The organism is Streptosporangium roseum DSM 43021, assembly GCF_000024865.1.
In the GTDB taxonomy this organism is placed as follows: Bacteria; Actinomycetota; Actinomycetes; order Streptosporangiales; family Streptosporangiaceae; genus Streptosporangium; species Streptosporangium roseum.
The window spans coordinates 9,772,801-9,888,143 of the sequence record NC_013595.1 but is presented as its reverse complement, the minus strand read 5'-3'; the positions used below and the strand labels follow the sequence as shown (position 1 = coordinate 9,888,143).

The window sequence follows — 115,343 nt, the reverse complement described above, 5'->3', positions numbered from 1 at the left end:
TAGGGGAGCGTCGTGCGGCCGGCGAAGCAGCAGAGTGATCTAGTTGTGGAGGCCGTGCGAGTGAGAATGCAGGCATGAGTAGCGAATCAGAAGTGAGAAACTTCTGCGCCGGATGACCAAGGGTTCCTGGGCCAGGCTAATCCGCCCAGGGTAAGTCGGGACCTAAGGCGAGGCCGACAGGCGTAGTCGATGGACAACGGGTTGATATTCCCGTACCCGCTACGATGCGCCAATACTGAATCCAGTGATACTAAGGGTCCTTAACTCGGTTGTCCCTTCGGGGACGGCGTCAGAGTGAACGCCTGGCCTGATCTGGTAGTAGGTAAGCGATGGGGTGACGCAGGAAGGTAGCCCAGCCCAGGCGATGGTAGTCCTGGGGTAAGCATGTAGGGAGAGAGGTAGGCAAATCCGCCTCTCATGTATCCTGAGATGTGATGCCGAGCCGATTGTGGCGAAGTGGGTGATCCTATGCTGCCGAGAAAAGCCTCTAGTGAGTGTCGTGGCGGCCCGTACCCGAAACCGACTCAGGTGGTCAGGTAGAGAATACCAAGGCGATCGGGTGAACTGTGGTTAAGGAACTCGGCAAATTGCCCCCGTAACTTCGGGAGAAGGGGGGCCTTCGCTGGTGATGAGTCTTGCACTCGGAGCTGGTGGGGGTCGCAGAGGCCAGGGGGAAGCGACTGTTTACTAAAAACACAGGTCCGTGCGAAGTCGTAAGACGATGTATACGGACTGACGCCTGCCCGGTGCTGGAACGTTAAGGGGACCGGTTAGCCATCTTCGGGTGGCGAAGCTGAGAACTTAAGCGCCAGTAAACGGCGGTGGTAACTATAACCATCCTAAGGTAGCGAAATTCCTTGTCGGGTAAGTTCCGACCTGCACGAATGGCGTAACGACTTCCCCGCTGTCTCAACCGCAGACCCGGCGAAATTGCACTACGAGTAAAGATGCTCGTTACGCGCAGCAGGACGGAAAGACCCCGGGACCTTCACTACAGCTTGACATTGGCGTTTGGAACGTCTTGTGTAGGATAGGTGGGAGACTGTGAAGCTGTCACGCTAGTGGCGGTGGAGTCATTGGTGAAATACCACTCTGGTCGTTTTGAACGTCTAACTTCGGTCCGTGATCCGGATCAGGGACAGTGTCTGGTGGGTAGTTTAACTGGGGCGGTTGCCTCCTAAAGAGTAACGGAGGCGCCCAAAGGTTCCCTCAGCCTGGTTGGCAATCAGGTGTCGAGTGTAAGTGCACAAGGGAGCTTGACTGTGAGACCGACGGGTCGAGCAGGAGCGAAAGCTGGGACTAGTGATCCGGCGGTGGCTTGTGGAAGCGCCGTCGCTCAACGGCTAAAAGGTACCCCGGGGATAACAGGCTGATCTTCCCCAAGAGTCCATATCGACGGGATGGTTTGGCACCTCGATGTCGGCTCGTCGCATCCTGGGGCTGGAGTAGGTCCCAAGGGTTGGGCTGTTCGCCCATTAAAGCGGTACGCGAGCTGGGTTTAGAACGTCGCGAGACAGTTCGGTCCCTATCCGCTGCGCGCGCAGGAGACTTGAAAGGAGCTGTCCCTAGTACGAGAGGACCGGGACGGACGAACCTCTGGTGTGCCAGTTGTTCCGCCAGGAGCACGGCTGGTTGGCTACGTTCGGAAGGGATAACCGCTGAAAGCATCTAAGCGGGAAGCTCGCCTTGAGATGAGGTCTCCCACCACGTGAGTGGGTAAGGCCCCCAATAGACGATTGGGTTGATAGGCCGGAGGTGGAAGCACAGTAATGTGTGGAGCTGACCGGTACTAATAGGCCGAGGACTTGACCACAAAGCTTTTTGCTCGCGTCCACTATGCGATTCTGAAACAGCAGGCACCGTGTGTGTTTGACAGTTTCATAGTGTTACGGCGGTTATGGCGAAGGGGAAACACCCGGTTACATTCCGAACCCGGAAGTTAAGCTCTTCAGCGCCGATGGTACTGCACCGGGGACGGTGTGGGAGAGTAGGTCGCCGCCGGACAATCTTTGGGAAAGGCCACCCTTCGGGGTGGCCTTTTCTGTTTTTCCGGGCTTTTTCCGGCGGGCCTTTTCGGCCGGCGCTTTCCCGTGGCCTCTTTCCGCGGCCTCTTTTCGGGGCCTCTTTCCCGCAGGCTCTTTTGCCGGCGGCCTGCCTGCTCGCTCTGAGCTGGTCCTTGGTGCCGGATCCTGCTCCTCTGTACGGCCGGCCGGAACTCTGCACCCGGTCGGCTACGTTCTTCAGACGTGGAGTTTTCCGGAGAGCACAGTCACCGCATGTCCGCTCAGCTCGACCCGGTCACCTCGCACCGTCGTGTGGATCACACCGCCCCGCTGGGAGAGCTGGGCGCCGACCAGGGAGGCCAAGCCGAGCTTGCCCGTCCAGTAGGGGGCCAGGGCGCAGTGGGCGGAACCGGTCACCGGGTCCTCGTTGACACCGACCCTCGGAGCGAAGAATCGGGAGACGTAGTCGACACCGGGGATCGACGCGGGAGCCGTCACGATGGTCCCCCGGGCATCCACCTTCTCCAGCGCGAGGAAGTCAGGGGAGGCGGCGCGTACGGCCTCCTCGGAGTCGACCTCCACCAGATAGTCCCAGTCGTTCTTGCCGACCCAGACAGGCTCGACCCCCAGCGCCGCCGCCAGACCGTCCGGCGGGCCCGTCTCCTGCAGGACCTTCGCCGGGAAGTCCATGCTGATTAGACCCGTTCCGTCCCTGGTCACGGACAGAATCCCACTCTTTGTTGAGAACTCAAGGGTTTCCGGGGCTGATCCTGTGGAATACAGCACATGTGCCGCGGCCAGGGTGGCGTGCCCGCACAGGGCCACCTCGACCACCGGTGTGAACCAACGGAGCGAATACGGCTCGCCGTCTTCCCCTTCAAGCACGAAGGCCGTCTCGGAGTGCCTCATCTCCGCTGCGATGGACTGCATCCAGGCATCCGGAACCGGATTGTCGAGCAGGCAGACCCCCGCAGGGTTACCCTTGGAAAATTGGTCGGTAAATGAATCGACCGTATAGATACGCATGAAGTAATTTTAACTGATCGACAATATTCGGCCGAAAGCGGGTATGAGGGCCAGGCAAACCAGTGCGCTAGCCGTACAAAGTGGTAATAAGCGTTGGGCGTGTCGCACGGCGAACTTCTGGCCGTCGGTTACCGTCCAAGGTGTAGGACAAGCCGGCTGCGGCGTGGTCCTGAGGAAAGGACGAGCCGATGGGGGCAGTGCGCAAGGTGGCGACCTACCTTGGCCTGGGTGGAGCAGAGGATTACGACGAGTCCTATGACTACGAGGACGAAGTCGAGGGTGAGGGCGAGGACTGGCAGCCCGCTTCGGAGCGTGCGGCCAAGCGCTGGCGTTCGATGAGCGAGCCCTCACGGATCGTGATGCTGACGCCCAGGAAGTACAACGACGCTCCGATCATCGGACGGCACTTCCGTGACGGCCAGACAGTCATCATGGACGTCAACGTCATGAGCACGGCTGAGGCCACCCGGATGGTCGACTTCGCCGCGGGCCTGGCCTACGGCTGCGAGGGGCGCATCGAGCGCATCGCGGAGAAGGTCTTCCTGCTGGCTCCGGCCGAGGTGGAGATCACCACCGGCTGATCCCGTGATACCCGGAACGACAGGGAAGATTGGAACGTGCCTTCCGGCGTTCTGGTCCTTCCTGGACCCGGCGTTCCCGTGTTCCCCGGCTCTGATGTCCCCATGCTCCCCGAATCCGGTCCCCATGTTTCCCGGACCGGTCCCGGCCTCATGCTTTCCGGACCGGTCCCGGCCCCATGCTTTCCGGACCGGTCCCCGTGTCCCCCGGACCTGGCTGTCGTGCTTCCCGAATCCGGTTCCCGGACCGGTCCCGGCCCCATGCTTTCCGGACCGGTCCCCGTGTCCCCCGGACCTGGCTGTCGTGCTTCCCGAATCCGATCCCCATGCTTCCCGGACCTGGTCGCCGTGCTCCCCGGGCCCGGTCCCCATGCTCCCCGGGACTGGTGTTCCTGTCCTACCCGGACCTGGTGTTCCGTGCTTCCCGGACCCGGCGGCCTCCTGCTATCCCGCGCGGGGGCCCCTGCGGAGCACGCGGCTCAGTTCGGCCAGGTCCGAGGTGGCGGTCTGGGCGCGCTTCTCGCTCTCGCGAGCGTATTCGTGCAGGGCCCACACGGCGCCCTCGGCCAGCTCGCGCAGCTCGGCGACCTGTGCGGTGACATATTCGGCGTCTGCCTGCTCGCGCCTGCGGCGGCGCCAGAGCTGGTGGCCCCCCGCTGCGAGCAGGACCACCGCGAGCGCTGTGAGTGGCAGTGGCACCGGGGTGACAAGCGCGGCCACCAGGGCCACCACGCCGAGGGCGAGCAGTACGTAGGCGGGCCAGGGCCGGCCACGGACGGGCACCCCTTCGACGGTGATGCGCTTTTCGGCGGCGGCCAGCGATTCGGCGTCCGGGCCCTCCGGCCGGAGCACCACACGGTGTCCCAGCAGTGGCATGGTGACCGACTGCGGCGGATCGACCTGGGTGGCCTGGACGAGGCGCTCGGCGGCGGTCCGTACGGTCGGCGCGGCCATGTGCAGCGCGATGGCGGCGAGATGCGGGTCGGAGCCGGGCTGCAGGTCGCCGAGCAGGTGACCGGTGAGCGAGTTCATCGGACCCTCGGGGCCACCCGAGCCGATCAGATGGCGCAGCACCGTCAGCGGCTCGCCCTCGGTCCACACGGCGGCGGGCCTGCTCGCGCGGTTGGCCAGCTTCCCGCCGGTCCCCTCCCGGGTCGAAGTGATCTCGATGCAGCGGCCGAGCAGGCGGGTCAGCTGGTCGGCGGCCTGGACGGGCTCGGCCAGCTCGGGTAGCTCGGCGAGCTCGGGGAAGTCGACCAGGGAGGGCGGCACCACCATCGACGGCTCGTGCGGGGTCAGCGCGCTCAGCCACCGGTCGGGCTCGGCCTCCGAGGTGGCGGCCACCGCGTCGAGCTTGCGGAGCACGAAGATCTTGCCTGCGGGGCCGTACGCTCCTCTGGCGGCGGCGAGCCAGAGCGCACGCTGGCCGTGGGTCACCGGACGGTCCACGGCCATCTCGCCGAAGGCGATGCCCAGCCAGGAGGCGTGGATCTGGTCGCCCTGACCCGAGACGGCCAGGGCCAGGCAGAGGAAGAGCGCGGTCCGCTGCCCGTCGAGCTGGGCGGCGCGGCCGAGGGGTTCGAGTGCGTCTTCGCCGCGCATGAGCAGAACGAGTGCCTCGACCGCCGGGGCCAGCCAGTGGTCGGTCGCGTCCGGGAACTCCGGCGGCGTCATGGAGAGGGCCGCGTCGGCGGCCAGGTTCGCCAGGAGTGCCTCGGCGTAGCGGTGCAACTCCGTCCCGACGTGGGAACTCGCGGTCAGGTCGGTGCTCAAGGCAGAGAACTCTCCGAAGTTGTGACCGATGACCGCGCCAGCGTAGTGCGCCTCGGTCATCCCCGTCGGGAGGCGCGCCGAACCCAACTTTGCCGGATGATCGCCTTGATTTGGTGAATCAAGGCGATCATCCGGTGGATAACTCACATGCGCTCGGGAACCGGGACGCCGAGCAGGTCCAGGCCGGTCTCCAGGACGCGCAGGGTGAGCGCGCACAGGGCGAGCCGCGAGGCGCGCGTGGCCGGGTCGACGTCGTCCTTCAGGACGGGACAGTTCTCGTAGAAGGTGGTGAAGACGCTCGCGGTCTCGAACAGGTAGGCGGCGAGCTTGTGCGGCATGGAGCCTTCGGCCACCTCGTCCACGATGGAGCCGAACCCGAGCACCTGCAGGGCCAGGGCGCGCTCGGCCGGGTGGCCGAGCAGGATCGGGCCGGTCGCCGTGGCCGGAGCCACGTCCGCCTTGCGGAAGATGGAGCGGATCCGGGCCGTGGCGTACTGGAGGTAGGGGCCGGTGTTGCCGGTCAGGGCGAGCATGCGGTCGAAGTCGAAGACGTATTCGCTGTCGTGGCTGACCGACAGGTCGGCGTACTTGACCGCCCCCATGCCGACGGCGTGCCCGATCTCGGCGCGCGCGGCATCGTCGTAGTCGCGGCCGGCGAGCACGGCGGCGGCGCGGGTCTCCGCCTCGTCCAGCAGGTCCAGCAGCTTGATGGACTCGCCGCTGCGGGTCTTGAACATCTTGCCGTCGCTGCCAAGCACGCTGCCGATCTGGACGTGCTCGGCCCTGACGTGGTCGGGCAGCCAGCCGGCCATCCTGGCGGAGGCGAACAACATCGACATGTGCAGGGCCTGGGTCGCCCCGATCACGTAGAGGATCCGGTCGACCTTGAGGTCCTGGACGCGGTAGTGGATGGTGGCCATGTCGGTGGTGGCGTAGCCGTACCCGCCGTCGCTCTTGCGGATCATGAACGGCAGCGGCTGGTCCTCGCGGCCGGTGAAGCCGGGCGGGAAGACGCAGAGCGCGCCGTCGCTGACGACGGCGATGCCGCGCTCCTGGAGCTCGTCGCAGACCCGGGCGAGCATGTGGTTGTACATGCTCTCACCGGCGATGTCGTCGTCGGTGAGCGTCACGCCGAGCTGGCTGTAGACCTTGTTGAAGTAGCGGACGGTGGCGTCCATGAAGATGTGCCACAGGCGCATGGTCTCCGGCTCTTCGGCCTGGAGGGTCACCACCCGCGTGCGGGCGCGCTGGTTGAACTCCGGGTCGGTGTCGAACTTGGCGCGGGCCGCCTGGTAGTAGGCGTTGCCCTCACCGGCCTCGAGCTGGGCGACGGCGGTCGCCTCGCCGATGTCCAGCAGGTGCTCGATGAGCATGCCGAACGGGGTGCCCCAGTCGCCCAGGTGGTTCTGCCGGATGACCTTGTTGCCCAGGTGCTCGTGCACGCGGGCCAGGGCGTCGCCGACGATGGTCGTGCGCAGGTGGCCGACGTGCATCTCCTTGGCCGCGTTGGGCGCGGAGTAGTCGATCACGACGGTCTGCGGCGGGGTGGCCTGGGCGACGCCGCTGCGCGGGTCGGCCATGACCTCGGCGGTCTGCTCGGCGATCCAGTCGTCGGAGAGCGTGATGTTCAGGAAGCCGGGACCGCTGACCTCGACGGTGCCGGGGAAGGCGTCACCCTGGGTGCCTTCGGCGCGGCCGGAGAGGTGATCGGCGATCTCCTGGGCGACTTCCCGCGGGGCTCGTCGCAGTCGCTTGCTCAGGCTCATCGCCACGTTCGCCTGGTAGTCGGCGAACTGCGAGGGACGGATCAGCGGGTCTGCGTCGGCGTAATCCGTACCGAAGGCGGCGGCCAGCGCCTGCTGGACGCGCTCGGTGAGGACGAGCTGCGGGTCGGTCATGACTCAAGGGTATCGTTTGACCGGCCCTGACCCGGCGATATGTCGGGTGATCGCATGATCTTGAAAACTGCCGTCAGCGCGGCCACGCCGGCCACCCCGAGCCCGGCCGCGACGAGGTCGTTGCTCAGGTCGCCGGGGGCGAGCGCGAAGAAGTCCCGGGTGAGCGGCGCGGCGAGGGCGAGCGCGAACAGCGCGGCCATGGAGGTCACCAGCGCGACGCGCCACCATACGTACGGCCTGGCGATCAGCACCAGCACCCACCACGTGGTGACGAACAACGTGATCACCGCTGAGGTGCGGTCCTCCTCCAGGGTGGAGGAGCCGGTCTGGGCGGCCCAGTACGACAGGTAGACGGCGATCGCGCAGATGACTCCGGCGGGGACCGCCAGCCGGAGCACGCGTGGCACGAAGCCGGCCCTGGCCCGTTCGCTGCTCGGCGCGAGTGCCAGGAAGAACGCCGGGATGCCGATCGTCAGCGCGTTGACCAGGGTGGAGTGCCGGGGGGCGAACGGGAAGGCGAGCCCGACGACGCCGGTGAGCAGGGACAGGACGATGGCGTAGAAGGTCTTGGTGAGGAAGAGGGTGGAGACGCGCTCGATGTTGGCCAGGACCCGGCGGCCCTCCGCCACCACCGCGGGCAGGCCGGCGAAGTCGTCGTCCATCAGCACGATCTGGGCGACCGACCGGGCGGCGCCGCTGCCCGAGCCCATCGCCACGCCGAGGTCGGCGTCCTTGAGCGCGAGCACGTCGTTGACGCCGTCGCCGGTCATCGCAACCGTGTGACCGCGTGACTGGAGGGCGCCGACGAACGAGCGTTTCTGGTGCGGGGTGACCCGGCCGAAGACGGTGTTGGCGTCCAGGATCTCCGCCAGCTTCCCGGGGTCGTTCTCCGGCAGGACGCGGGCGTCCACCGCGTGGTCCCCGCCGGGGACGCCGAGGGACAGGGCGATGGCCGAGACCGACTCGGGGTTGTCGCCAGAGATGATCTTTATGGTGACGCCCTGCTGGGCGAAGTATCCGAGGGTGGCGGCCGCCTCGGGGCGGATCCGCTGCTTGAGGGCGATGACGGCCGCCGCCTCGACGGGGCCGAGGTCGTCGGGGTCCCGCAGTGAGGCGACCCGGACCAGGGCGAGCACGCGGAGGCCGGTGGCGGCCGTCTCCTCGGCCTCGTCGTACTCCGGGGTGCCCGGGGTGAGCAGGACGTCGGCGGCGCCGAGCACCCAGGCGCCGTGCCCGGCGAACTCCGCCCCGCTCCATTTGCGGGCCGAGGAGAAGGGCACCTTGAGGCCGGTGCTCCAGCCGGGAGGGTCGGGGTATGCGGACCGGACGGCCTGGGCGGTGGGGTTGGGGTCCGGGTCCAGGTGGGCCAGCGCGCTGAGGGCCTCGTCGACGGGCAGGTCGTCGCGGAGCGGGCGCACCCGGTCGAGGCTCATGCCGCCCGCGGTGAGCGTGCCGGTCTTGTCCAGGCAGAGCACGTCCACCCGGGCCAGGACCTCGATGGCGGGCAGCTCCTGGACCAGGCAGCGGCGCCTGCCCAGCCGGATCACCCCGACGGCGAAGGCGATGCTGGTCATCAGGACCAGGCCTTCGGGGATCATGGTGACGATGCCCGCCACCGCGCCGGTGATGGCCTGGCCGAAGTCGCTCGTCCTGCTGACCTGGCTCCAGAGGAGCAGCGCGCCGATCGGGACGATCAGCCAGGTGATGTATTTGATGAACCTGTTGACGCCGGCGCGCAGCTCCGAGTGGGACAGGTTGAACTTGCTGGCCTCGTCGGCGAGCCTGGCCGCGTAGGCGTCGCCGCCCACCTCGGTCGCGACGTACGAGCCGGCGCCGGCGACGACGAAGCTGCCGGAGAGCACCTGGTCGCCGGGGCGCTTGTGGACGGGGTCGGCCTCACCGGTGAGCAGGGACTCGTCCACCTCCAGCCCGTCGGTGCCCACCACCCGGCCGTCGACCTGGAGCTGGTCGCCGGAGGCGAGCAGGATGAGGTCGCCGAGCACGATCCGCCGGGGTGGGATCCAGGTGTCGGCGCCGTCCCGGCGGACCTTGACGGGGGCCTCGTTGACGACGGCGAGGTGGTCCAGGGTGCGTTTGGCGCGGAGCTCCTGGACGATGCCGATCGCCGAGTTGGCCACCACCACCGCGCCGAAGAGCCCGTCCTGCCACTGCCCGAAGATCATGATCAGAATCCACAGGACGCCGATCACCGCGTTGAACAGGGTGAGGACGTTGGCCCGGATGATCGCCGGAAGCGATCTGCTCGACCGGCGCCGGACCACGTTGACCTGGTCCCGCGCCACCCGCTCGGCGACCTCCGCGGTGGTCAGCCCCTGCTCCGCCGGCTGCTCCACGCGTCCCCCCCCCGAGATTCGTGTGGGTCCTCCCACATTACGCGGGGGGTCGCCGGAGGGCGGGGAGCCCGCGCGGACGGGGCCTCGCGGGCGTCGAAAGCCGCGGGGGCCGTCGGAGACCCCTGGACAGTCAAGGGGCCGCGGGGCCGGGAACCGCCGGAGAGAGCCGGCCGTAGGGGCCGAGGGGGCTACCAGAGGCGGTGCGGCCGGGGGCGAGGGGAGCTACCAGAGGCGGTGCGGCCGGGGGGCGGCGGCCAGGCGTTCGCCGATGCGGGTGACCACGCCCTGCCGGGCCAGCCCGGCGGCGAGCACGCAGGCGGCGCTGACCCCTTTGGCCTGTGAGGAGCCGTGGGCGATGACCACGGTGCCGTTGAGTCCGAGCAGCACGGCGCCGCCGTGGACCTCGGGGTCCAGCCGCTGGTTGAGCCCCCTGATGCGTTTTCTCTGCAGCATTCCGCCCAGCCGGGCCGCGCGGCTCTCGCTGATCGTGTCGCGGAGCTCGGCGAAGGCGTAGCGGACGCTGCCCTCCATGGTCTTGAGCGCCACGTTGCCGGTGAAGCCGTCGGTGACGATGACGTCCACCGTCCGGGTGAGCAGGTCGTGCCCCTCGATGTTGCCGGCGAAGTTCAGGCCGGGAGCGGCCGACAGCAGCTCGTGTGCCCGCTTGACGAGCTTGTTGCCCTTCTCCGGCTCGCTGCCGATGGTCAGCAGGCCGATCCTGGGCTCGGCGATCTCCAGGACGGTCTCCGCGTAGGCGGCGCCCAGGTGCGCGAACTGCACCAGCATCTCCGGCTTCACCTCGGCGTTCGCTCCCGCGTCCAGCAGGACGGTGGGGGTGGGCCGGGTGGGCAGGGCGACGGTGATGGCGGGCCTGAGCACGCCGGGCTGGCTGCGGAGCCGGAGCTTGCCGGTGGCCACGATTCCGGCGGTGGATCCGGCGGAGACCACGGCGGAGGCCTCGCCTCGCCGTACGAGATGGCAGGCGACGGCGATGCTGGAGCGGGGGCGGCGGAGGCTGGCGAGGGCGCCCTCGTCCATGGCCAGGGCCTCCTCGGCCCGGATGATCGGGACCTCGGTGAGCGCGTCGTGGACGGAGAGCGCCTCCATGAGGGGGCGGGGGGCACCGACGAGGACGACACGGACCCCGTGTTCTCGCACCGCGTGTACGGCCCCCGCGACGATCTCGTCAGGGGCGTGGTCGCCGCCCATCGCGTCCAAGGCGACCGGCATGGCGCCGGGAGCGTCGGTATCAGGCAAGCGGTCACCTCGTGCGGGATGGTCTGTCCGCATCGTAGGCGGGGTTGGCGCCGGATGGGTCAACCGGGGGGATCAGGACCTGTCGGGGAGATTCCAGTCGGTTCTCTCCCGCGCGACGATGATCTTCCCGAAGGTGGCCCGGCCGACGACGCGGATGACCGGGCCGCCCTCGTCGCCGTGGCCGCCCGAGATGTGCCTCTTGGCGAACAGCGCGCTGACCTCGTCGATGACATGGGCGTTCTCCGGCACCCTGACGATCAGCTTGCCGAAGGAGGAGTTGACCTCAAGGGTGATCTCACGGCCGGGGAGCACCGCGTCGGACAGGTCGACGATCAGCGCGCCGAACGTGGCGTTCAGCGCCGTGTGGCGTCCGGCGATCCAGCGGCCGCCCCGGACGACCTTGCTGAAGACGGCGCGCACCTCATGCCGGACGATGGCGGGCCCGTGGGCCGTGGCGGTGACGTCGGGCAGGTCGTGGGTGATCGGAGCGAGCTCGCCCAGCGTGACGGAGTCGTAGGTGGCCTGCAGCCGGTCGGCGTGTTCGAGGCTGGTCAGACGGCCGGTGGCGAGGGCTTCGGCGAGCACCGCGGCCACGCGGTCGCGGTCGGCGTCGGACGCGCGCATGGCCGGGGCGTGGTGGCCCGGTAAGGCGGGGTCACGGGAGGTCATGAGAAGGATTGTACGGCGATTCGAGATATATCGCGACAGGAACTTACTGGCGAACTTGCCCGAGAGTGGAACCAGCCGTAGGGGTAATTACGTCCGGGTATATAAGCGCCATGACGCGCGACCGGCTGGAGAGGTTTACACGAAGACCGACAAAAAACGGAGGAAAGAATTAGTGATCTTGAAGGAAGGCTCTGCGCGCGGCTTCCGGGCCTACACCGCCAAGCATCTGGACGACCTCCTGCTACGGGCCGGCCTCGGGGACGAGGAGCGGCTCCGGATCAGGGCGGTGGCGACCGTCCTGCCCTTCCGTACCAACGCCTACGTGGTGGATCAGCTCATCGACTGGTCGGCCATCCCCGATGACCCCATATATCGTCTGGTCTTCCCTCAGGCGGACATGCTGCCCGAGCCGGACGTCACCAGACTCGCAGGTCTCCTGCGCGCCGGCGCCCCGAACGCGGAAATCCAGGCGGCGGCACGCGAGGTCAGGATGCGGCTCAACCCGCACCCGGCCGGTCAGCTCGACCTCAACGTCCCGCGCGTCGGCGAGGACCCGATGCCGGGGATGCAGCACAAATATCCGGAGACGGTGCTCTTCTTCCCCAAGCAGGGCCAGACCTGTCACGCGTACTGCACCTACTGCTTCCGGTGGGCGCAGTTCATCGGGGAGCCCGATCTCAAGTTCGCCTCCGACGATGTCGACAACCTCGTCGGCTACCTGAAGAAACACCCCCGGGTGACCAGCGTGCTGTTCACCGGCGGCGATCCCATGATCATGAGTGAGTCGGTGCTCCGCCGCTACCTGGAGCCGCTGCTCGAACTGGAGCAGCTCGAATCCATCCGCATCGGCACCAAGTCGCTGGCCTACTGGCCGCAGCGGTTCGTCTCCGACCCCGATGCCGCCGACACGCTGCGCCTGTTCGCGTCCGTGGTGGACGCGGGCAAGAACCTGGCCTTCATGGCGCACTTCTCGCACCCGAGAGAGATGGAGTCCCCCGTCGCCGAGGCCGCCGTGGCCGGGATCCTCGCCACCGGCGCGGTGATCCGGACCCAGGCGCCGCTGATCAGGACGATCAACGACGACCCCGCGACCTGGTCGTCCATGTGGCGCAGGCAGCTCACCATGGGCATGGTGCCCTACTACATGTTCGTCGAACGGGACACCGGGCCCCAGGACTACTTCGCGGTCCCCCTCGCCCGCGCCCACGAGATCTTCAGGGACGCCTACGCGAGCGTTTCGGGACTGTGCCGCACGGTGCGGGGTCCCTCCATGTCGGCCACGCCCGGCAAGGTCTGCGTGGACGGCGTCGCGGAGATCGCGGGGCAGAAGGTCTTCGTGCTCCACCTCATCCAGGCGCGCGACCCCGAGCTGGTCGGGCGTCCCTTCTTCGCGCGCTACGACCCCACGGCCGCGTGGCTGACCGATCTGCGACCGGCGTTCGCCGACCGCTTCCCCTTCGAATCCTCCGAACTTCCCGAGCTTCCCGAGCTCCCTGAGCTTCTCGGCCCCTCCGACCCCTTCGAGCCGGCGACGGTCCCCCAGCGGCTGTCCGCCTGATCCACACGGTCAAGAAGGTGTGCGGCGACCGGAAAGTCTGACGCCGTGACCGGTGGACTCTCTTTCCCGCCTCTTTCCCGGGTTCCTGTCTCCGGGGCCGCCGAGATGTGCTCCCGGGTGCCGCGGTTTTGCGGCATACGGATTGGCGGACCGTAATCCTTCGCAGGACTATTTCCAGATTTACCGGCCGCGCCGGGCGGGTCCCAGGACCCGCCCGGCGTGTCCATGCTGGGGCTCCAGACTCTGCCGCTGCCGATAATTCGATCATCGTGAATGGGCCGGGGGTCGCTCGGGACGGTGATACAAATGCCGATGCAGCTTCCGGCCGGCGCGTTTCGTGCAGCCCTCCAAATCGCGCCCGCCGGTAATTCGGGGTTTTAGGCCCGCTTTTCTCGCGGTTCCATGAAAGTCAAGCGGGCCGATCACAGTCTGGGAAGGCAATCATGAAGCGATTCATCAAGGCGGCTGTGGCCGTGGCGGCGTTCGGTCTCGCGGCGGCGATCTGCGCCCCCGCCCAGGCCCGGTCGTACGACATCCCCGCCGGGCAGGACGGGACCGACGGTCTCTCCCACGTGCTCGGAGGGCTCACCTTCGGCCTGCTCGATGAGGGGAACGTGCAGCTCGGCAACATGGGTGACCAGGGTCCGGTGTTCGGGATGCGGGATGACCAGGGCCTGCCGAGCAGCATGACGGGCGGCTGGCGGGTCGGCACCGAGCGCCTGTGGTGGACGCTCACGGGCACCGCCGAGGAGCTCGCCGGCACCTCCGCGGTCGATCCCACCCCCGGCGCCTCCGTGGGCGACCCTGCCCCCGGCGCCTCCGTGGGCGACCCTGCCCCCGGCGCCTCCGTGGTCGACCCTGCCCCCGGCACCTCTGTGGTCGACCCTGCCCCCGGCACCTCTGTGGTCGACCCTGCCCCCGGCACCTCCGTAGGCGATCCCGCCCCCGGCACCTCTGTGGTCGACCCTGCTCCTGGCGCCTCCGTGGTCGACCCTGCCCCCGGCAGCCCGCTGGACGGCACCGCGCAGAACGGCCCGTTGCCCGCCGCCCAGGGGTCCCAGAACCTCAGTGACATCTTCGCCGCCGTGCCCGCTACGACCACGTCGGCCGCCGAGACCGCTCAGACCTCCGCCGAGGCGGTCGCGGGACTCAGTGAGAAGCGTGCCGAGATCGGCGGCCTCGTGGACGCGGCGAACCAGGCCGTTCCCCAGGGGGCCGAGCAGGCGGGCACGCTCGCCCCGCTGGTGGGCACCGTGTCTCCGGCCGAGGCCGAGCCGGTCGCCGGGGCCGTCGCCCCGATCGTCCGGTCCGCCGCCGCCGACGAGCTCGCGCCGCTGGTGGGCAACAGCGGAGAGGCGGGCGCCAAGGCCCTCACCGGGGCCGTCCATTCGCTGGCCGACACCACCATGAGCACCACCAGGGTCGCCGCCGAGTAGTCACGGCGACGCACGACGGCGCGCCGCGCCGCGGGGTACGCACGGCGACGCCGCGAGGCATGCGCGGCGACAGCGAGAGACCGGCCGGTGCGCACCGGCCGGTCTCTCGCTGTTTTTCAGAGGCCTGGTCCCCGCACGGTGGTGCGGCGGGCGATCTGGGCCTGAAGTCTGGCCATCTGCCAGTGCAGCTCGATGAGCTGCTCGACGAGCTGGAGACGGGGAATCTCGGACGGGTCCTCTGTGGCCAGGTGGTCGATCGCGGTCGACAGCTCTCGCATCGCGCGCCCCCACTCCATGACGGCTTCCTAAGATCGAAACAACGTTCGAATCATAGCGGAACGCCGATCACGATGTCAGTCGATTGCCCGCCTGAGCGTTCGCGTGTCCCTCAGGTTTCGTACACAGGTGCGATATATCCGCGGGCCAGGGTATGGGCGGTGATGTTGAAGCCCACCACGGCGGGCGGCGTGTCGGCGTCCACGCCGAGCTTGTCCACGTCGAGGGCGTGCACCGCGAAGATGTAGCGGTGCGGCCAGCCGGGCGGCGGGGCCGCGCCGCCGTAGGCGTGGGTGCTGTAGTCGTTGCGGCCGTGCACGCCGGAGTGGGAGCCGGCGGCGCCCGCCCCGGTGGGCAGCTCGGTCACGTCGGCGGGGATGTCGAACAGCAGCCAGTGCCAGAATCCGCTGCCGGTGGGGGCGTCGGGGTCGAAGCACGTCACCGCGTAGCTGAGGGTACCCTCGGGGGCCCCCGACCAGCGCAGGTGCGGGGAGATGTTCTGCCCGGTCGCCCCCCAGTCGTCGAACACCTGGGCCTCGGACATGGTCTCGCCGTCGCGGACGTCGTCGCTCTCGACGGTCAGCGTGGGGACCTGCGGCAGGAAGTCATATGGAATCGGTGGCCGTGGGGACACGATTCACCTCCGGTGGGAGCGTCTTGTCTGTCGCTCTCATCTTGCCCTGCTGCCCGGGGGCGCCGCGGGCGGTGCGGTGGGCGGCCGGGCGGTACGTCGTGATCCGTTGTCGCAGGCGGTCCGACGTGGCCCCGGCGGCGTTCGTGGGCCGTTGTCGCAGGCGGTCCGACGTGGCCCCGGCGGCGTTCGTGGGCGGCCTGGCGACGCGTTGTGGGCCGTCGCCAGGGCGGCGGGGCTGGGGCGCCGTCAGCCGCTGTTGTAGGCGGCGAGCACCGTCTTGGGGTCGCCGTCCATCTTGATCTTGCCCTTGTGCAGCCAGATGACCCGGTTGCAGGTCTCCTCGATCACGTCGAGGTTGTGCGCCACCAGGAAGACCGTGCCGGCCTCGTCGCGCATCTGCTTGATGCGCTCCTGGCTCTTGCGCTTGAAGTCGCGGTCGCCGGTGGCCAGGGCCTCGTCGATGAGCAGCACGTCGTGGGCCTTGGCCGAGGCGATGGCGAAGCGGAGGCGGGCGCCCATGCCGGAGGAGTAGGTCGACATGGGGAACTGCACGAACTCGCCGATGCCGGAGAAGTCGACGATCTCGTCGTACTTCTCCTTCACCTGTGCGGGGTTCATGCCCATCGCGTAGCAGCCCAGCACGATGTTGCGCTCGCCGGTGAGCTCGCGCATCAGCGCGGCGTTGACGCCGAGCAGGGAGGGCTGGCCGTCGGTGTAGACCGCGCCCGAGTGGGGCGGCAGGAGCCCGGCGATGGCGCGCAGCATGGTGGACTTGCCCGAGCCGTTACGGCCGATGATGCCGATGGCGTCGCCGTGGTGGGCCACGAAGGAGACGCCGCGGACGGCGTGGACCTCCTTCATCTGCGGCCTGCCCTGGCGCTTGAGAAGGCGCATGAGGGCGTTGGCGGCGTTGCCCTTCTCGGCCTCGGTGGCCGCGCCGTACACGCGGTAGATGATGTGCAGGTCGTCCACGATGACCGTCGGGGTGCCCGTGCGGCTGTTGCCGACGGGGTCAGGGTTGGGGTACACCCTGACGTCCTTGGTGGGGACGCCGGGTTCCTCAGCCTTCACGCTGGACAGCTCCTCGGTCAACTCAGCCACGGCCGTACTTCTCCTCGGCTCGCCAGAAGTACCAGAAGCCACCGATCAAGGCGAACACCGCCCAGAATATGCAGACGTACCAGATGTACGGCCGGGGGGCATGCGACTCCATGAGCAGGTCGCGCATGAGCTCGATGTAGGCGGCGGCGGGGTTGAAGTACATGATGTCGGCGATCCACTGCCGGACCACGTCTCCCTCGGCGCCCACCACCTTCCCCTGGATGGAGAAGAACACGCCGGAGGCGTAGAGCCAGGTGCGCATGATGAACGGCAGGAGCTGGTTCAGGTCGCGGGCGGTGGAGCCGACGCGGGCCAGGACCAGGCTGGCGCCGACGTTGAACATGGTCTGCAGGAGCAGGGCGACCGGAATGAGCAGCCAGAACCATGTGGGCGCCTCGCCGGTGACGAGCACCAGCGCGACCAGCACGCCCATGGAGATCAGCAGCTGCTGGAACTCCTGGATCGTGTAGGCGAACGGGAGCGCCGCGCGGGGGAAGTGCAGGGCGCGGATCAGCGACAGGTTGCCGGAGATCGACTTGGCGCCGCTGCTCACCGAGCGCTGGGTGTAGGTGAAGACGAACATCCCGGTGATGAGGAAGGCGGGGTAGTTCTGGATCCCCTTGTCCGCGCCCAGGATCAGGCCGAACATCAGCCAGTAGATCCCGGCGTTCATCAGCGGGGTGAGGACCTGCCAGAGCTGGCCCAGGGCTGAGTTGCTGTACTTCGAGACGTTGCGCGAGGTCGCGTACGTCATGACGAAGTGCCGTCGTTCCCACAACTGACGCAGGTAGACGGGCAGACTGGGGCGTGCGATGGCACGCCGAAGTCCGTAACGCTCGGCGAGCTTGGCCAGCGGCTCTTGCCCCTTGTCTGGGGTGCCGTTACTCGGGCCGCCCGCCTGGGCGTCCGCGATCGCGGATTCCGGCTGGCTCATGGCAAGGACTCTATTGGATGCGAGTGGTTGAAGTGCCTACGGCGGTGCTCCGCCGCACACATTGGACGGGATCTCCACCAAGGAGGTTCCAGGGCAATTGTGCGGTTCGCCTGCGAACCTCCGGTCCCCCTGCGACGAGGTCAACGTTAGCCCAGGTGGGGGTCGTACGTGGGCAATGGATGCAAGCACTCCTGACCCAGAGGTATTTTGACGTGACCGTTCCCTCCCTACATGTGCCCATATGTCTGCTTATGGCCTCCCTGGGGGATTGGATCAGTCATGCTGGTAGACGTATGGAGCCGAATCGGCACATGCGTGACCGAACTGCAACATCACAGAGACATCTAGGTGTGGAGCGGTGCGGGATAGTCGCGTCCGACTGGTGTGGCGTCAGCACCTTGGCCGGGATGGCGGGGGACGGGGACCACAACCTCCCCTTCCGGGCTGTCCGGGCTACGGGACCTCGATGGCGACGTCCGCCTGCAAAGGGAGGAATTACTACAATGCGCGTTACTAAGGGCGCACGGATCACCGCCGGCACCGCGCTGCTCGCTCTGGGGCTGGCCGCGTGCGGCAGCCAGGGCTCCACGGGCGGTGGGACGGCCTCCGCCGACCAGCCCGTGCGCATGGAGCTCGGCGAGCCCCAGAAGCTCTTCTACCCCGGTGACACCACCGAGTCCGAGGGCTCCGAGGTGCTGGCCGCCGTCTTCGCTCCGCTGGTGAGCTACGACGAGAACAAGCAGGTCGTCAACGACGTCGCCGAGTCGATCAAGACGACCGACAACAAGACGTGGACGATTGAGCTCAAGCCGGGCTACACCTGGCACAACGACGAGCCGCTGGTCGCGCAGAACTACGTCGACGCGTGGAACTTCGCCGCCAACCAGGACAACGCCCAGGGTGCCAACGGCTTCTTCAGCCGCGTCGAGGGCTGGGCCGACCTGAACCCGGGCGAGGGCAAGACCGTCTCCACCAAGGAGATGAAGGGCCTCAAGGCCGTCGGCGAGAGCACGCTCAAGGTCACCCTGACCAAGCCGTTCTCGCAGTTCAAGACGATGCTGGGCTACACGTCGTTCTACCCGCTGCCCAAGGCCGCCTTCGGTGAGGACGGCAAGGTCACCGAGGCGTACGCCAAGCAGCCGATCGGGCAGGGCTACTTCAAGTTCGACAAGCCCTACAACAAGGGCACCGACCAGGCGATCGACCTGACCCGGTACGACAAGTTCCCCGGGGACAAGCCGAAGTTCGACAAGCTCCAGTTCAAGCTCTACGCCAGCGCCGAGACCGCGTTCAACGACCTGCGCGCGGGCAACCTGGACGTCCACGACTCGCTGCCCCCCTCGGCGATCGCCAGCGCCAAGGCCGAGCTCGGCGAGCGCTACATGGACGAGGCCGACGCCGGCGTCGGCTACATCGGCTTCCCGATGCAGTACAACAAGACCTACGCGAACGTGAAGGTCCGCGAGGCCATCTCCCTGGCCATCGACCGCAAGACGATCGCCGAGACGGTCTTCTCGGGCACCCGCGCCCCGGCCGACGACTTCATCAACCCGCTGCTCGACGGCTACCGTCCGGGCGCCTGCGCGGTCTGCACCTACGACCCGGCCAAGGCCAAGACGCAGTACGCCGACAACGGTGGCCCGAAGACGCTGGAGCTGGGCTACAACTCCGACGGCCCGCACAAGGAGTGGATCGAGGCGGTCGCCAACAACCTCCGCGCCAACCTCGGCGTCCAGGTCACGGTGAAGCCGTTCGAGAAGTTCGCCTCGATCCTCGACGAGCTCGACAAGAAGACCTACGGCGGCATGTTCCGCATGGGCTGGGCGATCGACTACCCGTCCGCGGAGAACTACCTGACCCCGGTCTTCTCCACCGTCGCGATCAAGACCGGCTCCAACTACGCCGGCTGGTCCAACAAGGCGTTCGACGACCTCCTCGCCAAGGGCGACAGCGCCGCGACGCAGGCGCAGGGCCTGAAGTACTACCAGCAGGCCGACGACATCCTGATCAAGGAACTGCCGTACATCCCGGTGTACTTCTACCGGACGAACGCCGCGTTCTCCCAGCATGTCAAGGGCATCAAGATCAACCTCCTCAACCAGGTCGAGTGGGCCCAGGTGGAGAAGGTCGCCTGACGGATGGCTGCGGGCCGGGCGCGTGAGCCCGGCCCCATGGGCTGCCTCCGGGAGCCCCCGCGGCACCGCACACCCCGGCGGTGCCGCGGGGGCGTCCCCGAGGCATGTACGGGAGGCTTGAATGAGCCGTTACATCATCAGGCGCCTGATCCAGGCGATACCTGTCCTGCTGGGCGCCACCCTGCTCATCTACGCCATCGTCTTCGCGCTGCCCGGTGACCCCATCGCGGCGCTGGCGGGCGAGAAGCGGATGGACCCCAACATCGTCACCATCCTGCGGGAGCAGTACCACCTGAACGACCCGTTCCTGGTGCAGTACTGGTACTACCTGTCGGGCCTGTTCGGCGGGGACTTCGGCACCACCTTCGCCGGGGTCCCGGTCACGGACATCATGGCCGGCAAGTTCCAGGTGACCATCAACCTGGCGATGACGGCCCTGGTCATGGAGGCGGTCATCGGAGTCGGCCTCGGCCTCTACGCGGCGCTGCGCCACGGCAGGGCCCAGGACTCCATGGTCCTCGCGTCCACGCTGGTGCTGATCTCCATTCCCACGCTGGTCACCGGTTTCGTGCTCCAGCTGCTCCTGGGGGTCAAGGTCGGCCTCTTCCCCGTCGCGGGCGTCACGGACGGCTGGCGCAGCTACCTGCTGCCCGGCTTCGTGCTCGCCGGGACGTCGATCGCCTACCTCACCCGGCTCACCCGGACCAGCCTCGTGGAGACCCTGCGGGCCGACTACATCCGCACCGCGGTGGCCAAGGGCCTGCCCCGGCGCCGGGTCGTCGGGCGGCACGCGCTGCGCAACGCGCTGATCCCGCTGATCACCTATCTCGGCGCCGACCTCGGCACGCTGATGGGCGGTGCCGTGATCACCGAGACGATCTTCAATCTGCCCGGTATCGGCCAGCAGCTCTTCAGCTCGGTCTACCTGCGCGAACAGTCGGTGGTCGTCGGCATCGTGACCGTGCTGGTGCTGATCTACATCCTGGCCAACCTGGTCGTCGACCTGCTCTACGCCGTGCTCGACCCGAGGATCCGTTATGAGTGACACCCTTGCCCCGGCCGCCAGGCGGGCCCGGCACGGCAAGCCGGCCAGGGCCCCCAAGCCGCCCAAGGCCGCCAGCCTGTGGAGCGACGCCTGGCATGATCTGCGCCGCCGCCCGCTCTTCATCGGCTCGGCAGTCCTTATCGGCATTTTTCTGATCATGTCGGCGTTTCCCTGGCTGTTCACCTCGGTGGACCCGTTCGACGCGGCGAGCTGCCGGCTCGCCGACGCCCGCCAGGGCATGAGCGGCGCCCACTGGTTCGGCACCGACAACCTGGGCTGTGACGTCTACGCCCGCACGATCTACGGCGCCCGCAACTCGATCGTGGTGGGCGTGACGACCACGATCGTCACCGCGCTGGTGGGCGGTCTGCTCGGCCTCGTCGCGGGGTTCAGGGGCGGGACGGTCGACACCCTGTTCTCCCGGATCACCGAGATCTTCTTCGCCATCCCGTCGATCCTCGGCGCCCTGCTCATCCTGGCGGTCTTCCGCACGGGCAACGTCTGGACCGTCATGCTGGCGCTGGCCGTACTGACCTGGCCGATGACCTTCCGCATCATGCGGGCCGCGGTGATCACCGCCAAGAGCCAGGACTACGTGGTCGCGGCCCGGGCGCTCGGCGCCTCCGCGCCCCGGATCATGTTCCGGCACATCCTGCCGAACGCGGTCGCGCCCGTGATCGTGGTCGCCACGATCAACCTGGGCGGCTTCATCGCCGCGGAGGCAGGTCTGTCCTTTTTGGGGGTCGGTTTACGCTCGCCTGATATCTCCTGGGGACTTATGATCTCCGATGCCCGGGAGCGCTTCCTGGAGGCACCGGGACCGCTGCTCTTCCCGGCGCTGTTCCTGAGCCTGACCGTGCTGGCCTTCATCATGTTGGGCGACGCCGTACGCGACGCCCTCGACCCGAAGCTGCGGTAAGGGGGGACCTGTGAAGAAGACGTCAACGTCGGTGTTGCCGGCCGGGGGAGCCCTGGGCGACGAACCCCTGCTCGCCGTCGACGACCTGCACGTGGAGTTCGTCACCAGGCAGGGCGTCGTCAAGGCGGTCAACGGGGTCAGCTACTCGCTGAACCCCGGCGAGACGCTCGCCGTGCTCGGCGAGTCGGGCTCCGGCAAGTCGGTGACCGCTCAGGCGATCATGGGCATCCTCGACATGCCGCCGGCCCGCATCCCCCGGGGGGAGGTCCGTTTCCGGGGCACCGACCTGCTCAGGCTGCCGGAGGAGGCGCGTTCCCAGGTCCGCGGCCAGCGGGTTGCGATGATCTTCCAGGACGCGCTCTCCGCGCTGAACCCGGTGTTCACCGTGGGCTCGCAGATCGGGGAGATGTTCCGGGTGCACCGGGGTGCCTCCCGGCGCGACGCCGAGAAGAAGGCCGTCGAGCTGATGGACCGGGTCCGTATCCCCGGAGCCAGGCAGCGGGTGCACGACTACCCGCACCAGTTCTCCGGCGGCATGCGCCAGCGCATCATGATCGCGATGTCGATCGCGCTCGACCCGGAGGTGCTGATCGCCGACGAGCCGACCACGGCGCTCGACGTGACGGTGCAGGCCCAGATCATGGAACTCCTCGCCGAGCTGCAGCGCGAGAGCAACATGGGCCTGATCCTGATCACCCACGACCTCGGCGTGGTGGCCGACGTGGCCGACAAGATCGCGGTCATGTACGGCGGGCGGATCGTGGAGAACGCCCTCGTGCACGACATCTACCGGGCCCCCGCCCATCCGTACACCAAGGGGCTGCTGGACTCGATCCCCAGGGTGGACCAGAAGGGCCAGGAGCTGTACGCCATCAAGGGCATGCCGCCGAACCTGCTCGCGATGCCCTCGGGCTGTGCTTTCCACCCCCGGTGCCCCTACCGTCAGGACAACTGCGTCACCGAGGCGCCGCCTCTGTACGAGATCGGCCCCACGCGCAGCAGCGCCTGTCACTACTGGAGGGAGGTCCTCGATGGCAGCCACGGGTGAGCCGATCCTTGAGGTCCGCGACCTGGTCAAGCACTTCCCGCTGAACCAGGGCATCATCATGAAGAAGCAGATCGGTGCGATCAAGGCCGTGGACGGGGTCTCCTTCGACCTGCGCCGCGGTGAGACGCTCGGCATCGTGGGCGAGTCCGGCTGTGGCAAGTCCACGCTGGCCAAGCTCCTGATGGCGCTGGAGCGGCCGACCTCCGGCTCCGTGAAGATCAACGGCCGGGAGATCGCCCAGGCCAGGGGCGGCGAGCTCAAGCGGGTCCGCCGCAACATCCAGATGGTCATGCAGGACCCGTACACCTCGCTGAACCCCCGGATGACCGTGGGCGACATCATCGGCGAGCCGTACGAGATCCACCAGGAGGTCGCCCCCAAGGGGGACCGCCGCCGCAAGGTGCAGGAGCTGCTGGAGGTCGTGGGTCTCAACCCCGACCACATCAACCGCTACCCCCACCAGTTCTCCGGTGGCCAGCGCCAGCGCATCGGCATCGCCCGGGGCCTGGCGCTCCAGCCGGAGATCATCGTCTGCGACGAGCCGGTGTCCGCGCTCGACGTCTCGATCCAGGCGCAGGTCATCAACCTGCTGGAGCGGCTGCAGAGCGAGTTCGACCTCGCCTACATCTTCATCGCGCACGACCTGTCGGTGGTCCGCCACATCTCCGACCGGGTAGGCGTGATGTACCTGGGCAAGATGGTCGAGCTGGGCAAGGACACCGAGATCTACGACCGTCCCGCCCACCCCTACACCCAGGCGCTGCTGTCGGCGGTCCCGGTGCCCGACCCGGACGGGCGGGAACGGCGCGAGCGGATCATCCTCCAGGGCGACCCGCCCTCCCCGGCCAACCCGCCGTCGGGATGCCGTTTCCGGACCAGGTGCTGGAAGGCGCAGGACATCTGCGCCGAGCAGGAGCCGCTGCTGCAGATCCGGCCCGGCACCGCGCACGCGAGCGCCTGCCACTTCGCGGAGACCCACGACGTGGTGCACGTCTAGGAGAGAGCGAGCGCGCGGAGGGCCTGAGAGCGGCGGGCCGGAAGCGGGAGAGGCTCGAAGGCGGGAAGGCGACGTCTCCGCGTACGAGAGACGCGGGAGGGCGACGCCTTCGCCCACGAGAAACGCGGGAGGGCGACGCCTCCACACACGAGATGTGGAGGCGTCGCCCTCCTGGCTCACTACAGGATGTCGACCTGCTTACTACAGGATGTCGACGCCGATGCCGCCGATGCCGACGAGGCCGCCGATCCCGACGCCGTGGCCGACCCCGCTGCCGTTGCTGACCACGTTGCCGCTGCCGCCGTAGACGCCCGGACGGATGCCGCCGCTGTAGACGCCACCGCCGTACACGCCGCCGCCGTACACGCCGCCGCCGTAGACGCCGCCGCCGTACGCGTACGCGCCGGCGCAGGGAGAGGCCGCCACGACGGTGTTCGTGCAGCCGCTGTAGACGGCGCCCGTCGGGACCAGGACCGGGGTCGAGACGACGCCGACGCCGCAGCAGTCAGCGGCCTTGGCCGACGACGTGGATGCGGACGCGGCGGCGGCAGGCGCGAGGATGGCGATGCCGACGCACGCGGAAGTGATGAGAAGACGACGAATCATGTGTTTGTTCCCCCCCGTAAGGAAACCGCGGCAGTGTCCGGACTTGGAACGTTCTGTCTGCTCGCGGCTACTCAACGTAACGGGAGCGAGACTATCCACCGACATGCTTTGTAGCGGTGCCGAGATGGTCAGGTTGTGGCAATGATCGAGGAGCCGTGGCCGAACAAACCTTGGTTGGCGGCCAGTCCCGCCCGCGCCCCCGCTACCTGGCGAGGGCCCGCCATGCCCCGTAACTGCCAGGTCAGCTCGCAGACCTGGGCGATGGCCTGGGCGGGGACGGCCTCGCCGAAGGAGGCGAGCCCGCCGGAGGGGTTCACCGGGATCCGGCCGCCGAGCGCGGTGTCCCCGGCACGCAGCAGTTTGTCGGCCTCGCCCGGCGGGCACAGGCCGACGTCCTCGACCCAGTCCAGCTCCAGCGCGGTGGACAGGTCGTAGACCTCGGCGAACGACAGGTCGCCGGGGCCCAGACCCGCCTCCTCGTAGGCGGCGTGGGCGATGGAGGCGCGGAAGGTCCGCTCGGGGGGCGGCACCGCCGCGGTGGAGTCGGTGGCGAAGTTCGGTAGTTCGAGCACGGTGCCGGGGAAGGCGGGCGTCACCGTGGAGACGGCCGCGAGCCGCACCGGGCTGCTCGCGCCGTGGCGGCGGGCGAAGTCGTCCGAGGCCAGCACCAGGGCGGCGCCGCCGTCGGAGGTGGCGCAGATGTCCATCAGCCGCAGCGGGTCGGCCACCATGGGGGAGGCGAGCACCTGTTCGGCGGTGGTGGTCCGGCGGTAGCGGGCGTTGCCGTTCAGGGAGCCGGCGAGGGCGTTCTTGACCTTGACGGCGGCGAAGTCCTCGGCGGTGCTGCCGTACAGGGCCATCCGCCTGCGCGCGTAGAGCGCGAAGTACGCCGGGTTGGTGGCGCCGAGCAGCCGGAACCGGAGCCAGTCGGGGTCGTCCGGGCGGTCGCCGCCCACCGGCTTGAAGAACCCCTTGGGGGTGGAGTCGGCCCCGACGACCAGCGCCACGTCGCAGAGCCCGGCGAGGATCCGGGTACGGGCGATGTCGATGGCCTGCGCGCCCGAGGCGCACGCCGCGTAGCAGGACGCGATCCGTGCGCCGTTCCATCCCATGGCCTGGGCGAACGTCGCGCCGGCGACGAATCCCGGGTAGCCGTTCCTGAGCGTGTCGGCGCCCACCACGAACTGGACGTCGGTCCAGGCCAGGCCCGCGTCGCGCAGCGCGGCCCGGGCGGCGGCCACACCGTACTCGACGAAGGGCCGTCCCCACTTCCCCCAGGGGTGCATCCCCGCACCCAGGATGACGGCGCTCACGGTCTGCCCCACATCCACACCGGCGGGCCGTCGGCGAGCGGGCCCCAGGTCAGCTCCAGCTCCATGCCCACCCGCAGGTCCTCCACGGTCAGGTCCTTGACCTGGCCGAGCACGACGATCCCCTCCTCGGCGAGCTCCACCGCCGCGAGCGTCACCGGGGTGTACGGCTCGGCCGTCACGAACGGCGCGGGAGGCGGGTAGCAGGCGTTGGTGTAGGACCAGACGGTGCCCCGCCGCGAGAGCCGGGTCCCCGCCAGGTCCTCGCCGTCGCAGTGGGGGTTGCGGCAGAAGCCCGTCTGGGGTGGGAAGTAGACGGTCCGGCAGTCGGAGCAGCGGGTGCCGAGCAGATGCGCGGTGCCGTCGTCCACGGTGAACCAGCCGTCGATCACGGGTGCGGTCATAGGGCAAATATTACACAAGCGCTTGTTAGGGAACACCCTGCGGAAGGCCGGGAAACGACTTCGTCCGGCTGAGGGGGCGGGAGACAACCTCACATGACCGAGGGGGCGGGGGACGGCCTCACCCGGACGAGGGGGCGGGGGACAGCCGCACGTGGGCGCCCGGCGGAAGGCCCAGCCGCTGGGAGGCGTCGCCGGAGTTGACCGCCAGCGCGACCAGCCCTGCCGAGTCGGCGAAGGCGACCAGCTCCCCGGGGGGCACCGCGGCGAACGTCTCCCGGAACGGGACCGAGATCTGCCGCCTGCCCAGCCAGACCACCAGCGTGCTGCCCGGCCGCACCCCCAGCGTGAGCAGGTCGGCCGCGGCGACCGAGAGCTGGGTGTTGCCGTAGCGGTCCACCGACAGCACCTCGCCCTCCACCACGCCCTCGCGCACCAGCGAGGTCGGCGCGGGCAGCGAGACCAGCCGCTCCAGCGGGATCTCCGGCCCCAGCTCGGCCAGGCCGCGCCCGACCGCCAGATGCGCCGCCACGGGCGCGAAGACGTCGCGCCCGTGGAAGGTCGGCGAGACCGGTTTCCTGAAGAAGTCCTCGTTGGCCAGCGCGTAGGCCGCCTTCGCGCCGCCGCTGGCGTGGACCGCCCAGGACAGCACGCCGTTGTCGGGGCCGAGGAACACGTGGCTGCCCGCCTCGACCGCCACGGCCCGGCGCGAGCCGCCCCAGGGGTCGACCACGGCGATGTGCACGCCGGAGGGCAGATAGGGGATCGTCTGTGCCAGGATCGCCGCCGCGCGCCGTACGTCCCCGGACGGGACCAGGTGGCACACGTCGATGATCCGGGACTCCGGTGAGATTCCGACGATCACGCCGTGGCAGGCGGCGACGTAGCCGTCCTCCAGGCCGTAGTCGGTGAGAAGGGTGATGACTGAGGTCACATCTGGTGACTGTACGTCTCCGCATCCGTCATGAACAGCCGGAAATGCATGCGTCGTAACCAGCCCGAAATTCCCGACTATCCTGGCAACGGGCCGCGCGTACGCGGTGTGATCGCCGTGTGCCCGACCGAGGAGGACAGCAATGGACACTGCGCCGATCCCCGGTGACAGCGCTGCCCGGGAACCGGCCCCGCGGGCCCTCACGGACAGGGAGCGGGGGCTTCTGGTCTTCGAGCGCCAGTGGTGGCGCCACGCCGGCGCCAAGGAACAGGCCATCCGCGAGACCTTCGACATCTCGGCCACCCGTTACTACCAGCTTCTCGGCGAGCTCATCGACAGGCCCGAGGCGCTCGCCCACGACCCGATGCTGGTCAAGCGTCTGCGCAGGCTCCGCGAGACGCGCCGGCGCGACCGCGCCGCCCGGCGCATGGGCTTGCGCCCCTGATCTGTGGGTACGGCCAGTCAGAGCAGGCAGCCGGGGCGATCCTCTGGGGAGCGAATCACATGGGCCAGGCAGGGCGGCGGAGCCGACGAGAGATCGGGCGAGCATGACCGTGAACACCCCCGACGGGCTGCGGGCGATCCTGGACGACCCCGCCGGGGCCGTGATCGGGCTCGACTTCGACGGCACGCTCTCCCCGATCGTGCCCGACCCCGACTCGGCCAGGATCCACCCGGACGGCCCCGCGGTGCTGGCCAGGCTCGGCGAGCTGGTCGGCGCCGTGGCGATCGTCACCGGCCGCCCGGCCGCCACCGCCGTCGAGTACGGCTCCCTGGCCCGGGTGCCGGGGCTGGTCGTGCTCGGCCACTACGGCCTCGAACGCTGGGAGGCGGGCAGGCTCACCGCGCCCCCCGTCCACCCCGGCCTGGCCCGGGTCCGCGCCGAGCTGCCCCCGCTGATCTCCAGGTTCGACGGGACCCGGTTCGAGGACAAGGAACGGTCGGTGGCCGTGCACACGCGGCAGACCGCCGACCCGCAGGCCGTGCTGGAGGCGCTGCGCGAGCCCGTCGCCAAGCTGGCGGCCGAGGCCGGGCTGACGGTCGAGCCGGGCAAGTTCGTGCTGGAGCTGCGGCCGCCGGGGGTGGACAAGGGAGTGGCGCTGAGCGCCTTCCTGGAGGAGCGGTCGGCGCGGTCGGTGCTCTTCGCCGGGGACGACCTGGGGGATCTGCCGGCCTTCGCGGCCGTGCGGGCGTCCGGGCTACCTGGCGTGACGGTGTTCAGCGGGTCGGCCGAGATCGCCGTGGAGGCCGACATCGTCGTGGACGGGCCCTCCGGGGTGATGAAGCTGCTCGGCTCCATCGCCGATGCCATTGGGCGTTAAGTCGTTGGCAAGTCGGGGCAAGTAGCTTCGCCGCATGAGAAAGACCGCTTACGCCCTCGCCGCGCTGGCCGGCGCCGCCATGCTCGTCACCCCGATGGTCGCCTCCGCCTCGACCTCGTCCGCCTCCGCCACGTCCGCCTCGGCCACGCAGATCCTGTCCTTTCGCGGGATGAACCTGACGATCCCCTCCAGCTGGGGGGTGTATCGCGACGGCGACCGGGTCAAGGTGATAACCGGGGCGTGCGGCAAGCCCTCCGCCGGCTACTTCACCCCGAAGTGCGACGCCTTCTGGCTGTTCGGCCCGAAGGTGATCAAGTACGGGCACGAGGGTTTCTCGGCCTACACGCCCGAGCGGCCCTTCTACCCCGCCAGCGACGTGCAGCGCTGCCCGTTCAACGGCAAGCACGGCCAGGTCCTCGGCAAGGCCACCGTGGCCGGGCTGCGCCAGGTCGGCCCGGGGCACAAGGCCCACTACCGATCCTGGTTCGGCCGGTGCGTGAAGTACGGCAACGGTGAGCAGACCGCGACCTTCGACCAGCGCGAGTGGTTCCTGCCCAAGTCCAAGATCCTCGTGGTGGACGTCTGGAACACTCCCGGCCTGGCGGGCACGCTGAAGCGCGCTACCTGGAGCTGACCAGGATCCCGGTGACGGCCAGCCCGATCAGGACGGGGATCATCAGGAACGCCCGCTGGGTGCCGAACCCGTCGGCCAGCGCGCCCAGCAGGAGCGGTCCCATGGCTACCGCGACGCCGGCGAAGATCGAGGCCGTGGCCGTGGCCTGGTCCAGCCGCCCGCCGGAGGCGTCCAGCACGCGCGACAGGGCCAGCGGGAAGTGCAGCGAGACCCCGAGCCCCGACAGGGCCAGAGCGGCGTAGGAGAGCGCGGGGTCCCGGCTCAGCCAGAAGAGCGCCCATCCGGTGGCGGTGAGCGCCAGGGCGCCGACGAACAGGACGGGGGGCCGTACCCACAGGGCCAGCCGCGCTCCGGCGAAGCGCCCGGCCGCGAGGCCGAGCGTGAACGCGGTCAGCCCCAGCGCCGCCACCGCGCCCGACAGCCCGGTCTGGTCGGCGAGGAGCTTCGCCGCCCACAGGTTGAAGCAGAACTCCAGCGCCACGCAGCAGAACAGCACGGCCCCCGCGGTGTAGAACCGCCAGCCGAACCGGGCCCCGGTCTCCGGGGCGGTGCCGGCTCCGGCGTCCTCGCGTCCGGGCATCCAGACCCGGCCCATGGTCAGCGCGAGCAGCGCGGTCAGGACCGGGGTCAGCAGCAGTGCCGCCCGCCAGCCGAGCGCGGTCTGCGCGGCGAGGCTGATGACGAACGGCGCGGCGACGCCGACGGTCACCCCGACGGCGTTGGCCTCGCTGATCGCCGCCGCGCCCGCCGGGCCGTGGTGGTCGTTGAGCGCGGCCATGCCCGCGTAGAGGGTGATCGACGCCATCCCGCTGGCGACGCCGTACCCGAGGAGGGTGACCGGCAGCGCGGTGCCGGCCACCACCAGCAGCACGCCGGCGTTCATCCCTGCCAGACCCAGCCAGGTGACCGCCCGACGGCCGATCCTCCGGGTCAGCCAGGGGAGGGCGAGCCCGGTGAGGATGCCGCCGATCGCCATCGCGGTGCCGTGCAACCCGGCGACCGCCTGCGACACCCCCTGGTCGACGCGGAGCATCGGGAGGGCGGCGCTGAGGCCGTACAGGTAGGTGGCGAAGGTGCCGAGCTGTAGGTAGATGAGCCAGGTCGCGCGATCACGGGTCAACCGGACGGGCGTGATCGTGGTCACGGGTTCCCTTGGGTGAGGGGAAATGTCAATGGAAACTATCTCATGGCAGGCCAGGCAATCCCAGAGCTCACTTGAGGGCGGCGAGCTGGTCGGAGAACCAGCGGTGCGGGGGGAGCGCGGTGGCCGCGGCGGCCAGGAGGGCGCCCCTGCGGGCGCGTTCCGCCTCGGGCATGACCAGGCCCGCGTGGAGGGCGGCGGCCGTGGCGGAGACGTCGTAGGGGTTGACCAGCAGGGCGTGCTCACCCAGCTCTGCGGCGGCGCCCGCCTCCCGGGACAGGACGAGCGCGCTGTTCGGCGACAGGACGGGGCCCTCCTTGGCCACCAGGTTCATGCCGTCGCGGATCGGGTTGACCAGCAGCACGTCGGCCAGCCGGTAGGCGGCCAGCGAGCGCGGGTAGTCGTCGTGCACGTTGAGGATCACCGGGGCCCAGTCCTCGGTGGCGTACTCGTCCTCGATCTCCTGGGCGCAGCGCTGCACCGCCGCGGTGTATTCGCGGTATTCGGGCAGGTCGTGCCGGGAGGGATAGGCGAAGGCGAGGTGCACGACCCTGCCGTGCCACTCGGGGTGGGCCGACAGGAACTCCCGGTAGGCGGCCAGTCCCCGGACGATGTTCTTGGACAGCTCGGTCCGGTCGATCCGCACGATCAGCCTGCGGTCGCCGACCTGGTCGCGCAGGGCCGTCATGTGCGACTCGACGTCGGGTTCGCGGGCCCGCGCCCAGAGCGCGTCGCCGTCCACCCCGAGGCCGTGCACGCCGATGCGGGTCGTCCGGCCGCCGTGGGTGACGGTGCGGCCGACGCGGTCCACCCCGGCGCCGAGCACCGCCTCGCAGCAGTCCATGAAGGCCCCCGCCCAGCGGGCGGTCAGGAACCCCGCGTGGTCGGCACCCAGGATGCCTTCGAGCAGCTCGATCCCGACGTCGTCGGGGAGCAGGTTGAAATACTCCGGCGGCGCCCACGGGGTGTGCGAGAAGTGGGCCACCCGCAGGTCGGGCCGCTCGCCTCGCAGCATGGCCGGGACCAGGCTCAGGTGGTAGTCCTGCACCATCACCCTCGCCCCGTGCCCGGCCTCCTCGGCCAGCGCCATCGCGAACGCCTCGTTGTAGGCCTGGTAGGACTCCCACTCGCGGCCGAACCTGGCGTCGAACTGCGGCCGGTTGGGGGTGTCGTAGAGGAGGTGGTTGACGAACCAGAGGGTGGAGTTCGCCACCGCGTTGTAGGCCCGGTGGAAGATCGTCGGAGGGATGTCGAGCATCCGTACCGCTCCGGTGTCGTAGCCGGCGTGGTCGAGCCGGCCACCCGGCGCGAGCCGTGCCGCACCCCGGTCGCCGTCGGACAGCGCGGCGCAGACCCAGAGCATGTTGAGGTCTCTGGCCACCTCCGCCAGGCCGGACACCAGGCCGCCGCCTCCCCTGCGCATGCTCAGGGAACCGTCCTCGGAGAGAGTGAAGGAGACGGGGCCACGGTTGGAGGCCACCAGGATCGCGTTCATCAGATCCCCTCGCATAGGGACATGCTTGTCCCGAAGGTTAACCAAACATAACCCTCGACCGTAGGATGTCGAGCGACTGTGACCGCTGATGGGGGCCCGTGATGGCGCTGGACGAGACGACCGAGGAACTGGCCCGGGTGGCCGCCCGAGGTGACCACCGCGCGCTGGGTGAGCTGCTGAAGCGGATCGAACCCGACGTGCTGCGGCACTGCGGGCGCATCCTGCCCTACCGGCAGGACGCCGAGGAGGCCTGCCAGGACACGCTGCTGGCGGTGGCCCGCAACATCGGCCGCTTCGAGGGGCGGGCCCGGTTCACCACGTGGCTGCACATCGTGACCGCCAACTGCGCCCGGACCACCTACCGCTCGCTGAAGCGGCGCTCCGCCGAGCAGAGCTCGGACGAGCTGCCGCTGCAGAGGCCGGACGTCGCCCGGGTGAGCGTGATCGCCGGATCCCGGCTGGACCTGCTCGACGCGATGGAGGCGCTGGAGGCCGACAAGCCCGATCTGGCCCAGGCACTGGTGCTGCGTGACATCTGCCAGCTCGACTACAGCGAGGTGGCCGAGCAGCTCGGCATCCCGCTCGGCACCGCCAAGTCCCGCATCCACCAGGCGCGCAAATACGTCCAGAGCGCGCTGGGCGACGCCTACGGCTTCTGATCCTGACGGGCGGCGGCGAGCCCGGGGAGGGCGAGCCGGTCCATGGTGCTTCTCCGTGGGGAGTCGGGGGTTGGAGATCGTCGTTTGCTTCCGCGGGGAGTCGGGGGTTGAAGATCGTCGTTCGCCTCCGCGGGGAGGCGGAGGCTGGAAATCGTCGTCCGCCTTCGCGGGGAGGCGGGGGTTGGAAATCGTCGTCCGCGTGGCGCGGGGCTTTTGCGGCCTTGATCGGCAAGGGCTGGATTAAGGTGGCGCTGCCCGCATCGTGTGATCAACCAGCGATACGCGGCGTTCTCCCCCCTCATGCCTGCAAAGCCGAGGTCGAGGAGAGGCCCATGTCCCGCAGACATGCCATCACCACGGGATGCGTTCTGACGATCACCGCGCTCACGCTGACGGCCGCCCCGGCGGTCGCCCAACCTCAGACGGTGGAGACCCCGGCGGTCGCGGCCGTACGGCGATCACCGCCGGGCATGATCGAGGCACTCCAGCGCGACCTCGGACTCACCAAGGAGCAGGCCGGGGAACGCCTGGAGAACGAGGCCCGTCTGGCACCGATCGAGGCGCAGGTCCGCGGGCAGCTCGGTGACCGTTTCGGCGGTGCCTGGTATGCGGGGATCACGGCGCGGACCTTGGTGGTGGCCACCACCAGCGCCGACGACATTCCCCGGCTCACGGCGCTGGGCGTCCGGCCCGAGGTCGTCAGCCGGTCGCTGAAGGAACTCCAGGTGATCAAAAAGGAGCTCGACTCGACCCTGGCCACCCGTCCCAATGCCGGGCGGGTGCGCTACGTCGACGTGCGCAACAACAAGGTCGCCGTCCTGTCCTCGGAGTCCGAGGCGACCGAGCACGGTATCGAGGCCGCCGGCGTGGACACGGAGGCGGTGCGGGTGGTGCCGTCCAAGGAGCAGCCCCGGCTCTTCCACGATCTGGTGGGCGGCACGCCTTACTACGTCGGTGTCACGAGTCGCTGCTCGGTCGGGTTCTCGGTGACCCGCGGGACCCAGAACGGCTTCATCAGCGCCGGCCACTGCGGCAAGGTGGGAAATGCCACCGATGGCTTCAACCGGGTCGCGCAGGGCGTCTTCCAGGCGTCGAACTTCCCGGACAGCGATTTCGGCTGGGTGGCCGTCAACGGCAACTGGACGCCCAAGCCGCTGGTGGACAACGGCACGGGCGGCACCGTGACCGTCGCCGGCTCGAAAGAGGCCATCGAGGGGGCCTCGGTCTGCCGGTCCGGCTCCACCACCGACTGGCACTGCGGCATCATCCAGCAGCGCAACGCCAGCATCACCTACCCGCAGGGCACGGTCTTCGAGCTGGTCCGCACCAACGTCTGCGCCGAGTCCGGTGACTCCGGCGGCTCGTTCATCTCCATCGACCAGGCGCAGGGGGTGACCTCCGGTGGTTCCGGCGACTGCACCTCCGGCGGCGTCACCTATTTCCAGCCGATCGGTGAGATCCTCACGACCTACGGCCTGACCCTGGTGACCACCACGGACAGTCCTCCGCCGCCGAGCACGGGGACCTGCACCGGCTACGAGCAGACCGTCACCGGCACCCTGAACAACGGGCAGTTCGTCTACCAGCCGAAAAGCCGTCACTACCGCTCGACCGTCGCCGGTGTGCACGCCGGCTGCCTGGACGCTTACGACGGCGTCGACTTCGACCTCTTCCTCCAGAAATGGAACGGCCGCGGCTGGAACACCGTCGCCACCGCCGACGGCCTGGGGGGTCACAAGAAGATCAGCTATACCGGCACGCCCGGTCACTACCGCTACCGCGTGCTCTCCTCAAGGGGCTTCAGCCCCTACAGCCTGGGCTACAGGGCGCCGCAACCCGCCCCCGCGCCGGGCTGACCGTCCGGACGCGCGAACACGTCCAGGACCCTGACCTCTACGGGATGAGCAGGGGTGTCCGGGGAGGGGCGAGCCGTTCACGCTGCTTCTCCCCGAGGGTTGGAAATCGTCGTCCGCGTGGCGCGGGGCTTTTGCGGCCTTGATCGGCAAGGGCTGGATTAAGGTGGCGCTGCCCGCATCGTGTGATCAACCAGCGATACGCGGCGTTCTCCCCCCTCATGCCTGGAAAGCCGAGGTCGAGGAGAGATCCATGTCCCGCAGACACGTCATCACCACGGGATGCGTTCTGACGATCACCGCGCTCACGCTGACGGCCGCCCCGGCTGTCGCCACATCTCCCATCGTGAGCGCCCCAGCCGTTCCGTCCGCCCGGCAATCACCGCCGGGCATGATCGAGGCACTCCAGCGCGACCTCGGACTCAGTAGACAGGAGGCCGAGGAACGCCTGGCCAACGAGGCCCGTCTGGCACCGATCGAGGCGCAGATCCGCGGGCAGCTCGGTGACCGTTTCGGCGGTGCCTGGTATGCGGGGATCACGGCGCGGACGCTGGTGGTGGCCACCACCAGCGCCGACGACATTCCCCGGCTCACGGCGCTGGGCGTCCGGCCCGAGGTCGTCAGCCGGTCGCTGAAGGAACTCCAGGTGATCAAAAAGGAGCTCGACTCGACCCTGGCCATCCGTCCCCACGCCGGGCGGGTGCGCTACGTCGACGTGCGCAACAACAAGGTCGCCGTCCTGTCCTCGGAGTCCGAGGCGACCGAGCACGACATCGAGGCCATCGGCGTGGACACCGACGGGATACGGGTGGTGCCGTCCAAGGAGCAGCCCCGGCTCTTTCACGACCTGGTGGGCGGCACGCCTTACTACGTCGGTGTCACGAGTCGCTGCTCGGTCGGGTTCTCGGTGACCCGCGGGACCCAGAACGGCTTCATCAGCGCCGGCCACTGCGGCAAGACCGGCGCCAACACCACCGGGTTCAACCGGGTCGCGCAGGGGGTCTTCCAGGCGTCGAACTTCCCGGACAGCGACTTCGGCTGGGTGGCGGTGAACAACGACTGGACGCCCAAGCCGCTGGTGGACAACGGCACGGGCGGCACCGTGACCGTCGCCGGCTCCAAGGAGGCCATCGAGGGAGCCTCGGTCTGCCGGTCCGGCTCCACCACCGACTGGCACTGCGGCACCATCCAGCAGCGCAACGCCAGCATCACCTACCCGCAGGGCACGGTCTTCGAACTGGTCCGCACCAACGTCTGCGCCGAGCCGGGCGACTCCGGCGGCTCGTTCATCTCCATCGACCAGGCGCAGGGGGTGACCTCCGGCGGCTCCGGCGACTGCACCTCCGGCGGTATCACCTATTTCCAGCCGATCGGTGAGATCCTCACGACCTACGGCCTGAGCCTGGTGACCGACAGCACCACCGTCGCGCCGCCGAGTGCGGGGACCTGCACCGGCTACACGCAGACCATCACCGGCACCCTGAACAGGGGGCAGTTCGTCTACCAGCCGAGCAGCCGTCACTACCGCTCGACCGTCGCCGGTGTGCACGCCGGCTGCCTGGACGCCAACGACGGCGTCGACTTCGATCTCTACCTCCAGAAATGGAACGGCCGTAGCTGGGACACCGTCGCCACCGCCGACGATCTGGGGTCGGACAAGAAGATCAGCTACACCGGCACGCCCGGCTACTACCGCTACCGCGTGCTCTCCTCCAGCGGCTCCAGCCCCTACAGCCTGGGCTACAAGTCACCGTGACCCGTCCCCGCCCCGGGCCGACCATCCGGGGAGGCGGGGTTGGAAATCGTCGTCCGCGTGGCGCGGGGCTTTTGCGGCCTTGATCGGCAACGGCTGGATTAAGGTGGCGCTGCCCGCATCGTGTGATCAACCAGCGATACGCGGCGTTCTCCCCCCTCATGCCTGCAAAGCCGAGGTCGAGGAGAGGCCCATGTCCCGCAGACATGCCATCACCACGGGATGCGTTCTGACGATCACCGCGCTCACGCTGACGGCCGCCCCGGCGGTCGCCCAGCCCCGGACGGTGGAGACCTCGGCGGTGGTGGCCGTGAGGCAACCGCCGCCGGGCATGGTCGAGGCACTCCAGCGCGACCTCGGACTCACCAGGGAGCAGGCGCAGACCCGCCTGCTCAACGAGGCCCGCATGAGACCGGTCGAGGCGAAGCTCCGCCGGAGGCTCGGCGCCCGGTTCGGCGGCTCCTGGTTCGCGGGAAGCATCGCGCAGACCCTCGTGGTGGCCACCACCAGCGCCGACGACATTCCCCAGATCCTCGCCGCGGGCGCGCGGGGGGAGGTCGTCGACCGGTCGCTGGCGGAGCTCGACGCGATCAAGGAGAAACTCGACGAGGTCCTGCCCGCGGACCCGCGCGGGGGGAGCGTGCGCTACGTCGACGTGCGGAGCCACAAGGTCGTCGTCCTCGCCGTGGACCCTGCGACGACCGAGGACCTCATCGAAGCCGCCGACGTGGACGCGAGCGTGGTGAGCGTGCTGCCGTCCGATGAGCAACCCCGCCCCCTCTCCGACGTGGTGGGCGGCACGCCTTACTACGTCGGTGTCACGAGTCGCTGCTCGGTCGGCTTCTCGGTGTTGCGCGGGGCCCAGAACGGGTTCGTCAGTGCCGGGCACTGCGGCAAGGTCGGTGCCGCCACCGTCGGGTTCAACCGGGTCGCGCAGGGGGTCTTCCAGGCGTCGAACTTCCCCGAGAGCGATTTCGGCTGGGTGGCGGTGAACGACGACTGGACGCCCAAGCCGCTGGTGGACAACGGCACGGGCGGCACCGTGACCGTCGCCGGCTCCAGAGAGGCGGTCGAGGGTGTCTCGGTCTGCCGGTCCGGTTCCACCACCGGCTGGCACTGCGGCACCATCCAGCAGCGCAACGTCAGCGTCACCTACCCGCAGGGCACGGTCTCCGAGGTGACCCGTACCAATGTCTGCGCCGAGCCGGGCGACTCCGGTGGCTCGTTCATCGCCATCGACCAGGCGCAGGGCGTCACCTCCGGTGGCTCCGGCGACTGCACCTCCGGCGGGGTCACCTACTTCCAGCCGATCGGGGAGATCCTCACGACCTACGGCCTGAGCCTGGTGACCACGGCGGGCAACCCTCCGCCGTTGAGCACGGGGACCTGCACCGGCTACGAGCAGACCATCACCGGCACGCTGAAGAGCGGGCAGTCCGTCTACCAGCCGAAGACCCGTCACTACCGCTCGACCGTCGCCGGTGTGCATGCCGGCTGCCTGGACGCCTACGACGGCGTCGACTTCGACCTCTATCTCCAGAAGTGGAACGGCCATAACTGGGACACCGTCGCCACCGCCGACAGCCCGAGCCCCGACGAGAAGATCAGCTACACCGGCACGCCCGGCCACTACCGCTACCGCGTGCTCTCCTCAAGCGGCTTCAGCCCTTACGTCCTGGGCTACAAGTCGCCGTGACGCTGACTGTCCCGCCCTTCCGCCGTGCTGATCATCGACTGCGCGCCCCGTCCGGTCACGCCTACGGCTTCTGATCCTGACGGGCGGCGGCGAGCCCGGGGAGGGCGAGCCGGTCCACGGTGCTTCTCCCCGGGGAGGCGGGGGTTGGAGATCGTCGTTCGCCTCCGCGGGGGAGGCGGGGGTTGAAGATCGTCGTTCGCCTCCGCGGGGAGGCGGAGGCTGGAAATCGTCGTCCGCCTTCGCGGGGAGGCGGGGTTGGAAATCATCGTCCGCGTGGCGCGGGGCTTTTGCGGCCTTGATCGGCAACGGCTGGATTAAGGTGGCGCTGCCCGCATCGTGTGATCAACCAGCGATACGCGGCGTTCTCCCCCCTCATGCCTGGAAAGCCGAGGTCGAGGAGAGATCCATGTCCCGCAGACACGTCATCACCACGGGATGCGTTCTGACGATCACCGCGCTCACGCTGACGGCCGCCCCGGCTGTCGCCACATCTCCCACCGTGAACACCTCAGTGGTCCTGTCCGCCCGGCAACCGCCGCCGGGCATGATCGAGGCACTCCAGCGCGACCTCGGACTCACCAGGGAGCAGGCGCAGACCCGCCTGCTCAACGAGGCCCGCCTGAGGCCGGTCGAGGCGAAGCTCCGCCGGAGGCTCGGTGACCGGTTCGGCGGCTCCTGGTTCACGGGGATCACCGCACAGGGCCTCGTGGTGGCCACCACCAGCTCCGCCGACATTCCCCAGATCCGCGCCGCGGGCGCGCGGGGGGAGGTCGTCGACCGGTCGATGGCGGAGCTCGACGCGACAGTCGAGGAGGTTGACGCGGCCCTGTCCACCCACCCGAACGGGCGGGTGCGCTATGTCGACGTGAAGGCCAACAAGGTCGTCATCCTGTCCGACGCGCCCTCGGCGACCAGAAGCCTCATCGAAGCCGCCGGTGTGGATCCGGTCGCGGTGCGGGTGGTGCCGTCCGACGAGCAACCCCGCCCCCTCTCCGACCTGCAGGGCGGCACCCCTTACTACATCGGCAGCACGAGTCGCTGCTCGGTCGGCTTCTCGGTGTTGCGCGGGGCCCAGAACGGGTTCGTCAGTGCCGGGCACTGCGGCAAGGTCGGTGCCGCCACCGTCGGGTTCAACCGGGTCGCGCAGGGGGTCTTCCAGGCGTCGAACTTCCCCGAGAGCGATTTCGGCTGGGTGGCGGTGAACGACGACTGGACGCCCAAGCCGCTGGTGGACAACGGCACCGGCGGCACCGTGACCGTCGCCGGCTCGAAAGAGGCCATCGAGGGGGCCTCGGTCTGCCGGTCCGGCTCCACCACCGGCTGGCACTGCGGCACCATCCAGCAGCGCAACGTCAGCGTCACCTACCCGCAGGGCACGGTCTCCGAGGTGACCCGTACCAATGTCTGCGCCGAGCCAGGTGACTCCGGCGGTTCGTTCATCGCCATCGACCAGGCACAAGGGGTCACCTCCGGCGGCTCCGGCGACTGCACCTCCGGCGGGGTCACCTACTTCCAGCCGATCGGGGAGATCCTCACGACCTACGGCCTGAGCCTGGTGACCACCGCGGGCAACCCTCCGCCGTTGAGCACGGGCACCTGCACCGGCTACGAGCAGACCATCACCGGCACCCTGAGCAACGGGCAGTCCGTCTACCAGCCGAACAACCGTCACTACCGCTCGACCGTCGCCGGTGTGCATGCCGGCTGCCTGGACGCCGACGACGGCGTTGATCTTGACCTCTATCTCCAGAAGTGGAACGGCCGCGGCTGGGACACCGTCGCCACCGCCGACAGCCCGAGCCCCGACGAGAAGATCAGCTACACCGGCACGCCCGGCCACTACCGCTACCGCGTGCCCTCCTCGAACGGCTCCAGCCCCTACACCCTGGGCTACAAGGCACCGTAATCCGTTTCCGGACCCCCACCGCGGGAGGCCGGAAGCGCTGGTGGACCTCGTTCGAAATCGTCGTCCGCGTGGCGCGGGGCTTTTGCGGCCTTGACCGGTAACGGCTGGATTAAGGTGGCGTTGCCCACATCGCATGATCAGTCTGTGATGCGAGGCACGCTCCCCCCTCACGCTTGAAAAGCCGAGGTCGAGGAGAGATCCATGCCCAGCAGACACGCCATCACCACGGGATGCGTTCTGACGATCACCGTGCTCACGCTGACGGCCGCCCCGGCTGTCGCCCAGGCCCGGACAGCGGAGGCCCAAGCGGTCGCGGCCGCGAGAAAACCGCCGCCGGGCATGATCGAAGCACTCCAGCGCGACCTCGGACTCACCAGAGAGGAGGCCGAGACCCGTCTGCGCAACGAGGCCCGCATGACACCGATCGAGGAGCGGCTACGCGGGCAGCTCGGCAGCCGGTTCGGCGGCGCCTGGTTCGCGGGAAGCGTCGCGCAGACCCTGGTGGTGGCCACCACCAGCCCCGCCGACATCGCCTTGATCGTCGCCGCGGGCGCCCGTGCCGAGATTGTCACCCGGTCGCTGTCGGACCTCCAGGCGGTCAAGAAGCACATCGACCAGGCGCTGCCCACCCGCCAGGAGACAGGGAGCGTGCGCTACATCGACACGAAGATCAACAAGGTCGTCGTCCTCTCCACGGCGGTCACGACGACCACGAACATCCTGGAGAACGCCGGTGTGGACCCGGTCGCGGTCCGGGTGGTGTCGTCCGACGAGCAACCTCGCCCCCTCGGCGACGTGGTGGGCGGGGAGGCTTACTACATCGGCAGCGCGAGCCGCTGCTCGGTCGGCTTCTCGGTGACCCGCGGGGCCCAGAAGGGCTTCGTCAGCGCCGGGCACTGCGGCAAGGTCGGTGCCACCACCACCGGCGTCAACCGGGCCGCCCAGGGCGTCTTCGAGGGGTCGAGCTTCCCGGGCAGCGACTATGCCTGGGTGGCGGTGAACGGCGACTGGACGCCCAAGCCGCTGGTGAAGAACGGCAGCGGCGGCACCGTGACCGTCGCCGGCTCCAGGGTGGCGGTCGAGGGGGCCTCGGTCTGCCGGTCCGGCTCCACCACCGGCTGGCACTGCGGCACCATCCAGCAGCGTGACACCAGCGTCACCTACCCGCAGGGCACGGTCTCCGAGGTGACCCGCACCACCGTCTGCGCCGAGCCGGGCGACTCCGGTGGCTCGTTCATCGCCATCGACCAGGCGCAGGGCGTCACCTCCGGTGGCTCCGGCGACTGCACCTCCGGCGGGGTCACCTACTTCCAGCCGATCGGGGAGATCCTCGCGACCTACGGCCTGACCCTGGTGACCGACGCCACCACCCCGCCGGGCACGAGTACGCCCCCGGGCACGAGTACGCCGCCCGGCACGGGCACTCCGCCCGGCACCGGCACTCCGCCGGGCACGGGCACCTGCACCGGCTATCCGCAGAGCGTCACCGGCACGCTGAAGAGCGGGCAGTCCGTCTACCAGCCGAACAACCGCTACTACCGCTCGACCGTCACCGGTGTGCACGCCGGCTGCCTGGACGCCAACGACGGCGTCGATTTCGATCTCTACCTCCAGAAGTGGAACGGCCGTAACTGGAGCGTCGTCGCCACCGCCGACAGCCCGAGCCCCGACGAGAAGATCAGCTACACCGGCACGCCCGGCTATTACCGCTACCGCGTGGTCTCGGCGAACGGCTCCAGCCCCTACACCCTGAAGTACAAGGCACCGTAACCCGCTCCCGGCCCCCTCTTCCGCCGCGCCTCCAAGCCGTGCCTCCAAGGTGAAGGTCCGAGGGAGGACGGGGCTCCCGCCGGGCGGGCGATCGTGAGCCTGGCGGGGGCTCCGCCCGCCCGCGGCAGGGACGTACGGCGGTGACCACTTGACCTTGCCGTAGCGTCAACCGCTTCACTCGGGCCATGAAGGCGATCTCGGCACTGTGGCCGGCGGTCCGGCGGCGGGTGGACGTTCCGGAGGACGGCGCGGCGATCGGTTACGACCGGGGGCTGCGCGTGGTCCTGTGGGCGATGGTGGTGACGTCGCCGCTGGAGCTGGTGGTGGTCCATCACCTGCTGCCCTGGGCGTGGGCCCGGTGGGCGCATCTGGCGCTGATGGTGGCCGCCGCGGTCTGGAGCCTCGGTTTCATCGCCTCGCTGTGGGTCTATCCCCACGCCGTGGACGGCGAGCGGCTGCGGATCCGGTTCGGCGGCCTCCTGGACGTCGTGATCCCGGTCCGGCTGATCGAGTCGGTCCGTGCGGAGCGGGTGAGCAAGGGGCAGAGCAAGCTTGCCGAGATGGTGGGGGGGACGCTCTCGGTCGAGGTCGGCGGGATGACGAACCTGGTCGTACGGCTGCGCGAGCCGTACGAGGTGAGCGGGTTCGGACGGGTGCGGGCGGTGCGTTTCACGGCCGACGACCCCGGCGAGGCTGTCCGACAGGTAACACGCTACATCTCGCGGAGTGAGACACCTGGTCAGGATGACCGCAAGGCGAGGTAGAGTGCGTAAGACCTGCTCGTCAGGTTCATAACTGAATATTTGCTCATCCAGAGGGGTGGAGGGACCGGCCCTGCGAAGCCCCGGCAACCCTCCCGGTTCAAGACTCGTTTTTCTGACGAGGTCGGCCGGGACAGGTGCCAATTCCGGTCTGTGACCAGGGTGGTCGCAGACGAAGATGAGGGAAAGGCCTCGCTTCATGGCGCTCGCAAGCACTGAAACCACCACCTCGCTCGGCCGCGTCGAAGACGCGCGGAGCAAGCCCTTCGGTCCCGCCGCAGCCCTGTCCTGTCGCGAATGCGGCGCCCGCTACGACCTCGGCCCCAACTTCGCCTGTATCGAGTGTTTCGGGCCTCTCGAGATCGCCTACGACTTCGGACGGGTGACCCGGGAGCAGATCGCCGAGGGGCCGACGAACATCTGGCGTTACCGCTCGCTGCTGCCCGTCCCGGCGGACGTGGCGGCCAAGCCCAACATGGCGCCCGGCTGGACCAAGCTGGTCAAGGCCGACAACCTCGCCCGCGAGCTGGGCATCCGCTCCCTGCACGTGAAGGACGACTCCGGCAACCCCACGCACTCCTTCAAGGACCGCGTGGTGGCCATTGCCGTCGAGGCGGCCCGCAACTTCGGTTTCCACACCCTCTCCTGCTCCTCCACCGGCAACCTGGCCGGCGCGGTGACCGCGGCCGCCGCCCGGGCCGGTCTGGACGCCTGCGTGTTCATCCCCGCGGACCTGGAGGAGGCCAAGATCGTCATGGCCTCGGTGTACGGCGGCAAGCTCGTCGGCATCGAGGGCACCTACGACGACGTGAACCGCTTCTGCTCCGAGCTCATCGGCGACGAGCTGGGCGACAAGTGGGGCTTCGTCAACGTCAACCTCCGGCCCTACTACGCCGAGGGCTCCAAGACCCTGGCCTACGAGATCGCCGAGCAGCTCGGCTGGCGCATCCCCGACCAGATCGTCATCCCGGTCGCGTCCGGCTCGCAGCTCACGAAGATCGACAAGGCGTTCAAGGAGCTGATCGCGCTCGGGCTCGTCGAGGACAGGCCCTACAAGATCTTCGCCGCCCAGGCCGAGGGGTGCTCCCCGGTCTCCGCCGCCTACAAGGCCGGCCACGACGTGATCAGGCCGGTCAAGCCGGACACCATCGCCAAGTCGCTGGCGATCGGCAACCCGGCCGACGGCCCCTACGTGCTGGACATCGCCCGGCGCACCGGCGGCGCGGTGGAGGACGTCACCGACGCCGAGGTCGTCGACGCGATCCGGCTGCTGGCCAGGACCGAGGGGATCTTCGCCGAGACCGCGGGCGGCGTCACCGTCGGCGTGCTGCGCAAGCTGGTCGCCGAGGGAAAGCTCGACCCGGAGGCCGAGACCGTGGTCCTCAACACCGGCGACGGGCTCAAGACCCTCGACGCCGTGGCGGACCACGCTCGCCCCACCGCCGTCATCCGGCCGTCTCTTGACGCTTTCCGTACGGCTATCGCCTAGAAACTCGTGAAAGGTACTGAATTATGAGCGTTTCTGTGCGGATTCCGACGATTCTCCGGACCTACACCGACGGCTCCGCCGAGGTGACCGGAGAGGGCGAGACCCTGCGGGATGTTCTGCAGAAGCTCGACGCCGACTTCCCCGGCATCGGTGCGCGCATTCTTGATGAAACGGGCAAGATTCGCCGTTTTGTCAACGTCTACGTCGGAGATGAGGACGTCCGTTTCGTGGACAACCTTGACACCGCCACGCCGTCCGGCGTTCAGGTCTCCATCATCCCGGCGGTCGCGGGGGGCTGATCCCCCGGCGCCCACACCGCCTCTCCACGACACCCGCGCGCGGCCTGACCGCGTGCGGGTGTCGTGTTTTGTGACGTCAGCTCATATCTGTGCCACGAGATATGATGCAATTTTTAACCAATTAATCGCACCGTCAAAACTCGTCCCCGGCCCTGAATGCGTACGTAAAGCGGTAGTTCTCAGATTGACTCTGTTGCCCTACGGTGTCCCACAGGTATGGTCGAGAACGATCGACGTAGGCGATGTCTACGCCTCGGAGATTGCGGACTTCGCGCGAGGAATGGGCGATGTCCTCAAGTCCAGTAAGAGGAGTCGGAAGTGGCGCAAGGCACCGTCAAATGGTTCAACGCGGACAAGGGCTACGGCTTCATCGCGGTAGACGGTGGTAAGGATGTGTTCGTCCATTACTCCGCGATCATGATGGATGGCTATCGTGCACTCGAGCAGGGCCAGCGGGTCGAGTTCGAGATCACTCAGGGGCAGAAGGGCCCCCAGGCGGAATCCGTCAGGGCGGTCTGACGCGACCGTTCCATCCATTCGTCGGGAAATGCCGGAAGCTCCCGTGGCAGCGCAGTCCGCGCGGATCTTCCTGCATGTCGGCCCGGCCCGCCGTTCCAACCGGTGGGCCGGGCCTTCGCTCTGAACGCGGCCCCTCGTTCTAAGCTGGACGCAGGTCAGGGCGTCACGGCTTGCACTCGGCAAGGTAGAGTGCTAAACAGTTCGTTGGCACTCCCTGTTGGAGAGTGCCAACCCTGGATCGAGACGATGGGACCCGCCGAACGGAGTCGCGGGTCCACATGCCGTCGCGGGCGTCGGCTCGATCCGGTGCAAGCCACCCTGCGTTTGGGAGGTCTAGCCGTATGGCAGCCAAGATGATCGCGTTTGACGAGGACGCCCGGCGCGGTCTCGAGCGCGGTATGAACCAGCTCGCGGACGCCGTCAAGGTGACCCTCGGCCCCAAGGGCCGTAACGTCGTCCTGGAGAAGAAGTGGGGCGCACCCACGATCACCAACGACGGTGTCTCCATCGCCAAGGAGATCGAGCTCGAGGACCCGTGGGAGAAGATCGGGGCCGAGCTCGTCAAGGAAGTCGCCAAGAAGACCGACGACGTCGCGGGCGACGGCACCACCACCGCCACCGTGCTCGCCCAGGCTCTCGTACGTGAGGGCCTCCGCAACGTCGCCGCCGGCGCCAACCCGATGTCCCTGAAGAAGGGCATCGAGGCCGCCGTCGAGCGCGTCTCCGAGGAGCTCTCCAAGCTGGCCAAGGACGTGGAGACGAAGGCGCAGATCGCCTCCACCGCCTCCATCTCCGCGGGCGACCCGCAGATCGGCGAGATGATCGCCGAGGCGATGGACAAGGTCGGCAAGGAAGGTGTCATCACCGTCGAGGAGAGCAACACCTTCGGCCTGGAGCTTGAGCTCACCGAGGGCATGCGCTTCGACAAGGGCTACATCTCGCCCTACTTCGTCACCGACCCGGAGCGTATGGAGGCCGTCCTCGACGACCCGTACATCCTCGTCGTCAACTCCAAGATCTCCGCCAACAAGGACCTGCTCCCGGTCCTCGACAAGGTCGTGCAGGCCGGCAAGCCGCTGCTGATCATCGCCGAGGACATCGAGGGCGAGGCCCTGGCCACCCTGGTCGTCAACAAGATCCGTGGCCTGTTCCGCTCGGTCGCGGTCAAGGCGCCGGGCTTCGGTGACCGCCGCAAGGCCATGCTGGGCGACATCGGCATCCTGACCGGTGCCCAGGTCATCAGCGAGGACCTCGGCCTCAAGCTGGAGTCCACCACGCTGGACCAGCTCGGCCGCGCCCGCCAGGTCATCGTCACCAAGGACGAGACCACCATCGTCGACGGTGGCGGCGACGCCGAGCAGATCGCCGGCCGGGTCAACCAGATCCGCGCCGAGATCGACAACACCGACTCCGACTACGACCGCGAGAAGCTCCAGGAGCGTCTGGCCAAGCTGGCCGGCGGCGTGGCCGTCATCAAGGCCGGCGCGGCGACCGAGGTCGAGCTCAAGGAGCGCAAGCACCGCATCGAGGACGCCGTTCGCAACGCGAAGGCGGCCGTCGAGGAGGGCATCGTCCCCGGCGGTGGCGTGGCCCTGCTGCAGGCCGGCGCCAAGGCGTTCGACAAGCTGGAGCTGTCCGGCGACGAGGCCACCGGTGCCGCGATCGTGAAGAAGGCTCTTGAGGAGCCGCTGAAGCAGATCGCCGTCAACGCCGGCCTTGAGGGCGGCGTCGTGGTGGAGAAGGTGCGCAACCTCACCCCGGGTGAGGGCCTGAACGCCGCCACCGGCGAGTACGTCAACATGTTCGAGTCGGGCATCATCGACCCGGCCAAGGTGACGCGCTCCGCGCTGCAGAACGCCGCTTCCATCGCGGCGCTCTTCCTCACCACCGAGGCCGTCATCGCCGAGAAGCCCGAGAAGGCCGGAGCCGCTCCCGCCATGCCGGGCGGCGGCGACATGGACTTCTAAGTCCAGGCGCTTTCACAGAAAGAGGCGACCCCGAGGTGCCGGGGCCGCCTCTTTCCGTGTCCGCGGGCTTCCGCTTCCCGCGCCCGCCGGCCTCCGGGCGCGCCGGCGCGGTCGTCCGTCTCCTGCCCGCGTGGGCCCTGTGCCGTCGCTCGCGGCGGATCGTCATGGGTGCCGCGCGGTTGTCCGCCGCCTGCGGATATGGGTGCCGTGCGGTTGTCTGCGCGTGCGGATATGGGCCGCGCGGGGCCGTCGAGCGCATGTCGTCACGGTCATCACGCCGTTGTCCGTCGCGTGTCGCCGTCCACCGTCGAGCGCCTGTCCGCCGAATACCGCCGTTTCATCAGGCGCCGAACGACCGAACAGCATTCTTTTCCATGTGCTCCGCGAGCTGTAAAGAGGCCGTTCCCGTCGGGGCCGCCATGGCCTCTCCGGAAGTCCGGACGGCCGGTCCCGGGTCCTAACTCAGTGCCTTGACCCATCGTGACCACTGGGGCTGCGGTGCATAACCGGCGGCGCTCCAGGCGTGATGCGCCAGGACATTGTCATGGAGGACCATGGCGTCGGCGCGGAACGCGCCGAATTTCGCGAAGCGCTCCTCCGCGGCCCGGATCAGGGCGGTCCCGACCCCCTGGCGGCGGCGGGCGGGGGCGACGGCCAGCCGGTAGAGATGGGCGCGCCAGCCGTCCCAGCCGGCGATCAGCGTGCCGACCGTCTCCCCGCCGATCTCGGCGATGAGGACGGCCTCGGGGTCGCGCTCGACGAGCGCGACCACCTTGGCCGGATCGTCGTGCCGGTCGGTCCCCTCGGCGGCCTCGATCCAGAAGGACAGCAACGCGTCGACGTCCGCAAGCCGTCCGTTTCGCACGGTTATTTCCATGAATCGGAAATTAGCAGAGCAGGGCGGGGAGCTCCCTGGCGTGCAGGACGGTCAGGGAGGTGACCGCGCGGGTCAGGACCACGTAGAGGCGGGCCAGGCCGCGTGGTTCGGCGTCCACGATGTCGGCCGGCTCGACCACGATGACGTGGTCGTACTCAAGGCCCTTGGCCAGGGTCGCCGGGATGACCAGGAGGCGGTGCTCCTCCACCGAGTCGGGGCTCAGCACACGATGGTCCAGCTGGGACAGGCTCTCGGACACCGCCGCGACCGAGGCGTCCGGGACGATGACGCCGATCGAGCCCTCGCGGGAGAGCGCCTCCCGCACCGCCTGCGTCAGGGACGCGGCCGGGTCGGTGGCGGGCCGTACCGACAGGGAGCCCGCACCGGGCCGGAGCGACCGGGGCGCGGCCAGGTCCGGGGCGACGGCGGGCAGCAGCCTGGCGGCGTAGTCGAGCACCTCGCGGGGGACGCGGAAGCCGAGGGTCAGCTCGGTGACCGCGCCGTCCTCGAAGCCCAGGTGGGTGAGGACCTCGTCCCAGGAACGGGCGGACCAGGGAGTCGTGCCCTGGGCGAGGTCGCCCAGCACGGTGGCAGACCCGGTACGGCAGCGCCGGCCGAGGGCGCGCAACTGCATCGCGGACAGGTCCTGGGCCTCGTCCACGACCAGATGTCCCAGCGGGGCGGTCCGCTCGATCAGGTCGCCGAGCTCGTCCATCAGCGCGCCGTCGGCCGCCGACCACTTCGCGGAGCGGTGGGACTTCGCCGGCTTGGCCCACAGGAGCATGGCCTGCTCCGCGGCGGTGAGGTCGTCCTTGGCCGCGGCGGCGAGGAACTCGGGATCGCTGAAGAGCCGGTGGAGCACCTGCTGGGGGGTCAGCTTGGGCCAGACCTGCTCCACGAGCTGCTTGACCGGCTTGGACCGGGCCACCGCGTCCTGGACCCGGTCGTCGGGGGACTCGCCGCGCTGCTCCATCCGGACGAGCACCAGGTGGGCCAGCCGCTGGGCGAGAGCCGCCCGGCCGGGGCCGTAACGCGTGGTCCCGCGCAGTGACGCGACGACCTCGCGGACCTCGTGGTCGGCCACCCGGTAGCGGTTGACGCCCTTGGTGAACAGCACGCCCTCGGTCGGCTTGACGATGTGCATCCACAGGGCGCGCCTGAGCACCGGCGCGATCCTCGCATCGCCCTTGACCGCGCTGACCGCGGGGTCCTCGGGGGCCGAGTGGTCGCCCAGGATCCCGGCGACCGTGGTCTGGTCGACCTTGACCTCGCCCAGCGCGGGGAGCACCGAGGAGATGTAGGACAGGAAGGCCCGGTTGGGCCCGACGATCATCACGCCGGAGCGGGCGAGCTTCTCCCGGTGGGTGAAGAGCAGGTAGGCCGCCCGGTGCAGGCCGACGGCGGTCTTACCGGTGCCGGGGGCTCCCTGGACGCAGACGGTCCGGCCCAGTTCGGAGCGGACGATCTCGTCCTGGTCGGGCTGGATGGTGGCGACGATGTCGCGCATCGGACCGGAGCGGGGCCGCTCGATCTCCTCGGTGAGGATCCTGCTGTGCTGCAGGGCGCCCCCCTGGTCGAGCGGCTCGTCCTCGTAGGCGGTCAGGTCGCCGCCGTGGTAGCCGAACCGGCGGCGGAGCGCGACGTCCATCGGATCGGACGGGCTGGCCTGGTAGAAGGCCCGCGAGACCGGGGCCCGCCAGTCGATCACCAGGGGGCGGCTGCGCTCGTCGTGGACGTGCCTGCGCCCGACGTAGATGGTGCCGGGAAGGTCGTCGTCCACGGCCCGGTCGAGGCGGCCGAAGAACAGCGGGGTGCCGGAGTGGTCGGCGAGCGCCGCCACCCGCTGGTCCAGCAGCGCCTGCAGGATCTGCTGGGAGACCCAGTCTCCGGCGGCGTCGGAGGAGAGGGACTGGGCGTGCTCGCGCATGGCGCGCAGCGCGGCCCTGGAGGCGGCCAGGTGCTCGCGTTCGGCGGCGAGGGTCTCGGCCGGGTCGTCGGTTATGTCGGGGGCCAATTGATGTGCGGGCACGCGGAAGCGCCTCCCATTCGATAAACGGAGGTGGTGGTCATCAGGCAGCGAATCGACTAGCTTACCGGTGGCCTCCACGCGCTCAAAAGGATTAACCGCGGGACCGGACTCCGGGCGCGACGCGGTATACCGAGACCGGGCGGATCCTTCCCGGCATACCGACTGTGGCCGATCCGCTCCGCACCGTGTTCCGAAAGTCGCCGGTCCTTTCCGGCCGAGGGCCGGACGCCCCGTGCCGCCGGAAGGGATTTTCGCCCGTCAGTGGCACGGCATTTCGGTAACCGTACTGACACCCTCCGTGATTCTGTTCCAAAAACGCGAAAAACCCGGGCAAATCCGGTGACTCGCGCAGATCATGGGGGTATGTCGCCAGTGGCCGTCGCGGCCTAGCGAGGGGGTGGTTTCTTTGTCGAAAGCCTGCGGTATTTCGTGGACCTGATTGACACAGATGACGGCGTGTTCGCCTTGTGAGGCTATTCCCCGGCGAGCACGTCGTCCGCGTCGATGATCTGATAGGCGTACCCCTGCTCGGCCAGGAATCGCTGCCGGTGCGCGGCGAAGTCCTGGTCGACGGTGTCCCGGCTGACCACCGAGTAGAAGCGGGCCCCGCCCCCGTCGGCCTTGGGCCGCAGCACCCGGCCGAGCCGCTGGGCCTCCTCCTGGCGTGAGCCGAAGGTGCCCGACACCTGGATGGCCACCGCCGCCTCCGGCAGGTCGATGGAGAAGTTGGCCACCTTGGAGACGACCAGAACCTGGATCTCCTTGTCACGGAACGCCTGGAAAAGCCGCTCCCGCTCCTTGACCTTCGTCTCGCCCTTGATCACCGGTGCGTTCAGGTGCTCGCCGAGCTCGTCGAGCTGGTCGATGTACTGCCCGATGACCAGAACCTGCTCGTCCAGGTGCCGCCGGACCAGCGCCTCGGTCACCCGGCTCTTGGACGGCGTGGTCGCGCAGAACCGGTAGCGCTCCTCGGACTCGGCCATCGCGTAGGCGAGCCGCTCGTCGTCGGTCAGCGTCACCCGGACCTCGACGCAGTCGGCCGGGGCGATCCAGCCCTGGTTCTCCATCTCCTTCCACGGCGCGTCGTAGCGCTTGGGGCCGATCAGGGAGAACACGTCCCCCTCCCGGCCGTCCTCGCGCACGAGCGTCGCGGTCAGCCCCACCCGCCGCCGGGCCTGCAGGTCGGCCGTCATCCGGAAGATCGGCGCGGGCAGCAGGTGCACCTCGTCGTAGACGACCAGGCCCCAGTCGCGGGCGTCGAACAGCTCCAGATGGCGGTAGACGCCCTGCCTGCGGGTCGTCATCACCTGGTAGGTGGCGATGGTGACCGGCCGGATCTCCTTCTTGGTGCCGGTGTATTCGCCGATCTCCTCCTCGGTCAGCGAGGTCCGCTTGATCAGCTCCTGCTTCCACTGGTGAGCCGAGACCGTGTTCGTCACCAGGATCAGCGTCGTGGCCTTGGCGTGCGCCATCGCCGCCGCGCCCACGATCGTCTTGCCCGCGCCGCAGGGGAGCACGACCACGCCCGAGCCGCCGTGCCAGAACGCCTCGGCGGCCTCACGCTGGTAGGTGCGCAGCTCCCAGCCGTCCTCGGTCAGCGTGATCGGGTGGTGCTCGCCGTCGACGTATCCGGCCAGGTCCTCGGCCGGCCAGCCCAGCTTGAGCAGGTACTGCTTGATGTTGCCGCGCTCGCTCGGATGCACCGCCACCGCGTCGGCGCCCAGCCGCTCGCCCAGCAGCGGCTGGATCTTCTTGGAGCGCAGCACCTCCTCCAGCACGGCCCGGTCGGTGCTCGTCAGGACGAGCCCGTGGACGGGATGCTTCTCCAGCCGGAGCCTGCCGTAGCGCGCCATGGTCTCGGCGATGTCCACCAGCAGCGCGTGCGGCACCGGGTAGCGGCTGTAGCCGATCAGCGCGTCGACCACCTGCTCGGCGTCGTGCCCGGCGGCCCGCGCGTTCCACAGGGCCAGCGGGGTGATCCGGTAGGTGTGCACGTGCTCGGGGGCACGCTCCAGCTCGGCGAAGGGCGCGATCGCCTTGCGGCACTCGTCGGCCCTGTCGTGGTCGACTTCGAGCAGCAGGGTTTTGTCGGATTGGACGATCAATGGTCCGTCAGTCAAAGACTTCTCCCTCGTGTACGGCCGGCGAGCCCATGGTCGCACTCGCACGGGGATCTGCCGGTCCGTTCCCGGCTCGACGCCCCCCGCTCCGTATGTCCAACAGAGATAAGCCTCCAGGCAGTCCCCGATCCGCTCGGTCGCCGAAGAGCTGCTCAGCTGCCGAACGCGCCGCTGGTACCCGCGACGATGAGGGCGCCGATGCCCAGGACGAGCAGCCCGACGTTGATGCCGATGCTGATCCAGGTCCACTTGAGGAGGTTTCGGGCGCTCCGGGGGTCGGTCTCGACCTTGCCCAGCGCGATGCCGGCCAGGATGGCTCCGGCGATGCCGCCGAGGCTGACGTAGCAGCTGAGGCCCAGCACGATGCTGATGACGAGCGCGACGATCGCGTGGGTCCGGACGCCGTCGTTGTTCTGTCGCGGCGGGGTGCCGTAGCCGTAGCCCGGCTGGTGCTGCCCGTAGGGCTGCTCGCCGTAACCTTGGCCGTAGCCCGGCTCGCCGTAGCCCTGGCCGTAGCCCTGTCCCTGCTCGCCGTAGCCCGGACCGTAGCCCTGGCCGTAGCCCTGAGCCTGCTGGCCGTAGCCCGGCTGCTGGTAGCCCTGGCCGGGCTGCTGGCCGTACTCGGGCTGCTGGCTGTACCCGGGCTGCTGACCGTACTCGGGCTGCTGGCCGTAGCCGGGCTGTTGGCCGTACCCGGGTTGCTGGCCGTAGCCGGGTGTCTGGCCGGGGCCGGTGCTGTAGGGGCTCTTCCAGTCATCCGGGTTGGTGCTGGGGCCCTCGGGGGTGCCGCTGCTCACTGTGAATCTCTCGCTTCTCTTGAGCCGGGAATATCAAGAAATATCACGATATGGGGCTTGTGCCTTCTACCGCAGGCGGATGGCGGCGGTCGCATCCCGCGAGAATCGGACCGGGGGGAGAGCCCTCGCATCAGGGCGGATGACGCGCCGTGGCCGGGCCGTGGCAGGGGCGGAGAATCCATCGGGGAGCCCCCGTCAGTTGATGTCGGCGATGCCGGTGATGCGGTGCAGGGCGAAGCGGTGCACCGCCGCCCGGGTCTCGTCGTAGGCGGTGAGATAGCCGCCCTCCATCCGGGCGGGCTCCAGGATCCGGCTGGTGGCGTTGCCCTGGGAGTCGAGGTAGCCGATCCAGACCTGGGAGCCCTGCCGGATGGCCTCGCGCAGCGCGACGATGGTGGCGGTCGCGGGGGAACGCGGGACCTGGCCGCCGGGGGCGTCCACGGGCGCCCGGCGTGCCCGGTGCGCGGCGTCGCCCGCGCGGACGGCGCGTACGGCCGCCGCCACGACGTCGGCCTCCAGGCCGTTGAACGTGGCCGAGGAACGGACGAGGGGCTGGCCGTCGGTCCTGCGGACGTCGAGCTGGGTGATGATCACGTCGCCGTCCAGGGACTCGGAGGCCGGGGCGTAGCCCATCGCGCGCAGCGAGTCGACCAGGGTCGGACGGGAGGTCTTGGAGGCGATCACGGTGGGGGCGAGCCGGCGCAGCCGCAGCGGGAGGGCACGCCGGTCGGCCATCACCTCGTCCAGCAGCGAGGGGTCGTCGCACCGCACGTAGGCGCTCGCCGTACCGACGCGCATCCGGCCGTGGCGGCGGGCCACGTCCGTGACCAGGTAGCCGAGCGGCTGCGGGACCGGCGTGGTGGAGTGCCGCTCCAGCATGGCCAGCATCTCGTCGGCGCTCTGCCCCGCGTCCAGCGCCCGCCGGATCGACCGCTCGTCGAACCGGTAGACCGTTGCGCCGCCGGTGGACTCCACCTCGGCCGCCAGCGCCAGCCACCGCCTCAGGTCGCTGGTGAGCGGTCCGGGGGCCACGGCGGTCAGGTCGGCCTGAAGGAGGACGTGGTCGAGCGGCTCGGGCAGCAGCGGGGCCAGGAGGCGGCCCGCCGACATCGTGCGGTCGCAGCCGGGGAGCAGGGCGCGGCCGTGGTCCACGATCGCGCCGAGGCCGGTCACCCCGATCTGCTCCGCCTCGCGCAGCGTGAACTCCACCAGCTGGTCGCGGTGGCCGCCGCGCCGGCGGGGCTGCTCCCAGGCCAGGCGCTCGCGCACCGACTCCAGGGTGGGGGCCAGGCCGGGACCGGCGACGGCGAGCATGCCCAGGGTGGTGGTGCGGACCTCGGCGGCGGCCGAGCGGCGCAGGTCGGGGTGGAGGGCGTTGAGCAGGCGGTCGCGCTCGTCACGCTCGCCGATCACCCCGGGCACCCGGTCCATGGTGAGCCAGGTCGTGGCCAGGACCGTCCAGCGGTCCTCGGTGCCCTTCACCCGCCAGCCGTCATAGGCCGGCGTGGGCAGCCATTCGCCGTCCACCGCGCCGCTGGCGGCCACCAGCCCGGCCGCGTGCGCCACCTCGACGACCAGACCCGTGACCCACTCGGGCAGGTCGAGCAGGCCCGAGGTCCGCTTCAGGTCGCGTACGGCCAGGCCGCCGCTGCGGAGCACGCCGGGAGGGTCGACGCTCCAGCGTTCGCACAGCTCCTCCACCGCGCGGGTGAACGCGAACGCCTGCCCGGCGGCCGTGCGGTCGGTGAGCCCCGGGTCGCGCACGGCGCCGTCGAGCGCGGGAGGGACGGGGGAGAGGTCCCGGTGGATCCGGCCGCCGCGCAGGGCCAGGGCGACCTCGCGGGGCAGGACGACGGTCTCCTCGCCGGTGGCGCCGAGCAGCGCGCGGGAGAGCAGCTGCTCGATCGGCGACTGGGCGGTGGCGGCCCGCACCTCCCGGCGCGCGTTGGGCACCCGGCCGCTTGCGGGCCCCCACGCCAGCTCGTTGAGCGCGGACCGGGCCTGCGGCGAGACCTCCTGGATCAGCCGTCCGACGATTTCCGGGTCGCCGAGCAGCCGGGCGAGGGTCTCCTTGGTGCCGTCGCCGGCGCCGCCGACGTCGTGGACCAGCTCGGCCAGGCGCTCGGCGGGATGGTGCCTGAACACCTCCACCGCCGGCGGGCCGAGCCCGGCGGGCGCTTCGAGGACCTCCCGCACGCCGGGGGCCGGAGCCAGCGCCTTGTCGGGCCCGTAGACCAGGGCCAGGGTCCGCAGCCGCTCGACCGTCTCCCTGAGCGCGGCCTGGAAAGCCGGGTCCGCCGGGCCCTGCAGCGCGCGGGCCATCTGGGCGCGCAGCGTCCGGTGGGCGACCGGCGACGGGAGCACGGCCAGCGTCTCGATGACCGAGAGCGTGAACAGGTCGAGCCGGTCGAGCACGCGACCGATCGCCGACGGGCTGCCCGCCCGCGAGGCCAGCCCTTCCAGGTGTGCCGGGACCGGGGTGATGAGCTCGGGTCGCACGGCGACGAGAGCCCGCAACTGGTCATCGCTCCGGTCGCGCAGCCACTCGGTGAACTCCGTGCTCATTCCGTCAATGGTAGGAGGCCTTACCGACAGAGCGGGGGTCGGGGAAAATTCGTTTTCATATGATCGGCCGAGAATGAGGGGGAGTCGAAGGCCCTCTCCGGTTCAGCCGATCGCCTGGACGGCCGGGCGCGGCAGCAACCCGAGCGCCAGGCGCACCCAGGAGGCGACGAAACGATCCCGCTCCGCGCGTCCGGGCGGCTCGCCCACGATGTCCTGGAAAAGCCGGTAGTGGACCACCGCGCCGCCGAGCACGGCGCCGATCCCGGGCCAGTCGAGGTCGGCTCCGGCGTATTCGGGCTGGGCGCGGAACCAGGTGGTGATCGCGTCGAACATGGGTTGCAGCAGCCCTTCGCGGACGATCGCCACCAGCTCGGGGAACTGGCTCAGGTCGCGGAAGAAGACGCGCGTCAGCTCGCTCTCCTCGCGGACCTTGGCCAGCCCCGCCTTGCACAGGTGCGCCAGGCGCTCCTCGATGTCGACCGAGGGGTCGACGGCGCTCATCTCGGTCAGGGTCTCGGCGATCTGCGTCCGGGTCCGGGCGGCGTGCTCGTTCATCGCCGCCGCCAGTACCTCGTACTTGGACTTGAAGTGCCGGTAGAGCCCCCCGGCGCCGGGGGACAGCCCGGAGGCGGCCTCGATCTCCGCCACCGAGGTCGCCGAGTAGCCGCGTTCGGCGAACAGGCGCAGGGCCTCGTCGATGATCCGCTCGCGCGTCGATCTGGTCATTTCTCTGCCGATACCTCCCCCTTGACCCTATCCAGTGCGGGCCCCGTCGGCTCTCGGCGCGCCGGACCCGGCGCTCGGCGGGCGACGGGGAGGGCCGGACGGGGACGCGCGTGACGGGAGGGCCGGGCCCGCCGCGAGACGGCCGCCGCCCTGCTCGGCGCGGCCGTCCTCCCCGGTGGGCACGTTCTTCCCGAAAGGGTTCCACAGCAGGTGGCGCCGCGTACAGCGGCTCGGGATTACCTCTGTTCCCAGAGATTTGGCATGCTTCGAGGGTTCAGCGGAGCAGACTCTCCGCGAAGCGGATGGGGAGCGGTGAGCGACCGGATGAGCTCGGTGGGGTTCGACCTGGACATGACCCTCGCGGACACGCGCGCCGGCATCGCCGCCGTCTACGACGAGCTGGCGCTGCGCATGGGCGTGTTCATCGACAGCGCGGCGGTGGTGGCCAGGCTGGGGCCGCCGCTGGAGTGGGAGCTGGCCAACTGGCTGCCCCCGGAGGAGATCCCCGCGGCCGTCGCCGTCTTCCGGTCGCTGTACCCCTCGATGGCGGTCCCGGTCACCACCCTCATGCCCGGCGCGCGCGAGGCCGTCGAGGCCGTACGGCGGGCCGGCGGCCGGGTCATCGTGGTGACGGGGAAGAACACCCTCGACGCGACCAGGACGGTCGGATTCCTCGGCCTGGACGTGGACGAGATCGCCGGATCGGTCTTCGGGGCCGCAAAGGGCCCGGCCCTGGCGACTTTCGGCGCGGCGGCCTATGTCGGAGATCATGTCGCCGACATCGAGGCGGCACGGGCGGGCGGCGCCGCCAGCGTGGCGGTGGCGACCGGCCTCTACCCGGCGGGGGATCTGCATGATCACGGAGCCGACGTGGTGCTCGGTGATCTGACCGAGTTCGCCGAGTGGTTCGACGGCTGGCGAACCCCTGCCGCACTGGTGTAATTCAGGCCTGATTAGACGGTCGCCCTCGGCCTCCGCTGGGCATAACCTACATCCATTCCTTTTCACGACAGTCTGAACGAGGTCACCCCTGTGCCGAGTGGCAAGGTCAAGTGGTATGACGCCGACAAGGGTTTCGGCTTCCTCACCCGCGACGACGGCGGTGAGGTCTTCGTGCATTCTTCCGCGCTGCCCGGTGGCGTGGACTCCCTCAAGCCGGGCCAGAAGGTCGAGTTCGGCGTCGCCGAAGGACGCCGTGGCCAGCAGGCGCTCTCGGTCCGCGTGATCGACCAGCCCCCCACGCTCGCCAAGGCCGTCAAGCCCAAGGGCAAGCGCAAGAAGCCGGACGAGATGGTCGTCATCGTGGAAGACCTGATCAAGCTCCTGGACACGGTCTCCACGTCCTACCAGAAGGGCAAGCACCCCGAGGCCGTGCACGCCAAGAAGATCGCCGCCGTGCTCCGCGCCGTGGCCGACGACCTGGACGACTGACCTCCTCCCCGGCGGCTCAGCCGTGGGGGTTGGTCAGCGGCTTGGTCCGCTTCTCCGTCGGGGGATCCTCGCGCCGCACGACCGCGGTCGTCGTTCCCGCGGCATCCGGCCGGCGTCGCTCCCAGGGAGCCGGGGACCGGTCGTCGGGGGTGTCCGCGGGGGCGTCGGAGGCATCGGGAACATCGGGGGCCCCGGCCCGGGCGGCCTGGACCCTGGCGTCCCTCGCGTGGACCCGCCTGCGCCGCCGTACCAGCAGCCAGCCGAGCGAGCCGCCCAGTGCCGCGGCCATCACCGCGAGCCCGGCCGGGCCGGAGGCGAACAGCGACAGCAGCAGGCCGGCCAGCCCGCCGAGCACCCACGCGATCTGCAGGAACGCCTCCACCACGCCGAAGGTGGACGAGCGCACCTCCTCGCCGATCTCGCGCTGCACGATCGCGTCCAGGGCGAGCTTGCCCAGCCCCTGGGCGAACGCGGACACCAGGGCGACGGCCACCACGGTCCACAGGTTGAACACGATCACCGACACCACCGTGGTCACGGCCGACAGCGCCAGCGTCGACAGCACGATCACCTGCGGGGAGCGGCTGCGCACCCAGGAGGCCACCACCGTCCCGGCCAGCCCACCGACTCCGGCCGCCACGGCCAGCACGCCGATCGTGACCGTCGGGGCGAGGCCGGGCAGCTTCCCGTCCTGCACGAGGAAGAGCAGGTAGAAGAGGAGGAACCCCGAGTAGAGGCGGATGGCCACGTTGGCCTTCATCGCCTCGGCGACCACCGGCCCCACGTTCAGCAGGGTGCGCCAGCGGTGCGGACGCCTCTCGCCCTCCTCCAGTTCCTCAAGGTCGGGGGAGTCCACGTGGCGCGGGAGCCGTACGGCCAGGACGCCCTGGAGCAGGAAGAGCACCGTCGCCCCGCGCAGCACCCACTCGGCGCCGAGCCAGGCGCTGGCGCCCGCGCCGATCGGGACCGCGACGCCGGCCGCGACCAGCGCGAACAGGGCGACCCTGGCGTTGGCGGTGACCAGCGCGATGTCGGCGGGCAGCACGTTCGGCATGATCGCCGCACGGGAGACGTTGTAGGCCTTCGACAGCACCAGCACGGCCAGCGCCGCGGGGAAGATGGTGAACACGTCGCCCGGGACGACCGCCGCCGCCATCGCGAAGCAGAGCAGCCCGCGCCCGAACAGGGTGCCCGCCATCACGAAGCGCCGGCCAGAGCGGAACCGGTCGAGGACCGGGCCGACGAACGGCGCGACCACCACGAAGGGGATCATCGTGATCAGCAGGTAGAGCGCGACCTGGCCCCTGGCCTCGTTCACCGGGAGCTTGAACAGGGTCCCGGCCAGGGCCGCGGTGACCAGCGCGTCGCCCGCGCTGTGCGCGGCCGTCAGCTCGATCAGCTGGCCCAGCCCCGTACGGCCCGCGCCCTGGGCGTGGGTCAGCCGCCGCGCGGCCTTGCCGACCCGCTGCGTCCCGCTCGCCGCGCCGCGACCGGCCCGCGCGGTCGCCCGCCCCGTGCTCCTGCCCGCGCGCACCGTGGCCCGTCCCGCCTCGGCGGCCGAGCGGCCGATCAGACGTGAGACCTCGCCCGCCGTCTTTCGCGCTCGTTCCCACCCATTTGCCACGCATCCAGTCTTACCCGATTGGCATCGACTCCATCGCCACGGCACGGGAGCCCCATCCATCACGGACGGGCATCGCCGTTTCACGTCCGCGGGAGAGACCGCCACCGAGCTGCTGAAGTCGGAGGTTTCCGCCTCCGAGGCCCGGTGACGGGCGAATCGTCGGGTGCGGTGGGACGGTACCGGTGCAGTACGCTCCGGGCATAGGTGAGAATGAACTGTGAGTCAGCGCAGCGAGCGAGCCAGAAAGCACAGCGGCCGTCGGGTTGCGAGGCCGACGGAGGAGAACTCGTGAGCCGTACTCGATCCCGCACAGCGCCCCTCGACCCGGCATGCGTCGCCGCCGTCGACCTGGCCCGCTCCGCCATCGAGGAGACCGTCGGGCCCGACCAGGTGGGCGAGCACCTCGGAGTCGAGGGTGAGGGCGAGCGCGTCGTCACCCATTACTTCGCCTGCCTCGACCACGCCTACCGGGGCTGGCGCTGGGCCGTCACCGTCGCCCGGGCCTCCCGCGCGCGCAACGTGACGGTCAGCGAGGTCGTGCTCCTGCCCGGCGCCGGCGCGCTGCTGCCCCCGGAGTGGGTGCCGTGGAGCGAGCGGCTCCGTCCCGGCGACCTCGGGGTGGGCGACCTGCTGCCCACCGCCGCCGACGACGACCGGCTGGCCCCGGGCTTCACCGAGACCGCCGACGACTCCGAGCGCCAAATGATCTTCGAGTACGGCCTCGGCCGGGCCCGGGTGCTCTCCCCGATCGGCCGCGACCGCGCCGTGCGGCGCTGGCACTCCGGCGAGTCCGGCCCGCACACCCCGCTCGCGCACGCCGCCCCCGCGCAGTGTTCGACCTGTGGCTTCTACTGGCCGCTGGCCGGCGCGCTGGGGACCGGCTTCGGTGTCTGCACCAACGAGTACGCCCCCGACGACGGCCGCGTGGTCGCCGCCGACCACGGCTGCGGCGCGCACTCCGAGGCGGCCGTGCTGCCGCACCAGGTCGAGCCGACCTCGCCGATCCTCGACGACCTCGCCTACGACCACCTCCCCGAGGACTCCCCGGAGGCGGACCTGGCCGGTTCCGCTGACCTGGCCGGTTCCGTGGAGGACACCGACACCGAGCCACTGGGTCATTCCTGACCTGACGCTTCTCCCGCAGGCCGCCGGGTCGTCCCTGGTCCGGCCGGCTGCCGTGCGACGTGACCCGCGGGCCCTTCGACCTTTGGACTCATCGCTGTGACTGACATTTTCGGCACCGACCGACTGCGCTCCGCCGTGCTGGCGGCCTGGACGGCCTCACCCGCGCGTTTCCGTGAGGACGCCAACGCCGAGGAGGACTTCGCGCTCGGCGGCTACCGCGACCGGCTGATCGTCGAGCTCGCCCAGAACGCCGCCGACGCCGCGCTCCGCGCGGGGGTGCCCGGACGGCTCCGCCTGTCGCTGCGCGAGGGGGTGCTGTCGGCCGCCAACACCGGCGCCCCGGTGGACGCGGCCGGGATCGAGGGCCTGTCCACGCTCCGTGTCTCCGGCAAGCGCGACGAGTCCGGCATGGCCGGCCGGTTCGGCGTCGGCTTCGCGGCCGTGGTGTCGGTCACCGACGAGCCGGTGATCGGCTCGCTCGGGTCCGGGGTCGTCCGCTGGTCGCGCGACCAGACCACGGCCCTGGTGGCGGCCGAGCCCGCGCTCGCCCGGGAGCTCACCGACCGCGACCGGCACGTGCCGCTGCTGCGCCTGCCGTTCCCCGCGGGCCCGGTGGAGGTTCCCGGCGGGTTCGACACGCTCGTACGGCTGCCGCTGCGTGACAGGGCGGCCGAGGACGCGGTCCGGCGGATGCTGGAGGAGACCGGCCCCGCGCTGCTGCTCGGCCTGCCCGCCCTGGAGTCGATCGAGATCGATGTGGACGGCGAGGTCCGGACGGTCCTGCCGGACGGCTGGAAGGTGGTGTCGGCCTCCGGGCGGTTCGCGCCGGAGCAGGTGGCCGAGCTGTTCGCCGACCGGCCCACCGAGGAGCGGGCCCGGCCCCACTGGCTGGTCCGCTGGGCCGTCCCCGTCGGTGGATCCGCCGACGGGACCTCGGGCGGTGCCCTGGGTGGTCCGCGGGACGGCTCGCCGGGCGGCCCGGACGGGGGCGAGCCCCGGCCGCTGCCCGCGCGGGTGCCGCCCGTGGTGCACGCGCCGACGCCGAGCGACGAACCGCTGGACCTGCCCGCGCTGCTGATCGCCTCGTTCCCGATGGCCACCGACCGGCGGCACGTGGCCATGGGCCCGCTGACCGACTTCCTGGTCGAGCGTGCCGCCGAGGCCTATCTCGAACTGCTCGGCGGGCTGCCCCGCACGCCCAAGCTGCTCGATCTCGTCCCCGGCCTGATGGGCAAGGGCGAGCTCGACGCCCATGTCCGCCGGGCGATCCTGCGCAGGCTCCCCGACACCCCGCTCCTGCCCGCTCTCTCCCCGCCCGCCGACGCCGGGGGCCCGCCCACCGGCGCGGGTGACCCGCCCGCCGCCGGCGCCGACCTGGTGGTGGCGGGCCGGCAGGCGTCCGTGGTCGCGGCCCCGGCCGAGCTGCTGGAGAAGATCGCCGGCATGGTGCCCGGCCTGCTGCCCGCCGGGTGGCCGTCCCGGCACCCCGCCGTCAACGCGCTCGGCGTGAAGCGGGTGGAGCTCGCCGACGTCGTGGACATGCTCTCCGGCGACGCCGTCAAGGACAGGGACCCGGCCTGGTGGCGGTCGCTGTACGAGGTGCTGCCCGCCGACGACCCCGAGGCGCTCGGCGCGCTGCCGGTGCCGCTGGCCGACGGCCGCCTGGTCCGTGGGCCGCGCGGCACGCTGCTGCTGAGCGACGGCTCCACCCTGGACCCGGCTGTGCTCGCCCCGCTCGGGCTGCGCGTCGTCCACCCGGACGCCGCCCACCGGCTGCTGCTGCGGCTCGGCGCGGGCGAGGCGACGCCCCGGACGGTCCTGGAGGACCCGCTGACCCGTGCCGCGGTCGCGCAGTCCCTGGACAGCCCCGAAGCGGAGCCGGTGGCTCAGGCCGTCCTCGCGCTGGTGGAGGCCGCCGGGCTGACCACGGGGGAGGCTCCGTGGCTGTCGGAGCTGGCGCTGCGCGGTGCCGACGGCGAGCTGTACCCTGCCGGTGAGCTGCTCCTGGCCGACGGTTCGCTGGCCGGGCTGCTGGACCAGGAGACGCACTTCGGCACCGCCGCGCCCGAGCTGGTGGAGCGGTACGGTCCCCGGGTGCTGGCCGCGGCCGGAGTGCTCGACGGCTTCGCGGTGGTGAACGACGCCGACGTCATGATCGACCCGGACGAGTGCGACCACGATCTCGACCGTGAGGACGAGTGGCTGGAGGCGGTTCTCGACCTGCTGCCGGAGATGGACGTGCCGCCGGTCGCCAGGGAGTTCTCCGCCATCCGCGACCTGGAGTACGTCGCGGACTGGCCCTCGGCCCTCGCCCTGCTGTCGCGCCCGCCGCTCCGCTCGGTCCTGCACCCCCTGCGGGTCCTGGTCGCGGGCGAGGTCGTGGAGGTGCCCTCCTACACCGCCTGGTGGCTGTCCACCCACCCGGTGCTGGGCGGCAGGCGCCCCACCGAGCTGCGGCTCCCGGCCGGTGACCCCCTGCTGTTCGGCCTGTACGGCGACGCCCCCTCGGGCATCGACGAGGCCGCGCTGGCGATGATCGGCGTCCGGAGCACGCTGCCCGACCTCCTCGCCTCGCACGGCGGTCCCGACGAGCTCCTGGAGCTGCTGGCCGACCCCTCGATCGAGGTGGACCGCGCCCAGCTCCGGGCCCTGTGGGTGGCTCTGGCCGCCGTCGCCCCCGCCCGGGTGGCGCCTCCTCGCGCGGTCCGCGCCGTCCTCGACGGTCAGATCGTCGTCGCCGACGCCGAGGACGGCCACCTGCTGTCCGGTGGGGCCGAGGGCGAGGCGGGCGAGCCGGTCGTGGTCGAAGCGCCGGACCTGCTCCCGCTGGTCGCGGGCCGGCCGCTGATCCTGGCCCCGTTCGACCTGGCCGAGGCGCTGTCGGAGCTGCTCGACCTGCCGCTGGCGGGGGAGGAGGCGGCCGGTGAGGTGACCTCCACGGGCACGGTCCGCGAGGTCCTGCCCGCCGTGCGGTCACTGCTGCCGGGCGCGCCCGCGACCTATGTGGAGCACGACAAGCTGCTCGTGGACGGCGTCCCCGCCGCCTGGCGGTTCTTCGAGGGCACGGTGCACGCCGCGGGCGTGGAGGGTCTGGCCCGCGGGCTCGCGTGGGCGTCGGGCCAGTGGGGTGACCGGCTGGCGGCCGCGGCACTGCTGCGCGACCCGGCCGCGGTGCCGCTGCTGCTCGCCGAGTCCGACCTGGACAGCTGGACCGCCTCGACCGGCTAGTACTCCGGTGACACTTCGAGATCTTGCTGGTGGAGGTCGCGACGTGCGCGGGTATGTCATCGGACACCTCCGCGAGGACGGGGGTCTCATCGTGGACGAGACCGGGTTCCCCGAGAAAGGCACCGGCTAGGAGAGCCGGGTGAAGGACATGGTCATCCAGGGGTGCCAGGTGGTGGTGTCGTCGGTGCGTTCCCAGGTCGCGGACATGGTGGCGCGGTCGTCGGCGATCACGAGGGTGGCGCGTTCGGTGTCGCCGGTGAAGGTCCACACGCCGTCGTCGGCGACGCTCGCCTGCATGGTGACGAAGGCGCCGTGGTTGTCGAAGGAGCGCATGGGATAGGTGCCCGTGGCCGGATCGTAAGGACCGATCATCTCGACGACCTCGACCTGATCATCGCCGACGCGCACGTCGACCCGGTGGAGGAGGAAGAAGCCGCCGGTCAGCCACTCGTAGGTGTCCGACCCGGCGATCTCGATCGCCGGGTCGGACGGATCGGTTGACATCATCTGCCCGTGGGAACGCCAGCGGCCGACCAGAGCGTCGAGGCGCTTGTTCTCGATCAGGGCTATCGGGTTGTGGGCCATGGTGCTCACCTTTCAAAGAGAATGTAAGATATTGCTTAAATACTTACATGAGTTCGGGCGGCAGGCAACCGATGAAGGCGGTGGGTGATGGACGAGGCGTTGCGGGCAGTCGCCGATCCGACGCGTCGCGCGATCCTTGTCCTGGTGCGGGAGGGGGAGGTGTCGGCTGGTGACATTGCCCGCCATTTCCCAGGCATCAGCCGGCCTGCGGTCTCCCAGCACCTGCGGATACTGCTCTCGGCCGGCCTGCTCGACGTCCGCAGGGCGGGCAACCGCCGGTTCTACCGGGTGCGCCGTGAAGGGCTGGCCGAGGCGGCGAGGTTCTTCGAGTCGATGTGGTCGGTGCCGCTCAACCGCCTCAAGCAGCTCGCCGAAGAGGAAGAACGCACATCCGAGGACGTGGGGGGACCACTGTGAGCACCGGCAGCACGATCGAGCAGGCGGTGTGGATCCGGGCCCGGCCGGAAACCGTCTGGCGCCACTTCATCGATCCGGTACGGCTGGCGCGATGGTGGGGCGAGGCCGAGGTGGATCCCCGTCCCGGGGGCGCACTCGTGGTGCGGATGCGGGAAGGCCCGCGTCCGATCATGCGCGGGCAGTTCGTGGAGCTTGTGCCGTACGAGCGAATCGTCTTCACCTTCGGCTGGGAGGCCACCCCCGGCGCGCCCGCCATCCCACCCGGCGCCTCCCGGGTAGAGATCACGCTCATCCCGGAGAATGACGGTGTGAAGCTGACCCTGCGGCACAGCGGCCTGCCGTTCCCCCTGGAGAGGGAGACCGGCAAAGGGTGGGGCCACGCGCTCCGCCGCCTGGCGGAGAAAGCGCCGTCCGAGCCGGCCGCGTGACACCTGCCGGTCATGCCCGTCCATCCCGCCAGGCCACATCCAGCAGATCCTGCACCGGTCACAATGGCGCCGACGCCATCAAGCCACCGCCCAAACGACGCTGCTGCCACTACCGGCACAGATCCCAACCATGATCGCAAAGCGTCACTGGAGTACTGGGGACCCGTCCGTCCGGCTCGTCCCCGTCCGCGGGGGAGCCGTGCGCGGGTCGCATGGAGGGCTGTGCGCGGGAGCCGTACGGCGGTCGCGGCGGCTCGCGGTCAGGGGGCCGGCGGGGTGGGGGAGACGGGCGGGATCGCCGTCGCGGGCTCGACCGACTCCTCGGAGGCGGGCGCCGGGCCCCGGCGGTCGCGGCGCCGGACGAACCACAGTCCGAACAGGCCGCCGCAGATGCCCGACACGCAGGTCCAGATCCACCAGCGGTGCCCGGCATCCGGTTGCGCGATCAGGAGCACGAGCAGGGCGATCGCCCACAGGCCCGTGCCCGCGAGGATCGTGGCCGTGTCGTTGGTCTTCAACGGCCGGAGCTCCGGACGGCGAGGCTGGTTCACGGTTTCCAGCGTAGGCGACGGGCCCTCACTAGCCGCAAAACGCCCCCTGTGAGAGTGCGAATCGATCTCGAAAGCATCACCATCGTGACCTGGGCCTTCCGATAGGTGATGCTCGCTGGCACCCTGCGTCCGTGAGTGACACCAAAACCTCCCAAATAAGCGCACTTGACCGTTTCTTTCACATCTCTGACCGTGGTTCGTCGGTCGGCAGGGAAGTCCGCGGCGGTCTCGCCACCTTCTTCACGATGGCCTACATCGTCGTGCTCAACCCTCTGATCATCGCCACCGCCAAGGACGCGGAGGGCCAGTTCATCGGTGACGGGCTCGTCCCCAACGTGCCGCTGGTCGCGGCCGGCACCGCGCTGGTCGCCGGTCTGCTGAGCATCCTGATGGGCGTCATCGGCAAGGTGCCGTTCGCGATGGCCGCCGGCCTGGGCCTCAACGCCTTCGTCACCTTCGGCATCGCCTCGCAGATGTCGTGGGAGTCGGCCATGGGCCTGGTCTTCCTGGAGGGCGTGATCATCGCGATCCTGGTGCTGACCGGGTTCCGAACGGCCGTTTTCAACGCCATCCCGCCCCAGCTGAAGACCGCGATCAGCGTCGGCATCGGCCTGTTCATCGCCCTGATCGGCTTCGTGGACGCCGGCTTCGTCCGCAAGGCGCCCGCCGTACCGCTGGAGCTCGGCATCGGCGGCAACCTGACGAGCTGGCCGATCTTCGTGTTCGTGGTCGGCGTGCTGACGATCGCCCTGCTGGTGGCCCGGAAGGTGAAGGGCGCCATCCTGATCGGCATCGTCGCGACCACGGTCCTCGCCGTCATCGTCGAGGCCGTCGCCAAGGTCGGCGGCTCGGGGACGCCCGACAGCCCGAACCCGGCGGGCTGGCGGCTCGTCGTGCCGGAGATGCCCAAGGAGATCTTCGGGTTCAGCAACCCGTTCGTGCTGTTCAAGGAGTTCGACCCGTTCGGCGCCTTCGGCTCCGTCTCGGTCATCCTGGCCCTGCTGCTCGTCTTCACCCTGCTGATCACCGACTTCTTCGACACCATGGGCACGGTCGTGGGCGTCGGCGGCCAGGCCAGGCTGGTCAAGGAGGACGGCTCGATGGACAGGACCCGCGAGATCCTGCTCGTCGACTCCATCGGTGCGGCGGTCGGCGGCGCGGCCTCGGTCTCCTCCAACACGACCTACGTCGAGTCGGCGGCGGGCGTCGGGGAGGGCGCGCGCACCGGTCTGGCCAGCGTGGTCACCGGTGTGCTCTTCCTGCTGGCCATCTTCGTCTCGCCGCTGGTCGCCGTCGTCCCCTACGAGGCCGCCGCCCCCGCGCTGGTCATCGTCGGCTTCCTGATGATGACCGCGATCCGCGACATCGACTTCACCGACTACGAGATCGCCATCCCGGCGTTCCTCACGATCGTGCTCATGCCGTTCAGCTACTCCATCGCCAACGGCATCGGCGCCGGGTTCATCAGCTTCGTGCTGATCAAGGTGGTCAAGGGCAAGGCCCGCGAGGTCCACGCCCTGATGTGGGTGGTCGCGGCCCTGTTCGTCGTCTACTTCGCCCTCGGCCCGATCAAGACCCTGCTCGACCTCGGCTGAGCAGCGAGCCCGAGGCCGTCATGGTGGAACTGATCGCCATGACGGCCTTTGACGGGTCATGCAGGCGGTGCGGGTCATCGGAATGTGTATTCGTGCCGGTCGAAGTCGAGGGTCCAGGCGTACTTGTCGAGGAAGGAGTGGGAAAGCAGGCCGTCGATGCGAACGCCCCCGAACGACGCCCAGGGCACACGCCGGGCCGGCGTCGTGGCCACGAACTGGTCGTCCTGACGGAGCGGTCCCAGGCGGATCGGTTCGTCGACGCTGAAGTGCGGGCGGGCCGCGCGAGCCCGGTGCACACCCCAGGAGCGGTATCGCCGCGCGGTCGTGTACAGGCATGCCTGGCGGGGCGGTGAGCCGTCCTCCTGGCCGACGTAGACCAGTCCGGAGTCGATGAAAAAGTTGAGGTCCTGCCGGGTGCCGAAGCCTCCACGGGCGAACATGTAGTGGTCTGCCCACAGGTAGAAGGGGACCCGGGCGACCTCCGGCCGGCCGTCGAGAAGCGCAAGATGGTCGGCCGCCTGCCGTGGGTCGCGGCGTCGTGACAGGAGCAGGCGCCGGCGGGGGTAGTCGACGGTGGTGAGAAACCGCTGCAGGACGTTGGTGCCGATGATGACGAGGTCCTGGTCGTCGCGTAGCGTCGGCATGGCCTCCACCGGCACGTTGGTCAAGACGACGTCGCCGAGCGTCAGTTCCCTGGCCATCCCGGTGTAGAGGTCGGTGCGGGTCGTACCGTGATGATTCTTTCCGCTGGAGATCAGCCGGATGCCCAGTGCGTCGGCGCGCCTGGTTCCCATGACGAGGAACGTGCCGCCGGTGTCGATGTGGGTGCGCACAGGGTGGCCGTCGAGCGTGGCGTCCACGGCGGGCAGGTAGGGCGCCAGCGCGTGATCGGCGAAGGGAAGGACGGTCGCGTGGTCGATCTCGACGCCCAGCGGGTGATCCATCCGCGACACGAGGTCGGGGGGCAGCGGTCGTTTCCTCCGGCGCCGCTGTACGTGCGCGTAGGCCTCAGCCGGCCGGTCCAGATGCAGCAGAGCATGCGCGGCGGGTTCATCCAGTTCCGTGTAGGCCGGATACAGGCGGCGAATGGCCTCGTAGTGGGTCAGCGCCTGCTCGTAGTTTCCGCGCACGTAGCTGGTCAGGAACCGGAGGTGCGCGTGCTGCCGGTGACCGGCATGCGCGGCCAGGCGCTCGGCGTCGTCGATGTCCCCACGCGCCCAAGCCCGCCACGCGGCGCGGGCGGGCGCTCCTTGTGCGTGCCACCGGAGGGAGGTCCAGCTCATTCCCCGGCCTCCCAGGCTGCCTGGTCGCCTCTGGCGCTCAGATCCAGGGCGGCCGCGATGATAGTGAGCAGCGGGACCAGAGCATGGGCGGCGAGCTCGTACTCGCCGCGCCGAGGCTGGATGAGCAGGCCTGCTGCCTGTAGCCCGCGCAGGTGGTGGTAGAGATGTCCGGTGGAAGTCGTCTCACCTAGGGCCTCCTGGAGCTGCGTGCGGGTGCGTGACGTTCCGATCAACGCGGTGAGCAACGCCAGGCGTGCCGGACTTCCGAGGCACTCCAGCATGGTGGCGGTACCCGATTGCTCCGCGCCGATGAGATCGCGAACAGGCCGCTGTTTGGTCCACAGATACTCGCGACCGTCGTGACCGACGGCTCCCGCGTAAGCGATCGCGCCGGTCGCCTCCAACGGGCCGGGAGCCTGTCCGCCGTTGTCGGCACCGCCGATGTGCTCGCGTAGCCGGTCGAGCAACTGCAGGGGCGCGTTGCCGGTCGATCTTCCGGCCGCCTGCTCTTTCGGCCGGGTGGCCGGCGCCGTCTCCAGTCGTTCGACCCGCCGCTCCAAGGCGGCGAGCCGCTGCTCCATCGCGTCCATTCTCACCCTCAGATCACCATCGAGAGGTAATTCCGGAATTACGAAATAGCGTACATATGCTTCTTGCAAGGGTCAACGACCCATACGCGCTCGGCCGGCCATCCGATCTGATGGCGACGTCCACCGCCACGGCAGCGGTGCCGGGTCCGTCGGCTCCGTGCTGATCAAGGTGATCAAGGGCAAGGCCCGCGAGGTCCACGCCCTGATGTGGGTGGTCGCGGTGCTGTTCGCCCTCTCCTTCGCCCTCGGCCCGGTCAAGTCCCTCCTCGGTCTGTGACGCCCGTGACCTGGGTCCGCGAGATCACGGACCCAGGTCATCCCGGAAGGACGGACGGTTCCGTCCTTCCGAAGAGGGAGGGCAGGTCCACCAGGAGCACGTCTCCCCGGCGGCGTGCGATCGTCACGAGGTCGGAGTGAAACCCTTCCAGGGAGAAGATCGCCAGCCGGGTGGAGGTGACGTCATGTCCCTGGCCGCGGAGGATCTCCCGCAGTCGTACGAGCCGTTCCAGGTCTGCGGGGCCCCGCCGTACAAGAGTGGCTTTCGCCTCCCCGATGAGACCCACTGTGGTGCGGTCGGACCTCCGGTCCAGAGCGATGACGTCGATCTCATGTTTGGCCCGTCCGCCTTGATCGTTGATCACTGTCGAGGCGATGGTGTTCGCTCCCCCGCGAAGGGAGGGGGCGGCGTGACGGCGGAGCCACTCGCGTGAGCACTCCTCAAAATGGGGGCCCAGGATACGAGAGACGAAGGTGGGTTGAGATTCACGCCATGCCTGGACAGAGCCGCCCGTCTCGATGAGATCCCGGTTCGGAACGGTGATCAGATTATGGAAGCGGATGATGGGATCCGCGACGGTGATCACCGGGCGTCGCTCCCAGAGCGGATCTGTCGAGTGGTCGAGATAGCCCGAACTCGTCAACATCTCAAGTGGGCGGCCCAGGGATGTGCGATCACGCTCCAGCAGGCCGCCGATTTTCGCTGGACTGGTGGCTCCGCCGGCGACCGCATTGATGATCGCGTAGTGGAGGGCGCTTCCGGTGAACTGCGGGTCTTCCCGTAGCAGATACTCCGCCTCACTGCGGGAGAAGAGAGCCTGACCGGGATTGAGAATCGTGGCGGAGACCCAGGCGTCGAACTCCTGGAGGCTCTGCGGCGAGCGTGAAGAGGTCAGGTTGCGGTAGCCGGGAGATCCGCCGAGTGTGGCGTGCAGTCGCAGAGCGGTCGCGGGATCGTCGACACCCCAGTGCTGTGCGGTGGTGCTCAGGTCGAACGGCTGGAGACGCATGTCGACAGCAGCCCGGCCGCGCAGTGCTTTCGTGCCGGACAGGAGGTTGTTCATCACGGACATGGCCGATCCACAGACGATTACGCGTCCGCCTTCGTGGCCGTGGCCGGTCTGTGAACGGTCATAGAGCAGTTGGATCAGGCCGGGAAGCTCCGGGGAATGCGACATCCAGTAGGGCAGTTCGTCGATGACCAGCAAACCGGAAGCGCCGCGTCGCCGCATGGTCAGGCTGATCGCCGAGTCCAGGAGAGACTCCCAGCCGGCATCGTCTCGGAAGAGGTCGGAGCTGACTCCCGCATACCGCGCGACATCGTCGGCGAACCGCCGCCGCGCGGTCACCGTGCCTTCTTCGGCGACCGCGGAGACATAAAGTCCGTCCATCGAGTCGGCCAGGGCACGGAGGAGGTAGCTCTTGCCGACACGCCGTCGCCCTGACAGGACCCCCAGCCGCAGGTGTGGATCGGGATGCGTCACGAACTCGGTGAGCGCTGCCCATTCGGAGCCGCGAGCCAGTAGATGAGATGGTTTGGTCATAATGACCTCCTATTTTGTATGCTCTGAAGCATACAAAATAGTATTGCCCCTGTGGGTGAAGTTCATGTGCCGGTCCTCTCTGTGGCGGTGTGCATGTCGCCCGGTCCCTCCGTCGCCGACGGCATCGGCGCCGGGTTCATCAGCTTCGTGCTGATCAAGGTGGTCAAGGGCAGGTCCCGTGAGGTCCACGCCCTGATGTGGGTGGTCGCGGTGCTGTTCGCCCTCTCCTTCGCCCTCGGCCCCGTCAAGTCCCTTCTGGGCCTGGCCTGAGCTTTTGCCGGTGAGAGGCCCCTCGTGCCTTTCCTCGTTCACTCGGGGGGCGGGGAAGGGGTATATACACTGGCAGTCGGCCGTATATGTGGAGGCCCTCGTGGCGAAGATCCTGGTGGACGTGGACGAGGAGATGCCGACGGCCACCTCCGGCAGTCAAGGGCTGAGCGCCGCGGATCTTCTCATCGCGGTCACGGCGCGGCACCACGGGCTCAAGGTGCTCCACTACGACCGGGACTTCGTGACGATCGCGAAGGCCGCGGACGTCGAGATCGAGTGGGTCGCCCAGCCGGGGTCGGTGAACTGAACACCTCCGGCCGTGACGTCCCCGCGGGGTCCTGCCTGCGGGGACGTCGCGGTGAGGTTGGGGGATCCCCGCCCGGTCTGCCACGCTGTACGGCCCGCCCCAGGAAAGTTCGGCCCGGAGGGAATCCCGTGAGTTCGTATATAGTTAGCGAAGGTAATGACTTATGCTAACGAAAACCCCCAAGAAGGACCCCGTCGCGAGCCTGCGAAGCGACGCCGGTCTGGCATCGGCACTGCGCGTGTCACTGGCACGACTGAACAGACGCCTGCGCAGGCAGGCCGCGGGACACTCGCTGACCCCCACCCAGCTCGCGACGCTCGCCGCCGTGGAACGGCATTCAGGGATAACCCCCGGCGAATTGGCCGAGCTCGAGAAGGTGCAACCGCCCTCGATGACCCGCGTGATCGCCGGGCTGGAAGAGCGGGAGCTGGTGTCACGTACACCGCACCCGACCGACCGGCGTCAGGTGACCGTGAGCGTGACCGAGCAGGGATCAACCCTGTTGAAGGAGGAGCGCCGCCGCAAGGAGGCGTGGCTGACGCAGCGGTTGAAGGAGCTGACGGCCGAGGAGAGAGCGGTGCTCCGGCAGGCGGCTCCGATACTGGAGAAGCTCAGCCGGATCTAGCCGAACCTGAGGAACCCGGGGCCTCGGCGGTCCCGCAGGACGCCGAGGCGCACGCCACACCGGGTACGGGGCCGGGGTGGCGGGCAAAACTGCGACGGCTCCGCGTCGCGCGCGCCGTACCGGGAAAGACGCTGGGATGGCGGGCAAGGCTGCGGCGACGGCGGGTCGCGCGGGCCGCGGCGGCCAGCGAGCTGCAGGCCGTCGAGACGGGCACCCCACAGGCCGTGCCCGAGGCGCGGGGCGGGATGTTCCGGTCGCTGCGCAACCACAACTACCGGCTGTTCGCGATCGGCGGGGTGGTCTCCAACGTCGGCGGCTGGATGCAGCGCACCGCGCAGGACCTGCTGGTGCTGGACCTGACGAACGGCAGCGCCGTCGCCCTGGGAGTGACCACCGCGCTGCAGTTCCTGCCGCTGCTGCTGTTCGGCCTCTGGGGCGGCATGCTCGCCGACCGCTACCCCAAGCGGCGACTGCTGATGGTCGCCCAGTCGCTCATGGGCGTGCTGGCGCTGACCATGGGTCTGCTCGTCGTGACCGGCAACGCGCAGTTCTGGCACGTCTACGTGATGGCCTTCGTCCTCGGCCTCATCTCCTGTGTCGAGGTGCCCACCCGTCAGTCCTTCGTCGTGGAGATGGTCGGCCGCAAGGACCTGGCCAACGCCGTCGCGCTGAACGCCTCCAGCTTCAACCTGGCCCGCGTGGTCGGTCCGGCCGTCGCGGGCGTGCTGATCTCCGCGCTCGGCGGCACGGGCCCGATGTTCCTGATCAACGCGCTGTCGTTCGTCGCCGTGCTGAGCGGCCTGGCGCTGATGCGCGCCTCGGAGCTGACCGCGCCCGATCCGTTGCCCAGAGCCAAGGGTCAGCTCCGCGAGGGGCTGCGCTACGTGCTGGACCGTCCGGACCTGCTGCTGCCGATACTGCTGGTCGCCTTCGTCTCGCTGTTCACGCAGTCGTTCTCGATGTCCATCGCGCTGATGGCCCGCGGGGTCTTCGGTGCGGGCGCGTCCTCCTTCGGCCTGGCCTCCAGCATGTTCGCGGTGGGCGCGCTGGGCGGTGCGCTCATGGCGGCCCGGCGGGTACGGCCCAGCCGGAAGCTGCTGATCGGCGGCGCGGTGTCGTTCGGACTGTTCCAGATCGCCACCGGCCTGGCCCCGTGGTACCCGCTCTACCTGCTTTTCCTCATCCCCGCCGGGGTCGCGCTGATCTCCATCAACACGGCCGCCAACACCAGCGTGCAGCTCGCGTCCTCGCCGGAGATGCGCGGCCGGGTGATGGGCATCTACGTGCTGGTGTTCACCGGCGGCGCCCCGATCGGCGCGCCGCTGCTCGGCTGGATCTCCGAAATGGGCGGCCCCCGCACGGGGGTCATGATCGGCGGGGTGCTCACCATCGCGGGCACCGGGGCGGCGATAATGCTGACCAGGGTGATCGGCAGGAGGTCGCGTGCGGCTGTTCGTGGGGTTACCGCTGCCGCAGCGGGTGCGTGACGAGCTCGGCCACGCCCTCGAACCCCACCGCGCCGCGTGGCCCGGTCTCCGCTGGCCGGACCCGGAGACCTGGCACGTGACGCTGTCGTTCCTGGGAGAGGTGCCGGAGACGGTGCTGCCCGAGCTGGAGACGCGGCTCGCCCGTGCCGCGTCGCGCTACGCGCCGATGACGCTGTTACTCACCGGCGCGGGCGCCTTCCCCTCGGCACGCCGGGCCCGCGTCTTCTGGACCGACGTGCGCGGCTGCCGCCCCCGGCTCGTCCGGCTGGCCGACTCCCTGGGGGCGGGGGCGCTCCGTGCGGGAGCCGTACACGCCGACCGGCGGCGGCTCCGGCCGCACCTGACCCTGGCCAGGTCCCGCGCCGACGCCGACCTGCAGCGCCTGGTCGAGGACTTCGGGTCGTTCGCCGGAACCGCCTGGGAGGCCGGCTCCGTCCACCTGGTGAGAAGCCATCTGGGAGCCGTGGTCCGCTACGAGACGGTCGCGGAATACCCCCTGGTGACCCCGGCACCCGGTGGACGGAGCTAAGCTCCAGGGCGTGGATCGTCCCCGACGCTGGCTGCTGCCCACGGTGCTCGCACTGCTCGTGCTGCTCGTGGTGATCGGCACCCTGGTCTCATAGCCTGCTACCAGGCGTATTCCTCGGGCGCCGTCTTGAACCCGGGGAAGATCTCGTCGAGGCGGGCGAGGGCCTTGTCGTCCAGCTCGATCTCCAGAGCCCTGGTGGTGCCGTCGAGCTGGTCGAGCGTGCGCGGACCGATGATCGGCGCGGTGACGACCTTCTGGTGGAGCAGCCAGGCCAGGCCCACGTTCGCCGGGTCCTCGCCGAGCTCGTCGCAGAACGCCTCGTACTGCTCGATCTTGTCGCGGTGCTTGTCCAGCTCCTTGACCATGTTCTCCGAGGCGGAGCGGCCCTTGTCGATCTTCCGGAGGATGCCGCCGAGCAGGCCGCCCGCGAGCGGGCTCCACGGGATCAGGCCCAGGCCGTAGTCCTCGGCCGCCGGGATGACCTCAAGCTCGGGCGCCCGGACGATCAGGTTGTAGTGGGACTGCTCGGAGACCAGCCCGAGGCTGTTGCGCCGGGCCGCGGTCTCCTGGGCCTTGGCGATGTGCCAGCCCGCGAAGTTGGACGACCCGACGTAGAGGATCTTGCCCTGCTGCTTGAGGATGTCCATGGCCTCCCAGAACTCTTCGAACGGGGTGCTCCGGTCGACGTGGTGGGCCTGGTACAGGTCGATGTAGTCGGTCTGCATCCGCTGCAGCGACGCGTCGGCGGCGCGGCGGATGTTGAGCGCGGACAGGCGGCCGTCGTTGGGCCAGTCGCCCATGTCGCCGTAGAGCTTCGTGGCGATGACCGTCTTCTCGCGGCGGCCCCCGCCCTTGGCGAACCAGCGCCCGATGATGTTCTCGGTGATGCCCTCACCCTTCTTCCAGCCGTACACGTTGGCTGTGTCGAAGAAGTTGACTCCCAGCTCATGGGCGTGGTCCATGATCGCGAAGGAGTCGTCTTCCGAGGTCACGGGGCCGAAGTTCATCGTGCCCAGGCAGAGGCGGCTGACCTTCAGGCCGGTACGGCCAAGCTGCGTGTAATCCATGCGTCCACCCTATGGACCTGGAGTGCGCTCCAGGCGAGCGGCGCCCTCGACCGCCTCCCGGCGGACGTCCATTAATCGGAAACGGGCCTGTCCTGATATGGCCAAACCGCGAACCCGGGCGGAGCCCCTCTCTGCGGCGTCCCGGATCCTTCCGTCTCCGGAGGCCCGCTTTCGGCAATGCAGGGGTGACCTTGATGTGGACAAGGGGCTTCCACGGCGCCCCCCGCTCCCGCGGTCAGGGCATGATGGCTGGATGGGGAGTAGGCCGGGGAATGTCATGATCCGCGTGCTCGCGGTGGCCGTGCTGGCCGGGACCGCGGTGTTCGCGGGGGCCGGAGCGTGGGCGGACGGCGATTCGCCCTTCTTCACCTTCAAGGACAGGCGGATCACCGAGTCGAGCGGGCTGGCGGTCTCGCCGACGCGCAAGAACGTCTACTACACCCACAACGACAGCTCGGCCGGGCCGGTCTTCTTCGCCGTCGGTTCCAACGGGCGGACCCGCGCGACGTTCACCCTGCAGGGGGCGGCCGCCCGCGACTGGGAGGGGATGGCCGCGTCCCGGGATCCGGAGACCGGGGCGGGGGTGCTCTGGTTCGCCGACATCGGCGACAACTTCGACGGGGCCTGGTCCGACATCTCGGTCTACAAGGTGACGGAGCCCACCACGCTGCGCGACGCCGTCCTGCCCGCCGTGCGCTACCGGTTCCGCTACGAGGACGGCGGGCACAACGCCGAGGGTGTCATGGTGCATCCCCGCACCGGGCGGCTCTACATCGTGAGCAAGGAGTTCGCCGGCTCGGTCTACGCGGCGCCCAGGCGGCTGCGCACCGACAAGGTCAACGTCCTCCGCAAGGTCGGTTCCGCGCCCATCATGGCCACCGACGCCGCCTACGCCCCCGACGGGTCGAGTTTCGTGATCCGCACCTACTTCTCCGCCACGGTCTACCGCGCTCCGGACGACCAACTCGCCCGGGTGTCGATGCCGCCCCTGGAGCAGGCCGAGTCGATCGCCTACACGGCCGACGGCAGGGCGCTGCTGACCGGCAGCGAGGGGGCCGGCAGCCCGGTCTACCGGGTGCCGCTGCCGCCGGAGGTCCTGCGGGAGACGGCCCAGAAGCCCGCCCCCACGCCGACGGCCGGCCGGAGCGCCGGCCGGGACACCACGCTGGTGGCCGACACGAAGGCGGACGAGGACGCCGGGGTGCCGAGCGCGGTCGTGGCCGCCTGGCTGGCGGTCGCGGCGGGCGCCACCGGCATGATCACCTTTATCGCCCGCCGCACCCGTTAGACGCCCCCGGCCCGCACGCCCCCGGCCCACGTGGTGTCTGGTCCGTGCGGCACCCGGTCTGTGTGGTGCCTGGTCCGTGCGGCACCCGATCCGTGTGGCGCCCAGTCCATGTGGTGCTTGGTCCGTTAGGCCCCCGGTCTGTGTGGTGCCTGGTCCACGTGGTGCCTGGTCCGTGCGGCATCCGATCCGTGTGGCGCCCAGTCCATGTGGTGCTTGGTCCACGTGGTGCCTGGTCCGTGCGGCATCCGATCCGTGTGGCGCCCAGTCCGTGCCGCATCCGATCCGCGCGGTATCCGCAGGGTGACCTGGGTAGCACAACGTAACCAAACGGCGACCCGCGCCCGGCATCCTTCATGTCATGCGCGATCAGAGTCCTCCTCCCGGCTCGGGGCTCCCACCGGAAGTGAAATGCCCGGAGTGTGGCGTGGCCGTCGTCGGGGCCCCCGACCGCTGCCCGCATTGCGTGCTGCCCCTGCGAGGACCCGTGGCCGCCGAACTCTGGCAGCTCGACAGGGCACTGGCCGGGCTGCGGGCCCGGGAGACGGAGCTTCTGGTCCGGCGCGACCGGCTGCTCGACCTGCTCCGGTCCGAACGGGGCCACCCGGCCGGGAGCGATCCCGGCGTACGGCCCGCCCCGGCCGGAACGGGTCCCCAACCGGCCCCGGCAGAGCCCCCCGCCCCGGGAGAGCCGGTCTTTCCCGTCCCCGGGCAGCAGGTGCCTCCCGTCCCCGCGCGGTCGGGTTCCTCCGTACCCGCCATGCCGGGGCCTCCCGTCCCCGCGCGGCCGGGTTCCCCCGTGCCTGCCATGCCGGGGCCTCCCGTCCCCGCGCGGTCGGGTTCCTCCGTACCCGCCATGCCGAGACTTCCCGCCCCAGGGCAGCAGGGACCACCGGTGCCGGAGTGGCCGGGTCCTCCCGTCCCCGGGCAGCCGGGGCGTCCCGCCGCCTCGCCACGGCGGGACTTCTCGCCGAAGGCCGTGCAGAACCTGCTGCTCGTGCTCGGCGGCCTGCTGCTGGCCGTCGCGGCCATCGTCTTCACGGTGGTCAGCTGGGGGCAGATCGGCATCGGCGGGCGGGCCGCGATCCTCGCCGGGATCACCGTACTGACCCTCGCGGTGCCGAAGCTCCTGGTGAAGCGAGAACTCGTCGCCACCGCCGAGACCATCGCGGTGCTCGGCGTCGCGCTGCTCTTCCTGGACGGCTACGCGGCCCGGCGGGTCGGCCTGGCCGGGGCCGACCGCGTCGCCGGGCTCGACTACGCCGCCCTGCTGATCGCCCTGATCGCGCTCGTCGTGGCGGGATACTCGCGGCTGCTCCCGCTGAGGCTGCCGCTGCCGATCGCCATCGTGCTCGCCCAGTTCCCGCTCCCGTTGCTGGCCCTGAGCGAGACGGACCCCTGGTTCACCGCCGCTCTCGCGGCGACCGCGGCGGCCGACGCCGCCTTCCTGGTGTTCGGCCACCGCCGGGACAAGCCCGCGACGGTGCCAGGCGATGAGGGGCCGATGGGGTCCGCGGTGCCGGGGGGTGGTGACCTGAGCGGTCCCACGACGGTGCCGGGTGATGAGGGTCCGGCGGGTCCTACGACGGTGCCGGGTAATGCGGGTACGGCGGGTACGGCGGGTCCCGCGGTGGTGCCGGGTAATGCGGGTACGGCGGATCCTGCGACGGTGCCGGGTGGTGCCGGGCCGGGGCGTGGGGCCGGGGTCCGGGTGACGGTGGGACTCTGTTTCGGCGTGGTGTGGACGCTGGGCGTGGGCCACGGATCCCTGAACGCGGCCCTGGAGCTGATGGACTCCGCCCGCGCCGACGACCTGTTAACCGCCTCGATCAAGGGTGTGCTGCTGGTCGTGCTCGCCGTGATCGGCGTGGCCGTCGCGCCCCGGGCGGACCCGGGTCGGCTCAGGGCACTCACGGCGGGGGCGGCGTTCGCGCTGACCGCCGGTCTGGCCGCACCGGTCTGGCCGCTGCTCCCGGCCGGCTGGTGGGCCGTCCCGCACACCGTCGCGGCACTGGCCGTCGCGGTGGCCGCGCTCCGCCTGCCCGGTCTGAACGATCCCCGGGTCCGCTCGGCGGGCGCCGCCTGCGCCGCGATCCTGGCCGCGCTCACCGCGCTCCCGTTCGTCCCTGCGGTGGCTTCCACGCTGCTCACACCGTTCAACCAGCTGGACGGCGTCTGGTCGAGTGTCAACGGGGCCGCCGGAGACCGGTGGATCTCGCCGTTCCCCGAGGGAGTGGTCGTGCTGGGGCTGCTGGCGGTGGCCTCGGCGGCGATGGCCCGCCGGGGACACGCGTCCCTGCGGCCCGTCGCCCTGGCCGTCGGCACGGTAACGGTGGCCGTCACCCCGGTCGCGTCCGGCTGGAGCCACGCGGCGGATCTCGCGGTCCTGCTGGCTCTGGCCGTCACGCTCGTCGCCTGCCTGACCCTGGCCCGGCACCCATGGTGGGCGGGAGCCTTCACGACGGCGGCCGGGTCGGTCGCCGCGCTGGCGGTGGCCACCGCGCTCGCCGAGCGGGCCACCACGTACGCGGCGCTCGCCGTCCTGCTGGCCGCGTGCGGCCTGGCGGTGTTCGCCGCCCGGGTGCCGTGGGCGGCGGCGGCCGCCCTGGTGATGGCCGTACTGGCGGCGACCGGCCTGATCTGGGCGGTGTCCGTCGGGACAGGATGGCAGCCGGTGCGTGAAGGACTCTCGCTGGCCCTGGCGATCGGCGCCCTGCCTGCCGGTCTCCTCGCCCTCCGCCGATGGTCCGTCGCGGCTGGGGTGTCCGCGCCGCACGGGGTGGCTGGGGGATCGGCTGGGGTGTCCGCGCCGCGCGGGGTGGCTGGGGGATCGGCTGGGGGACCCGTGGCCGACGGACCCGTCGCGGGCGGGCCCGCTGTGGAGGTCATGGACGGGCCCGCTGTGGATGGGGCCGCCGTGGACGAGCCCACCGTGGACGAGGCCGTCGTGGATGAGGCCGCTGTGGATGGGGCTGATGATCCTCGGAGGGTGACGGGGCTGGTGCTGGGCGCCGTGCTCGCCGCGCTGGCGCTGCTTCCCGTGCATGCCGCCCTCGCTGAGATCCTCGGGTTCTACCGCCCCCTCGCGCTGCCGTGGGCCCCTCTGCCCGCCTCCGGCGGGCGCCACCCGATCCTCATCGTGATCACGATTCTCGTCACGGCCGCGGCGGTGCTGCTCTCCTGGCAGGTCGCCGGGCGCAAAGGCGTGCTCAGGGCCGGGGCGGTGGCCTGGCCGGTGGCGCTGACGGCCCTGCCCGTCTCGGTGGGCCTGCCGTACGGGCTGGAGGTGGGGCTGTTCGTCGCGGGGATCGGCCCGTCGGCGTGGATGGCCGCGCGGAGCCGTACGGACTGGGCATGGGGCGGGGCGACGGCGCTGTGGGCGGCTTCGATCGCGCTCTCCTGGGCGCTCATGAGCAGGCCCGCCACGTTGGTCGTGCTGCCGGTGACAGCGGTGATCGCGGGAGTGACGGCCTTCCACGGACGGGCGAAGGCCGTACGGGTCGCCGGGGCCGCGCTGGCGACGTCGCTCGCCGGCGGAGAGGCCCTCGCCGCCGGGATGGCGCTGGAGTGGCCGGTACGGCACGCGGCGTTCGGCGTGCTCGCGGTGGCCTGCCTGGCGGCGGCGGTGGCGGGCCGGTTCAGGACGGCGGTGTTCGCGATCGGCGCCGAGACGGCCGGGTACGCCCTCGCGGCCGTGGGCCTGGCGCTCGGTGCCGCCGACCTGCCGCTCGCCGCACTGGCCTGCGCGGTCGCCGGCGTGCTGATGGCCGGTACGGCGCTGCGGCCCGACCGGCGGTGGGCCGGATACGTGGGGACCGGTTTCCTGCTGGTGGCCGCATGGCTGCGGCTGCTCGCCTCCGACATCACCGTCATCGAGGCCTATACAGTGCCGTTCTCGCTGGTCCTGCTGGCGTTCGGCTGGTGGCGGTCCAGGAGCCGCGAGATCTCCTCGTGGGTCGCCTACGGGTCCGGTCTCGCCTCCAGCCTGCTCCCCAGCATGATCGCGATGCTCGCCGGCGCCGGCTGGGTCCGGCCGCTGCTGCTCGGCGCGGTCTCGCTGGCCGTGCTGCTGGCCGGGGCCCGTCTCCGGCTCCAGGCCCCCGCGCTGCTCGGTGGCCTGACCCTGGCGGCCGTCGCCCTGCACGAGCTGGCGCCGTGGATCGCGCAGGTCGTCGTGATGGTGCCGAGATGGGTGCCGATGGCGGCCGGTGGGCTGCTGCTCGTCGTGGTCGGCGCGACCTACGAGGCGAGGCTGGGGGACGTGCGCCGCCTGCGGGCGGTCGTCGGCCGGATGCGGTGAGGTCAGGCGCGCCGGGCCGGGACGGTCCCGGCCCGGCGGCCCGTTCTCACGGCGTCCGGCGGTCTTTGCTCATGGCGTCCGGCGGTCCGGTTTCACAGGATCCGGTGGTCTTTGCTCACGGCGTCCGGCGGTCTTTGCTCACGGCGTCCGGTGGGCCGTTCTCACAGGATCCGGTGATCTTTGCTTACGGCGTCGGGTGGTCCGTTCTCACCGGTATCCGGCGGTCCTTACCCACGGTGCCGGGGCGGGAAGGGCCCACCGGCGGCGCGGCCGCCTGCGTCGGGTACAGGTCGGCGAGCGACCTGGCGAGCGGCCTGGTACGGCGGTAGGCCACGACGACGACCCTGCCGTCGGCGCACGCCCCCCGTTCGTCGCAGGCCTTGACCGGCACCTGGTGGACACCCGGCCTCAGCGCCCTGGCGACCACCGTCCCGTGCGGGCGGACCGTCACGTTCAGCCACGGCACCGGGGCGGTCGCGTTGTAGGTCACCTCTCCGCCCTCGGGGTCCACCGAGGTGAGGGAGCCGTCGAGGATCTGTCCCACCGATCCGGACAGCACCAGGTACGGCACGGTGGGCGGCTGGTTCGGCAACGTGCAGGAGGTCGACACCGAGTCGAGGAAGTTGCCGTAGCTCGGCCGTCCCGTCCCGGACGAGACCGAGACGAACTCCACCCGGGTGACCCGCTGTCCCCGGGGGACGGTGTAGCTGCCGCCGTAGTGGCCCCAGGTGTCGCCACCGTCGGCGATGTCGGGCGAGTCCTGCCCCTCCGGAACCTGCACGACGCCCCCGATGCGGACCCGCATGACGTCCTCGTCGGCCTGGGTCCTGCTCCGCCCCCGGTGCGCCAGGCTCCAGTCGATCGTGGAGCCCGGCACGGTCCGGATGTCCTGGTAGAGGGTGGACACCGAGGTCCCGTTCAGCTCGGCGAACTGGTCGCCGGTGTCCGGCGGGACGGTGAAGTCCATCGGGTCGGCGTGGTTGCCCGCCCCCCAGATCTCGATGAGCCCGTCACGCGACGACGTGCGCCAGCCGGGGACGTCCTTGCGCAGGTGTCCCTGCCCGCGCAGACCGCCGGGCTCCTCGAAGCCCCCGTTCACCACCGCGCACGGCTCCGCCGGGCCGGCCGCGCCGGTCTCCGCGGCGGAGACCGGCCGGGTGGTGAGGACGGAGACGGCGGCGGCGGCCAGTGACGCCGCGACGCCCAGCAGAAGAACACGCAGGGGCATCCGAGCCCCGGCATGTGACCTTTTCATTTGTTTCCCCCGAAACGAATGTCCGCATCGCGATTCCGCGTGCGGGCGTATTAGCGTATTCCCTGCTCGGGGCAGGTAAAGCTTGTCTACATATGGTTACGATCACCAATGAGACGGGGCATTCCTCTTCTCCTCCGGAGAGGATTGCCGTTAACTGTCGACTATGCGCGTCCTGGTGACCGGAGCGTCCGGGTTCGTCGGCTCACACGCGGTTGCCGCACTTGTCGCCGCCGGGCACGAGCCGCTCCTCCTGGTGCGTGATCCGGAGAAGACGAGGAAAGTCCTGGCCGATGTCGGGGTCGACGGCGCGGTCCCCATGCATGAGGCGGATATCCGTGACGCGGAATCCGTACGGAACGCGCTTGAACGGTGTGAGGCGGTCATTCACGCCGCCGCCGAGATCGGGGTCGTCAGCCACGCCGGCGACCTGGCGGGGACGAACGTGGCCGGGCTGAAGAACGTCCTCGGCCAGGCCGCCGCGCTCGGCCTCGACCCGATCGTGCACATCTCCACCGTCGCGGTCTTCGTGCCGCCGGCCGGACCCCTGATCACCGTCGAGAGCCCGCTGTCCGCCCCCAGGAACGCCTACGGCAGGACCAAGGTCTCCGGTGAGCGCTACGCCAGGCGGCTCCAGGAGCGGGGAGAGCCGGTCACCGTCGTCTACCCGGGCGGGGTCGCCGGGCCGTACCAGCCCTCGCTCGACGCGCTCATGGAGGGGCTGCGCGCGGGGCTGGAGCAGGGCTGGCCGATCACCGCGGGCGGCGTCTGCGTCCTCGACGTCCGCGATCTGGCCATCGTGCTCGCCCGTTGTCTGGAGCCGGGGCGCGGGCCGCGCCGATTCATGCTCGGCGGGCACTACCTCACCTGGGCGGAGCTCGCAGACGCCTGCGACGAGGCGACCGGAGGACGCTGCCGCCGCTTCAGGGTCCCCGCCGCCGTGCTGCGCGGCGCGGCGGCCGTGCTCGACGCCGTGAAACGGATCAGGCCGATCGACTACCCGCTGACCAGGGACGCCGCCGAGATGATGGTCACGATGGAGCGGACCTTCGACGCCCCCACTCTGGAGGCGCTCGGCACGAGCCTGCGTCCGGTCCGGGAGACCATCGCCGACTCGCTGCGCTGGCTCGCCGAGGAAGGGCATCTCGCCCCTGGGAAGGCCGGCGTGCCGGCCGGTAAGGTCGCGCGGTGAACATCGGGATCGTCGGTGCGGGAATCGTCGGCCTGGCGGTGGCCAGGGAGGTGGCGCGGACCCGCGGCGCCACGGTGACCGTCCTCGACAAGGAGGACCGCGTCGGAGCCCACCAGACCGGGCACAACAGCGGGGTCGTCCACGCGGGGATCTACTACCAGCCGGGTTCGCTCAAGGCCCGGCTCTGCCGCGAGGGCGTGGCCCTGCTCCGGCAGTACTGCGCGGAGCACCGCATCCCCTACGACGAGGTGGGCAAGCTCGTCGTCGCCTCCACCGCGGCCGAGCGGCCGGGGCTGCGGAAGATCGCCGAGCGCGCCCGCGCCAACCAGGTCCCCGGCATCGCCGAGCTGGACGCGCTGGCGCTGCGCGAGGTCGAGCCGCACACCGTCGGGGTGGCCGCCGTCCACTCCCCGCACACCGCGATCGCCGACTTCCCCGCCGTCGCCCGCCGTCTGGCCCTGGACGTGGAGGAGACGGGCGGTTCGGTGCTGCTCTCCCACCCGGTCCGCGCGCTGCGGGAGACCGCGAGCGGGGTGGAGGTGCTGGCCGGGACGCGCAGGCTGCGCTTCGACCGGCTGATCGTCTGCGCCGGGCTGGGCACCGACACCGTCGCCCGGATGGCCGGGGCCGCAGGCGACGTGCGGATCGTCCCCTTCCGCGGGGAGTACTACGCGCTGGCCGGCGCGTCGAAGGAGCTGGTCCGCGGGCTGATCTACCCGGTGCCCGACCCCCGCTACCCGTTCCTCGGCGTGCACCTGACCCGCAGGATCGACGGCGAGGTTCTGGTCGGCCCCAACGCGGTCATGGCGCTGGCCCTGGAGGGCTACTCCTGGGGTGACGTCGATCTCAGCGACCTGCGCCGGATCCTGGCCTGGGAGGGCACCCGGCGGCTGGCGGCCAGGCACTGGCGGACCGGGGTGCGGGAGGTGCTCGGCTCCATGGCGAAGGGGTCCTTCCTGGCGGCCGCGCGCCGCTACGTGCCCGAGCTCACCAGGGCCGATCTGGTCAGGACCGCCGGGGGAGTCCGGGCCCAGGCCGTGGCCAGGGACGGGAGCATGCTCGACGACTTCGCGATCGACGTGCACGGCCGCGTCACGCTTGTGCGGAACGCCCCCTCGCCGGCGGCGACGTCGAGTTTGGCAATCGCCAGGCATATCGTGGGGTTAACCTCTGTGTTGACCCGTTAACTGCTTTTTCATGTGGGCGAGTGAAGATAAAACCCGTGACCGACTCACCCGAGGCCCGCCTGCTGATCGTCGAGGACGAGCCCAACATCCTCGAACTGCTGGCCGCGAGCCTGCGATTCGCCGGGTTCGGGGTGAACACGGCAGGCAACGGGACGGACGCCGTCGCCGCTGTCCAGCGCCACCGTCCCGATCTCATCGTGCTCGACGTGATGCTGCCCGACATGGATGGGTTCGACGTCGTGCGACGCCTGCGCGGCGGCGGCACCGACACGCCGGTGGTCTTCCTCACCGCGCGTGACGCCACCGAGGACAAGATCCGCGGGCTGACGGCGGGCGGGGACGACTACGTGACCAAGCCGTTCAGCCTGGAGGAGGTCGTGGCCCGGATCCGGGCGGTGCTCCGCCGTACCGGCGCGGGAGACCTGCCGGCCCGGCCGCCCCGGCTCACCTTCGCCGACATCGAGCTCGACGAGGAGAGCCACGAGGTGTGGCGCAGGGGCAGGGCAGTGGCGCTGTCGCCGACGGAGTTCAAGCTCCTGCGTTACTTCATGGCGAACGCCGGCCGGGTGCTGTCCAAGGCCCAGATCCTCGACCACGTGTGGGACTACGACTTCCGGGGCGACGTCGGGATCGTGGAGTCCTACGTCTCCGTGCTCCGCCGGAAGATCGACAACGCGGACCCCCGGCTGATCCACACCCTGCGCGGAGTCGGCTACGTTCTCCGCCTCCCCCCTGTCCCGTGACCATGAACGGGACCCCGCTGCGGGTGAAGCTGATCGCGGTCATCCTGATCCTGCTGGCCATCGCGCTCACCCTCATCGGCATCGGCAGCGTCTCGATCATGCGCGGCTACCTGATCGACCGCGTGGACAGCCAGATGGACCTGACCACCGACGCCACGCTGCGCCGCCTGCACCGCGGAGCCGTCACGCTGATCGGCAAGCCGCTCCCGGCCGACACCAGGCTGGTGCTCCGCAGCGCCAAGGGCGAGACCATCCTCCAGCTCAGCGGCGTCGACGTGGAGGGCAAACCCGCCCTGCAGGTGCCCGTGGACCAGGGGCCCGGATCGTTCGACAGCGGCGAGTGGCGGATCCACGTCGCCCCCCTGGACAACGGCAGGACCCTTCTCGTGGCGGTGGACATGGCCGAGGTCCGGCAGATCGTCGGCCAGCTCGCGCTGGTGGAGCTGCTCGGCGGAGGCGGGCTGATGCTGACACTCGCCGGGGTGGGCGTGGTGATCATACGGCGGAGCCTGCGCCCGCTGGAGGAGATCGAGCGCACCGCGCAGGCCATCGCCGCCGGGGACCTGAGCCGCCGCGTCCCCGACACCGATCCGCGCACCGAGGTCGGACGCCTCGGCCAGTCGCTGAACGGCATGCTCGCCCAGATCGAGACCGCCTTCCGGGCCAGGTCGGAGTCGGAGGCCTCGGCCCGCCGCTCCGAGGAGCGCATGCGCAGGTTCGTCGCCGACGCCTCGCACGAGCTCCGCACGCCGCTGACCTCCATCCGCGGGTTCGCCGAGTTCTACCGGCAGGCGCCCGACATCGACGCCGCGCCGCTGATGCGCCGGGTGGAGTCCGAGGCGGTCCGGATGGGCCTGCTCGTCGACGACCTGCTGATGCTCGCCCGGATGGACCAGCAGCGGCCGGTGGCCATGCGCCCGGTGGACCTGCTCGCCATCGCCGCCGACACCGTCCACGACGCCCGCATCCTCGCCCCGGCCCGCGAGATCACGCTCTCGGTGGACGGCGCCGCGCTCATCGTCTCCGGCGACGAGGTACGGCTCCGCCAGGTCGTGGGCAACCTGATGACGAACGCGCTCACCCACACGCCGGACCGCACCCCCGTGCGCATGACGCTCTCCGCCCGGGACGGCATGGCCGTCATCGAGGTGGCCGACGAAGGGCCGGGACTCGACGCCGAGCAGTGCGAACGCGTCTTCGAGCGGTTCTACCGCGTCGACTCGGCCCGTGGCCGCCGGGCGCCCGAGGACGGCGGCAGCGGTCTCGGCCTGGCCATCGTCGCGGCCATCGTCGACACCCACGGCGGCACGGTCGACGTGGAGTCGGCGCCGGGCGAGGGCTCGACGTTCCGGGTGGCCCTGCCCCTGGCCCCCGAGTACGACTGACCCTGCCAGGACATCCGATCTGCCGGAGATGGCGAACCGCGGCTTCGAGACGCGAGCTTGAGCGGGTGGGAGTCTCCCCTGATCTGCCGGGCTCGGCCGATCCCGGCAGATCAGGGGAGACCGCCGTCAGGCGCCTCCCGGCCAGCCGCTGTCGGGGAATCCTCCGGTGGCCGTGCCGCCGGGGAGCACGACCCGGTCGTTCTCGCGCAGACCCGAGGTGATCTCGACGTACCGGTCGCCGCGGACCCCGGTCCTGACCACGCGCTCGACACCGCCCTGAACGGTGACCACCGAGGCCCCGCCCTTGGACCGCACGGCCTGGGCCGGAAGGTAGAGCGCCTGCTCCGACTCGGCGACGGTCACCCTGACGGTGGCGGTCTGGTCGACCATGAGACCGGCCGGAGCCTCGTCGAACGCGACCGTGACCCCGTATCTCACCAGCCGGTCGGTGGTGGTCGCGGTGGGCGCGATGCGGGTCACCGTACCGGTGTACTCCTCACCCTCCCGGGTGGCCAGAGTGATCGCCGCCCGCTGCCCGAGCTTCAGTTCCCCGATGTCCGACTCGGTGAACAGCGCCTCCACCTGGAGCTCGTCGAGATCGCCGAGAGCGAGGAACGCGCCGGTGCCCACGCTGTCGCCGACCGTCCCGGCGACCGACAGGACGGTGCCGTCCGCGGGAGCGACGATCCGCACACCCGCCAGCTCCTCCCGGGCGTCCGTCAGGTCCGCCTCCGCCCTCTTCACGTCGGCCTCGGCCTGCTCCACGCTGAGCGTCCGCTGCCCGCCGGTGCCGGTGCCGGTGCTCGACCGGCTGGTACCGCCGCTGTCGGTGCTCGGCCGGCTGGTGAGGCCGGTGCCGGCGTTCTGATCGGGACGGAGGCCGGAGCTCTGTGCGGAGCACGCGGTGGACCGCGGTCCGGGAGTCCGGCCGACGGTCGGCTCCGAGCTCGCACCGGGCTTGGCGGTCGGGGTCGCGGCAGGGGTCGGCCTGGCCGGCGAGCTGGGGCCGGAGTGCTCGCCCGGCCGGGTCGTCAGGCTGGGCGCCGGGCCGGGCCGCGTGGGTTCCGCGCTCGCGGGCGGATGGCTCGTGCCCGGCGTGGCGGTGACCGTGGCCGTGGCGGTGACCGTGGCGGTCACGGTCACGGTCGGGGTCGCCGTCACGGTGACGGTCACCGTCGGCGCGGGCTCCGGGGGACCGTCGGTGAGGGTCGGCGTCGGGGTCGGGGTCGGCGTCGGGGACGGCGTCCGCGCCGTACCGGGGGAGTACCGGGCCGGTGCGAACCCGCCGGCCGGGGCCACCGCCACCGGCCGCTCCGATCCGGCCGGCGCGGACGTGCGGGCCGGGCCGGGCGTCCCGGTCGGGCCGGGGGCGCCGTCCGGACCGGTGGTGCGGCTCGGGCCGGCCGTGCCGCTCGGGCCGGGGGTGGCGGTGGGGCGTGCCGGTGACGCCGTGGGTTCGCAGGCCGCCTGCCGGGCGGAGTCGTCCGGCGTCCGGTTCTGCTCCTGGGACTGCCTCTGCTCCTGGGTCTGGGGCTGTGCCGTCGCCGCGTCCCCGGCTCCGTCCAGCGCCTCCCGGGCCGCCGCGAGCTGCGCCTTGGCCGCGGTGTAGCGCTCGCGTGCGGGCGCGGAGCCGATCCTGGCCAGCACGTCGCCCTTGCCGACCTTGTCCCCGGCTCTGACGTAGACCTTCGTGACCGTGCCCGAGCCGCCGAAGGCCAGCTCCCGGGTGCCGTCGTCCACGGTGTTGCCCGCCGCGGACACCTCGGCCGTCACCGTTCCCCGCTTGGCGGAGGCGAGCTCCACCCGGGGCGCCGGGGCCGAGCCGTCGTCAAGCGTGTAGAACACACCCGCACCCACCAGGACGAGGGCGGCCAGAGCGAGTCCTCCCGTCCGCAGGGGCTTCGGGAGCTTGGTCGGTCTCATGACGGATCATCCTGCTCTGTTTGATTCACTCTCTCCTCATAAATACCTGAGGGTTTCCTGCGTATCTCCGGACGTTGTACGCGATCTTCAGCCAACCTTCAGCGGGAGCGAGGGTTGCGTCCAAGGAAAGTCCGCCAAAGTACGACCTTGTGAAGCTGTCGACCAAGCGCAGAGCGCTGATCGTGAACGGGGCACTCGGTGTCCTGTTGCTGGGCGGAGCGGGGGTCGCCTACTCCTCTCTCGGCGGGGAGGCCTCCTCCGCCGCCGGCGCCGCGGTGCGGACCGTGTCGGTGGCCCGGAGCACGGTGGTCGCCTCGGTGTCCGCCTCCGGGGCCGTGGAGAGTGCCAGGGCGCGGTCGCTCGGCTTCGGATCGAGCGGCACGGTGGAGAAGATCTACGTCAAGGTCGGGGACAAGGTCTCCAAAGGACAGCTCCTCGCGCGGCTGGACGACACCTCCGCCCAGGAGAGCCTGGACGCGGCCGCCGCCGCCCTGGACTCCGCAGACGACGACACCTCGACCGCCGCTTCCTACGCCCAGTACGTCAACGCCAGGAATACCTACCGGGCGGCCCGGCGCACCGTGGCGGGCGCCGTCATCAAGGCTCCGTTCGGCGGCACGGTCACGGCCGTCAACGGCACGGTCGGGGGCTCCTCCAGCTCGTCCGGCTCCTCCGGCTCGTCCGGGAGCACGTCGCAGGGCGGCTCGGGGGGTTCCGGTGGCTCCGGTGGTTCCGGCGCCGCGACAGGCGGGTCCAGTGGGTCCGGGGGCTTCATCGAACTTGCCGACACCGGGAAGCTCCAGCTCGTCGGCAGCTTCACCGAGTCCGACATCACCAAGCTCAAGGTCGGCCAGGCGGCCTCGATCCGGTTCGACGCGCTGACCGGCGTCACCGCGGCCGGCAAGGTCACCCAGATCCAGCCGACCGCGGCCACCAGCAACAACGTGGTCCAGTATCCGGTGACGATCTCCTTCACCGAGGTCCCCGACGAGGTCAGGCTCGGCCAGACGGCCACGGTCGAGGTGGTCGTCGAGCAGGCCGAGAACGTGCTCGCCGTCTCCTCCGCGGTGATCACCACGGCGGGTGGCCGGAGCACCGTGACCGTCCTGAGGGACGGCCGGGAGGTGCCCACCCAGGTCGAGGTCGGCGTCAAGGGCGACACGCTCACCGAGATCAAGTCGGGGCTCGGCGAGGGCGACCAGATCGTCCGCCCGGCGGCCACCGGCACCACCCAGCAGCAGGGCGGTGGTCTCCCCGGTCTGGGCGGGGGCGGCGGCCGCGGCGGGGTGGGCGGACCCGGCGGCGGCGGTTTCGGCGGAGGCGGCCGATGACCACCCCGGTCCTGTCGGTCCAGGAGCTCTCGAAGGTGTACGGCGAGGGCGACGCCCAGGTCCGTGCCCTGCGAGGGGTCTCCCTCACCGTCGAGCGGGGCGACTACGTGGCCATCATGGGCGCCTCCGGCTCCGGAAAGTCCACGCTCATGAACATCCTGGGCTGCCTGGACGTGCCGTCCTCCGGCCGCTACCTCATCGACGGCGCCGACGTCGGGGCGCTGGAGGAGCGCCAGCTCGCCGTCCTGCGCAACCGGAAGATCGGCTTCGTCTTCCAGTCGTTCAACCTGATTCCCCGGATGAGCGCGCTCGCCAACGTCGAGCTGCCCATGGCCTACGGCGGGGTGGGCGCGGCCGAGCGGCGCGCCCGCGCCCTGGCGGCCCTGGAGCAGGTCGGCCTGGCCGACCGGGTCCGCCACGAGCCGAACGAGCTCTCCGGCGGGCAGCAGCAGCGGGTGGCCGTGGCCAGGGCGCTGGTCACCGCGCCCTCGCTCCTGCTCGCCGACGAGCCCACGGGGAACCTCGACACCACGTCCACCGGTGACGTGCTGGAGATCCTCGACCGGCTGAGCGCCTCGGGCCGGACAATCGTGATCATCACCCACGAGGACGACGTGGCCGCGCACGCCAAGCGGGTCATACGCCTGGTGGACGGCCAGATCGTCGAGGACCGCCGCCAGGCTCCCGTCGACGGCCCCCCGCCCCGCATGCCGGAGGTTCCCGCGTGAGCTGGTTCGAGATCCTCCGATTCGCCCTCCGCGGGCTCGCGGCCAACAAGCTGCGCAGCTTCCTGACCACGCTGGGCATCCTCATCGGGGTGGGCGCGGTGATCCTGCTGGTCGCCTTCGGCGAGGGCGCCTCGCAGAGCATCCAGCAGAACATCCAGCGGCTCGGTTCCAACACCCTCACCATCTCCGCCTCGTTCTCCGGAGGCGGCTTCGGCGGTGGAGGCGGGGGCGGCGGCGGAGGTGGCCAGGCGGGCGGGCCGCGCACGCAGGCCAGGCAGCTCACGCTGGAGGACGCCAGGGCGCTGGCCGACCGGGAGCAGGCGCCGTCGGTCAGGAGCGTGTCCCCGGTGGTGACCGCGTCCTCGGCCACCGCCGTGCACGAGGGGGCGAGCCACACGATCTCCCAGCTCGTCGGCACCTACCCCAGCTATTTCGAGGCGACGAACAAGCCCGTCACGAGCGGCGCCTACTTCGTCAACGACGACGTGCTCGCCGCCCGGAAGGTCATGGTGATCGGACGGACCGTGGCCGAGGAGCTGTTCGGCACGGCGGATCCCGTCGGCCGGCAGGTCAGCGTCTCCGGAGTGCCGTTCACGGTGGTCGGGGTGCTCAAGGAGCTGGGCTCCTCGGGGATGAAGGACGCCGACGACGTCGCGATCGTGCCGCTGCCCGCCGTACAGCAGAGCCTGACCGGGTTCGGTGCGCTCGGCTCGATCATCGTGCAGGCGACCGGCGCCGACACGACGGGGTCGGCCCAGGCCGAGGTGACGGCCGTCCTGAACCAGCGGCACGACATCACCCCCACGGGCACCGCCGACTACCGCATCCTGAACCAGGCCACCCTCCAGGAGACCGTCAGCTCGACCATCGGCGTCTTCACCGCCCTGCTCGGCGCGGTCGCCGCGATCTCGCTGCTGGTCGGCGGGATCGGCATCACCAACATCATGCTGGTCACCGTCACCGAACGGACCAGGGAGATCGGCATCAGGAAGGCCATCGGGGCGCCCAGGAGCGCCATCCTCGGCCAGTTCCTGCTGGAGGCGACGGTGCTGAGCCTGGTGGGCGGCCTGTCGGGTGTGGCGATCGCGTTCATCGGCACCCGGTTCACGATCGCGGGCATCGAGCCCGTGATCGTGCCGTCCTCGATCGCGCTGGCCCTCGGCGTCTCGGTGGGCATCGGGCTGTTCTTCGGCAGCTACCCGGCCAACCGGGCCGCCAAGCTCCGCCCCATCCAGGCCCTGCGCCACGAGTGACCTGTACGGCTTACGCAAGGAGACAGACATGGGCGGCAACGCGGATGAGACGGCCCCGGCCGGGAGATCGCTGGAGACCTCCCCCTTCGCGGGTGACCTGGAGGACGAGCTGACGGTCCGGCCGCGGCGCGGCCTCTCCACGCTCACGCTGGTGCTGGGCGCGGGGGTGATGCTCGTCGCCGGGGTGGTGGTGGGCATCCAGGCGCAGAAGGCACTGGGCGCCCCGGCGGGGGCGGCGGGAGCCCCGGGCGCGGCGATCCGCCAGGGCGCGGGCCCCGGGGGTTACGGGGGCGGTCCCGGCGGCTACGGGGGGTTCGGCGGCAGGCAGCAGGGCGGCCAGGGCGGTCCGGGGGGCCAGGGCGGTCCGGGCGGTGGAGGTGGTCAGGGCGGGGCGGCCGTCGGCACGGTGGAGCGGGTGGACGGCGGGAAGGTCTACGTCAGGACCATGGACGGGTCGGTCGTCACCGTGAACACCAGCGGCGAGACGGCCGTGCGGATCGCCAAGGAGGGCAAGGTCACCGACCTCAGGCCCGGCGGCACGGTGGTCGTCCAGGGGCCCCGGGCCGAGGACGGTTCGATCACCGCGACCGCGATCAGCGAGGGAGGCGGCCGCCGGTGAGGGTTCCGTCCCCGGGAAACGTTTTCTCAGGAAACGTTCAGCCGGAGCTGAGCTGCGTTCCAGCAGGGTGAGCAAGCCTCATGAATGTGCTGGAGAGAGTCGAGGCCAGGCTGTTGGTCGTGGACGACGAGCCGAACATTCGCGAGCTGCTCTCGGCCAGCCTGCGCAGGTCCGGGTTCGAGGTGGTGACCGCGGCGGACGGCCGGGAGGCCGTGCACTTCGCGGAGCGGATCCGCCCGGATCTCGTCGTGCTGGACGTGATGCTGCCCGACATGGACGGCTTCGCGGTCGCGGGGCGGTTGCGGGAGATGGGCGGGCAGATGCCGGTGGTCTTCCTGACCGCGAGGGACGCGACCGACGACAAGGTCGCGGGCCTGCGCGTGGCCGACGACTACGTGACCAAGCCGTTCAGCCTGGAGGAGGTCCTTGCCCGGATCCGGGCCGTGCTGCGCCGTACGAGAGGGGACCTGGACCTGCCCACCCGTCTCCAGGTCGGTGACCTGGAGCTGGACGAGGAGGCGCACCAGGTGTGGCGCTCGGGCACGCCGGTACGGCTGTCGCCCACCGAGTTCAAGCTGCTGCACTATTTCATGGTCAACACCGGCCGGGTGCTCTCCAAGGCGCAGATCCTTGATCATGTCTGGAACTACGACTTCGGCGGTGACGCCGGGGTCGTCGAGTCCTACGTCTCCTACCTCCGCCGGAAGGTCGACGTTTCTGAGCCGCGACTCATTCACACCCTGCGTGGCGTGGGATATGTCCTGCGGTTACCGCGCGGTGATTGAACTTTCAGCGAACACTCAGCTCCGTCTGACCTGACCCTGAGCTTCGATTGTTCCAATGGGCAGCGCATGACCCCCGATCACCCGCGGTCGCGTGGTGGGTTCGGGCTCGCCTCCAGCTGCGGGGGAGACGAGTCCGGTACGGCCCGCCACGTGTGACGCGGGGCAGGCCCCATCGCTCTACCGAGTTCGCCCCCGTGACCCGGTCGAGCGGTGGGGCAAAATCACGTCTAGAGGCCTTCCTTGCGGGAAGGATCGCTCCTATGAACGGGAGCGACGGTCTGCTTGAGGCGCTGCGAGAGCTACGGCGCCATCTCGGCCTCGACCTGTTCCCGCTCGCGACCGGTGACGTCGGGAGCGACCGCCGGGCGCTGCGCGAGCTGACCGGCCAGCTCGACGACTACCTGATCCCGCGCCTGAGCGCGATCGACGCCCCGCTGCTGGCCGTCGTCGGCGGCTCCACCGGAGCGGGCAAGTCGACCCTGGTGAACTCCCTCGTCGGCGCCGACGTCTCCGAGCCCGGCGTCCTGCGGCCCACCACGCTGGCCCCCACCCTGGTCACCAGCCCCGCCGACCGCGACTGGTTCACCGCCCAGCACGTCCTGCCCGGCCTTCCCCGCGTCACGGGAGAGGGCCGCGGCGAGCCGGGCACGCTCCGGGTGGTCACCGTCCCCGCGCTCCCGCCCGGCCTGGCCCTGCTCGACGCGCCGGACATCGACTCGGTCGTCACCGCCAACCGCGAGCTGGCCGCCCAGCTCCTCGCCGCCGCCGACCTCTGGCTGTTCACCACCACCGCGGCCCGCTACGCCGACGAGGTGCCGTGGGGCTTCCTCCGCTCGGCCAGGGAGCGGAGCACGGCTCTGGCCGTCATCCTGTCGCGGGTCCCGCCGGAGGCCCTGGGCGTGGTGAAGAGGGACCTGACCCGGCTGCTGGAGGCCAACGGGCTGGGCGGGACACGCCTGTTCGAGGTGCCGGAGCTGGTGCTGCCCGAGGAGAACGCCCGGCTGCCGCGCTCGGCGATCGAGCCGGTCGCCGACTGGCTGACCGGCATCGCGGCCGACTCCCAGGCCCGTGCCGCCGTGGTGCGCCAGACCCTGTCCGGCGCGCTGGAGAGCCTCGCCGTCCGCGTCCCCGCCCTCGCCGACGCGGTGGACCGCCAGCACGCCGTGGCCGCCGAGCTGCGCACGATGACGGACGCCGCCTACGCCGGAGGGCTGGCCTCCTTCGACGAGGGCATGCTGGACGGGTCGCTGCTCCGGGGCGAGGTGCTGGCCCGCTGGCAGGACTTCATCGGCACCGGCGACCTGATGCGCTCCCTGGAGGACCGGGTGGGACGGTTCAGGGACCGCCTGGTCGCCCTGTTCACCGGCCGCCCCGCGCCCGAGAGCGAGCTGCGGGTCGCACTGGAGAGCGGGGTGGAGGCGCTGATCAGAGCCTCGGCCGACGGCGCCGCCGAACGCGTGCTGGAGTCGTGGTCGTCGCACCCCTCGGGCCGCGCCCTGCTCCAGGAGACCGGGGTCGCGGAGGCAGGCAGGCTCGGCAGGGCCTCGGCCGACCTGCCCGCGAAGGCGGAGGCGGCGGTGCGGGGCTGGCAGGGATACGTGCTCGGCCTGGTCCGCGAGGAGGGCGCCGACCGGCGGACCACCGCCCGGCTCACCTCCTACGGCGTGAACGGCGCGGGGCTGCTGCTGATGCTCGCGGTGTTCGCCTCCACCGGCGGCCTGACCGGCATCGAGCTCGGCATCGCCGGAGGCACCAGCGTGCTGAGCCAGAAGCTCCTGGAGGCCGTCTTCGGCGACCAGGCCGTCCGCACCCTCACCATCAAGGCCCGCACCGACCTGCGGGCCCGCGTCTCCGTCCTGCTGGGCGCGGAGGCCACCCGCTTCACCTCCCTCCTCGACGCCGTCCAGCCCCCCGAGGACGCCGCCCTCGCCCTCCGCGCCGCCGCGCGCGCCGTACGGGACCACCAGAAGGAGATCCCGGCGGCCGGCCGTCCGGCCGTGCCGCCGGCGGAGGAGCGGCCGGGGCGGCTTCCCGCCACGCCGGTCAGGCTCACGCTCCCGGCCGGCGCCGCGGACGCCGCGCCCGATCCGCTCGATCAGCCCACGGACGCCGTCCCCCGCGGGACCGACCGGGAGAGGGGGGAGAGGTGAAGCTGCTGAAGCGGCGCAGGAGCGCGGTCTCCCTGGACGGCCGGTTGGAGGGCCTGGCGGAGGCCGCCGACCTCGCCGAGGGGCGGCTGGACGCCGACGCGGTGGCCGGGGCGCGTTCCGTGGTCTCCCGCGCCGGGGTACGGCGGAGCCTGTCCATCGACCACACCGCGGTCGCGCTGGCCGGCGCCACCGGCAGCGGCAAGTCCTCGCTGTTCAACCTGCTGTCCGGCACCGCCCTCGCCACGGTGGGGGTCACCCGCCCGACCACCTCGACCGCCCAGGCCGCCCTCTGGAGGGGTGCGGGGTCCGGGCCGCTGCTCGACTGGCTGGACATCCCCCGCCGCCACGAGGTGTCGCCCGCCGGCGCCTGGTCCGGGCCGGAGGCACCGACCGGCCGGGGCGTGGCCGTCACCTCCGGCCCGGGAGCCCGGGTGGGCGACGACGCGGGCGGGCCGGAGGGGCGGGGAGAGCTCGTCGTCCCCGGCCTGGACGGCTGGGCGGAGGGCGACGCGGCCGGGCTGATCCTGCTCGACCTGCCCGATCACGACTCGATCGAGTCGGCGCACCGGCTGGAGGTGGACCGGCTCGTGGAGCTGGTCGACCTGCTGGTGTGGGTGCTCGACCCGCAGAAGTACGCCGACGCGGCCGTGCACGAGCGGTATCTCCGGCCGCTGGCCCGGCACCGGGACGTCATGGTCGTCGTCCTCAACCAGGTCGACCGGCTGACCCCGGCCGCCGCCGAGCGGTGCCTGAAGGATCTGCGGAGACTGCTCGACGAGGACGGGCTGGCCGGGGTGCCGCTGGTCGGCGTCTCGGCGCGCACCGGCGCGGGGCTCCCCGAGCTGGGTTCCCTGCTCGCCTCCCGGGTCGCCGACCGGCGATCCTGGGCGGCCCGCCTGGCCGCCGACGTCGGCACGGCCGCCGACGCGCTCGTCAGGGCGTCCGGCGCGGTGGCGGCGGCGCCGGAGGTGTCCGTGGACGGGCTCGCCGGGCCGCTGACCGACGCGCTGTCGGAGGCGGCCGGGGTGCCGACCGTCGTCGAGGCCGTGGCCAAGGCCCACCGGCACCGGTCGGTCGCCGCCACCGGCTGGCCGCTGACCCGGTGGATGCGCAGGTTCCGGCCCGACCCGCTCCGCCGGCTCCGCCTGGGCACCCCGGCGGAGCGGAGTCCCGGCGGACCCGTGGGCCGGACCTCGATCCCCGTCACGACCGTCGTGCAGCGCTCCCGGATGGACACCGCGATCCGTGAGGCCGCCGGGGCCGCCTCGGCGGGACTGCCCGCGCCGTGGGCGGCGGCCGTACGGCAGGCGGCCCGCTCGCACGGCGACGAGCTGGAGGACGGCCTCGACCGGGCCGTGGCCGCGACCTCGCTCGGTCCGGCCAGGCGGCCCGTGTGGTGGCGGGTGGCCGGGCTGGCGCAGTGGGCGGTGTTCGCCGCCATGCTGGCGGGCGCGCTGTGGCTGATCGGCCTGCTCGGGATGGACTACCTCCGGCTGCCGCAGCCGTACCTGCCGACCGCCGGAGAGCTTCCCTGGCCGACCCTGCTGCTGGCCGGCGGCATCCTGCTCGGGGTGCTGATCGCGCTGCTCTCCCGGGTGGTCGCCTGGCTGGGCGGCCGGCGGAGGGCGCGCGGGGCGGCCAGGGCGCTGCGCGCGAGCATCGGCCAGGTCGCCCGCGAGCTGGTGCTGGAGCCCGTGGCCGGGGAGCTGTCCCGCTACCGCCGGTTCACCGAGGCGATCACGGTGGCCCGGGACGGCGACGGCGGCTGAGCCCCGCCGGGCCGGGTCCCACCGGCGAGCGGCGGACCCGGGGGGCACGGGGCTAACGGAAGCGGACCGGCATGTGCTTGACGCCGTTGATGAAGTCGGAGCGCATGCGGCGGACCGGGCCGGCGAGCTCGGCCGACGGGAAGCGGCGGAGCAGCTCCCGGATCATGCACCTGATCTCCAGGCGGGCCAGTCCCGCGCCCAGGCAGTAGTGGGGCCCGCCGCCGCCGAAGGTCACGTGGTCGTTGGGGGTGCGGCGGATGTCGAAGGTCAGGGGGTCGGCGAAGACGTCCTCGTCGTGGTTGGCCGACATGTAGAACGTGACCACCTTCTCGCCCTCGGCGATGCTCTGGCCGCGGATCTCGGTGTCCCGCGTCGCCGTACGGCGGAAGTTGTGGATCGACGATCCCCAGCGCAGGAACTCCTCGGTCGCCGAGCGCCACAGGACCTCGTCGTCCAGGTTGGCGGCCAGGTCGCGGTAGGTGTCCGGGCGTTCGATCAGCGCGAGCATGGCGTGGGAGATCAGGTTGCGGGTGGTCTCGTTCCCCGCCACGCAGAGCACCACGAAGAACGCGTCGATCTCGTCGCGGCTGAGCCGGTCACCGTCGATCTCGGCCTGGACGAGCGCGGTGATGATGTCGTCGCGGGGAGCCTTGCGCCGCTCCTCGACCAGCCCGTCGCAGTAGCCGAAGATCTCCGCGGCGGCGATCTCGCCGTCCTCGGGGGTGGTACGGAAGTCGGGGTCCTGGAAGCCCACCATGCGGTTGGACCACTCGAAGATCAGATGATGGTCCCGCTCGGGGACGCCGAGCATCTCGCAGATCATCTGCAGCGGGATGTGCTCGGCGACGTCCGTGACGAACTCGACCTCGCCGCCCTTCTCGGCGACCCGGTCGGCGATCCGCTCGCAGCGGGCCTGGACGGTCGCGGCCAGCTTGGCGATCATCCGCGGCGTGAACCCGGCGCTGACCAGCCTGCGGTAGCGGGTCTGCTTGGGCGGGTCCATGTTGAGCAGCATCAGGCTCGCGACGTCGATGAACTCCTGCGTCTGGGTGCGGATGAACGCGGTGCCGATCTCGGTGGACCAGGTGTGCGGGTCACGGCTGACCGCCTTCACGTCGTCATATCTCGTGACGGCCCAGAACCCGGTGTCGCCGGGCACCTCGTGCCAGTGGACGGGCGCCTCGCGGCGCAGGTAGGCGAACTGCCGGTGCGGGACTTCCCGCTCCCAGGTCTCCTCAAGCAGGTTGATCTGCATCTCGTGGGCTCCCTTTCGGCGCGTGTTCGGGGAGTGCGTCGCGGTACGGCCCGGCAGCCCGGTCCGCTGGGACGGGTCCCACGGAACGTGCTCCCCGGGCCGGGTCCGCGGGGGACCCGGCCCTACAGGCCGAGCAGGTCGCGCAGGCTCTCGACGACGGCCTGCGACTCGACCGCGGGGGGATCCAGCCGGTGCTGGATCGCGCAGCCGATGAGCACACCCAGCACCGCGACCGCGGTGTGCTCGGGTGATCTTCGGAGGGACACCCCCGCCAGCTCGGCCCAGTCGGTCAGGCCGTCTGCCAGCAGGGAGCGGATGCCGGCGTACCGCCTGGCGAGGGGGCCGCCGATGTGGGGATCGCGCGCGCCGTGCAGCCACAGCTCCATCTCCAGCAGGAGCCATGACGCACCGCGATTCCCGTCGGTGATCGCTTCGTACACCGCGGCCAGCCGGTCGTCGAGTTCGGTCATCTCCCCGAACCCGGCGAGCAGGTCGGTCGCGGCCTGGTCCTTCCACACCTCCAGCAGGGCCAGCAGCAGGCCCTCCTTGCCGCCGAAGTGGTTGTAGAGGGCACCGGTCGTGCGGTCCGCGGCGGCGCTGACGGCCTCGGCGGACACCGCGTGGAACCCTTTCCTGGCGAACAGGTCGGAGGCGGCGTCGATCAGCCGGGCCCGGGTGTCGGCCCTGCGCTGATCCTGCGTTCTCGTCACTTCCACCTTCAGGAAATATCAGGATTCCTATATATGTCCGTCTCCTGATATTTCCTGGCATGGGATTTCCCGTCAAGAGCTCCTGATGAGACGATCGCCTTCGCCCGGCCGGGGCTGTACGGCGCCGCCGGGAACTGACGGAGCCGTGTGGTGCCGTCGAGAAGTCAACAAGGAGAATCGTGAACCGCAGGACCCTCGATATCGCCGTCCCCCTGGTCTTCGCCGCCGCCATGGCGGTGGCCGTCATGGTCGTCGGAGCCGGCGGGACGGCCGTCCGGGTGGTGGCCGTGGTGGGTGGCATGGGGATCGCGCTGTACTACGCCGCGCTCCGCAAGAACATCAGCCAGTAGCGCGCCCGAAGGGCCGGGCCGCTGGACGCTGTGGATCCTGCCCCTGGGGGAGGATCCACACTGGCTCCATGATGAGCATCGGCGAATTCGCGGAGCTGACCGGGCTGAGCCTGAAGGCCCTGCGCCTCTATGACGAGCAGGACCTGCTGAAGCCGGCCTCGGTCGACCCGTGGTCGCGGCACCGCCGCTACAGCGCGGCCCAGTTCGAGCCGGCGATCCGGCTGAAGGTGCTGCGCGCCGCCGGTGTGCCGCTGGCCGACGCCCCCCGGCTCCTGGCGGACCCGCCCGCCGCCGGGACGCTCGCCGAGCACCGCGCCCGGATGGTCGCGGAGCGGGAGCGCCAGGACGCCGCGCTCGAAACCCTCGACCGGTTGCTGAGCGGCGAGGACCGCCACGAATGGCAGGTGGAGGAGCGTCTGGCCACGCGGCAGCACTGGGCGGGCGTCGTGTGGCCGGTGCCGGGCGACGACGATCCCGCCGCGGAGGTGGACGGTGCGGACGAGCGGGTCAATGAGGCGTTCGCCGCGCTGTGGCGGGCACTGGCGGAGGCCGGCGACACGCCGACCGGGCCGTTCTGGTCGACGCTCCGGGGCGCGTCCGGCAGCGACACCGCGATCGAGCTGGTGTGCTGCTGGCCGATCGCCCGTCCGCTGCCCGCCGGATGGTCGGTGCCGGGATGGACGGTCGAGACCGGCACCGTCGAGGCCGCGCCCGAACTGGTGGTGCGCTGGCGGTTCGAGGACCCGGTGACGGTCGTCGACGGTGTCACGCATCCCGCCGTGCTCGCGCTGCTCGCCGCGGCGGAGGAGCGCGGGCTGGGCGTGGACCTGTCCCGCCTCCGCCAGATCGGGCTGCTGGAGGAGGGGGAGAGCGTGGGGATGGAGGTCGCGATAACGGTGAGCCGATGATCCCGGCGGGTCAGCCGCCCCGGGTGTGGATGATTCCGGCGGGTCAGCCGCCCTGGGTGTAGATGGTCTTCCACCGCGAGCACCATCCGGTCGGCCGGGAGGAGTTGCCCCGGCAGGCCTTCGCCTTGATCTGCAGGACCCCGCCGACGTTCTTGCGGAATGATCCCGATCCCGGGACGCAGTTGTAGTAGGACGCCGTGCGCCAGCGCCCGTTCTGCGCGCTCAGGTAGCGCACGTGGACCCATGAGCAGCCCGACCCCCGGGTGTCCTCCAGCGTGCCGTACACGACGAAACCCGACTGGCCGGCGGCGACCTTGCCACGGGCCTCGGCGTGACCGTCGCCGGAGTAGATCGGGCCCCACCTCCAGACGGAGGGGTCGGCGGCGGCCGAGGCCGGGGTCGAGCCGCCGAGGGTGAGCGCCGCGGCAGCGGTCAGGCCGAGCAGGACGCGGAGACCGGTACGCATGGGGAGAGGCTCCAGACACATAAGCGTTTTCATGACATGTCGATAGATATGCCTCCGCACTTGCAGGCCACTTGGAGATCAACGGCCTACCGGTTCCGGAGCAGTTCAGCGGTGCGATCGGGACCGGACGAGGATGCGCGCCGCCGGTGTCGGGCGCCGCGGTGAACGCGTAGGCGGGCGGGGGGGTGGTGCGATCAGGAGAATCCGCCCTCATAATGTAACAGCGCTGTTGTATCTACGCCGAGAAAGGGACCACGACATGACCGCGAGTTACCCGCCGATCGAGCCGTACGACCACGGAATGCTCGACACCGGCGACGGCAACCTCGTCTACTGGGAGGTCTGCGGCAACCCGGACGGCAAACCCGCCCTCGTCGTCCACGGCGGGCCGGGAGGGGGATGCAGGGCCAGCCACCGCAGCTCCTTCGATCCGGAGCGCTACCGGATCGTCCTGTTCGACCAGCGCAACTGCGGCCGGAGCACGCCGCACGCGAGCGACCCCGCCGCCGACATGAGCCTCAACACCACCGAGCACCTGCTCACCGACATGGAGCGGCTCCGAGAGCACCTCGGCATCAACCGCTGGCTGCTCCACGGCGGCTCCTGGGGGTCCACGCTGATCCTCGCCTACGCCGAGCGCCATCCGGAGCGGGTGACGGAGATCGTCATCCCCGCGGTCACCATGACCCGGCGATCGGAGATCGACTGGCTCTACCGGGGCGTCGGGCGGTTCTTCCCCGAGGAGTGGGAGCGGTTCCGGGACGGCGTCCCCGAGGCGGACCGCGACGGCGACATCGTCGCGGCCTACGCGCGTCTCATGGAGCACCCCGACGCGGAGGTGCGGGAGAAGGCCGCGATCGACTGGGTCACGTGGGAGGACGTGGTGGTCTCCATGGAGCCGAACGGCAAGCCGAACCCCTACAGCGACCGTCCCTCGGCCGACCTGCTGGCGTTAGTCCGGATCTGCGCGCACTACTTCGCGCACGGCGCGTGGCTGGAGGAGGGCATCCTGCTGCGCGAGGCGGGCCGCCTGGCCGGGATCCCCGGTGTCCTGATCCACGGCCGCCTCGATCTGAGCGGCCCGGCCGACACCGCCTGGGAGCTCGCCCGCGCCTGGCCCGGCGCCGAGCTGATCATCGTCGACGACTCGGGACACACGGGCAGCGACACGATGCGCACGCAGGTCCTCGGCGCGATCGACCGGTTCGCCGACCGATGAGCCGAGCTCGGTAACCCGTCAGCGGAGGTCTCCCGGGCGCGGGAGCGGTCGCGCACCGGCGTGACGCGCCGGGCGGGCCGGTCCCGGCCGCCGGGGCCGTCGTCGCCCGGGGGGCCGCCCTCCTCGCGGCGATGGCGAGGCCGGTGGGAGTGGTCGCGTCCCGCCGGGCCCACGCGGTCCGTCTCCGGCGCCGATCATGCGTCAGGGAGCCGCAGGGGCTACGGTCGTCGACGTGAACGCGCATCCCGCCCCCGAACGCCTCGCCTTCGCCGACGCCGACGCGCGTCTGGACGGAGCCCTCTCCGCCTGTTTCCAGGGTGACTACGACACGGCTCGATCCTCGTCGGAGAGTTCCTCGATCGGCTCCGCTCCGGGTTGCCCGTCCTGAACCTGGGACCGAGCACGTCCGGCGAGCCGGGTGCCGGCGCCTGAAGGACGCGCCGGACACGTGGCCACGGCGTACGCCGCACCGCCGACCGGGCCCTGCTCGACCGGCTGCGGCGCGCGCCGCCTTCGGCATCGGGGGTGAGGAACCGGCGGGCAGCCGTTATCGATAAGAACGATCTTGTGCCGGCCTCGTCGCGGTCGAACCCGCGGGGCACGGCCCGGCACAGCGGCGCAGGTTTGATCACGGCGCGATGCCCGGCGGCGGGCGTCGGCCAGGGCGGGGCGAGCCGGTGTGCTCCTTGGATCTGTTCTGAAGTCCACTCGTGTGGACGGATGGTGGACTGGGGTCCTGTTGGTGCCCGGCGTATCCGGGCTGCTCGGGCGGACAGGGCCGAGACGATTCGGTGTCAGTCGTCGATGACCTGGTAGAGCGTGGTCCAGAAGTCGAGGATGGCCCGCGTCGAGTCCGGGTTGGTCGTCCCGACCTGGGTGAGCAGGATTCCGATGAGCTGCTTGTCCGGGTCGCCGTAGGTCGTGGTGCCGGCTCCGCCGTCCCAGCCGAACTGGCCGATGGAGGCGTAGTCGGCGCGGTAAGTGCGCACCGCCATCCCGAAACCCCAGCCGCCGTGCTGCCCCTGGCCGAACGACACATGGACATACTTCTTGGCCAGCGCGGTTCGCAGGGCCGTCTCCTCGGGCGTCATGCGGTTGGTGGTCATCATCTCCACAGCGGGCCGCGACAGGATCCGCTGGCTGCCGTGCATCCCGCCGTTCAGCAGCATCCGGAAGTAGGCGTGGTAGTCATCGACGGTGGAGACCAGCCCACCGCCGCCGGACTGGAACGCCGGAGGCCGGCTGACCCGTCCGCCTGCCGCCTCGTCCCACACGGTGAGCTTCCCAGTCTTCGGGTCGGGGGCGTAGAGGGGCGGCAGCCGGTCGATCTTGCCGGCGGGCACGTGGAAGCCGGTGTCCTTCATACCCAGCGGATCGAAGATGCGTTCGCGCAGAAACGTCTCGAACGGCTGCTTCGTGACCCTGGCGACCAGCACGCCGAGGACATCGTGGCTGATGTTGTACTGCCAGTGCTCCCCGGGCTGGTAAATCAGCGGAAGCGTGCCCAGGCGGCGCATCCACTCATCCGGCTCCAGGGTCGGGACCCCTTCCTGGGGGTAGAGCCCCCGCTCGAAAATAGCGGCCGTGATCGGAAAGCTCAGCACCGTCGGATCGATGCCTAGCCCGAACGTGGCGGTCATCAGGTCCCGCACGGTGATCGGCCGCTGCGCCGGCACGGTGTCGTTCAGCGGGCTGTCGGGCTTCCTCAGTACCTGCCGGTTGGCGAGTTCGGGCAGCCACTGGTCTACCGGGTCGTCCAGCCGCAGCTTGCACTCATCGATCAGGACCATCGCCGCCGCCATCGCGACCGGTTTGGTCGTGGAGGCCATCCGGAAGATCGTCTCCCTGCGCATCGGCGCGCCGCCTTCAGCGCGCATCGTCCCCATCACTTCGACGTGCGTCTGTCCGCCCTGGCTGACCAGCGCGACGAGCCCGGGAATCTTCTTGGACTCGACATGCCGCGCCAGCACCTCGCGCACTCTGCGCATTCCTGCTCTGGAGAAGGAGGTCCCTTTAGAGCTCGGGGCCTTGGGGATCGGGCCAGAGGCCGTCGAGACAGCGGCGGTCGAGACAGCGGTGCTCGCCTCGGCGCTTCCCGACGTGGCCGCGAGAGCACCGGCCGCCAGCGGGACGGCGCCCAACGCTCCGAGGAGCGAGCGGCGAGAAGGTTTGTGGTCAGGCGAAGGATGCGGCGAGTCCATGGGGCCGCTGTTGCTCTTACCCATCATGCATCTCCTTGCGCAGGTGGTCGATCTGCTGAGTCCCGCCCCGGTGCGTCGCTCATGGCTTCGATGAGCGACGCATGGGGGTGGGGTGAGCTCGGCGTGCTCAGGCCTGGTTCGCGCTCTGCCGGACAAGCGGTAGCTGCGCGGGCCGGTATGCCATCAGGCGGCGTCGAGGGCTGCGGTGATCTTGCGGGTCATGTCGGCCAGGGCGGGGCTGGGCTGACCCTGGTGAGTGCAGGCGGCTGCTTCGATGGCGACGATGACGGTGCGGCGGAAGGTGTCGGCCTCTGCCGGATCCTGCTGCTTGAGCAGGCCCATGGCCGCCGTCAGGGCCGGCAGCACCTGGTCGGCGGGTGCGGCTGCGGACTTGCTGTTCAGGCCCTTTGGCGTCTTGGCGAGCACGTGCCCGACCAGGTCGGCTCGCATGCCGCGGCCACGATTCCGTTCACCGTACTGCACGGTGCCCCGGACGTGATCGCCGCGGGCGAGCGACCACAGGGGGCGGCGGGCGGCCGTACGCGGCATCGCCCGTCACCGGCTCGCGGTCACACGTCCCAGGTGACCGGGAGGCTCTTGACCCCGTAGATGTCCGCGGTCTCCGGGCGCAGGGCGACCTCTCCGGCCGGTACGGCCAGGCGCAGCGTGGGGAAGCGGTTGACCAGGGCGGGGAGCGCGACCCGCAGCTCGACGCGGGCCAGCTGCTGGCCCAGGCACTGGTGGATGCCGTGGCTGAAGGCCAGGTGACCGCCGTCCTGCCTGCGCAGGTCGAGCACGTGGGGGTCGGCGAAGCGCTCGGGGTCGCGGTTGGCGGTGGCGTACGACAGGATGACCGTCGTACCGGCCTTGATGGTCTGGCCGCCCACCTCGACGTCCTCCAGCGCCGTCCTCATGGACGTCTTGGCGACGGTCAGATACCGCAGCAGCTCCTCCACGGCCCGGTCGGCGAGCGCGGGCTCGGCGCGCAGCGCGGCCAGCTGCTCCGGGTTCTGCAGCAGCGCGAAGGTGCCCAGCGCCAGCATGTTCGCGGTGGTGTCGAACCCGGCCGACAGCAGGATCAGGGCGATCCCCTGCAGCTCCTCATCGGTCAGGTCGCTGTCGAGCAGGTCGCTGAGCACGTCGTCGGTGGGGTTGGCGCGCTTGGCGGCCACCAGCTCCGCGAGGTACTGCTGGGTCGCGGTGTAGGCCGCGATCAGTTCCTCGTCGCCGACCTCCCCGCCGAGGAACTTGTCGATGTTCTCCTGGAAGAAGCCACGGTCCTCGTACGGCACGCCCAGCAGCTCACAGATGATGATGGAGGGGATGGGCTTGGCGAACGCGGGCACCAGGTCCGCCGACGGCCCGGCCTTCTCCATCGCGTCCAGGTGCTCGGCGGTGACCTGCTCGACGCGCTCGGTGAGCAGCCGCATCCGCCGGACGGTGAACTTGCCCACCAGCGGTTTGCGGTAGCGGCTGTGCTGTGGCTCGTCCATGAGGAGGAACTCGCCGGGCGGAGCCGGAGGGACCTCGATCTCGCCCAGGTCGACCAGCGGGTGGTGGCGCATGAGCTCCCTGCGTGAGCTGAACCGCGGGTCGGCCAGGACCGACCGGACCAGGTCGTAGCCGGTGATCAGCCAGCCCTGGTGTCCGTCGGGGAAGGGGAAGCGGCTGATCGGGCTGTGCTCACGGGCCTGGATCAGCTCCTTGGGCGGGTCGAAGGGGCAGCCGGGCTGACGCGCGGTCGGCATCGCCGTGATGGTGTGTTCCATGGTCGTTCCTCTCATCGGACTGGGATGAAGTCGCGGTAGTACGTGTTCGGTGCGGCTCGAAAGCCACGTTGCACTCAGAACTCTTCAACCGTCTCAAGCGACGGCACGCAATCGCGATGCGCGCCGACAGGCTCGCATGCGACCACCTCGCCGCGATCGGCCTCTCCGCCACGCTGATCCGGATCAGGACGGAGTCGATCGACCCGGCCTAGGCGATCCTGCGGCGGTAGGTGTTCATGGCGAAGATGTAGGCGACGATGAGGAGGCCGACACACCAGGCGAGGGCGATCCAGATGTCGGTGCCGACCGGCTGCTGGGCGAACAGGTCGCGGATGGCGTTGACGATGGAGGTCACCGGCTGGTGCTCGGCGAAGGCGCGCACCGGGCCGGGCATGGTGTCGGTGGGCACGAATGCCGAGCTGAGGAACGGCAGGAAGATGAGCGGGTAGGAGAACGCGCTCGCGCCGTCGACGGTCTTCGCGGTGAGACCGGGGATGACGGCGATCCACGTCAGCGCCAGGGTGAACAGGATCAGGATGCCGGCGACCGCGAGCCACCCCAGCACTCCCGCCCCCGAGCGGAAGCCCATGAGCAGGGCGACGAGCACGACGACCACGAGCGAGATCAGATTGGCGATCAGCGAGGTCAGCACGTGCGCCCACAGCACGGACGAGCGCGCGGTCGGCATGGACTGGAATCGCTCGAAGATGCCGCTCTGCATGTCGGTGAAGAGCCGGAACGCGGTGTAGGCGATGCCCGAGGCAACCGTGATGAGCAGGATGCCGGGCAGCAGGTAGTTCACATACGAATCCGACCCTGTTTTGATCGCGCCGCCGAACACGTAGACGAACATCAGCATCATGGCGACCGGCATGATCGCAGTCGTGACGATGGTGTCCATGCTGCGCGTGATGTGGCGCAGGGACCGTCCCAGCAGGATGGCGGTGTCACCGAGGAAATGCTTGCTCATCGTTGTTCCTTACGCGTCTGTGCCGACAGTGCGGTCATCGCCGGCGTGCCGTCCTTGCCGTCGGCGCCGACGAGGGTGAGGAAGACGTCCTCGAGGGTCGGCTGCTTCTCGACGTATTCGACCTTGGCGGGCGGCAGCAGCTGCTTGAGCTCGGCCAGGGTGCCGTTCACGATGATCCGGCCCTCGTGCAGGATCGCGATCCGGTCGGCGAGCTGCTCGGCCTCGTCCAGATACTGCGTGGTGAGCAGCACCGTCGTACCCCGGTCGGCGAGTTCCCTGACGGTCTGCCACACCTCGATGCGCGCCTGGGGGTCGAGCCCGGTCGTCGGCTCGTCGAGGAAGATGACCGGCGGATTGCCGACGAGGCTCATCGCGATGTCGAGGCGGCGGCGCATGCCACCCGAATACGTCGACGCCTTCCGCGCGCCCGCGTCGGTCAGCGAGAAACGGTCGAGCAGATCATCGGCGATCTTGCCGGGATCCTTGAGGTGCCGCAGCCGGGCGACCAGCACGAGGTTCTCCCGCCCGCTGAGGATCTCGTCGACGGCCGCGAACTGTCCGGTGAGGCTGATGGACTCCCGCACGTCCGCAGCCTGCGTGGCGACGTCGAAGCCGTTGACGCTGGCCGTGCCCGCGTCGGCCTTGAGCAGCGTGGACAGGATTTTCACGGCCGTGGTCTTGCCCGCCCCGTTGGAGCCGAGCAGGGCGAAGATGCTGCCCCGCGCCACGTCGAAGTCCACGCCGCGCAGCACCCGCAGCTCCTTGTACGACTTCTCCAGGCCCTGCACGCGGATCGCAGGCCCCTGGACCTGATTGGCTGTCATCCGGATATCCGTTCTCTGTCTGGTCACTGCTTGTCACCCGTGGCGCGATCGATGGCGTTGCTCAGCCGCTCCCGCTCCCGGCCGATCCAGTGACCAGCCGGGTAGTTGCGGAGAAACGTCTCGGCGAACTCCACCGGGTCCTCCCCGACGACTTCGCGGATCGGGATTCCGTCCGCCGCGCTCTGCTCGAACAGATCGGCGAGATCCTCCAGCATCGTCAGCAGGCTGTCCGCGTCCCCCGGCGCGAAGTACTGCATGTACCGCTGCAGCGCTTCGATCGCCGTGTGGTAGTTCGCGGGAAGCTGCTCCGTACGCGCCTTGAACTGCCGGTAGCGCTTCTTGTCCTCGATCGGCCCGGTGACCATCTCCAGGTACTGCCGGTAGCGGCTCTTCGGCTCATTCGACTCTGCGGCCATGTCTAACTGCCTCCTTGGCGGAGCTGTTCGAGCCGTTCTGCGAGGAAGCTCCAGGTCCTCCAGAACTCTTCGAGATACTCGCGTCCCTGAGCGTTCAGGGAATACACCTTGCGCGGTGGCCCCTTGTCGGACGGGACCTTCTCCACGTCGACGAGGCCGCGCTGCTCGATCCTGACGAGCAGCGCGTAGATGGTGCCTTCGGCGATGTCGGAGAAGCCCTGATCCCGCAGCCACGCCGTGATCTCGTAGCCGTAGGCGGGCCGGCCGGACAGGATCGCCAGGACGATGCCCTCCAGCGTTCCCTTGAGCATCTCCGTCACCTGCTTGCCCATGGAGCACCCCCCCTTTCAGCTATTCAGTGTTATTGACTACTGGTACACGGTAACACTGACTACCGGTATATAGCAACACTTATTAGCTGAGATGCGAGCCGGGACCGCACGCGTGTGAATGCGGTGACCTGATCACTGCTCGTGAGCGAGCCCGCCGCCACCTCCTCGGGGGAAGACGGGCCGCGTCGGCCCGCCGGAGATCTCGATCGCCGGCTCCGCCGCCGCGGACGCGGCGGGATCACCGGCGACCACGAGCGCGGCCGCGAGCGCCGCAATCGCTGAACAGCCATGGCGTCCACCATCGCCGACCGCTCTGATACCGGGCCGTCGCCGTGCTGACGCGGCCGCTGACACGACACCGCGTCTCGCTGGTCGGGCAAACGTGCTGGATATCCGGCGGATGCCACGGCGACCCCCTACGACAACGCGGGCATCCAGATTCCGCCCGGCGATGCCGCCGACGGACCCGCCGCCAGGTTCGAACGCGTCAACGCCGGCAATCCGCGTCGTGATCGCCAAGGAGGGCTCGCCCGCGCCGAGGCCGGAGCCGGCCGGCCCGGCAACCGGCTCGGGACGTCGCCGCGGTTCGGCACAATGACTGATGTGCGAGTCGAATTGCTTGGACCATTCGAAGTCCGGAACCGCGATGGGGCCGTGGTGGAGGTCCCTGGGATTCGGCTGCGCGCGCTGCTGGCCGCACTCGCTCTCGAACCTGGCCGGAGCGTCACGCGTGCGAGGCTGGTGGACTGGATCTGGGGGCAACGGCCGCCCGCGGACGAAGTGAATGCCTTGCAGGCGTTGGTGTCCAGGCTGCGCAGGGTGTTGCCGGACGGTGTCATCGAGGCGGATTCCGGCGGGTATCGGCTGGCCGTGGCCCCTGATGCCGTGGACGTGTGCCGGTTCGAGCACCTGATCGGTCAGGCCCGTGCCGCCGAGCCCGCGGCGCGGGCGGATCTGCTCCGCTCGGCCTTGGCATTGTGGCGTGGTACGGCCATGGCGGACATCGCGCTGCGAGACAGCGATGCGTTCGGCGCTGCGGTCGCGCGTCTGGACGAACTCTACGTCGCCGCGCTCGGGGATCGGGTGGATGCGGACATCCGCCTCGGCCGTGGCTCGGAGCTGGTCTCGGAGCTGACCGAGCTGGTTGCCACGTATCCGCTGCGGGAGGGGTTCGTGGCGGCCTTGATGCGAGCGCTCGCCGAGGCGGGGCGTGGGACCGAGGCGTTGACCCTGTACCAGCGGACGCGCGAGCGGCTCGCTGAGGAGTTGGGCGCCGATCCATCGGCCGAGCTCTCCGCGCTGCACACCGCGCTGCTCCGGGGCGAGCTGGGAGAGCGTGCGGAGAACCGCAGGACGAACCTGCGGGCCGAGCTGACGAGTTTCGTCGGCAAGGACGACGACATCTCCGCGGTCGCCGGTCTGGCCATCAAGCACCGGCTGGTCACCTTGACGGGGGCGGGTGGCTCCGGCAAGACAAGGCTGGCCACGGAGACCGCGCGGACGATGCTCGCCGAGCTGCCGGATGGGGCGTGGCTGATCGAACTGGCCTCGGTGCGGGCGGGCGGTGAGCTGGCGCAGGCCGTCCTTACCGCGATCGGCCTGCGTGACCAGGCGCTGCTCGGTGGCGCGCGGGGCGGGGAACCGATGGACCGGCTCATCACCGCGGTCCGGGAGCGCGCGATCTTGCTGATCCTGGACAACTGCGAGCACATGATCGAGGCGGCCGCGGCTTTCGCGGATCGGCTTCTGGGAGAGTGCCGGAGGCTGCGGATTCTGGCCACGAGCAGGGAACCGCTCGGTATCACCGGGGAGGTGCTGTGGCAGGTCGAGCCGCTCGCGCTGCCCGCGAAGGGAGCGGACGCCTCCGAGTCCGGGTCCTCGCCCGCGGTGCGGCTGCTGCGGGACCGCGCGGATCTGGTGCGCAAGGACATCGGCTCCGACGTGCACACCTTGTCGGCCATGGCGCGGATCTGCCGGGCGCTCGACGGGATGCCGCTGGCGATCGAACTGGCCGCGGCGCGGCTGCGCACCATGTCCATCGATCAGCTGGCCCGTCGGCTCGATGACCGGTTCCGTCTGTTGACCGGCGGCAGCCGTACGGCGCTTCCCCGGCACAAGACGCTGCGCGCGGTCGTGGACTGGAGCTGGGATCTGTTGACCGAGGCCGAACGCGGTGTGCTGCGGCGGCTCTCGGTGTTCTCCGGCGGGGCGAGCCTGGAAGCGGCCGAACAGGTGTGCGGGGACGAGGCGTTCGCCGGGGAGCAGGTGCTCGACCTGCTGACCGCGTTGATCGAGAAGTCGCTGCTGCTCGCCGACGGCGAGGGCACGCCGCGCTACCGGATGCTCAACACCATCAGGGAATACGCGGCGCACCGGCTCGCCGAAGCCGGGGAAACCGAGTCGGCGCACCGGGCGCACCTTGCCTACGTCACCGAGTTGGCCGAGACGGCCGAGCCGCACCTGCGCCGGGCCGAGCAGCTGGAATGGCTGTCCACGCTCGAGGCCGAGCACGACAACATCGGCGCGGCCCTGCGCGGGGCGATCGCCGAGGGATGGGCCCAGGAGGCGATGCGGCTGGTCACGGCCGTGGGCTGGTACTGGTTCCTCAGCGGGCACAGGGCCGAGGGCACCGAATTGAGCATCGCGGCGGCCTCGCTGCACGGTGAGGTGCCCGACGAGGTGCGGGCGATGGCGTACACCCTCGTGACAGTGTTCGTGACCTCCGGGCCCGGCCGCGACCAGTATCAGGCGCGGAAGTGGATCCACGAGGCGCACCGGTTCACCCAGCGCAGCGGGTATCGCAACCCGCTGCTCGGGTTCGTCGCGCCGCTGGAGCGGATGCTGCGGGAGCCGACGGAGTTCCTGTCCGCGTTCGAGCCGCTCATCGCCGACGACGATCCATGGGTGCGCGCGCAGGCCAGGCTCACTCGTGGCCGATTGCGGCTCACGGTCGGCGGCGACGAGACTGACGTGGACGGCGACATCGAGACCGCCCTTGCCGAGTTCCGCACGCTGGGTGACCGGTGGGGGATCTCGTTGGCGCTGACCTACCTGGCCGATCGGCTCGCCATGCGCGGCGAGTTCGCACGTGCGTGTGAGCACTACGAAGAGGCGGTCGCGGCGCTGACCGAGGTAGGCGGGACCGAGGACGTGGTCGGCCTGCGGGCGCGGCAGGCTCAGCTGTACTGGCTGCTCGGCGATGAGCGCTCCAGCACGTCCGCCATGGCCGAAGCACAGCGGTACGCGGGCGGGATCGCCTGGCCGGACACGCTTGCCGACCTGGCGCTTTCGAAGGCACAGCTGGCGCGCTGGCGCGGCGAGCCGGACAAGGCACACCAGCACCTGGCCGCGGCGCGGACAACGCAGGCCGACGCGGAGCCGAACGACTCCTTCCGCGCCAGGACCATGGACCTGTACGGCTACCTCGCCGAGGATCTCGAGCAGGCCCGCGCGCATCGGAGCGAGGCGTTCCGTGCGGCTGTGGAGACGACGTATCCGCCGCTGATCGCCGAGGCGTTGATCGGGATCGCGGATCTCGCGCTGCGCCAGGGACAGCACGAGCAGGCCGCGCGACTGCTCGCGGCGAGCGACGGCGTACGCGGTACGCCGGATCGTTCGCTGCCGGACGTTTCCAGGATCGCCGCGGACACGCGCGATCACCTCGGTGAAACCGTGTTCGCCGAGGCGACCCGTGCCGGTCAGCGGCGGGATTGGCGTGAGCTGGCCGAGATCACGCTCGCTCCGTGAACGACCGGCGCGCCCACAGGTAGCCGATCATGGACGACTCCGTGCCGGAGGACTCCCTGTTCGTGGCCGGCTACTGGATGGACAGAAGTGGGAATCCTGCTCGTCCCCGCCCTCGCATTGGGCGGCGTCGCCGCCCGGTGCACCCTTCGGCCCCGCATCTGATACGGCCTGGCCGGGCGGGGCGGGCCGGGCGTGCCTGGAGGACGGGCGGGTGAGGGCTCAGGCCGAGGTGTGACGCAGTGCCGACGCGGCGTCCTGGAGGATGTCCAGCAGGGGGACGAGCAGGGGGTGACGCTCGGCGCCCCGCCGTACGGCGGCGAAGACGCGCCGCTCAGGGCCCGCGACGGGGCGGATCACCACGCCGGACAGGTCCGCCGCGCGTAGCGCCAGGCGCGGGACCATCGCCACGCCCGCTCCGGCGGCGGCCAGCGCGACCACCGCGCTGAAGTCGTCGGAGGAGTGCGCGAACTCGGGGGTGAACCCCGCGTGCTCGCAGGCCAGCGCGATCACGTCGTGGCAGGGGTTGCCCGGGTAGGGGCCGATCCACGTCTCACCCGCCAGATCCGCGACCGACAGGCCGGGGCCACTCCATGTCTCACCCGTCGGATCCGCGAGCGGCAGGCTGGGACTCCTCCATGTCTCATCCGTCGGATCCGCGAGCGGCAGGCCGGGACCGCCGGTCGCGGGAGTCCCGGGACGGCCCGGGGTGGGGAGGGTGTTCCGGGCGTCCGTGGCGGAGAAGGCGGTCGCGGAGTGGTCCGCGTCCGCCAGGGCTTGGCCCACGTCCGCCGGGATGCGGTCCGCCAGGGCGTGGCCCCGGGGGAGCACCACGTCGAACGGCTCGGAGTAGAGAGGGATGCGCGACAGGCGCCTGTCGTCCTCGGCGGGGGCGCCGCGATACTCCACCGCCACCGCCACGTCCACCACGCCGTCCAGGACCATGGTGAGGCTCTGGTCGCCCTCGGCGTCCAGGACCCGCACCTGGATGCCCGGCTCCTTGTCCCGGAGCGTGCCCACCGCCGGCGCCACGACCAGCCCGATCGCGGTCGCGAAGGAGGCCACCTTCACCTCGCCCGCCGTACCCGTCGTGTAGGCGGCGATGTCGGCCCCGGCCCGCTCCAGCTGGGCGAGCACCTCGTTGGCGTGGCCGAGCAGGATCCGGCCCACGGAGGTCAGCCGCACCCCCCGTCCGTCGCGCTCCAGCAGCCGGTGGCCCACCTCGTGCTCCAGGGCGACGAGCTGCTGGGAGACGGCGGAAGGGGTCAGGTGGAGCGCGGCGGCGGCGGCGGTGACCGTCCGGTGGTCGGCCACCGCGCGCAGGGTTCTGAGCCGCCGCGTGTCTATCACCTGTTCATTCTCGCCGAGGTCACCCGTGAACTCGCCGCGAGGCCGTCCGCGCGCCTCTCGCCGAGATCACCCGCGTGCCTCTCGCCGAGGTCGCCCGCCGGCCTCTCGTCGCGGTCACTTCCTGGCCGCGACGAAGGCGTCCACCGCCCGGTCGACATCCTCGGTGGAGTGGGCGGCCGAGAGCTGGACCCGGATCCGGGCCTTGCCGTGCGGGACCACGGGGTAGGAGAAGCCGATCACGTAGATGCCCTGTTCGAGCAGGCGCTCGGCCATCGCGGAGGCCTCGGCGGCGTCGCCGATCATCACCGGGGCGATGGGGTGGTCGCCGGGCAGGACGTCGAACCCGGCCTCGGTCATCCTGGTGCGGAAGCGCTGGGTGTTGGCGCGCAGCCGCTCGCGGGCCTCGCTGGAGCCGCTGATCAGGTCGAGGACGCGCAGGGAGGCGGCGGCGATCACCGGGGCGAGGGAGTTGGAGAACAGGTAGGGGCGGGAACGCTGGCGGAGCAGCTCGCAGATCTCCCTGCGGGCCGCCACGTAGCCGCCGCTGGCCCCGCCGAGCGCCTTGCCGAGCGTGCCGGTGATGATGTCGACCCGGTCCGTCACGCCGTGCAGCTCGGGAGTGCCCCGGCCGTTCGGGCCGACGAAGCCGACCGCGTGCGAGTCGTCCACCATGACCATGGCGTCGTAGCGTTCGGCCAGGTCGCAGATCTCGTCCAGCGGCGCGACGTAGCCGTCCATGGAGAAGACGCCGTCGGTGACGATCAGCCTGCGCCGGGCGTCGGCGGACTCCTTGAGCCGGGCCTCCAGCTCGGCCATGTCACGGTTGGCGTAGCGCAGGCGGCGGGCCTTGGACAGGCGGATGCCGTCGATGATGCTCGCGTGGTTGAGCGCGTCGGAGATCACCGCGTCGCGGTCGTCGAGCAGCGTCTCGAACACCCCGCCGTTGGCGTCGAAGCACGAGCTGTACAGGACGGTGTCCTCCTGGCCGAGGAAGTCCGACAGCCGAGTCTCCAGCTCCTTGTGCACCTCCTGGGTGCCGCAGATGAAGCGGACGGACGCCATGCCGAAGCCCCAGCGGTCCAGGGCCTCCTTGGCGGCGGCCACCACCTCGGGGTGGTCGGCCAGGCCCAGGTAGTTGTTGGCGCAGAAGTTCAGCACCTCGCCGCCGCCGGAGACGGCGATGCCGGCACGCTGCGGGGTGGTGATGACCCGCTCGGGCTTGAGCAGCCCGGCGGAGGCGATCTCGTCGAGAGTGGCGCGCAGGTCGTCGCGGACGTTGTCGAACATCAGGCGGTCCAATCCAGGATGATCTTGCCGGTCTTGCCGCTGGCGGCGGTGTCGAAGGCCGCGTCGAAGTCGCGGTAGGAGAAGCGGTCGGTGATGACGGGGGAGAGGTCGAGGCCCTTCTCCAGGAGAACGGACATGGCGTACCACGTCTCGTACATCTCCCTGCCGTAGATGCCCTTGAGTGTGATCATCGAGGTCACGATCGTCGCGAAGTCGACCGCGAACTCCTCGGCGGGCAGCCCGAGCATGGCGATCTTCCCGCCGTGCGTCATGTTGGCGATCATGTCGCGGAGTGCCTGCGGATGCCCGGACATCTCCAGGCCCACGTCGAAGCCCTCGTGCATGCCGAGCTCGTGCAGGCTGTCGGCGACCGACCGCTCGGCGACGTTCAGGGCCAGGCTGACGCCGAGCTTGCGGGCCAGCTCCAGCCGCTCGGGGCTGACGTCGGTGATGACCACGTTGCGGGCGCCCACGTGCGTGGCCACGGCGGCGGCCATCAGCCCGATCGGCCCGGCCCCGGTGATCAGCACGTCCTCACCGACCATCGGGAACGCCAGGGCGGTGTGCACGGCGTTGCCGAACGGGTCGAAGATCGCCGCGACGTCGGGGTCGACCGGCACCCGGTGCACCCAGACGTTGGAGGCCGGAAGCGTCACGTACTCGGCGAAGGCGCCGTCCCGGTTGACGCCGAGCCCGACCGTGTTGCGGCACAGGTGCCGCCGCCCGGCCATGCAGTTGCGGCACTTCCCGCAGACCAGGTGTCCCTCGCCGCTGACCAGGTCACCGGCCGCGATGTCCTCCACGCCGGGCGCCACCTCGACGACCTCGCCGCAGAACTCGTGGCCGACGATGAGCGGCGTCCGCAGCGTCTGCTGCGCCCACGCGTCGAAGTTGCGGATGTGCAGATCCGTCCCGCAGATCCCGGTCCGCAGCACCCTGATCAGCACCTCTCCGGGCCCGACGGCCGGCTCCGGCACCTCCGTCAGCCACAGGCCCGGCTCGGCCTTCTCCTTGACCAGCGCTTTCATCACAGATCTCCCCCTCAGCTCCGACCTTACGCACTGTGCCCGGCCGGCTCCGAAGGTGTCCATCGCGGTTTTCTTAACCCCGCCCACAGCGCTGCTTCACGCTCGGCGCGGACATGCGGCACAGGCGCTCCGAAGGGACGCCTGCCCGGATGTCCCGCCGGATCACCTGCGATCGGGAACGGGCCCGGAAGGCCGCCCGCGATCGGGAAGGAGCCGGAAGGCCGCTCGCGATCGGGAGCAGGGCCGCGAGGCCGGCTGTGATCGGAAGCAGGGCCGCGAGGCCGGCTGTGATCGGGAACGGGGTCAGGGGGTCGTGCGGGACGTCCCGGCGGGTTCGGGCTCCCCGGAGTCCTTCGCGTCCCGGCGCCCGGTCACCAGCC

Annotated in this window: 97 protein-coding genes, 2 rRNA genes and 1 riboswitch (2 of these 100 only partly in view); of the genes, 54 read left to right on the top strand and 45 right to left on the bottom strand. The window is 70.4% G+C overall.

Going from position 1 to position 115,343, the window contains the following annotated elements; translation table 11 throughout:
* Together SROS_RS43210 and rrf are read left to right on the top strand one after the other, a co-directional pair.
* A 23S ribosomal RNA gene (locus SROS_RS43210) occupies positions 1–1,813 on the top strand (it extends 1,314 nt beyond the left edge of the window).
* Positions 1,814–1,887: 74 nt separating this feature from the next.
* Positions 1,888–2,004, top strand: a 5S ribosomal RNA gene (gene rrf / locus SROS_RS43205).
* A 236-nt stretch (positions 2,005–2,240) separates the two neighbouring features.
* Here rrf and SROS_RS43200 read toward each other — a convergent pair.
* Positions 2,241–3,029 carry a PhzF family phenazine biosynthesis protein gene (locus SROS_RS43200; protein WP_012895306.1) on the bottom strand — a complete coding sequence of 263 codons (789 nt, stop codon included), beginning with the start codon at positions 3,027–3,029 and terminating at the stop codon, positions 2,241–2,243.
* Positions 3,030–3,217: 188 nt separating this feature from the next.
* On the opposite strand from SROS_RS43200, the gene SROS_RS43195 reads away from it, so the two are divergent.
* A complete protein-coding gene (locus tag SROS_RS43195; protein ID WP_012895305.1) occupies positions 3,218–3,610 on the top strand; it encodes a cell division protein SepF in 393 nt (130 codons plus the stop codon).
* Positions 3,611–4,051: 441 nt separating this feature from the next.
* Here SROS_RS43195 and SROS_RS43190 read toward each other — a convergent pair whose 3' ends face one another.
* The 5 genes from SROS_RS43190 to SROS_RS43170 form a co-directional block, all read right to left on the bottom strand.
* A complete protein-coding gene (locus tag SROS_RS43190; protein ID WP_245564493.1) occupies positions 4,052–5,380 on the bottom strand; it encodes a hypothetical protein in 1,329 nt (442 codons plus the stop codon).
* Between the two features lie 143 nt (positions 5,381–5,523).
* Entirely contained in the window at positions 5,524–7,278 is a 1,755-nt protein-coding gene (argS, locus tag SROS_RS43185; protein WP_012895303.1) for an arginine--tRNA ligase, read from the bottom strand.
* Complete coding sequence (locus tag SROS_RS43180) at positions 7,275–9,632, bottom strand: HAD-IC family P-type ATPase (protein WP_043654149.1); 2,358 nt, start codon at positions 9,630–9,632, stop codon at positions 7,275–7,277. The genes argS and SROS_RS43180 overlap by 4 nt, the downstream gene beginning before the upstream one ends.
* 222 nt (positions 9,633–9,854) lie before the next feature.
* Positions 9,855–10,862 carry a phosphate acyltransferase PlsX gene (plsX, locus tag SROS_RS43175; RefSeq protein WP_043654146.1) on the bottom strand — a complete coding sequence of 336 codons (1,008 nt, stop codon included), beginning with the start codon at positions 10,860–10,862 and terminating at the stop codon, positions 9,855–9,857.
* Positions 10,863–10,961: 99 nt separating this feature from the next.
* A complete protein-coding gene (locus tag SROS_RS43170) occupies positions 10,962–11,558 on the bottom strand; it encodes a DUF1707 SHOCT-like domain-containing protein (protein ID WP_012895300.1) in 597 nt (198 codons plus the stop codon).
* A 172-nt stretch (positions 11,559–11,730) separates the two neighbouring features.
* Between SROS_RS43170 and SROS_RS43165 the strand changes: the two genes are divergently transcribed.
* Together SROS_RS43165 and SROS_RS43160 are read left to right on the top strand one after the other, a co-directional pair.
* Positions 11,731–13,116 (top strand): KamA family radical SAM protein, encoded by a 1,386-nt coding sequence (locus tag SROS_RS43165; protein ID WP_012895299.1) that lies wholly within the window; start codon positions 11,731–11,733, stop codon positions 13,114–13,116.
* 443 nt (positions 13,117–13,559) lie between these two features.
* Positions 13,560–14,552 carry a hypothetical protein gene (locus SROS_RS43160; protein ID WP_012895298.1) on the top strand — a complete coding sequence of 331 codons (993 nt, stop codon included), beginning with the start codon at positions 13,560–13,562 and terminating at the stop codon, positions 14,550–14,552.
* 116 nt (positions 14,553–14,668) lie between these two features.
* Here SROS_RS43160 and SROS_RS43155 read toward each other — a convergent pair whose 3' ends face one another.
* From SROS_RS43155 to SROS_RS43140, 4 genes are all read right to left on the bottom strand, one after another.
* The gene (locus tag SROS_RS43155) at positions 14,669–14,848 is read right to left on the bottom strand and encodes a hypothetical protein (protein WP_012895297.1); all 180 of its coding nucleotides are present in this window, start codon (positions 14,846–14,848) and stop codon (positions 14,669–14,671) included.
* Between the two features lie 92 nt (positions 14,849–14,940).
* A complete protein-coding gene (locus tag SROS_RS43150) occupies positions 14,941–15,462 on the bottom strand; it encodes a YbhB/YbcL family Raf kinase inhibitor-like protein (RefSeq protein WP_012895296.1) in 522 nt (173 codons plus the stop codon).
* A gap of 246 nt (positions 15,463–15,708) precedes the next feature.
* On the bottom strand, positions 15,709–16,563 hold the full coding sequence (locus tag SROS_RS43145; RefSeq protein ID WP_012895295.1) for an ABC transporter ATP-binding protein: 855 nt from the start codon (positions 16,561–16,563) through the stop codon (positions 15,709–15,711).
* Positions 16,556–17,497, bottom strand: coding sequence for an ABC transporter permease (locus SROS_RS43140; protein WP_012895294.1), 942 nt, complete (start codon positions 17,495–17,497; stop codon positions 16,556–16,558). Before SROS_RS43140 ends, SROS_RS43145 begins: the two co-directional genes overlap by 8 nt.
* Before the next feature lie 503 nt (positions 17,498–18,000).
* On the opposite strand from SROS_RS43140, the gene SROS_RS43135 reads away from it, so the two are divergent.
* The 5 genes from SROS_RS43135 (at position 18,001) to SROS_RS43115 (ending at position 23,641) form a co-directional block, all read left to right on the top strand.
* Positions 18,001–19,632: a peptide ABC transporter substrate-binding protein gene (locus SROS_RS43135; RefSeq protein ID WP_012895293.1), complete on the top strand. Its 1,632-nt coding sequence runs from the start codon at positions 18,001–18,003 to the stop codon at positions 19,630–19,632.
* Positions 19,633–19,753: 121 nt separating this feature from the next.
* Positions 19,754–20,677, top strand: a complete 924-nt coding sequence (locus SROS_RS43130) for an ABC transporter permease (protein WP_012895292.1) — start codon at positions 19,754–19,756, stop codon at positions 20,675–20,677.
* Positions 20,670–21,596, top strand: a complete 927-nt coding sequence (locus SROS_RS43125; RefSeq protein ID WP_012895291.1) for an ABC transporter permease — start codon at positions 20,670–20,672, stop codon at positions 21,594–21,596. Before SROS_RS43130 ends, SROS_RS43125 begins: the two co-directional genes overlap by 8 nt.
* Before the next feature lie 10 nt (positions 21,597–21,606).
* Positions 21,607–22,644, top strand: a complete 1,038-nt coding sequence (locus SROS_RS43120; protein WP_012895290.1) for an ABC transporter ATP-binding protein — start codon at positions 21,607–21,609, stop codon at positions 22,642–22,644.
* On the top strand, positions 22,628–23,641 hold the full coding sequence (locus SROS_RS43115) for an ABC transporter ATP-binding protein (RefSeq protein ID WP_012895289.1): 1,014 nt from the start codon (positions 22,628–22,630) through the stop codon (positions 23,639–23,641). The genes SROS_RS43120 and SROS_RS43115 overlap by 17 nt, the downstream gene beginning before the upstream one ends.
* Positions 23,642–23,842: 201 nt before the next feature.
* On the opposite strand, the gene SROS_RS51540 is transcribed toward SROS_RS43115, so the two are convergent.
* From SROS_RS51540 to SROS_RS43095, 4 genes are all read right to left on the bottom strand, one after another.
* Positions 23,843–24,247 carry a hypothetical protein gene (locus SROS_RS51540; RefSeq protein ID WP_012895288.1) on the bottom strand — a complete coding sequence of 135 codons (405 nt, stop codon included), beginning with the start codon at positions 24,245–24,247 and terminating at the stop codon, positions 23,843–23,845.
* A 128-nt stretch (positions 24,248–24,375) separates the two neighbouring features.
* On the bottom strand, positions 24,376–25,560 hold the full coding sequence (locus SROS_RS43105) for a lipid-transfer protein (protein ID WP_012895287.1): 1,185 nt from the start codon (positions 25,558–25,560) through the stop codon (positions 24,376–24,378).
* Positions 25,557–25,961, bottom strand: a complete 405-nt coding sequence (locus SROS_RS43100) for a Zn-ribbon domain-containing OB-fold protein (protein ID WP_012895286.1) — start codon at positions 25,959–25,961, stop codon at positions 25,557–25,559. Before SROS_RS43100 ends, SROS_RS43105 begins: the two co-directional genes overlap by 4 nt.
* Positions 25,962–26,079: 118 nt before the next feature.
* Entirely contained in the window at positions 26,080–26,892 is an 813-nt protein-coding gene (locus tag SROS_RS43095) for an SAM hydrolase/SAM-dependent halogenase family protein (protein WP_012895285.1), read from the bottom strand.
* A gap of 142 nt (positions 26,893–27,034) precedes the next feature.
* On the opposite strand from SROS_RS43095, the gene SROS_RS43090 reads away from it, so the two are divergent.
* From SROS_RS43090 to SROS_RS43080, 3 genes are all read left to right on the top strand, one after another.
* Positions 27,035–27,337: a DUF3263 domain-containing protein gene (locus SROS_RS43090; RefSeq protein ID WP_012895284.1), complete on the top strand. Its 303-nt coding sequence runs from the start codon at positions 27,035–27,037 to the stop codon at positions 27,335–27,337.
* A 103-nt stretch (positions 27,338–27,440) separates the two neighbouring features.
* On the top strand, positions 27,441–28,214 hold the full coding sequence (gene otsB / locus SROS_RS43085) for a trehalose-phosphatase (protein ID WP_012895283.1): 774 nt from the start codon (positions 27,441–27,443) through the stop codon (positions 28,212–28,214).
* A 34-nt stretch (positions 28,215–28,248) separates the two neighbouring features.
* Positions 28,249–28,848, top strand: coding sequence for a hypothetical protein (locus SROS_RS43080; protein ID WP_012895282.1), 600 nt, complete (start codon positions 28,249–28,251; stop codon positions 28,846–28,848).
* On the opposite strand, the gene SROS_RS43075 is transcribed toward SROS_RS43080, so the two are convergent.
* Together SROS_RS43075 and SROS_RS43070 are read right to left on the bottom strand one after the other, a co-directional pair.
* Positions 28,835–29,992: an MFS transporter gene (locus tag SROS_RS43075; protein ID WP_012895281.1), complete on the bottom strand. Its 1,158-nt coding sequence runs from the start codon at positions 29,990–29,992 to the stop codon at positions 28,835–28,837. The two genes, SROS_RS43080 and SROS_RS43075, sit on opposite strands and share 14 nt — an antisense overlap.
* A 67-nt stretch (positions 29,993–30,059) precedes the next feature.
* Positions 30,060–31,484, bottom strand: a complete 1,425-nt coding sequence (locus tag SROS_RS43070; protein WP_012895280.1) for an alpha,alpha-trehalose-phosphate synthase (UDP-forming) — start codon at positions 31,482–31,484, stop codon at positions 30,060–30,062.
* 101 nt (positions 31,485–31,585) lie between these two features.
* Here SROS_RS43070 and SROS_RS43065 point away from each other — a divergent pair, with 101 nt between their 5' ends.
* The 11 genes from SROS_RS43065 to groL all read left to right on the top strand — a co-directional run bounded on the left by SROS_RS43065 (position 31,586) and on the right by groL (position 46,156).
* Positions 31,586–32,143: an RNA polymerase sigma factor gene (locus tag SROS_RS43065; RefSeq protein ID WP_012895279.1), complete on the top strand. Its 558-nt coding sequence runs from the start codon at positions 31,586–31,588 to the stop codon at positions 32,141–32,143.
* Positions 32,144–32,475: 332 nt separating this feature from the next.
* The gene (locus tag SROS_RS43060) at positions 32,476–33,999 is read left to right on the top strand and encodes a S1 family peptidase (RefSeq protein ID WP_012895278.1); all 1,524 of its coding nucleotides are present in this window, start codon (positions 32,476–32,478) and stop codon (positions 33,997–33,999) included.
* A 250-nt stretch (positions 34,000–34,249) separates the two neighbouring features.
* Complete coding sequence (locus SROS_RS43055) at positions 34,250–35,752, top strand: S1 family peptidase (protein ID WP_012895277.1); 1,503 nt, start codon at positions 34,250–34,252, stop codon at positions 35,750–35,752.
* A 190-nt stretch (positions 35,753–35,942) separates the two neighbouring features.
* Complete coding sequence (locus SROS_RS43050; protein WP_012895276.1) at positions 35,943–37,445, top strand: S1 family peptidase; 1,503 nt, start codon at positions 35,943–35,945, stop codon at positions 37,443–37,445.
* A 406-nt stretch (positions 37,446–37,851) separates the two neighbouring features.
* Complete coding sequence (locus SROS_RS43045) at positions 37,852–39,351, top strand: S1 family peptidase (RefSeq protein ID WP_012895275.1); 1,500 nt, start codon at positions 37,852–37,854, stop codon at positions 39,349–39,351.
* Positions 39,352–39,552: 201 nt separating this feature from the next.
* Complete coding sequence (locus SROS_RS43040) at positions 39,553–41,121, top strand: S1 family peptidase (RefSeq protein ID WP_012895274.1); 1,569 nt, start codon at positions 39,553–39,555, stop codon at positions 41,119–41,121.
* A gap of 185 nt (positions 41,122–41,306) precedes the next feature.
* Positions 41,307–41,885, top strand: coding sequence for a hypothetical protein (locus tag SROS_RS43035; protein ID WP_012895273.1), 579 nt, complete (start codon positions 41,307–41,309; stop codon positions 41,883–41,885).
* Positions 41,886–41,925: 40 nt separating this feature from the next.
* Positions 41,926–42,067, top strand: a riboswitch (SAM riboswitch).
* A 14-nt stretch (positions 42,068–42,081) separates the two neighbouring features.
* Positions 42,082–43,371: a threonine synthase gene (thrC, locus tag SROS_RS43030; RefSeq protein ID WP_012895272.1), complete on the top strand. Its 1,290-nt coding sequence runs from the start codon at positions 42,082–42,084 to the stop codon at positions 43,369–43,371.
* A 23-nt stretch (positions 43,372–43,394) separates the two neighbouring features.
* Positions 43,395–43,670, top strand: coding sequence for a MoaD/ThiS family protein (locus SROS_RS43025; RefSeq protein ID WP_012895271.1), 276 nt, complete (start codon positions 43,395–43,397; stop codon positions 43,668–43,670).
* Between the two features lie 318 nt (positions 43,671–43,988).
* Positions 43,989–44,189, top strand: a complete 201-nt coding sequence (locus SROS_RS43020; RefSeq protein WP_012895270.1) for a cold-shock protein — start codon at positions 43,989–43,991, stop codon at positions 44,187–44,189.
* A gap of 341 nt (positions 44,190–44,530) precedes the next feature.
* Positions 44,531–46,156 (top strand): chaperonin GroEL, encoded by a 1,626-nt coding sequence (groL, locus tag SROS_RS43015; RefSeq protein WP_012895269.1) that lies wholly within the window; start codon positions 44,531–44,533, stop codon positions 46,154–46,156.
* A 457-nt stretch (positions 46,157–46,613) separates the two neighbouring features.
* Here groL and SROS_RS43010 read toward each other — a convergent pair whose 3' ends face one another.
* The 6 genes from SROS_RS43010 to SROS_RS42985 all read right to left on the bottom strand — a co-directional run bounded on the left by SROS_RS43010 (position 46,614) and on the right by SROS_RS42985 (position 55,270).
* Entirely contained in the window at positions 46,614–47,021 is a 408-nt protein-coding gene (locus tag SROS_RS43010; RefSeq protein ID WP_218919777.1) for a GNAT family N-acetyltransferase, read from the bottom strand.
* A 22-nt stretch (positions 47,022–47,043) separates the two neighbouring features.
* Positions 47,044–49,062: a HelD family protein gene (locus SROS_RS43005; RefSeq protein WP_012895267.1), complete on the bottom strand. Its 2,019-nt coding sequence runs from the start codon at positions 49,060–49,062 to the stop codon at positions 47,044–47,046.
* A gap of 473 nt (positions 49,063–49,535) precedes the next feature.
* Positions 49,536–51,182 (bottom strand): DNA repair helicase XPB, encoded by a 1,647-nt coding sequence (locus SROS_RS43000; protein ID WP_012895266.1) that lies wholly within the window; start codon positions 51,180–51,182, stop codon positions 49,536–49,538.
* 152 nt (positions 51,183–51,334) lie between these two features.
* A complete protein-coding gene (locus SROS_RS51865) occupies positions 51,335–51,979 on the bottom strand; it encodes a hypothetical protein (RefSeq protein WP_012895265.1) in 645 nt (214 codons plus the stop codon).
* Positions 51,980–52,174: 195 nt separating this feature from the next.
* On the bottom strand, positions 52,175–54,544 hold the full coding sequence (locus SROS_RS42990) for a helicase-associated domain-containing protein (RefSeq protein WP_012895264.1): 2,370 nt from the start codon (positions 54,542–54,544) through the stop codon (positions 52,175–52,177).
* Between the two features lie 102 nt (positions 54,545–54,646).
* Positions 54,647–55,270 carry a TetR/AcrR family transcriptional regulator gene (locus SROS_RS42985; protein WP_012895263.1) on the bottom strand — a complete coding sequence of 208 codons (624 nt, stop codon included), beginning with the start codon at positions 55,268–55,270 and terminating at the stop codon, positions 54,647–54,649.
* Positions 55,271–55,582: 312 nt separating this feature from the next.
* On the opposite strand from SROS_RS42985, the gene SROS_RS42980 reads away from it, so the two are divergent.
* On the top strand, positions 55,583–56,212 hold the full coding sequence (locus SROS_RS42980; protein WP_245564491.1) for an HAD family hydrolase: 630 nt from the start codon (positions 55,583–55,585) through the stop codon (positions 56,210–56,212).
* Between the two features lie 90 nt (positions 56,213–56,302).
* The gene (locus SROS_RS42975) at positions 56,303–56,701 is read left to right on the top strand and encodes a cold-shock protein (RefSeq protein ID WP_012895261.1); all 399 of its coding nucleotides are present in this window, start codon (positions 56,303–56,305) and stop codon (positions 56,699–56,701) included.
* Between the two features lie 16 nt (positions 56,702–56,717).
* Here SROS_RS42975 and SROS_RS42970 read toward each other — a convergent pair whose 3' ends face one another.
* Positions 56,718–58,325, bottom strand: a complete 1,608-nt coding sequence (locus tag SROS_RS42970; RefSeq protein ID WP_148269406.1) for an MFS transporter — start codon at positions 58,323–58,325, stop codon at positions 56,718–56,720.
* Between the two features lie 288 nt (positions 58,326–58,613).
* Between SROS_RS42970 and SROS_RS42965 the strand changes: the two genes are divergently transcribed.
* Positions 58,614–59,450, top strand: coding sequence for a DUF3027 domain-containing protein (locus SROS_RS42965; RefSeq protein ID WP_012895259.1), 837 nt, complete (start codon positions 58,614–58,616; stop codon positions 59,448–59,450).
* A 96-nt stretch (positions 59,451–59,546) separates the two neighbouring features.
* A complete protein-coding gene (locus SROS_RS42960; RefSeq protein ID WP_012895258.1) occupies positions 59,547–62,678 on the top strand; it encodes a sacsin N-terminal ATP-binding-like domain-containing protein in 3,132 nt (1,043 codons plus the stop codon).
* Between the two features lie 126 nt (positions 62,679–62,804).
* On the opposite strand, the gene SROS_RS42955 is transcribed toward SROS_RS42960, so the two are convergent.
* Positions 62,805–63,263 carry a DUF1579 family protein gene (locus tag SROS_RS42955; protein ID WP_012895257.1) on the bottom strand — a complete coding sequence of 153 codons (459 nt, stop codon included), beginning with the start codon at positions 63,261–63,263 and terminating at the stop codon, positions 62,805–62,807.
* A gap of 87 nt (positions 63,264–63,350) precedes the next feature.
* Between SROS_RS42955 and SROS_RS42950 the strand changes: the two genes are divergently transcribed.
* Together SROS_RS42950 and SROS_RS42945 are read left to right on the top strand one after the other, a co-directional pair.
* Positions 63,351–63,680, top strand: coding sequence for an ArsR/SmtB family transcription factor (locus tag SROS_RS42950; RefSeq protein WP_012895256.1), 330 nt, complete (start codon positions 63,351–63,353; stop codon positions 63,678–63,680).
* Complete coding sequence (locus tag SROS_RS42945; RefSeq protein WP_012895255.1) at positions 63,677–64,108, top strand: SRPBCC family protein; 432 nt, start codon at positions 63,677–63,679, stop codon at positions 64,106–64,108. The genes SROS_RS42950 and SROS_RS42945 overlap by 4 nt, the downstream gene beginning before the upstream one ends.
* A 260-nt stretch (positions 64,109–64,368) precedes the next feature.
* Here SROS_RS42945 and SROS_RS42940 read toward each other — a convergent pair whose 3' ends face one another.
* Complete coding sequence (locus SROS_RS42940; RefSeq protein ID WP_012895254.1) at positions 64,369–64,659, bottom strand: DUF2530 domain-containing protein; 291 nt, start codon at positions 64,657–64,659, stop codon at positions 64,369–64,371.
* 131 nt (positions 64,660–64,790) lie between these two features.
* Here SROS_RS42940 and SROS_RS42935 point away from each other — a divergent pair, with 131 nt between their 5' ends.
* Entirely contained in the window at positions 64,791–66,254 is a 1,464-nt protein-coding gene (locus tag SROS_RS42935; protein ID WP_012895253.1) for an NCS2 family permease, read from the top strand.
* 74 nt (positions 66,255–66,328) lie between these two features.
* Here the strand turns inward: SROS_RS42935 and SROS_RS42930 are convergent, their stop codons facing one another.
* From SROS_RS42930 to SROS_RS42920, 3 genes are all read right to left on the bottom strand, one after another.
* Positions 66,329–67,537, bottom strand: a complete 1,209-nt coding sequence (locus SROS_RS42930; protein WP_012895252.1) for a retropepsin-like aspartic protease — start codon at positions 67,535–67,537, stop codon at positions 66,329–66,331.
* The gene (locus SROS_RS46730) at positions 67,534–68,118 is read right to left on the bottom strand and encodes an ArsR/SmtB family transcription factor (protein ID WP_169369505.1); all 585 of its coding nucleotides are present in this window, start codon (positions 68,116–68,118) and stop codon (positions 67,534–67,536) included. Before SROS_RS46730 ends, SROS_RS42930 begins: the two co-directional genes overlap by 4 nt.
* 323 nt (positions 68,119–68,441) lie before the next feature.
* The gene (locus SROS_RS42920; protein WP_012895250.1) at positions 68,442–69,947 is read right to left on the bottom strand and encodes an ATP-binding protein; all 1,506 of its coding nucleotides are present in this window, start codon (positions 69,945–69,947) and stop codon (positions 68,442–68,444) included.
* 51 nt (positions 69,948–69,998) lie between these two features.
* On the opposite strand from SROS_RS42920, the gene SROS_RS50505 reads away from it, so the two are divergent.
* From SROS_RS50505 to thpR, 5 genes are all read left to right on the top strand, one after another.
* Positions 69,999–70,217, top strand: coding sequence for a hypothetical protein (locus SROS_RS50505; RefSeq protein ID WP_174435277.1), 219 nt, complete (start codon positions 69,999–70,001; stop codon positions 70,215–70,217).
* Between the two features lie 100 nt (positions 70,218–70,317).
* A complete protein-coding gene (locus tag SROS_RS42915; protein WP_245564489.1) occupies positions 70,318–70,524 on the top strand; it encodes a PIN domain-containing protein in 207 nt (68 codons plus the stop codon).
* A 163-nt stretch (positions 70,525–70,687) separates the two neighbouring features.
* A complete protein-coding gene (locus tag SROS_RS42910) occupies positions 70,688–71,149 on the top strand; it encodes a MarR family winged helix-turn-helix transcriptional regulator (protein WP_012895248.1) in 462 nt (153 codons plus the stop codon).
* A 224-nt stretch (positions 71,150–71,373) separates the two neighbouring features.
* Positions 71,374–72,636: an MFS transporter gene (locus SROS_RS42905; RefSeq protein WP_245564488.1), complete on the top strand. Its 1,263-nt coding sequence runs from the start codon at positions 71,374–71,376 to the stop codon at positions 72,634–72,636.
* Positions 72,593–73,165, top strand: a complete 573-nt coding sequence (thpR, locus tag SROS_RS42900; RefSeq protein ID WP_012895246.1) for an RNA 2',3'-cyclic phosphodiesterase — start codon at positions 72,593–72,595, stop codon at positions 73,163–73,165. Before SROS_RS42905 ends, thpR begins: the two co-directional genes overlap by 44 nt.
* A 98-nt stretch (positions 73,166–73,263) precedes the next feature.
* Here the strand turns inward: thpR and SROS_RS42895 are convergent, their stop codons facing one another.
* Positions 73,264–74,232: an aldo/keto reductase gene (locus tag SROS_RS42895; RefSeq protein ID WP_012895245.1), complete on the bottom strand. Its 969-nt coding sequence runs from the start codon at positions 74,230–74,232 to the stop codon at positions 73,264–73,266.
* Between the two features lie 277 nt (positions 74,233–74,509).
* Between SROS_RS42895 and SROS_RS42890 the strand changes: the two genes are divergently transcribed.
* Both SROS_RS42890 and SROS_RS42885 read left to right on the top strand, forming a co-directional pair.
* Positions 74,510–75,520, top strand: coding sequence for a hypothetical protein (locus SROS_RS42890; protein ID WP_012895244.1), 1,011 nt, complete (start codon positions 74,510–74,512; stop codon positions 75,518–75,520).
* Positions 75,521–75,944: 424 nt separating this feature from the next.
* Positions 75,945–79,817, top strand: a complete 3,873-nt coding sequence (locus SROS_RS42885) for an SCO7613 C-terminal domain-containing membrane protein (RefSeq protein ID WP_012895243.1) — start codon at positions 75,945–75,947, stop codon at positions 79,815–79,817.
* Positions 79,818–80,001: 184 nt separating this feature from the next.
* On the opposite strand, the gene SROS_RS46725 is transcribed toward SROS_RS42885, so the two are convergent.
* Positions 80,002–81,045: a hypothetical protein gene (locus tag SROS_RS46725; RefSeq protein ID WP_052317157.1), complete on the bottom strand. Its 1,044-nt coding sequence runs from the start codon at positions 81,043–81,045 to the stop codon at positions 80,002–80,004.
* Positions 81,046–81,235: 190 nt separating this feature from the next.
* Between SROS_RS46725 and SROS_RS42875 the strand changes: the two genes are divergently transcribed.
* From SROS_RS42875 to SROS_RS42860, 4 genes are read left to right on the top strand one after another with little or no spacing between them, the layout of a single operon-like run.
* Complete coding sequence (locus tag SROS_RS42875; protein WP_012895241.1) at positions 81,236–82,261, top strand: NAD-dependent epimerase/dehydratase family protein; 1,026 nt, start codon at positions 81,236–81,238, stop codon at positions 82,259–82,261.
* Entirely contained in the window at positions 82,258–83,448 is a 1,191-nt protein-coding gene (gene lhgO / locus SROS_RS42870) for an L-2-hydroxyglutarate oxidase (protein WP_012895240.1), read from the top strand. Before SROS_RS42875 ends, lhgO begins: the two co-directional genes overlap by 4 nt.
* Positions 83,449–83,483: 35 nt before the next feature.
* On the top strand, positions 83,484–84,191 hold the full coding sequence (locus SROS_RS42865; protein WP_012895239.1) for a response regulator transcription factor: 708 nt from the start codon (positions 83,484–83,486) through the stop codon (positions 84,189–84,191).
* A 2-nt stretch (positions 84,192–84,193) separates the two neighbouring features.
* A complete protein-coding gene (locus SROS_RS42860; RefSeq protein WP_012895238.1) occupies positions 84,194–85,576 on the top strand; it encodes a sensor histidine kinase in 1,383 nt (460 codons plus the stop codon).
* Positions 85,577–85,702: 126 nt separating this feature from the next.
* On the opposite strand, the gene SROS_RS46720 is transcribed toward SROS_RS42860, so the two are convergent.
* Positions 85,703–87,499 (bottom strand): efflux RND transporter periplasmic adaptor subunit, encoded by a 1,797-nt coding sequence (locus SROS_RS46720; protein ID WP_012895237.1) that lies wholly within the window; start codon positions 87,497–87,499, stop codon positions 85,703–85,705.
* 149 nt (positions 87,500–87,648) lie between these two features.
* Between SROS_RS46720 and SROS_RS42850 the strand changes: the two genes are divergently transcribed.
* The 7 genes from SROS_RS42850 to SROS_RS42820 all read left to right on the top strand — a co-directional run bounded on the left by SROS_RS42850 (position 87,649) and on the right by SROS_RS42820 (position 96,134).
* A complete protein-coding gene (locus tag SROS_RS42850) occupies positions 87,649–88,830 on the top strand; it encodes an efflux RND transporter periplasmic adaptor subunit (RefSeq protein WP_012895236.1) in 1,182 nt (393 codons plus the stop codon).
* Complete coding sequence (locus tag SROS_RS42845; protein ID WP_012895235.1) at positions 88,827–89,558, top strand: ABC transporter ATP-binding protein; 732 nt, start codon at positions 88,827–88,829, stop codon at positions 89,556–89,558. Before SROS_RS42850 ends, SROS_RS42845 begins: the two co-directional genes overlap by 4 nt.
* Positions 89,555–90,811, top strand: coding sequence for an ABC transporter permease (locus SROS_RS42840; RefSeq protein WP_012895234.1), 1,257 nt, complete (start codon positions 89,555–89,557; stop codon positions 90,809–90,811). The genes SROS_RS42845 and SROS_RS42840 overlap by 4 nt, the downstream gene beginning before the upstream one ends.
* 28 nt (positions 90,812–90,839) lie before the next feature.
* Positions 90,840–91,430, top strand: a complete 591-nt coding sequence (locus tag SROS_RS54130) for a hypothetical protein (RefSeq protein ID WP_012895233.1) — start codon at positions 90,840–90,842, stop codon at positions 91,428–91,430.
* 80 nt (positions 91,431–91,510) lie between these two features.
* On the top strand, positions 91,511–92,215 hold the full coding sequence (locus tag SROS_RS42830) for a response regulator transcription factor (protein WP_012895232.1): 705 nt from the start codon (positions 91,511–91,513) through the stop codon (positions 92,213–92,215).
* 260 nt (positions 92,216–92,475) lie between these two features.
* A complete protein-coding gene (locus SROS_RS42825) occupies positions 92,476–94,365 on the top strand; it encodes a P-loop NTPase family protein (RefSeq protein WP_012895231.1) in 1,890 nt (629 codons plus the stop codon).
* A complete protein-coding gene (locus SROS_RS42820) occupies positions 94,362–96,134 on the top strand; it encodes a P-loop NTPase family protein (protein WP_012895230.1) in 1,773 nt (590 codons plus the stop codon). The genes SROS_RS42825 and SROS_RS42820 overlap by 4 nt, the downstream gene beginning before the upstream one ends.
* Before the next feature lie 52 nt (positions 96,135–96,186).
* Here the strand turns inward: SROS_RS42820 and SROS_RS42815 are convergent, their stop codons facing one another.
* Together SROS_RS42815 and SROS_RS42810 are read right to left on the bottom strand one after the other, a co-directional pair.
* The gene (locus tag SROS_RS42815; protein WP_012895229.1) at positions 96,187–97,389 is read right to left on the bottom strand and encodes a cytochrome P450; all 1,203 of its coding nucleotides are present in this window, start codon (positions 97,387–97,389) and stop codon (positions 96,187–96,189) included.
* Positions 97,390–97,511: 122 nt separating this feature from the next.
* Positions 97,512–98,099, bottom strand: coding sequence for a TetR/AcrR family transcriptional regulator (locus SROS_RS42810; RefSeq protein WP_012895228.1), 588 nt, complete (start codon positions 98,097–98,099; stop codon positions 97,512–97,514).
* A 179-nt stretch (positions 98,100–98,278) separates the two neighbouring features.
* Between SROS_RS42810 and SROS_RS51530 the strand changes: the two genes are divergently transcribed.
* Positions 98,279–98,449, top strand: coding sequence for a hypothetical protein (locus tag SROS_RS51530; protein WP_012895227.1), 171 nt, complete (start codon positions 98,279–98,281; stop codon positions 98,447–98,449).
* A 68-nt stretch (positions 98,450–98,517) separates the two neighbouring features.
* Positions 98,518–99,357 carry a MerR family DNA-binding transcriptional regulator gene (locus SROS_RS42805; RefSeq protein ID WP_012895226.1) on the top strand — a complete coding sequence of 280 codons (840 nt, stop codon included), beginning with the start codon at positions 98,518–98,520 and terminating at the stop codon, positions 99,355–99,357.
* Positions 99,358–99,400: 43 nt separating this feature from the next.
* Here the strand turns inward: SROS_RS42805 and SROS_RS42800 are convergent, their stop codons facing one another.
* On the bottom strand, positions 99,401–99,823 hold the full coding sequence (locus SROS_RS42800) for a hypothetical protein (protein WP_012895225.1): 423 nt from the start codon (positions 99,821–99,823) through the stop codon (positions 99,401–99,403).
* A 259-nt stretch (positions 99,824–100,082) separates the two neighbouring features.
* Between SROS_RS42800 and pip the strand changes: the two genes are divergently transcribed.
* Both pip and SROS_RS51525 read left to right on the top strand, forming a co-directional pair.
* Positions 100,083–101,042 carry a prolyl aminopeptidase gene (gene pip, locus SROS_RS42795; RefSeq protein ID WP_012895224.1) on the top strand — a complete coding sequence of 320 codons (960 nt, stop codon included), beginning with the start codon at positions 100,083–100,085 and terminating at the stop codon, positions 101,040–101,042.
* A gap of 232 nt (positions 101,043–101,274) precedes the next feature.
* A complete protein-coding gene (locus SROS_RS51525; protein WP_169369503.1) occupies positions 101,275–101,430 on the top strand; it encodes a hypothetical protein in 156 nt (51 codons plus the stop codon).
* A 406-nt stretch (positions 101,431–101,836) separates the two neighbouring features.
* On the opposite strand, the gene SROS_RS42790 is transcribed toward SROS_RS51525, so the two are convergent.
* The 7 genes from SROS_RS42790 to SROS_RS42760 form a co-directional block, all read right to left on the bottom strand.
* Entirely contained in the window at positions 101,837–103,030 is a 1,194-nt protein-coding gene (locus tag SROS_RS42790) for a serine hydrolase domain-containing protein (RefSeq protein WP_043654130.1), read from the bottom strand.
* 396 nt (positions 103,031–103,426) lie between these two features.
* Complete coding sequence (locus tag SROS_RS42785; protein WP_012895222.1) at positions 103,427–103,792, bottom strand: hypothetical protein; 366 nt, start codon at positions 103,790–103,792, stop codon at positions 103,427–103,429.
* A 20-nt stretch (positions 103,793–103,812) separates the two neighbouring features.
* Entirely contained in the window at positions 103,813–105,012 is a 1,200-nt protein-coding gene (locus tag SROS_RS42780) for a cytochrome P450 (protein WP_012895221.1), read from the bottom strand.
* A 208-nt stretch (positions 105,013–105,220) separates the two neighbouring features.
* Positions 105,221–105,982 carry an ABC transporter permease gene (locus SROS_RS42775; protein WP_012895219.1) on the bottom strand — a complete coding sequence of 254 codons (762 nt, stop codon included), beginning with the start codon at positions 105,980–105,982 and terminating at the stop codon, positions 105,221–105,223.
* Positions 105,979–106,806 carry an ABC transporter ATP-binding protein gene (locus SROS_RS42770; RefSeq protein ID WP_012895218.1) on the bottom strand — a complete coding sequence of 276 codons (828 nt, stop codon included), beginning with the start codon at positions 106,804–106,806 and terminating at the stop codon, positions 105,979–105,981. Before SROS_RS42770 ends, SROS_RS42775 begins: the two co-directional genes overlap by 4 nt.
* 23 nt (positions 106,807–106,829) lie before the next feature.
* On the bottom strand, positions 106,830–107,222 hold the full coding sequence (locus SROS_RS42765; RefSeq protein WP_012895217.1) for a DUF1048 domain-containing protein: 393 nt from the start codon (positions 107,220–107,222) through the stop codon (positions 106,830–106,832).
* Positions 107,223–107,224: 2 nt separating this feature from the next.
* Complete coding sequence (locus tag SROS_RS42760; protein ID WP_012895216.1) at positions 107,225–107,554, bottom strand: PadR family transcriptional regulator; 330 nt, start codon at positions 107,552–107,554, stop codon at positions 107,225–107,227.
* A 594-nt stretch (positions 107,555–108,148) separates the two neighbouring features.
* On the opposite strand from SROS_RS42760, the gene SROS_RS42755 reads away from it, so the two are divergent.
* A complete protein-coding gene (locus tag SROS_RS42755) occupies positions 108,149–111,301 on the top strand; it encodes an AfsR/SARP family transcriptional regulator (RefSeq protein ID WP_012895215.1) in 3,153 nt (1,050 codons plus the stop codon).
* Between the two features lie 219 nt (positions 111,302–111,520).
* Here SROS_RS42755 and SROS_RS53610 read toward each other — a convergent pair whose 3' ends face one another.
* From SROS_RS53610 to SROS_RS42735, 4 genes are all read right to left on the bottom strand, one after another.
* Complete coding sequence (locus SROS_RS53610; RefSeq protein WP_012895214.1) at positions 111,521–112,648, bottom strand: LysR family transcriptional regulator; 1,128 nt, start codon at positions 112,646–112,648, stop codon at positions 111,521–111,523.
* Positions 112,649–112,762: 114 nt separating this feature from the next.
* Positions 112,763–113,935: a glycine C-acetyltransferase gene (locus tag SROS_RS42745; RefSeq protein ID WP_012895213.1), complete on the bottom strand. Its 1,173-nt coding sequence runs from the start codon at positions 113,933–113,935 to the stop codon at positions 112,763–112,765.
* Positions 113,935–114,963, bottom strand: coding sequence for an L-threonine 3-dehydrogenase (gene tdh / locus SROS_RS42740; protein ID WP_012895212.1), 1,029 nt, complete (start codon positions 114,961–114,963; stop codon positions 113,935–113,937). The genes SROS_RS42745 and tdh overlap by 1 nt, the downstream gene beginning before the upstream one ends.
* 303 nt (positions 114,964–115,266) lie before the next feature.
* On the bottom strand, positions 115,267–115,343 hold the end of the coding sequence (locus SROS_RS42735; protein ID WP_012895211.1) for a hypothetical protein. 922 nt of this gene lie beyond the right edge of the window; only the last 77 of its 999 coding nucleotides appear in the window; its start codon lies beyond the right edge, outside the window; it ends in the stop codon at positions 115,267–115,269.

Bases quoted from the DNA above. Each gene is read 5' to 3' on its own strand.
- SROS_RS43200 (WP_012895306.1), bottom strand. From the start codon at position 3,029: ATGCGTATCTATACGGTCGATTCATTTACCGACCAATTTTCCAAGGGT.
- SROS_RS43195 (WP_012895305.1), top strand. From the start codon at position 3,218: ATGGGGGCAGTGCGCAAGGTGGCGACCTACCTTGGCCTGGGTGGAGCA.
- argS (WP_012895303.1), bottom strand. From the start codon at position 7,278: ATGACCGACCCGCAGCTCGTCCTCACCGAGCGCGTCCAGCAGGCGCTG.
- plsX (WP_043654146.1), bottom strand. From the start codon at position 10,862: ATGCCGGTCGCCTTGGACGCGATGGGCGGCGACCACGCCCCTGACGAG.
- SROS_RS43170 (WP_012895300.1), bottom strand. From the start codon at position 11,558: ATGACCTCCCGTGACCCCGCCTTACCGGGCCACCACGCCCCGGCCATG.
- SROS_RS43160 (WP_012895298.1), top strand. From the start codon at position 13,560: ATGAAGCGATTCATCAAGGCGGCTGTGGCCGTGGCGGCGTTCGGTCTC.
- SROS_RS43155 (WP_012895297.1), bottom strand. From the start codon at position 14,848: ATGGAGTGGGGGCGCGCGATGCGAGAGCTGTCGACCGCGATCGACCAC.
- SROS_RS43140 (WP_012895294.1), bottom strand. From the start codon at position 17,497: ATGAGCCAGCCGGAATCCGCGATCGCGGACGCCCAGGCGGGCGGCCCG.
- SROS_RS43135 (WP_012895293.1), top strand. From the start codon at position 18,001: ATGCGCGTTACTAAGGGCGCACGGATCACCGCCGGCACCGCGCTGCTC.
- SROS_RS43130 (WP_012895292.1), top strand. From the start codon at position 19,754: ATGAGCCGTTACATCATCAGGCGCCTGATCCAGGCGATACCTGTCCTG.
- SROS_RS43125 (WP_012895291.1), top strand. From the start codon at position 20,670: ATGAGTGACACCCTTGCCCCGGCCGCCAGGCGGGCCCGGCACGGCAAG.
- SROS_RS43115 (WP_012895289.1), top strand. From the start codon at position 22,628: ATGGCAGCCACGGGTGAGCCGATCCTTGAGGTCCGCGACCTGGTCAAG.
- SROS_RS51540 (WP_012895288.1), bottom strand. From the start codon at position 24,247: ATGATTCGTCGTCTTCTCATCACTTCCGCGTGCGTCGGCATCGCCATC.
- SROS_RS43100 (WP_012895286.1), bottom strand. From the start codon at position 25,961: ATGACCGCACCCGTGATCGACGGCTGGTTCACCGTGGACGACGGCACC.
- SROS_RS43090 (WP_012895284.1), top strand. From the start codon at position 27,035: ATGGACACTGCGCCGATCCCCGGTGACAGCGCTGCCCGGGAACCGGCC.
- otsB (WP_012895283.1), top strand. From the start codon at position 27,441: ATGACCGTGAACACCCCCGACGGGCTGCGGGCGATCCTGGACGACCCC.
- SROS_RS43080 (WP_012895282.1), top strand. From the start codon at position 28,249: ATGAGAAAGACCGCTTACGCCCTCGCCGCGCTGGCCGGCGCCGCCATG.
- SROS_RS43070 (WP_012895280.1), bottom strand. From the start codon at position 31,484: ATGAACGCGATCCTGGTGGCCTCCAACCGTGGCCCCGTCTCCTTCACT.
- SROS_RS43065 (WP_012895279.1), top strand. From the start codon at position 31,586: ATGGCGCTGGACGAGACGACCGAGGAACTGGCCCGGGTGGCCGCCCGA.
- SROS_RS43060 (WP_012895278.1), top strand. From the start codon at position 32,476: ATGTCCCGCAGACATGCCATCACCACGGGATGCGTTCTGACGATCACC.
- SROS_RS43055 (WP_012895277.1), top strand. From the start codon at position 34,250: ATGTCCCGCAGACACGTCATCACCACGGGATGCGTTCTGACGATCACC.
- SROS_RS43050 (WP_012895276.1), top strand. From the start codon at position 35,943: ATGTCCCGCAGACATGCCATCACCACGGGATGCGTTCTGACGATCACC.
- SROS_RS43045 (WP_012895275.1), top strand. From the start codon at position 37,852: ATGTCCCGCAGACACGTCATCACCACGGGATGCGTTCTGACGATCACC.
- SROS_RS43040 (WP_012895274.1), top strand. From the start codon at position 39,553: ATGCCCAGCAGACACGCCATCACCACGGGATGCGTTCTGACGATCACC.
- SROS_RS43035 (WP_012895273.1), top strand. From the start codon at position 41,307: ATGAAGGCGATCTCGGCACTGTGGCCGGCGGTCCGGCGGCGGGTGGAC.
- thrC (WP_012895272.1), top strand. From the start codon at position 42,082: ATGGCGCTCGCAAGCACTGAAACCACCACCTCGCTCGGCCGCGTCGAA.
- SROS_RS43025 (WP_012895271.1), top strand. From the start codon at position 43,395: ATGAGCGTTTCTGTGCGGATTCCGACGATTCTCCGGACCTACACCGAC.
- groL (WP_012895269.1), top strand. From the start codon at position 44,531: ATGGCAGCCAAGATGATCGCGTTTGACGAGGACGCCCGGCGCGGTCTC.
- SROS_RS42990 (WP_012895264.1), bottom strand. From the start codon at position 54,544: ATGAGCACGGAGTTCACCGAGTGGCTGCGCGACCGGAGCGATGACCAG.
- SROS_RS42985 (WP_012895263.1), bottom strand. From the start codon at position 55,270: ATGACCAGATCGACGCGCGAGCGGATCATCGACGAGGCCCTGCGCCTG.
- SROS_RS42955 (WP_012895257.1), bottom strand. From the start codon at position 63,263: ATGGCCCACAACCCGATAGCCCTGATCGAGAACAAGCGCCTCGACGCT.
- SROS_RS42950 (WP_012895256.1), top strand. From the start codon at position 63,351: ATGGACGAGGCGTTGCGGGCAGTCGCCGATCCGACGCGTCGCGCGATC.
- SROS_RS42930 (WP_012895252.1), bottom strand. From the start codon at position 67,537: ATGAGCTGGACCTCCCTCCGGTGGCACGCACAAGGAGCGCCCGCCCGC.
- SROS_RS46730 (WP_169369505.1), bottom strand. From the start codon at position 68,118: ATGGAGCAGCGGCTCGCCGCCTTGGAGCGGCGGGTCGAACGACTGGAG.
- SROS_RS42920 (WP_012895250.1), bottom strand. From the start codon at position 69,947: ATGACCAAACCATCTCATCTACTGGCTCGCGGCTCCGAATGGGCAGCG.
- SROS_RS42910 (WP_012895248.1), top strand. From the start codon at position 70,688: ATGCTAACGAAAACCCCCAAGAAGGACCCCGTCGCGAGCCTGCGAAGC.
- SROS_RS42895 (WP_012895245.1), bottom strand. From the start codon at position 74,232: ATGGATTACACGCAGCTTGGCCGTACCGGCCTGAAGGTCAGCCGCCTC.
- SROS_RS42890 (WP_012895244.1), top strand. From the start codon at position 74,510: ATGATCCGCGTGCTCGCGGTGGCCGTGCTGGCCGGGACCGCGGTGTTC.
- SROS_RS46725 (WP_052317157.1), bottom strand. From the start codon at position 81,045: ATGCCCCTGCGTGTTCTTCTGCTGGGCGTCGCGGCGTCACTGGCCGCC.
- SROS_RS42875 (WP_012895241.1), top strand. From the start codon at position 81,236: ATGCGCGTCCTGGTGACCGGAGCGTCCGGGTTCGTCGGCTCACACGCG.
- SROS_RS42860 (WP_012895238.1), top strand. From the start codon at position 84,194: ATGAACGGGACCCCGCTGCGGGTGAAGCTGATCGCGGTCATCCTGATC.
- SROS_RS46720 (WP_012895237.1), bottom strand. From the start codon at position 87,499: ATGAGACCGACCAAGCTCCCGAAGCCCCTGCGGACGGGAGGACTCGCT.
- SROS_RS42845 (WP_012895235.1), top strand. From the start codon at position 88,827: ATGACCACCCCGGTCCTGTCGGTCCAGGAGCTCTCGAAGGTGTACGGC.
- SROS_RS54130 (WP_012895233.1), top strand. From the start codon at position 90,840: ATGGGCGGCAACGCGGATGAGACGGCCCCGGCCGGGAGATCGCTGGAG.
- SROS_RS42830 (WP_012895232.1), top strand. From the start codon at position 91,511: ATGAATGTGCTGGAGAGAGTCGAGGCCAGGCTGTTGGTCGTGGACGAC.
- SROS_RS42825 (WP_012895231.1), top strand. From the start codon at position 92,476: ATGAACGGGAGCGACGGTCTGCTTGAGGCGCTGCGAGAGCTACGGCGC.
- SROS_RS42815 (WP_012895229.1), bottom strand. From the start codon at position 97,389: ATGCAGATCAACCTGCTTGAGGAGACCTGGGAGCGGGAAGTCCCGCAC.
- SROS_RS42805 (WP_012895226.1), top strand. From the start codon at position 98,518: ATGATGAGCATCGGCGAATTCGCGGAGCTGACCGGGCTGAGCCTGAAG.
- SROS_RS42800 (WP_012895225.1), bottom strand. From the start codon at position 99,823: ATGCGTACCGGTCTCCGCGTCCTGCTCGGCCTGACCGCTGCCGCGGCG.
- pip (WP_012895224.1), top strand. From the start codon at position 100,083: ATGACCGCGAGTTACCCGCCGATCGAGCCGTACGACCACGGAATGCTC.
- SROS_RS42790 (WP_043654130.1), bottom strand. From the start codon at position 103,030: ATGCGCAGAGTGCGCGAGGTGCTGGCGCGGCATGTCGAGTCCAAGAAG.
- SROS_RS42785 (WP_012895222.1), bottom strand. From the start codon at position 103,792: ATGCCGCGTACGGCCGCCCGCCGCCCCCTGTGGTCGCTCGCCCGCGGC.
- SROS_RS42780 (WP_012895221.1), bottom strand. From the start codon at position 105,012: ATGGAACACACCATCACGGCGATGCCGACCGCGCGTCAGCCCGGCTGC.
- SROS_RS42775 (WP_012895219.1), bottom strand. From the start codon at position 105,982: ATGAGCAAGCATTTCCTCGGTGACACCGCCATCCTGCTGGGACGGTCC.
- SROS_RS42770 (WP_012895218.1), bottom strand. From the start codon at position 106,806: ATGACAGCCAATCAGGTCCAGGGGCCTGCGATCCGCGTGCAGGGCCTG.
- SROS_RS42765 (WP_012895217.1), bottom strand. From the start codon at position 107,222: ATGGCCGCAGAGTCGAATGAGCCGAAGAGCCGCTACCGGCAGTACCTG.
- SROS_RS42760 (WP_012895216.1), bottom strand. From the start codon at position 107,554: ATGGGCAAGCAGGTGACGGAGATGCTCAAGGGAACGCTGGAGGGCATC.
- SROS_RS42755 (WP_012895215.1), top strand. From the start codon at position 108,149: ATGACTGATGTGCGAGTCGAATTGCTTGGACCATTCGAAGTCCGGAAC.
- SROS_RS42745 (WP_012895213.1), bottom strand. From the start codon at position 113,935: ATGTTCGACAACGTCCGCGACGACCTGCGCGCCACTCTCGACGAGATC.
- tdh (WP_012895212.1), bottom strand. From the start codon at position 114,963: ATGAAAGCGCTGGTCAAGGAGAAGGCCGAGCCGGGCCTGTGGCTGACG.